Annotated in this window: 115 protein-coding genes (2 of these 115 cut by a window edge); 75 read left to right on the top strand and 40 right to left on the bottom strand. The window is 71.8% G+C overall.

The window, feature by feature from the left end; genetic code table 11:
* The 3 genes from dprA to ACWAUO_RS06805 all read left to right on the top strand — a co-directional run.
* On the top strand, positions 1 to 857 hold the 3' portion of the coding sequence (dprA, locus tag ACWAUO_RS06815) for a DNA-processing protein DprA (RefSeq protein WP_460774132.1). The gene continues 337 nt to the left of window position 1, outside the view; the window shows 857 of its 1,194 coding nt (coding positions 338–1,194); its start codon lies off the left edge, out of view; the stop codon is at positions 855 to 857.
* Between the two features lie 74 nt (positions 858 to 931).
* A complete protein-coding gene (locus tag ACWAUO_RS06810) occupies positions 932 to 1,837 on the top strand; it encodes a tyrosine recombinase XerC (RefSeq protein ID WP_460774130.1) in 906 nt (301 codons plus the stop codon).
* A 14-nt stretch (positions 1,838 to 1,851) separates the two neighbouring features.
* A complete protein-coding gene (locus ACWAUO_RS06805; protein ID WP_460774128.1) occupies positions 1,852 to 2,418 on the top strand; it encodes a DUF3060 domain-containing protein in 567 nt (188 codons plus the stop codon).
* On the opposite strand, the gene ACWAUO_RS06800 is transcribed toward ACWAUO_RS06805, so the two are convergent.
* Positions 2,419 to 2,919 carry a murein hydrolase activator EnvC family protein gene (locus ACWAUO_RS06800; protein ID WP_460774127.1) on the bottom strand — a complete coding sequence of 167 codons (501 nt, stop codon included), beginning with the start codon at positions 2,917 to 2,919 and terminating at the stop codon, positions 2,419 to 2,421.
* A 283-nt stretch (positions 2,920 to 3,202) separates the two neighbouring features.
* Between ACWAUO_RS06800 and rpsB the strand changes: the two genes are divergently transcribed.
* From rpsB to ACWAUO_RS06755, 9 genes are all read left to right on the top strand, one after another.
* Complete coding sequence (rpsB, locus tag ACWAUO_RS06795) at positions 3,203 to 4,078, top strand: 30S ribosomal protein S2 (RefSeq protein WP_460774124.1); 876 nt, start codon at positions 3,203 to 3,205, stop codon at positions 4,076 to 4,078.
* 99 nt (positions 4,079 to 4,177) lie between these two features.
* The gene (tsf, locus tag ACWAUO_RS06790) at positions 4,178 to 5,005 is read left to right on the top strand and encodes a translation elongation factor Ts (RefSeq protein WP_460774122.1); all 828 of its coding nucleotides are present in this window, start codon (positions 4,178 to 4,180) and stop codon (positions 5,003 to 5,005) included.
* Between the two features lie 85 nt (positions 5,006 to 5,090).
* Positions 5,091 to 5,810, top strand: a complete 720-nt coding sequence (gene pyrH / locus ACWAUO_RS06785; protein ID WP_460774121.1) for a UMP kinase — start codon at positions 5,091 to 5,093, stop codon at positions 5,808 to 5,810.
* 62 nt (positions 5,811 to 5,872) lie between these two features.
* A complete protein-coding gene (gene frr, locus ACWAUO_RS06780) occupies positions 5,873 to 6,427 on the top strand; it encodes a ribosome recycling factor (protein WP_460774119.1) in 555 nt (184 codons plus the stop codon).
* Between the two features lie 6 nt (positions 6,428 to 6,433).
* Entirely contained in the window at positions 6,434 to 7,456 is a 1,023-nt protein-coding gene (locus ACWAUO_RS06775; protein WP_460774118.1) for a phosphatidate cytidylyltransferase, read from the top strand.
* The gene (locus ACWAUO_RS06770) at positions 7,453 to 8,064 is read left to right on the top strand and encodes a DivIVA domain-containing protein (protein WP_460774117.1); all 612 of its coding nucleotides are present in this window, start codon (positions 7,453 to 7,455) and stop codon (positions 8,062 to 8,064) included. Before ACWAUO_RS06775 ends, ACWAUO_RS06770 begins: the two co-directional genes overlap by 4 nt.
* Positions 8,065 to 8,100: 36 nt before the next feature.
* A complete protein-coding gene (locus tag ACWAUO_RS06765; protein ID WP_460774115.1) occupies positions 8,101 to 8,805 on the top strand; it encodes an aggregation-promoting factor C-terminal-like domain-containing protein in 705 nt (234 codons plus the stop codon).
* A 9-nt stretch (positions 8,806 to 8,814) separates the two neighbouring features.
* Positions 8,815 to 9,102 (top strand): hypothetical protein, encoded by a 288-nt coding sequence (locus tag ACWAUO_RS06760; protein WP_460774113.1) that lies wholly within the window; start codon positions 8,815 to 8,817, stop codon positions 9,100 to 9,102.
* Positions 9,103 to 9,813: an alpha/beta hydrolase gene (locus ACWAUO_RS06755; protein WP_460774111.1), complete on the top strand. Its 711-nt coding sequence runs from the start codon at positions 9,103 to 9,105 to the stop codon at positions 9,811 to 9,813. It abuts the gene before it with no gap.
* A 3-nt stretch (positions 9,814 to 9,816) separates the two neighbouring features.
* On the opposite strand, the gene ACWAUO_RS06750 is transcribed toward ACWAUO_RS06755, so the two are convergent.
* Positions 9,817 to 10,866 (bottom strand): AI-2E family transporter, encoded by a 1,050-nt coding sequence (locus ACWAUO_RS06750; RefSeq protein ID WP_460774109.1) that lies wholly within the window; start codon positions 10,864 to 10,866, stop codon positions 9,817 to 9,819.
* A 154-nt stretch (positions 10,867 to 11,020) separates the two neighbouring features.
* Here ACWAUO_RS06750 and ACWAUO_RS06745 point away from each other — a divergent pair, with 154 nt between their 5' ends.
* The gene (locus tag ACWAUO_RS06745) at positions 11,021 to 12,859 is read left to right on the top strand and encodes a glycosyl transferase (protein WP_460774108.1); all 1,839 of its coding nucleotides are present in this window, start codon (positions 11,021 to 11,023) and stop codon (positions 12,857 to 12,859) included.
* On the top strand, positions 12,860 to 13,801 hold the full coding sequence (locus tag ACWAUO_RS06740; RefSeq protein ID WP_460774106.1) for a tetratricopeptide repeat protein: 942 nt from the start codon (positions 12,860 to 12,862) through the stop codon (positions 13,799 to 13,801).
* A 9-nt stretch (positions 13,802 to 13,810) separates the two neighbouring features.
* On the opposite strand, the gene glgB is transcribed toward ACWAUO_RS06740, so the two are convergent.
* The 3 genes from glgB to glgX all read right to left on the bottom strand — a co-directional run bounded on the left by glgB (position 13,811) and on the right by glgX (position 20,150).
* Positions 13,811 to 15,949, bottom strand: a complete 2,139-nt coding sequence (gene glgB / locus ACWAUO_RS06735) for a 1,4-alpha-glucan branching protein GlgB (protein WP_460774105.1) — start codon at positions 15,947 to 15,949, stop codon at positions 13,811 to 13,813.
* Entirely contained in the window at positions 15,946 to 18,006 is a 2,061-nt protein-coding gene (locus ACWAUO_RS06730) for an alpha-1,4-glucan--maltose-1-phosphate maltosyltransferase (RefSeq protein WP_460774103.1), read from the bottom strand. The genes glgB and ACWAUO_RS06730 overlap by 4 nt, the downstream gene beginning before the upstream one ends.
* 65 nt (positions 18,007 to 18,071) lie before the next feature.
* The gene (glgX, locus tag ACWAUO_RS06725) at positions 18,072 to 20,150 is read right to left on the bottom strand and encodes a glycogen debranching protein GlgX (RefSeq protein ID WP_460774372.1); all 2,079 of its coding nucleotides are present in this window, start codon (positions 20,148 to 20,150) and stop codon (positions 18,072 to 18,074) included.
* A gap of 83 nt (positions 20,151 to 20,233) precedes the next feature.
* Here glgX and ACWAUO_RS06720 point away from each other — a divergent pair, with 83 nt between their 5' ends.
* Positions 20,234 to 20,623 carry a hypothetical protein gene (locus ACWAUO_RS06720; protein WP_460774102.1) on the top strand — a complete coding sequence of 130 codons (390 nt, stop codon included), beginning with the start codon at positions 20,234 to 20,236 and terminating at the stop codon, positions 20,621 to 20,623.
* A gap of 12 nt (positions 20,624 to 20,635) precedes the next feature.
* Here ACWAUO_RS06720 and ACWAUO_RS06715 read toward each other — a convergent pair whose 3' ends face one another.
* Both ACWAUO_RS06715 and ACWAUO_RS06710 read right to left on the bottom strand, forming a co-directional pair.
* Positions 20,636 to 21,661, bottom strand: coding sequence for an FUSC family protein (locus ACWAUO_RS06715; protein WP_460774101.1), 1,026 nt, complete (start codon positions 21,659 to 21,661; stop codon positions 20,636 to 20,638).
* 23 nt (positions 21,662 to 21,684) lie between these two features.
* On the bottom strand, positions 21,685 to 22,173 hold the full coding sequence (locus tag ACWAUO_RS06710) for a hypothetical protein (RefSeq protein ID WP_460774099.1): 489 nt from the start codon (positions 22,171 to 22,173) through the stop codon (positions 21,685 to 21,687).
* 62 nt (positions 22,174 to 22,235) lie between these two features.
* On the opposite strand from ACWAUO_RS06710, the gene ACWAUO_RS06705 reads away from it, so the two are divergent.
* A complete protein-coding gene (locus ACWAUO_RS06705) occupies positions 22,236 to 23,096 on the top strand; it encodes an aldo/keto reductase (protein ID WP_460774097.1) in 861 nt (286 codons plus the stop codon).
* Here the strand turns inward: ACWAUO_RS06705 and ACWAUO_RS06700 are convergent, their stop codons facing one another.
* Positions 23,097 to 23,762, bottom strand: coding sequence for an LON peptidase substrate-binding domain-containing protein (locus tag ACWAUO_RS06700; RefSeq protein ID WP_460774095.1), 666 nt, complete (start codon positions 23,760 to 23,762; stop codon positions 23,097 to 23,099). It lies immediately after the preceding gene.
* A gap of 34 nt (positions 23,763 to 23,796) precedes the next feature.
* Positions 23,797 to 24,666, bottom strand: coding sequence for a VOC family protein (locus ACWAUO_RS06695; RefSeq protein ID WP_460774371.1), 870 nt, complete (start codon positions 24,664 to 24,666; stop codon positions 23,797 to 23,799).
* A 118-nt stretch (positions 24,667 to 24,784) separates the two neighbouring features.
* Between ACWAUO_RS06695 and ACWAUO_RS06690 the strand changes: the two genes are divergently transcribed.
* From ACWAUO_RS06690 to ACWAUO_RS06680, 3 genes are all read left to right on the top strand, one after another.
* The gene (locus tag ACWAUO_RS06690) at positions 24,785 to 25,174 is read left to right on the top strand and encodes a YchJ family protein (RefSeq protein WP_460774094.1); all 390 of its coding nucleotides are present in this window, start codon (positions 24,785 to 24,787) and stop codon (positions 25,172 to 25,174) included.
* A 20-nt stretch (positions 25,175 to 25,194) separates the two neighbouring features.
* Positions 25,195 to 25,839 (top strand): SDR family oxidoreductase, encoded by a 645-nt coding sequence (locus tag ACWAUO_RS06685; RefSeq protein WP_460774092.1) that lies wholly within the window; start codon positions 25,195 to 25,197, stop codon positions 25,837 to 25,839.
* Positions 25,840 to 26,051: 212 nt separating this feature from the next.
* Entirely contained in the window at positions 26,052 to 26,576 is a 525-nt protein-coding gene (locus ACWAUO_RS06680; RefSeq protein ID WP_460774369.1) for a flavin reductase family protein, read from the top strand.
* Between the two features lie 22 nt (positions 26,577 to 26,598).
* Here the strand turns inward: ACWAUO_RS06680 and ACWAUO_RS06675 are convergent, their stop codons facing one another.
* A complete protein-coding gene (locus ACWAUO_RS06675; protein ID WP_460774091.1) occupies positions 26,599 to 27,816 on the bottom strand; it encodes a hypothetical protein in 1,218 nt (405 codons plus the stop codon).
* Positions 27,817 to 27,901: 85 nt separating this feature from the next.
* On the bottom strand, positions 27,902 to 28,285 hold the full coding sequence (locus ACWAUO_RS06670; protein WP_460774090.1) for a DUF3054 family protein: 384 nt from the start codon (positions 28,283 to 28,285) through the stop codon (positions 27,902 to 27,904).
* A gap of 72 nt (positions 28,286 to 28,357) precedes the next feature.
* On the opposite strand from ACWAUO_RS06670, the gene ACWAUO_RS06665 reads away from it, so the two are divergent.
* Positions 28,358 to 28,924: a ribonuclease H family protein gene (locus tag ACWAUO_RS06665; RefSeq protein WP_460774088.1), complete on the top strand. Its 567-nt coding sequence runs from the start codon at positions 28,358 to 28,360 to the stop codon at positions 28,922 to 28,924.
* A gap of 35 nt (positions 28,925 to 28,959) precedes the next feature.
* On the opposite strand, the gene ACWAUO_RS06660 is transcribed toward ACWAUO_RS06665, so the two are convergent.
* The gene (locus ACWAUO_RS06660) at positions 28,960 to 29,991 is read right to left on the bottom strand and encodes an LLM class flavin-dependent oxidoreductase (RefSeq protein WP_460774087.1); all 1,032 of its coding nucleotides are present in this window, start codon (positions 29,989 to 29,991) and stop codon (positions 28,960 to 28,962) included.
* A 51-nt stretch (positions 29,992 to 30,042) separates the two neighbouring features.
* A complete protein-coding gene (locus ACWAUO_RS06655) occupies positions 30,043 to 30,564 on the bottom strand; it encodes a hypothetical protein (RefSeq protein WP_460774086.1) in 522 nt (173 codons plus the stop codon).
* Between the two features lie 151 nt (positions 30,565 to 30,715).
* On the opposite strand from ACWAUO_RS06655, the gene ACWAUO_RS06650 reads away from it, so the two are divergent.
* Genes ACWAUO_RS06650 through ACWAUO_RS06640 form a run of 3 tightly spaced genes read left to right on the top strand, consistent with a single transcriptional unit; the run spans position 30,716 to position 32,600 of the window.
* On the top strand, positions 30,716 to 31,222 hold the full coding sequence (locus ACWAUO_RS06650; RefSeq protein ID WP_460774084.1) for a GNAT family N-acetyltransferase: 507 nt from the start codon (positions 30,716 to 30,718) through the stop codon (positions 31,220 to 31,222).
* A 31-nt stretch (positions 31,223 to 31,253) separates the two neighbouring features.
* Positions 31,254 to 31,769, top strand: coding sequence for a glycine cleavage system transcriptional repressor (locus tag ACWAUO_RS06645; RefSeq protein WP_460774083.1), 516 nt, complete (start codon positions 31,254 to 31,256; stop codon positions 31,767 to 31,769).
* 18 nt (positions 31,770 to 31,787) lie between these two features.
* On the top strand, positions 31,788 to 32,600 hold the full coding sequence (locus ACWAUO_RS06640) for a hypothetical protein (protein ID WP_460774081.1): 813 nt from the start codon (positions 31,788 to 31,790) through the stop codon (positions 32,598 to 32,600).
* A gap of 40 nt (positions 32,601 to 32,640) precedes the next feature.
* Here ACWAUO_RS06640 and msrA read toward each other — a convergent pair whose 3' ends face one another.
* Positions 32,641 to 33,180, bottom strand: coding sequence for a peptide-methionine (S)-S-oxide reductase MsrA (gene msrA / locus ACWAUO_RS06635; protein ID WP_460774080.1), 540 nt, complete (start codon positions 33,178 to 33,180; stop codon positions 32,641 to 32,643).
* 142 nt (positions 33,181 to 33,322) lie between these two features.
* The gene (locus ACWAUO_RS06630; protein ID WP_460774078.1) at positions 33,323 to 34,276 is read right to left on the bottom strand and encodes an aggregation-promoting factor C-terminal-like domain-containing protein; all 954 of its coding nucleotides are present in this window, start codon (positions 34,274 to 34,276) and stop codon (positions 33,323 to 33,325) included.
* A gap of 215 nt (positions 34,277 to 34,491) precedes the next feature.
* On the opposite strand from ACWAUO_RS06630, the gene ACWAUO_RS06625 reads away from it, so the two are divergent.
* From ACWAUO_RS06625 to ACWAUO_RS06605, 5 genes are read left to right on the top strand one after another with little or no spacing between them, the layout of a single operon-like run.
* Positions 34,492 to 34,872, top strand: coding sequence for a PPOX class F420-dependent oxidoreductase (locus ACWAUO_RS06625; protein WP_460774077.1), 381 nt, complete (start codon positions 34,492 to 34,494; stop codon positions 34,870 to 34,872).
* A gap of 60 nt (positions 34,873 to 34,932) precedes the next feature.
* Complete coding sequence (locus ACWAUO_RS06620; protein ID WP_460774075.1) at positions 34,933 to 36,000, top strand: M4 family metallopeptidase; 1,068 nt, start codon at positions 34,933 to 34,935, stop codon at positions 35,998 to 36,000.
* Positions 35,978 to 36,298, top strand: a complete 321-nt coding sequence (locus tag ACWAUO_RS06615; protein ID WP_460774073.1) for a protealysin inhibitor emfourin — start codon at positions 35,978 to 35,980, stop codon at positions 36,296 to 36,298. Before ACWAUO_RS06620 ends, ACWAUO_RS06615 begins: the two co-directional genes overlap by 23 nt.
* Before the next feature lie 43 nt (positions 36,299 to 36,341).
* On the top strand, positions 36,342 to 36,740 hold the full coding sequence (locus tag ACWAUO_RS06610) for a PPOX class F420-dependent oxidoreductase (RefSeq protein WP_460774072.1): 399 nt from the start codon (positions 36,342 to 36,344) through the stop codon (positions 36,738 to 36,740).
* Positions 36,737 to 37,465 (top strand): NUDIX hydrolase, encoded by a 729-nt coding sequence (locus tag ACWAUO_RS06605; protein WP_460774071.1) that lies wholly within the window; start codon positions 36,737 to 36,739, stop codon positions 37,463 to 37,465. The genes ACWAUO_RS06610 and ACWAUO_RS06605 overlap by 4 nt, the downstream gene beginning before the upstream one ends.
* A gap of 92 nt (positions 37,466 to 37,557) precedes the next feature.
* Here ACWAUO_RS06605 and ACWAUO_RS06600 read toward each other — a convergent pair whose 3' ends face one another.
* Positions 37,558 to 37,806, bottom strand: a complete 249-nt coding sequence (locus tag ACWAUO_RS06600) for a hypothetical protein (protein ID WP_460774069.1) — start codon at positions 37,804 to 37,806, stop codon at positions 37,558 to 37,560.
* 60 nt (positions 37,807 to 37,866) lie between these two features.
* On the opposite strand from ACWAUO_RS06600, the gene ACWAUO_RS06595 reads away from it, so the two are divergent.
* From ACWAUO_RS06595 to ACWAUO_RS06585, 3 genes are read left to right on the top strand one after another with little or no spacing between them, the layout of a single operon-like run.
* Positions 37,867 to 38,175: a hypothetical protein gene (locus tag ACWAUO_RS06595; protein ID WP_460774068.1), complete on the top strand. Its 309-nt coding sequence runs from the start codon at positions 37,867 to 37,869 to the stop codon at positions 38,173 to 38,175.
* 41 nt (positions 38,176 to 38,216) lie between these two features.
* Positions 38,217 to 39,509, top strand: a complete 1,293-nt coding sequence (locus ACWAUO_RS06590; RefSeq protein WP_460774066.1) for an HNH endonuclease signature motif containing protein — start codon at positions 38,217 to 38,219, stop codon at positions 39,507 to 39,509.
* Positions 39,510 to 39,553: 44 nt separating this feature from the next.
* Positions 39,554 to 40,183, top strand: coding sequence for a GNAT family N-acetyltransferase (locus ACWAUO_RS06585; RefSeq protein ID WP_460774065.1), 630 nt, complete (start codon positions 39,554 to 39,556; stop codon positions 40,181 to 40,183).
* Positions 40,184 to 40,192: 9 nt separating this feature from the next.
* Here ACWAUO_RS06585 and ACWAUO_RS06580 read toward each other — a convergent pair whose 3' ends face one another.
* The 4 genes from ACWAUO_RS06580 to ACWAUO_RS06565 are packed head-to-tail and all read right to left on the bottom strand — an operon-like array spanning position 40,193 to position 42,931.
* Positions 40,193 to 40,666, bottom strand: coding sequence for an S-ribosylhomocysteine lyase (locus ACWAUO_RS06580; protein WP_460774064.1), 474 nt, complete (start codon positions 40,664 to 40,666; stop codon positions 40,193 to 40,195).
* A 38-nt stretch (positions 40,667 to 40,704) separates the two neighbouring features.
* Positions 40,705 to 41,340 (bottom strand): hypothetical protein, encoded by a 636-nt coding sequence (locus ACWAUO_RS06575; protein WP_460774062.1) that lies wholly within the window; start codon positions 41,338 to 41,340, stop codon positions 40,705 to 40,707.
* Positions 41,337 to 42,167, bottom strand: a complete 831-nt coding sequence (locus ACWAUO_RS06570) for an endonuclease/exonuclease/phosphatase family protein (protein ID WP_460774061.1) — start codon at positions 42,165 to 42,167, stop codon at positions 41,337 to 41,339. Before ACWAUO_RS06570 ends, ACWAUO_RS06575 begins: the two co-directional genes overlap by 4 nt.
* Positions 42,164 to 42,931 carry a glycosyltransferase family 2 protein gene (locus tag ACWAUO_RS06565; protein WP_460774060.1) on the bottom strand — a complete coding sequence of 256 codons (768 nt, stop codon included), beginning with the start codon at positions 42,929 to 42,931 and terminating at the stop codon, positions 42,164 to 42,166. The genes ACWAUO_RS06570 and ACWAUO_RS06565 overlap by 4 nt, the downstream gene beginning before the upstream one ends.
* 94 nt (positions 42,932 to 43,025) lie before the next feature.
* Here ACWAUO_RS06565 and ACWAUO_RS06560 point away from each other — a divergent pair, with 94 nt between their 5' ends.
* The 10 genes from ACWAUO_RS06560 to uvrB all read left to right on the top strand — a co-directional run bounded on the left by ACWAUO_RS06560 (position 43,026) and on the right by uvrB (position 56,469).
* Positions 43,026 to 43,517 (top strand): bifunctional nuclease family protein, encoded by a 492-nt coding sequence (locus ACWAUO_RS06560; protein WP_460774058.1) that lies wholly within the window; start codon positions 43,026 to 43,028, stop codon positions 43,515 to 43,517.
* 145 nt (positions 43,518 to 43,662) lie between these two features.
* The gene (gene rpsA, locus ACWAUO_RS06555) at positions 43,663 to 45,114 is read left to right on the top strand and encodes a 30S ribosomal protein S1 (protein WP_460774057.1); all 1,452 of its coding nucleotides are present in this window, start codon (positions 43,663 to 43,665) and stop codon (positions 45,112 to 45,114) included.
* Positions 45,115 to 45,181: 67 nt separating this feature from the next.
* Entirely contained in the window at positions 45,182 to 46,231 is a 1,050-nt protein-coding gene (locus tag ACWAUO_RS06550; protein WP_460774056.1) for a zinc-dependent alcohol dehydrogenase family protein, read from the top strand.
* A 16-nt stretch (positions 46,232 to 46,247) separates the two neighbouring features.
* Positions 46,248 to 47,828, top strand: coding sequence for an MFS transporter (locus ACWAUO_RS06545; RefSeq protein WP_460774054.1), 1,581 nt, complete (start codon positions 46,248 to 46,250; stop codon positions 47,826 to 47,828).
* Between the two features lie 82 nt (positions 47,829 to 47,910).
* On the top strand, positions 47,911 to 49,659 hold the full coding sequence (locus tag ACWAUO_RS06540; protein WP_460774053.1) for a sensor histidine kinase: 1,749 nt from the start codon (positions 47,911 to 47,913) through the stop codon (positions 49,657 to 49,659).
* Positions 49,656 to 50,864, top strand: coding sequence for a hypothetical protein (locus ACWAUO_RS06535; protein WP_460774051.1), 1,209 nt, complete (start codon positions 49,656 to 49,658; stop codon positions 50,862 to 50,864). The genes ACWAUO_RS06540 and ACWAUO_RS06535 overlap by 4 nt, the downstream gene beginning before the upstream one ends.
* A 17-nt stretch (positions 50,865 to 50,881) precedes the next feature.
* Positions 50,882 to 52,585, top strand: coding sequence for an ATP-binding protein (locus ACWAUO_RS06530; RefSeq protein WP_460774050.1), 1,704 nt, complete (start codon positions 50,882 to 50,884; stop codon positions 52,583 to 52,585).
* On the top strand, positions 52,582 to 53,754 hold the full coding sequence (locus ACWAUO_RS06525) for a hypothetical protein (protein ID WP_460774049.1): 1,173 nt from the start codon (positions 52,582 to 52,584) through the stop codon (positions 53,752 to 53,754). The genes ACWAUO_RS06530 and ACWAUO_RS06525 overlap by 4 nt, the downstream gene beginning before the upstream one ends.
* Before the next feature lie 4 nt (positions 53,755 to 53,758).
* Positions 53,759 to 54,355 (top strand): dephospho-CoA kinase, encoded by a 597-nt coding sequence (gene coaE, locus ACWAUO_RS06520; protein WP_460774047.1) that lies wholly within the window; start codon positions 53,759 to 53,761, stop codon positions 54,353 to 54,355.
* Between the two features lie 47 nt (positions 54,356 to 54,402).
* Positions 54,403 to 56,469: an excinuclease ABC subunit UvrB gene (gene uvrB, locus ACWAUO_RS06515; RefSeq protein WP_460774046.1), complete on the top strand. Its 2,067-nt coding sequence runs from the start codon at positions 54,403 to 54,405 to the stop codon at positions 56,467 to 56,469.
* A gap of 34 nt (positions 56,470 to 56,503) precedes the next feature.
* Here uvrB and ACWAUO_RS06510 read toward each other — a convergent pair whose 3' ends face one another.
* Positions 56,504 to 56,752 (bottom strand): hypothetical protein, encoded by a 249-nt coding sequence (locus ACWAUO_RS06510; RefSeq protein ID WP_460774044.1) that lies wholly within the window; start codon positions 56,750 to 56,752, stop codon positions 56,504 to 56,506.
* Between the two features lie 30 nt (positions 56,753 to 56,782).
* On the opposite strand from ACWAUO_RS06510, the gene ACWAUO_RS06505 reads away from it, so the two are divergent.
* From ACWAUO_RS06505 to ACWAUO_RS06455, 11 genes are all read left to right on the top strand, one after another.
* Positions 56,783 to 57,208 (top strand): MarR family winged helix-turn-helix transcriptional regulator, encoded by a 426-nt coding sequence (locus ACWAUO_RS06505; RefSeq protein ID WP_460774043.1) that lies wholly within the window; start codon positions 56,783 to 56,785, stop codon positions 57,206 to 57,208.
* Positions 57,209 to 57,278: 70 nt separating this feature from the next.
* On the top strand, positions 57,279 to 60,176 hold the full coding sequence (gene uvrA, locus ACWAUO_RS06500) for an excinuclease ABC subunit UvrA (RefSeq protein WP_460774042.1): 2,898 nt from the start codon (positions 57,279 to 57,281) through the stop codon (positions 60,174 to 60,176).
* 2 nt (positions 60,177 to 60,178) lie between these two features.
* Entirely contained in the window at positions 60,179 to 62,038 is a 1,860-nt protein-coding gene (uvrC, locus tag ACWAUO_RS06495) for an excinuclease ABC subunit UvrC (RefSeq protein ID WP_460774040.1), read from the top strand.
* A gap of 21 nt (positions 62,039 to 62,059) precedes the next feature.
* Positions 62,060 to 62,941, top strand: a complete 882-nt coding sequence (gene rapZ, locus ACWAUO_RS06490; protein ID WP_460774038.1) for an RNase adapter RapZ — start codon at positions 62,060 to 62,062, stop codon at positions 62,939 to 62,941.
* A 41-nt stretch (positions 62,942 to 62,982) separates the two neighbouring features.
* The gene (gene whiA / locus ACWAUO_RS06485) at positions 62,983 to 63,960 is read left to right on the top strand and encodes a DNA-binding protein WhiA (protein ID WP_460774037.1); all 978 of its coding nucleotides are present in this window, start codon (positions 62,983 to 62,985) and stop codon (positions 63,958 to 63,960) included.
* Between the two features lie 111 nt (positions 63,961 to 64,071).
* Positions 64,072 to 64,698 carry a superoxide dismutase gene (locus ACWAUO_RS06480; protein ID WP_460774035.1) on the top strand — a complete coding sequence of 209 codons (627 nt, stop codon included), beginning with the start codon at positions 64,072 to 64,074 and terminating at the stop codon, positions 64,696 to 64,698.
* A gap of 125 nt (positions 64,699 to 64,823) precedes the next feature.
* Positions 64,824 to 65,828: a type I glyceraldehyde-3-phosphate dehydrogenase gene (gene gap / locus ACWAUO_RS06475; protein WP_460774034.1), complete on the top strand. Its 1,005-nt coding sequence runs from the start codon at positions 64,824 to 64,826 to the stop codon at positions 65,826 to 65,828.
* Between the two features lie 9 nt (positions 65,829 to 65,837).
* Positions 65,838 to 67,052, top strand: a complete 1,215-nt coding sequence (locus ACWAUO_RS06470; RefSeq protein WP_460774033.1) for a phosphoglycerate kinase — start codon at positions 65,838 to 65,840, stop codon at positions 67,050 to 67,052.
* Positions 67,043 to 67,831: a triose-phosphate isomerase gene (gene tpiA / locus ACWAUO_RS06465; RefSeq protein ID WP_460774031.1), complete on the top strand. Its 789-nt coding sequence runs from the start codon at positions 67,043 to 67,045 to the stop codon at positions 67,829 to 67,831. Before ACWAUO_RS06470 ends, tpiA begins: the two co-directional genes overlap by 10 nt.
* Positions 67,832 to 67,934: 103 nt before the next feature.
* A complete protein-coding gene (gene secG / locus ACWAUO_RS06460) occupies positions 67,935 to 68,186 on the top strand; it encodes a preprotein translocase subunit SecG (RefSeq protein WP_460774030.1) in 252 nt (83 codons plus the stop codon).
* A 3-nt stretch (positions 68,187 to 68,189) separates the two neighbouring features.
* Positions 68,190 to 68,543 carry an RNA polymerase-binding protein RbpA gene (locus tag ACWAUO_RS06455; RefSeq protein WP_460774028.1) on the top strand — a complete coding sequence of 118 codons (354 nt, stop codon included), beginning with the start codon at positions 68,190 to 68,192 and terminating at the stop codon, positions 68,541 to 68,543.
* Between the two features lie 63 nt (positions 68,544 to 68,606).
* Here ACWAUO_RS06455 and pgl read toward each other — a convergent pair whose 3' ends face one another.
* The 6 genes from pgl to tkt are packed head-to-tail and all read right to left on the bottom strand — an operon-like array spanning position 68,607 to position 76,710.
* Complete coding sequence (gene pgl / locus ACWAUO_RS06450) at positions 68,607 to 69,389, bottom strand: 6-phosphogluconolactonase (protein WP_460774027.1); 783 nt, start codon at positions 69,387 to 69,389, stop codon at positions 68,607 to 68,609.
* A gap of 13 nt (positions 69,390 to 69,402) precedes the next feature.
* Positions 69,403 to 70,332 carry a glucose-6-phosphate dehydrogenase assembly protein OpcA gene (locus tag ACWAUO_RS06445; protein WP_460774026.1) on the bottom strand — a complete coding sequence of 310 codons (930 nt, stop codon included), beginning with the start codon at positions 70,330 to 70,332 and terminating at the stop codon, positions 69,403 to 69,405.
* Positions 70,329 to 71,879, bottom strand: coding sequence for a glucose-6-phosphate dehydrogenase (zwf, locus tag ACWAUO_RS06440; protein ID WP_460774025.1), 1,551 nt, complete (start codon positions 71,877 to 71,879; stop codon positions 70,329 to 70,331). The genes ACWAUO_RS06445 and zwf overlap by 4 nt, the downstream gene beginning before the upstream one ends.
* A 12-nt stretch (positions 71,880 to 71,891) precedes the next feature.
* Entirely contained in the window at positions 71,892 to 73,514 is a 1,623-nt protein-coding gene (locus ACWAUO_RS06435; RefSeq protein WP_460774023.1) for a glucose-6-phosphate isomerase, read from the bottom strand.
* Complete coding sequence (gene tal / locus ACWAUO_RS06430; RefSeq protein ID WP_460774021.1) at positions 73,511 to 74,617, bottom strand: transaldolase; 1,107 nt, start codon at positions 74,615 to 74,617, stop codon at positions 73,511 to 73,513. Before tal ends, ACWAUO_RS06435 begins: the two co-directional genes overlap by 4 nt.
* Positions 74,614 to 76,710 (bottom strand): transketolase, encoded by a 2,097-nt coding sequence (gene tkt, locus ACWAUO_RS06425; protein ID WP_460774019.1) that lies wholly within the window; start codon positions 76,708 to 76,710, stop codon positions 74,614 to 74,616. The genes tal and tkt overlap by 4 nt, the downstream gene beginning before the upstream one ends.
* A gap of 189 nt (positions 76,711 to 76,899) precedes the next feature.
* On the opposite strand from tkt, the gene ACWAUO_RS06420 reads away from it, so the two are divergent.
* Positions 76,900 to 77,823 (top strand): heme o synthase, encoded by a 924-nt coding sequence (locus ACWAUO_RS06420; RefSeq protein WP_460774018.1) that lies wholly within the window; start codon positions 76,900 to 76,902, stop codon positions 77,821 to 77,823.
* A gap of 69 nt (positions 77,824 to 77,892) precedes the next feature.
* Here the strand turns inward: ACWAUO_RS06420 and ACWAUO_RS06415 are convergent, their stop codons facing one another.
* Both ACWAUO_RS06415 and ACWAUO_RS06410 read right to left on the bottom strand, forming a co-directional pair.
* Positions 77,893 to 78,261: a dinucleotide-utilizing enzyme gene (locus ACWAUO_RS06415; protein ID WP_460774017.1), complete on the bottom strand. Its 369-nt coding sequence runs from the start codon at positions 78,259 to 78,261 to the stop codon at positions 77,893 to 77,895.
* A gap of 87 nt (positions 78,262 to 78,348) precedes the next feature.
* A complete protein-coding gene (locus tag ACWAUO_RS06410) occupies positions 78,349 to 79,305 on the bottom strand; it encodes a COX15/CtaA family protein (protein ID WP_460774015.1) in 957 nt (318 codons plus the stop codon).
* 242 nt (positions 79,306 to 79,547) lie between these two features.
* On the opposite strand from ACWAUO_RS06410, the gene sufB reads away from it, so the two are divergent.
* From sufB to ACWAUO_RS06350, 12 genes are read left to right on the top strand one after another with little or no spacing between them, the layout of a single operon-like run.
* On the top strand, positions 79,548 to 80,966 hold the full coding sequence (sufB, locus tag ACWAUO_RS06405) for a Fe-S cluster assembly protein SufB (protein WP_460774014.1): 1,419 nt from the start codon (positions 79,548 to 79,550) through the stop codon (positions 80,964 to 80,966).
* Positions 80,966 to 82,138, top strand: a complete 1,173-nt coding sequence (gene sufD / locus ACWAUO_RS06400; RefSeq protein ID WP_460774012.1) for a Fe-S cluster assembly protein SufD — start codon at positions 80,966 to 80,968, stop codon at positions 82,136 to 82,138. The genes sufB and sufD overlap by 1 nt, the downstream gene beginning before the upstream one ends.
* Complete coding sequence (locus tag ACWAUO_RS06395; RefSeq protein WP_460774009.1) at positions 82,135 to 82,461, top strand: non-heme iron oxygenase ferredoxin subunit; 327 nt, start codon at positions 82,135 to 82,137, stop codon at positions 82,459 to 82,461. The genes sufD and ACWAUO_RS06395 overlap by 4 nt, the downstream gene beginning before the upstream one ends.
* Positions 82,462 to 83,232, top strand: a complete 771-nt coding sequence (gene sufC, locus ACWAUO_RS06390; protein WP_460774008.1) for a Fe-S cluster assembly ATPase SufC — start codon at positions 82,462 to 82,464, stop codon at positions 83,230 to 83,232.
* 9 nt (positions 83,233 to 83,241) lie between these two features.
* Positions 83,242 to 83,571 carry a metal-sulfur cluster assembly factor gene (locus ACWAUO_RS06385; protein ID WP_460774006.1) on the top strand — a complete coding sequence of 110 codons (330 nt, stop codon included), beginning with the start codon at positions 83,242 to 83,244 and terminating at the stop codon, positions 83,569 to 83,571.
* A 42-nt stretch (positions 83,572 to 83,613) separates the two neighbouring features.
* Positions 83,614 to 85,179, top strand: coding sequence for a serine hydrolase (locus ACWAUO_RS06380; protein ID WP_460774005.1), 1,566 nt, complete (start codon positions 83,614 to 83,616; stop codon positions 85,177 to 85,179).
* Positions 85,180 to 85,188: 9 nt separating this feature from the next.
* Complete coding sequence (locus ACWAUO_RS06375) at positions 85,189 to 86,349, top strand: MalY/PatB family protein (RefSeq protein WP_460774003.1); 1,161 nt, start codon at positions 85,189 to 85,191, stop codon at positions 86,347 to 86,349.
* Between the two features lie 48 nt (positions 86,350 to 86,397).
* Entirely contained in the window at positions 86,398 to 87,327 is a 930-nt protein-coding gene (locus ACWAUO_RS06370; RefSeq protein WP_460774002.1) for a siderophore-interacting protein, read from the top strand.
* Positions 87,328 to 87,353: 26 nt separating this feature from the next.
* The gene (locus tag ACWAUO_RS06365; RefSeq protein WP_460773999.1) at positions 87,354 to 88,337 is read left to right on the top strand and encodes a FecCD family ABC transporter permease; all 984 of its coding nucleotides are present in this window, start codon (positions 87,354 to 87,356) and stop codon (positions 88,335 to 88,337) included.
* Positions 88,334 to 89,386, top strand: a complete 1,053-nt coding sequence (locus ACWAUO_RS06360) for a FecCD family ABC transporter permease (protein ID WP_460773998.1) — start codon at positions 88,334 to 88,336, stop codon at positions 89,384 to 89,386. The genes ACWAUO_RS06365 and ACWAUO_RS06360 overlap by 4 nt, the downstream gene beginning before the upstream one ends.
* Complete coding sequence (locus ACWAUO_RS06355) at positions 89,383 to 90,207, top strand: ABC transporter ATP-binding protein (RefSeq protein WP_460773996.1); 825 nt, start codon at positions 89,383 to 89,385, stop codon at positions 90,205 to 90,207. The genes ACWAUO_RS06360 and ACWAUO_RS06355 overlap by 4 nt, the downstream gene beginning before the upstream one ends.
* 22 nt (positions 90,208 to 90,229) lie before the next feature.
* Entirely contained in the window at positions 90,230 to 91,255 is a 1,026-nt protein-coding gene (locus ACWAUO_RS06350; protein ID WP_460773995.1) for an ABC transporter substrate-binding protein, read from the top strand.
* A gap of 473 nt (positions 91,256 to 91,728) precedes the next feature.
* Here the strand turns inward: ACWAUO_RS06350 and ACWAUO_RS06345 are convergent, their stop codons facing one another.
* Positions 91,729 to 92,361, bottom strand: a complete 633-nt coding sequence (locus ACWAUO_RS06345) for a biotin transporter BioY (protein ID WP_460773993.1) — start codon at positions 92,359 to 92,361, stop codon at positions 91,729 to 91,731.
* Positions 92,362 to 92,477: 116 nt separating this feature from the next.
* Between ACWAUO_RS06345 and ACWAUO_RS06340 the strand changes: the two genes are divergently transcribed.
* Positions 92,478 to 94,076, top strand: a complete 1,599-nt coding sequence (locus ACWAUO_RS06340; protein WP_460773992.1) for an ABC-F family ATP-binding cassette domain-containing protein — start codon at positions 92,478 to 92,480, stop codon at positions 94,074 to 94,076.
* A gap of 43 nt (positions 94,077 to 94,119) precedes the next feature.
* Here the strand turns inward: ACWAUO_RS06340 and ACWAUO_RS06335 are convergent, their stop codons facing one another.
* From ACWAUO_RS06335 to ACWAUO_RS06320, 4 genes are read right to left on the bottom strand one after another with little or no spacing between them, the layout of a single operon-like run.
* A complete protein-coding gene (locus tag ACWAUO_RS06335; RefSeq protein WP_460773991.1) occupies positions 94,120 to 95,013 on the bottom strand; it encodes an SURF1 family cytochrome oxidase biogenesis protein in 894 nt (297 codons plus the stop codon).
* Positions 95,010 to 95,228, bottom strand: a complete 219-nt coding sequence (locus ACWAUO_RS06330) for a hypothetical protein (protein WP_460773989.1) — start codon at positions 95,226 to 95,228, stop codon at positions 95,010 to 95,012. Before ACWAUO_RS06330 ends, ACWAUO_RS06335 begins: the two co-directional genes overlap by 4 nt.
* Positions 95,225 to 95,632, bottom strand: a complete 408-nt coding sequence (locus ACWAUO_RS06325) for a DUF3099 domain-containing protein (RefSeq protein ID WP_460773988.1) — start codon at positions 95,630 to 95,632, stop codon at positions 95,225 to 95,227. The genes ACWAUO_RS06330 and ACWAUO_RS06325 overlap by 4 nt, the downstream gene beginning before the upstream one ends.
* A 54-nt stretch (positions 95,633 to 95,686) precedes the next feature.
* On the bottom strand, positions 95,687 to 96,133 hold the full coding sequence (locus ACWAUO_RS06320; RefSeq protein WP_460773987.1) for a DUF4190 domain-containing protein: 447 nt from the start codon (positions 96,131 to 96,133) through the stop codon (positions 95,687 to 95,689).
* Positions 96,134 to 96,260: 127 nt separating this feature from the next.
* Here ACWAUO_RS06320 and ACWAUO_RS06315 point away from each other — a divergent pair, with 127 nt between their 5' ends.
* The gene (locus ACWAUO_RS06315; protein WP_460773985.1) at positions 96,261 to 96,971 is read left to right on the top strand and encodes a beta-ketoacyl-ACP reductase; all 711 of its coding nucleotides are present in this window, start codon (positions 96,261 to 96,263) and stop codon (positions 96,969 to 96,971) included.
* A 33-nt stretch (positions 96,972 to 97,004) separates the two neighbouring features.
* Here the strand turns inward: ACWAUO_RS06315 and serB are convergent, their stop codons facing one another.
* Together serB and ACWAUO_RS06305 are read right to left on the bottom strand one after the other, a co-directional pair.
* Positions 97,005 to 97,637 carry a phosphoserine phosphatase SerB gene (gene serB / locus ACWAUO_RS06310; protein ID WP_460773983.1) on the bottom strand — a complete coding sequence of 211 codons (633 nt, stop codon included), beginning with the start codon at positions 97,635 to 97,637 and terminating at the stop codon, positions 97,005 to 97,007.
* 25 nt (positions 97,638 to 97,662) lie between these two features.
* Positions 97,663 to 98,907, bottom strand: a complete 1,245-nt coding sequence (locus tag ACWAUO_RS06305; protein ID WP_460773982.1) for a glucose-1-phosphate adenylyltransferase — start codon at positions 98,905 to 98,907, stop codon at positions 97,663 to 97,665.
* A 46-nt stretch (positions 98,908 to 98,953) separates the two neighbouring features.
* Between ACWAUO_RS06305 and glgA the strand changes: the two genes are divergently transcribed.
* From glgA to ACWAUO_RS06290, 3 genes are all read left to right on the top strand, one after another.
* Positions 98,954 to 100,141, top strand: a complete 1,188-nt coding sequence (gene glgA / locus ACWAUO_RS06300) for a glycogen synthase (protein WP_460773980.1) — start codon at positions 98,954 to 98,956, stop codon at positions 100,139 to 100,141.
* A 32-nt stretch (positions 100,142 to 100,173) separates the two neighbouring features.
* Positions 100,174 to 100,959: an ABC transporter ATP-binding protein gene (locus ACWAUO_RS06295; protein ID WP_460773979.1), complete on the top strand. Its 786-nt coding sequence runs from the start codon at positions 100,174 to 100,176 to the stop codon at positions 100,957 to 100,959.
* Positions 100,960 to 101,064: 105 nt separating this feature from the next.
* The gene (locus ACWAUO_RS06290; protein WP_460773977.1) at positions 101,065 to 101,316 is read left to right on the top strand and encodes a type B 50S ribosomal protein L31; all 252 of its coding nucleotides are present in this window, start codon (positions 101,065 to 101,067) and stop codon (positions 101,314 to 101,316) included.
* Between the two features lie 59 nt (positions 101,317 to 101,375).
* On the opposite strand, the gene ACWAUO_RS06285 is transcribed toward ACWAUO_RS06290, so the two are convergent.
* Entirely contained in the window at positions 101,376 to 102,161 is a 786-nt protein-coding gene (locus ACWAUO_RS06285; RefSeq protein WP_460773976.1) for an exonuclease domain-containing protein, read from the bottom strand.
* A gap of 77 nt (positions 102,162 to 102,238) precedes the next feature.
* Between ACWAUO_RS06285 and ACWAUO_RS06280 the strand changes: the two genes are divergently transcribed.
* Positions 102,239 to 103,138: an alpha/beta fold hydrolase gene (locus tag ACWAUO_RS06280; protein WP_460773974.1), complete on the top strand. Its 900-nt coding sequence runs from the start codon at positions 102,239 to 102,241 to the stop codon at positions 103,136 to 103,138.
* Here the strand turns inward: ACWAUO_RS06280 and ACWAUO_RS06275 are convergent.
* Positions 103,098 to 103,658, bottom strand: coding sequence for a CGNR zinc finger domain-containing protein (locus tag ACWAUO_RS06275; protein ID WP_460773973.1), 561 nt, complete (start codon positions 103,656 to 103,658; stop codon positions 103,098 to 103,100). The two genes, ACWAUO_RS06280 and ACWAUO_RS06275, sit on opposite strands and share 41 nt — an antisense overlap.
* A gap of 73 nt (positions 103,659 to 103,731) precedes the next feature.
* Between ACWAUO_RS06275 and ACWAUO_RS06270 the strand changes: the two genes are divergently transcribed.
* On the top strand, positions 103,732 to 104,721 hold the full coding sequence (locus ACWAUO_RS06270; protein WP_460773971.1) for an EamA family transporter: 990 nt from the start codon (positions 103,732 to 103,734) through the stop codon (positions 104,719 to 104,721).
* Here ACWAUO_RS06270 and ACWAUO_RS06265 read toward each other — a convergent pair.
* Complete coding sequence (locus tag ACWAUO_RS06265; protein ID WP_460773970.1) at positions 104,693 to 105,166, bottom strand: Lrp/AsnC family transcriptional regulator; 474 nt, start codon at positions 105,164 to 105,166, stop codon at positions 104,693 to 104,695. The two genes, ACWAUO_RS06270 and ACWAUO_RS06265, sit on opposite strands and share 29 nt — an antisense overlap.
* A 165-nt stretch (positions 105,167 to 105,331) precedes the next feature.
* On the opposite strand from ACWAUO_RS06265, the gene ACWAUO_RS06260 reads away from it, so the two are divergent.
* From ACWAUO_RS06260 to ACWAUO_RS06250, 3 genes are read left to right on the top strand one after another with little or no spacing between them, the layout of a single operon-like run.
* A complete protein-coding gene (locus ACWAUO_RS06260) occupies positions 105,332 to 106,465 on the top strand; it encodes a thiamine pyrophosphate-dependent enzyme (RefSeq protein WP_460773968.1) in 1,134 nt (377 codons plus the stop codon).
* A complete protein-coding gene (locus tag ACWAUO_RS06255) occupies positions 106,462 to 107,472 on the top strand; it encodes an alpha-ketoacid dehydrogenase subunit beta (RefSeq protein WP_460773967.1) in 1,011 nt (336 codons plus the stop codon). Before ACWAUO_RS06260 ends, ACWAUO_RS06255 begins: the two co-directional genes overlap by 4 nt.
* A complete protein-coding gene (locus ACWAUO_RS06250; RefSeq protein ID WP_460773964.1) occupies positions 107,469 to 108,611 on the top strand; it encodes a dihydrolipoamide acetyltransferase family protein in 1,143 nt (380 codons plus the stop codon). The genes ACWAUO_RS06255 and ACWAUO_RS06250 overlap by 4 nt, the downstream gene beginning before the upstream one ends.
* 4 nt (positions 108,612 to 108,615) lie before the next feature.
* On the opposite strand, the gene ACWAUO_RS06245 is transcribed toward ACWAUO_RS06250, so the two are convergent.
* Positions 108,616 to 109,602, bottom strand: the 3' portion of a protein-coding gene (locus ACWAUO_RS06245) for an alkaline phosphatase family protein (protein ID WP_460773962.1). The gene runs 744 nt beyond the window's last position; only the last 987 of its 1,731 coding nucleotides appear in the window; its start codon lies off the right edge, out of view — the gene reads right to left on this strand; its stop codon occupies positions 108,616 to 108,618.

Genomic DNA, 109,602 nt, shown 5'->3' with positions numbered 1-109,602 from the left:
CGACGCTGTTGGCACCGGGTGACGACGACTGGCCGGGCGCGCTCGACGACCTGGGACCGCACGCACCGGCCTGTCTCTGGGTGCGCGGCGACGTGCAGGCATTGGTCCGGCCGTCCGTCGCGGTCGTCGGCGCGAGGGCGGCGACCGCCTACGGCGAGCACGTGGCCGGGGAGTTCGCGGCAGGGATCGCCGACGCGGGTGCCGCCGTGGTCTCCGGCGCCGCGTACGGCATCGACGGCGCAGCGCACCGTGCCGTGCTCGCGGTCGGCGGCACCACGGTCGCGTTCCTCGCCGGCGGCTGCGACCGGCTGTACCCGGCCGGGAACGGCGCGATGCTGGAGCGGATCGTCCGCACCGGCGCCGTCGTGGGGGAGGCGCCCTGCGGCGCGTCGCCCACCAAGTGGCGGTTCCTCGCGCGGAACCGGCTCATCGCCGCGCTCTCCGGCGCGACGGTCGTGGTGGAGGCCGGGGCTCGCAGCGGATCGTTGAACACCGCGGGACACGCCGCCGCCCTGGGGCGCCCGTTGGGGGCTGTCCCCGGACCGGTCACGAGCGCCGCGTCCGTCGGCACGCACCGGTTGCTGCGTGAGTACGACGCGCGGTGCGTGACCTCCGCAGCTGAGGCGCTCGAGCTCATCGGCGTCGGCGTCCCCGCCCCGCTCGAGCTGGGCGGGCGCACCGACGACCGCACTCGCGTCCGCGACGCGCTCAGCCATCGCACGGCCCGGGACGTCGCCGTCGTCGCGTCGGCGGCGGGCCTGTCGATCGCCGAGACCGAGGCCGTGCTCGGGATGCTGCTGCTCGAGGGCGCCGTGGAGCACGGACCGGGCGGATGGCGGCTGCGCCCCGGCGGCTGAAACGACGTACGCCCGCGCGTCGGCATCCGGGGAGCCTCCGGCCGGGATGCGGCACGGACGGGCATGCTGGAGGCATGCGGTTGTGCGATGCGGTGGAACGGTGGTGCGAGCACCTGGAACGGGTGCGGCGCCTGTCGCCGGCGACCGTCCGCGCGTACCGGTCCGACCTCGCCGACCTGCAGGCCGCCGTCGGCGCGGACACGGAACTCGCACGGGTCGACCTCGAGGAACTCCGCGAATGGCTGTGGCAGGCGACCTCCCGCGGCGACAGCCGCGCCACCCTCGCCCGCCGCGCCGCATCCGCACGCGGCTTCTTCGCCTGGGCGCACGAGACGGGGCACATCCCCGTCGACCCCGCCCTCCGCCTCGTCACCCCGAAGCGCGGGCGCACGCTGCCGGCCGTCGCGACCGGGGACGCCGTGGCCGACGTCCTGCGCCGGGCGGGCGAACGGGCGGCGACGGGCGACCCCGTCGCGCTCCGCGACCACGCCGTCCTCGAACTCCTCTACGGCTCGGCGGTGCGGGTCTCCGAGCTCTGCGGCCTGCGCCCCGGCGACGTCGACCTCGACCGCCGCACCGTCCGCGTCGTCGGCAAGGGCGACAAGGAACGCGTCGTCCCGTTCGGCGGCGCCGCCGCCCGGGCACTCGACGCCTACCTCGACCGAGGGCGCCCCGCCCTCGCGGCCCGCGCGTCCGCCGCACCGGCCGCGGTGTTCCTCGGCGTGCGCGGCGGTGCACTGGGCCCCAGGAGCGTCTACGATCTCGTCTCGCGCACGCTCGGGCCCGCCGTCGGAACGGCTGCCGTCGGGCCGCACGCGCTCCGGCACTCCGCCGCCACGCACCTGCTCGACGGCGGCGCCGACCTGCGGGCGGTGCAGGAGATGCTCGGCCACGCGAGTCTCGGCACCACCCAGATCTACACGCACGTGAGCAGCGAGCGCCTCGCCGCGGTCTACCGCCAGGCGCACCCCCGCGCGTGAGCTACCGTGGGCGCATGATGAACGCCCGCCGCAGCACCGCCGTCGCAGCGGTGCTCGCCGCCCTCCTGCTCTCGGGCTGCAACGTCATCGCCGAGGAGCCCCGTGCCACCAGGCTCCCCTCCGACGCCCGCACCACCTCGCCGGCGCCGTCGGTGCCGAGTCCCTCCGTCGTCACGCCGTCGCCGAGCACGCCGTCCGTCACCGGCGACGCGCTGGACTGCGGCGGCCGTCCCGTGCAGGTCACGGCGGGTGCCGCATCGGTGCTCGTCGGCGACTGCCCGGAGATCGAGGCGCAGGGGAGCGGCCTCGTGCTCAACGCCCGGGATGCGGCGGTCGGGATCCTCCGGATCTCCGGCGACCGGATCGTCGCCACGGCGGGCGTCGTCGGGCAGGTCGTGCTCGCCGGCAACGACATCGCCCTGACCGCCGACGAGATCTCGTCGCTCACGGTCCGCGGCGACCGCAACACCGTCGCCGTCTCCGGCACCGCTGCCGGGGTGCTCGTCCAGGGCAACGACAACACCGTCGCCGGCGACGTGACGCAGCTCGACGACCAGGGCGCGCGCAACACCGTCGGCTGATCAGCAGCAGGGCAGCAGGACCGCCCGTGGCACGCCGCCCAGGAGCAGGAGCGGGTTCACGTACTCGCCGTCCAGTCGAACCCCGAGGTGCAGGGTGCCGGTGGGGGCGTGCCCGCCGGCGCTGACGACGCCGAGCTCCTCGCCGCGTCCCACCCGCGCGCCGGGCTGCAGCTCCGTCTCCACGGGTTCGTAGGAACTCACCCAACCGTCACCGTGGTCGATGGTCAGCACGCCGCGGTCCACGACCCTCCCGGCGAAGGCGACCACACCGTCGGCAGGCGCCGTCACGGCAGCGCCCTCGCCGTCGACGTCGATCCCGCGGTGCCCCGCCCCGTACGGATGCGGCGGCTGCAGGTACGGCGCGACCACACGGGCGGCGGGGCGCGGCCACGACCAGCTCGGCACGGATCGCCCTGACCCCACGGCAGCGGCGGACGGGACGGGCGAGACGGCGCCGAGTGAGAGCACGAGGACGAGCAGGAGACGGGCGATCGCGGGCATGCGCCCAGGGTCGCCCGGTGGCGGTCACAGTGGCGCGGACCGCGGGTCGCGGTGGACGCCGTGCCCGGTGCGCCCGACTGGGGAGGAGGCGTCCCACGCCTGCTAGACTCAGGGGTGCACCTCGCATGTCGGGGTGACTACGCGTGCCCGGAGCGCGACGGATCCCGTCGCGTGGCACACACCCGGTGGTCTCCTTCGTGGAGCGGGCGTGTGTCGGGCACCAGGACCGTGCCGCCGTCCGGCGCACGGTGAGAACCCGGAACACACGATCAGGAGAACGACCATGGCCGTCGTCACCATCCGCCAGCTGCTCGACAGCGGCGTCCACTTCGGACACCAGACCCGTCGCTGGAACCCGAAGGTCAAGCGCTTCATCCTCACGGAGCGCAGCGGCATCCACATCATCGACCTGCAGCAGTCGCTCGCCTACATCGACAAGGCGTACGAGTTCGTCAAGGAGACGGTCGCCCACGGCGGCACCGTGCTCTTCGTCGGCACCAAGAAGCAGGCGCAGGAGGTCATCGCGGAGCAGGCGACCCGTGTCGGCCAGCCCTTCGTGAACCAGCGCTGGCTCGGCGGCCTGCTGACCAACTTCAGCACGGTCAGCAAGCGCCTGGCCCGCATGAAGGAGCTCGAGGAGCTCGACTTCGAGAACCCCTCGGCCAGCGGCTTCACCAAGAAGGAGCTCCTGCTGAAGAAGCGCGAGCTCGACAAGCTGCACAAGTCGCTCGGCGGTATCCGCAACCTCACCAAGACCCCGTCGGCCATCTGGGTCGTCGACGCCAAGCGCGAGCACCTCGCCGTGAACGAGGCCACGAAGCTCGGCATCCCGGTCATCGGCATCCTCGACACCAACGCCGACCCGGACGAGTTCCAGTACCCGATCCCCGGCAACGACGACGCGATCCGCTCCGTCTCGCTGCTCACCCGCATCATCGCCGACGCCGCCGCCGAGGGCCTCATCCAGCGCCACCAGCCGGCCGGTGAGACCGCCGAGGCCGCCGAGCCGCTGGCCGAGTGGGAGCGCGAGCTGCTCGAGCAGGGCGCCCCGGTCGTGACCGGTGCCGCCGAGGTGGCCGAGGTCGCCGCCGACTCCGCCGCCGACGAGGCCGGTGCCGCCGCTGCGGCCGAGGTCGCGGGCGAGTCCGCCGAGAAGTAAGACCACGCGTCCCCGGGACGCACCCCGGTCGGCGCGGTGACGCACCGCGCACCGCGCCGACCGACCCCCAGTCTCTCCATACAGAAGGAGTCGCCAGTCATGGCAAACTTCACCATCGCTGACATCAAGGCCCTGCGCGAGCAGCTCGGCACGGGCATGGTCGACACCAAGAAGGCGCTCGAGGAGGCCGACGGCGACCTCGAGAAGGCCGTCGAGATCCTTCGCCTCAAGGGCGCCAAGGGCAACGCGAAGCGGGCCGACCGCTCCACGAGCGAGGGTCTCGTCGCCGCGCTCGAGCAGGACGGCAAGGTCACGATCATCGAGCTCAACACCGAGACCGACTTCGTCGCCAAGAACGACCGCTTCATCGCCCTCGCCGACAAGGTGCTCGCCGCCGCCGCCGCGGTCGCCGCGGACTCGGCCGAGGCCGCCCTCGCCGCGCCGGTCGACGGCAAGACCGTCGCCGAGCTCATCTCGGACGAGGCCGCCATCATCGGCGAGAAGGTCGAGCTGCGTCGCGTGCGCACCCTCTCCGGCGACCACTTCCAGGTGTACCTGCACAAGACGAGCAAGGACCTGCCCCCGCAGGTCGGCGTCGCCGTCGCCTACACCGGTGACGACGCGGAGACCGCCCGCAGCATCGCGCAGCACATCTCCTTCGCGAACCCCACCTACCTGTCCCGCGACGAGGTCCCCGAGGCCGACGTGGAGAAGGAGCGCGAGATCGTCACCGAGATCTCCCGCAACGAGGGCAAGCCGGAGGCCGCGCTGCCGAAGATCGTCGAGGGTCGCGTGAACGCGTTCTTCAAGCAGGTCGCGCTGCTGGACCAGGACTACGCCAAGGACAACAAGCTGTCCGTGGCCAAGGTCGCGTCCGACGCCGGCATCACGATCACCGACTTCGCCCGGTTCAAGGTCGGCGCGTAGTCGTTCCGGAGGGCCCGCATCGATTCCGGTGCGGGCCTTTCGCATGCCGTAGGTTGAGTCGCAGCCGCTGAGAGGAAGAGATCACGTGATGGATGAGGCCACCGGGCGCCGCAGGGTGCTCCTGAAGCTTTCGGGTGAGGCGTTCGGCGGAGGGCAGCTCGGGGTCAACCCCGACGTCGTCGGTCAGATCGCGCGGGAGATCGCGGCGGCCACCGACCGCGTGGAGATCTCCGTCGTCGTCGGCGGCGGGAACTTCTTCCGCGGCGCCGAGCTCAGCCAGCGCGGGATGGACCGCGGGCGCGCGGACTACATGGGCATGCTCGGCACGGTGATGAACGCGCTCGCCCTGCAGGACTTCCTCGAGCAGGCCGGTGCCGCCACGCGCGTGCAGTCCGCCATCTCGATGACCCAGGTCGCGGAGCCCTACATCCCGCGTCGTGCCGAGCGGCACATGGAGAAGGGGCGCGTCGTGATCTTCGGCGCAGGGGCCGGCCTGCCCTACTTCTCGACCGACACCGTGGCCGCTCAGCGTGCGCTGGAGATCGGCGCGGACGAGGTGCTCGTGGCCAAGAACGGCGTTGACGGCGTCTACACCGCCGACCCGAAGAAGGATCCCGCGGCGACGAAGATCGAGCGGATCACCTACGGCGACGCCCTCGTGCGCGGCCTCAAGGTCGTCGATTCGACCGCCTTCAGCCTCTGCATGGACAACCGCATCGACATGCGCGTGTTCGGCATGGAGCCGGCGGGCAACGTGACCAAGGCGCTGCTGGGCGAGCCGATCGGCACGCTCGTCACCGCCTGACCCGGCGGGGGAGCGACCCCGCCGACTAGACTGGAATTCTGCCGCAAGCGAGGAGAGATACTGTGATCGCCGATGTCCTGAGCGAGACCGCCACACGCATGGACCGTGCCGTCGAGGCGGCCAAGGACGACTTCGCGACCGTGCGCACCGGTCGCGCGAACCCGCAGCTGTTCCAGAAGATCCCGGTCGACTACTACGGCACGCCGACCCCGCTCGGCCAGCTCGCGTCGATGCAGAACCAGGAGGCGCGCACGATCGTCATCACGCCGTACGACAAGTCGGCGCTCAAGGCGATCGAGGACGCCATCCGCAACACCCCGAACCTGGGGGCGAACCCCTCCAACGACGGCAACATCGTGCGTGTCACGATGCCCGAGCTCACGCAGGAGCGTCGCAAGGAGTACGTCAAGCTCGTCCGTTCGAAGGGCGAGGACGCGAAGGTCCACGTCCGCGGCATCCGTCGGAAGGCGAAGGACGACCTGGACGCGCTGAAGTCCGAGGTCGGCGAGGACGAGCTCGTGCGCGCCGAGAAGGAGCTGGACGCCCTGACGCGTTCGCACGTCGACGCGATCGACGAGGCGCTCAAGCGCAAAGAGGCAGAGCTCCTCGAGGTCTGATCCGACATGACCGACGCGTCCGAGGGCTCCACGCCCGGCGCACCCGCCGAGGGTGCCCCGGGCGTCGACCCCGTGGCGGGACGGCCCGCCCGATCACTTCCCGCGCACGTGCGGGCCAAACGCAGCGGGTTCGAGCAGCAGGTCGCGCACGCGCGTGCCGAATTCGAGGAGGCGAACGCGCGCATCACCCAGCGCACCGGCCGCAACCTCATCCTGGCGATCCTCATCGGGCTCGCCATCGGCGCGATCGTGTTCCTGTCGCTCGTGTTCTTCAAGTGGCCGTTCGTGGTGTTCGCGACGGCTGCGGCGCTGCTGGGCGTGTTCGAGTTCGGGCGCGCCCTCCAGGGCGCCGGCCGCCGGATCGACCTCGTCGTCCAGGTGGTCGCGGGCGCCGCCGTGCTGCTGTCGGCCTACTTCATCGACGGGGGCCTGCACTGGGTCACGCTCTTCGTCGCCCTCGCGGTCGTGGTCGTCTGGCGCCTGATCGGGCAGATGATCGCCCGCGACGGCCGCCGCTACGGCGCGGTCGTCGACGACGTGCTGGTCTCCGGCTTCGTGCTGCTGTACGTGCCGTTCCTGGCCTCGCTCGCGCTCGTGCTGCTGCGGCAGGACGGTGGCGAATGGTGGGTGATGGCGTTCCTCATCATCGCGATCGCCGCCGACACCGGCGCGTACGCGTCCGGACTCGCCTTCGGAAAGCATCCGATGGCGCCGCGGATCAGCCCGAAGAAGACCTGGGAGGGCTTCGCCGGCGCCGCCCTCGCGGCCATGGTCGCCGGTGTCCTGCTGGCCTGGCTCATGCTCGGTCTGCCCTGGTGGACCGGCCTCATCCTCGGGCTCGTCATCCTCGGCACCGCGACGGCGGGCGACCTCGGCGAGTCCATGATCAAGCGCGACATGGGCATCAAGGACATGAGTTCGTGGCTCCCGGGGCACGGTGGCGTGCTCGACCGGCTCGACTCGATCCTGCCCTCGGCCGTCGCCGCGCTGGCCCTGTACTACCTCCTGACCCCGCTGGCGGTGACATGACGACCGTGAACGACGACGCCGACGCGATCATCGAGCGGACCCAGGCCCCGGGCGATCTCGCCCCACGGTCCGCCTTCCCGCTGGTCACGCGCGGACGCGGCTACGACAGGAACGCCGTCGACACGTTCCTGCTGCGGGCGCGAGCCGCGTTCGAGGACGCCTCGGATGCGGAACCGGTCACGGCGCAGACCGTGCGCGACGCGTCGTTCCCGCTGACCAAGCACGGGTACGCGATCGCGCCCGTCGACGCGGCACTGGGCCGCATCGAGGACGCGTTCGCATCCCGCGAGCGCGCCGACGCGATCGCCCAGATGGGTGCGGCCCGCTGGGTCGCGCAGCAGCGCGAGCTCGCGCAGGAGATCCTTGATCGGCTCACCCGGCCGAGGCGCCACCGCTTCGAACGCACGAACGTGCTGCGCTACGGCTATCGCGTCGACGAGGTCGACATCGTCGCCGACAGGATCGCCGGGTACCTCGCCGAGGGCCGGCAGGTCACCGTCGAGCAGGTGCGCGCGGTCGCGTTCCGCATGCAGCGGGGCGGCTACCGCGAGGCCCAGGTCGACGCGGTGCTCGACGCGGTCGTGGAGGTCATGCTTGCGGTCGGGTGACACATCCGGACGCGTCCCGGTATCATCGGGGGCATTGTGACTTCTCCCGATGAGCAGACGAGTACCGGACTGAGTCCTCGCACGCGCCGGGAGGTCCGGGTCTCCGGCGGTCCGCAGGGCGGTGCGCGGCCCGCGGCGCGGCAGCACTGGACCCGCCGGCGTCCCGCCGCGACGGTGTTCGCGACGATCGCGGCGCTCTGCCTCGCCGGAGCGACGATCGGTCCCGCAGGGCTCGCGATGGCCGAGACCGTGTTCGACGAGGACACCACCACCGTCTACGACGGGATGGTGGACGACGCGCAGTCGCTCGTCGTGTCGTCGGAGGCCGAGACGATCACCGACCTCGGCCGCGGCAACTACGAGACCTACCAGACCCCGAAGCCGGAACCGGTGGTCGTCCCCGCCGCGACGTCCGGCGGGGGAGGCGGCGGCCCGGTCGCCGCGGTGCTCTACTACACCGGCGGCGGCTCGCCCGCGCAGTGGATGGCGGCCGCCGGCATCGCCGAGGGCGACTGGGGGTACGTCGACTACATCGTCAGCAAGGAGTCCGGCTGGAACCCGAACGCCACGAACCGGTCCTCCGGGGCGTGCGGCCTGGTGCAGGCGCTGCCGTGCAGCAAGGTGCCGGGGAACGGCTACGACCCGGTCGACAACCTCCGCTGGGGCAACGGGTACGCGGTCGGCCGGTACGGCAGCTGGGCGGGCGCCTACGCCTTCTGGGTCAAGAACCACTGGTGGTAGGCCGTCCCGATGGCACGATCACGCCGTCGGCGTCCTGACCCGCGCCCGCAGCAGGACTCCTTCGAACGGCTCCTCGCAGGCTGGAAGCGCACCGAGACCCGGCGCGGCTCGGAGTGGACCGTGCAGCCGGTGAGCGGCGCGCGGTCCGAGAAGACGTACGTGTGCCCCGGATGCGGCGGCCCGATCGAACCCGGGACGTCCCACGTGGTGGTCTGGCGCGCTGACGGCGTGCTCGGCGATGCGGCGGACCTCGCCGCCCGGCGGCACTGGCACAACCACTGCTGGAAGGTGTTCTGAATGGAGATCCGTGGTGCGACCGTCCTGCCCGGACGGCGCGAGGAGATCGAGCTGCACACGGCCGACGGTCTGACCCTGGTGGGGGAGCTGGCGCTGCCGGCGGACCGCGAGCCGGTCGCGACGCTGGTCACACTGCATCCGCTGCCCACCCACGGCGGCTTCATGGACTCGCACATCCTGCGCAAGGCCGCGGCGCGACTGCCCGCCCTCGCCGACCTGGCGGTCCTGCGGTTCAACACCCGGGGCACGTCGAGCCCGCGCGGCACGAGCGACGGCGCCTTCGACGGCGGGGGCGCGGAACGGGCCGACGTCGCCGCGGCGATGGCGTTCGTGACCGAGCGCGGCCTGCCCCGGCCGTGGCTCGTTGGCTGGTCGTTCGGCACGGAACTCGCGCTGAAGTACGGCCGCGAACACGACGTGGAGGGTGCGATCCTGCTCTCGCCGCCGCTCCACCGGGCCACCGACGACGAGATCGCGGCCTGGACCGGCGACCCGCGCCGGCTCGTGATCCTGGTGCCGGAGTTCGACGACTACCTGCGACCCGCCGAGGCGGCGCAGCGCTTCGCCGTCGTCCCGGAGGCCACGCTCATCCCGGTCGAGGGCGGCAAGCACCTGTGGGTGGGGGAGAACCAGACCCGCCGGGTGCTCGACGAGATCGTCCGTGCCGTGGTGCCGGCGCGTGCGCCGCTGCCCACCGAATGGGTCGACTGAGCCTCAGCGCTCGTTCTGCCGGGGGATGATCACCTGGCGGTAGATGATGAGGATGCTGGCGGCGACCGGGATCGCGACGAGCGCCCCCAGGAGGCCCAGGAGCGAGCCGCCCGCGAGGGCGGCGACGACGACGACGGCACCGGGGATCGAGACGGCGCGGTTCATGATGCGCGGCGAGATGACGTACGCCTCGATCTGCATGTACACGAGGTAGTAGATCGCTGCGACGAGCGCCGTGGTGGGGGTGTCGGCGAGGCCGAGGCAGGTCAGCACGATGACGGTCGACCCGGTGAGCGTGCCGACGAGCGGGATGAGCGAGAAGAAGAACGCGATCACCGCGAGCACGGCCGGGAACGGCGCCTGGATGATCGTGAGCAGGATGGCGCTGAGCACGCCGTTGATGACGCCCAGCGCGCCCTGGCCCATGACGTAGTAGCCGACGGAGTCGGTGATCTGCTCGGCGAGGTCGATGAAGCGCGCCCGCTTGGACGCCGGCACCAGGCTGTACACGGCCGTCTTCAGCGACGGGGTGGAGGCGGTGAAGTAGATCGTCAGGATGAGGACGATGAAGGCGCCGGCGAGGCCCGTCACGATGGAGGCGCCGACCGCCAGCACGCTCTCGCCGATCGATCCGACGTCGAGGGTGCTGAGCCAGTCCTGCACGTAGGCGAAGACCTGCTCGACGTCGAGGTTGGGGAACGTCGCCCCGAGCCAGTCCTGCAGGTCCCGCTGCCACGTGTTGCGCTCGATGATCCTGGTGACCGCCTCCACGAGCTGGCCCACCTGGCCGACGATGATCGGGACGACCATCCACACGATCCCGGCGAACACCGCGAGCACGAGGAGGATGGTCACCAGCACCGCGAGCCACCGCGGCATCCGCCGCCGCTCCAGGAACCGCACCAGCGGGTCGAGGCCGAGGGACAGGAACAGCGCCGTCCCGACGTAGAGCAGCACGGTCGACAGGGTCGTGACGCTGTTGATCAGCATCAGTCCGAGCCCCACGCCGAGCGTGGCCACCAGCGCCAGCCGGAACGGGTTGTGCAGCTTCATCCGGTCTCCTCATGCATCGGCGCCGACCTGCACAGCATAGATCGGTGGCGGTCCGGGCCAGGTCAGCGACGCTTCTGGGAGCATCTCCAGGTCGTCTTCGCTAGTCTGGACTGTCGGGTCGGGCCCGCCCGAGGGCCCGCGGAAAGTGGGTGACGTGCGATTCGTCTGGGCTGTGCTGGCCTTCGTCCTGGCCGCCGCGTCGATCGGCCTGGGCATCGCCCAGCGGACGGTGTTCCAGGGACCGACCACGCAGTCGGCCCAGGTGGAGGTCGCCGAGGAGGCGCCGTACACCCTCATCGACGGTGAGGCCATGGGTCTCCTGCCGGGGACGCAGACGCTCACCGTCGAAGGCGAAGGGGACGTGTTCGTCTCCTACGGCCGCACCGCGGACATGCTCGCGTGGCTCTCCGACCAGGAGTTCAACCACGCCGTCGCGGAGGACGGCGCCGTCGTCGTGACGGCCGTCGCGCCCGATCCGGATGCGGCGACCGACGCCGAGGCGGGCGACACGGGCGACGAGCAGACCGCGGAGGCGGACGCCGCCGCGACCCGGAACCCCTCCGGCAGCGACCTGTGGCTGGGGGAGTACAGCGCGCAGGACTCCCTGTCGCAGCCGCTGCAGATCCCGGCCGAGATGAGCGTGCTGGTCGCATCCGACGGCACCGCCCCCGCGCCCTCCGCGATCACCGTCACCTGGCCGCTCGACACGGCGACCCCGTGGGCCGGGCCGCTCATCGTGCTCGGCGGTGTGCTCCTGGCCGTCGGGATCGTGCTCTACCTGCTCGGCATCCGTCACGCGCGGCGCTCCCGCGGCCCGCGCCGGAAGGCCCCGCCGCCGCTGGAGGAGACGCAGCCGATCGACGTGGCCGTCGACGGTGCGCCCGACAAGGGCGTCATCAGCGCGACCCCGCGCCGTCGCCTGCTCGGCCGACGGAGCTTCGACGTCGTCCGCCGCGTGCGTGTGCCCGCCGTCGCGCTGCTCCTGGCCGCCCCGCTCGCCGTCTCCGGCTGCGCCGCGGACGCCTGGCCGCAGTTCGGCGAGAGCCCGACGCCGACCCCGACCGAGACCGTCGTCGACGCCGCCGACCAGTTGCAGCCGGCCGTGACCGAGGCGCAGGCCGGCATCATCATGGCGCGCATCGCGGAGACCGTCGCGGAGGCCGACGCCGCCCGCGACGGCACGCTCGCGGCGACCCGGCTCGACGGTGCCGCGCTGGCCGCGCGCAACACGAACTACGCGCTCCGCGGCGCGATCGAGGACTACGCGGCGCTGCCCGCCATCCCGTCCGAGCCGCTGCGGATCGTGCTGCCCCAGGCGTACGACGAGTGGCCGCGCACGGTGCTCGTCGTCGCCGACCAGGAGTCGTCCTCGACGATGATGCTGCTCACGCAGGAGGACCCCTGGTCCAACTACAAGCTCGTCTACACCGGCGCGCTGGCGGCGTCCACCGAGCTGCCCAAGCTCGCCCCCTGGTACATCGGCGCGGCGCAGGTGCCGCCGGACTCCACGTTCCTCACGATCGCGCCCGACCAGCTCGCCGCCGCGTACGCGGACGTCCTCACCTCCGGCGCCGACAGCCGGTACGCGTCGCTCTTCGACGAGGAGACCGACCGCTTCAGCCAGAGCGTGGCCGAGGACCGCCAGCGCCGCCTCGACGAGTTCAACGCGACCGCGACCGACACCGGGACGCTGGCGTTCGGCGCGGCGGCCGGCTCCCAGGCACCGCTGGCCCTCGCCACCGTGGAGAGCGGCGCGATCGTCGCGGTCACGGTGAACGAGACCGACACCGTGACGCCGGCGAGCGAGGACGTCGTCATCAAGCTCGACAACAACCCCACGGTGAAGGCACTGCTGGGCGTGAACGAGTCGCAGACGGGCGTCACCACGACGTTCGCCGACCAGCTGTTCTTCTACGTGCCGGCCCAGGGCTCCAACACCGGGATCCGGCTCCTCGGGTACTCCTCGAACATCCTCGAAGCGAAGGTGAACTAAGTGACCGACCCCACTCCCGCCGCGGTCCTGCGCGGTGCCGTCGACCTGTCCTCGCTCCGCAACCGTCCGGCCGCGCCGCCCGCCGGTGCGCCGGCCGCCGGTGCTCCCGCCGGCGGGGCCGCGCCGGGGCTCGTGTTCGACGTCACCGACCAGAGCTTCCAGCAGGTGCTCGAACTGTCCCGCTCGGTGCCGGTGGTCGTCGACCTGTGGGCCGAGTGGTGCGGTCCGTGCAAGCAGTTGAGCCCGGTGATCGAGAAGGTCGTCACCGAACTCGGCGGACGCGTCGTGCTGGCCAAGGTGGACGTCGACGCCAACCCGCAGCTGGCGCAGGCGTTCCGCGCGCAGTCCATCCCGCTGGTGGTCGGTCTCGTCGCCGGTCAGCCGGTGCCGCTGTTCACCGGTGCTGTGCCGGAGCAGCAGGTCCGCGAGGTCTTCGCGCAGCTGCTGCAGCTGGCGGCGCAGCACGGTGTCACCGGGACGGTGCCGGTCGACGGAGCGGATGCGGCCGAGGAGCCCGCCGAGCCCGAACTGCCGCCGCTGCACGCCGAGGCGTACGCCGCGATCGAGGCCGGCGACTACGACCGGGCCGTGACGGCGTATGAGGCCGCCCTGGCGGAGAACCCCCGGGACGAGGACGCCCGGGCGGGGCTCGCCCAGGTGACGCTGCTGCGCCGGGTGCAGGGGCTCGACCTCGCGTCCGCACGTGCCGCAGCCGCGGAGCGCCCCCTCGACGTCGCCGCGCAGTTCGACGTGGCCGACCTCGACGTCAGCGGCGGGCACGTCGAGGACGCCTTCGGTCGCCTGCTCGACCTGTTCGCGGCGCTCCCCTCGGAGGAGCGCGCGCCGGTGCGGGAACGGCTGCTCGAGCTGTTCGGCCTCGTGGGCGACGCCGACCCGCGCGTCATCGCCGCGCGTTCCCGCCTCGCGTCGCTGCTGTTCTGACCCTCCGGGTCACCCCGCGCGGTGGTGCAGCCAGAGCACCCCGAGCGGCGGCAGTGTGAGGACGGCCCGGCCGCCCGCATCCGTGTGCACCTCACCGAGGTTGCCGACACCGGACCCGCCGAACACCTCTGCGTCGGAGTTGAGGATCTCGGTCCACCTGCCCGCCGCCGGCAGCTCCAGCACGTGGTCCACGAGCGGCGCGCCGGAGAAGTTGCAGACCACGACGACCGTGTCGCCGTCGCCGGAGCGTCGCGCGAACGCGGACACGTCCGGCGTCCAGTGCGGCGCACCGAGCCGTTCGAACGCGGCGCCGTCGCCGTCCCGCCGCCACAGGGCGGGCTGGGCGAGGTAGGTGCGGTTCATCGTCGCCACGAAGTCGCGCAGCTGGGCGTGGCTCGGCTGGTCGAGCAGCCACCAGTCGAGCCCGCGCGCCTCGGACCATTCCGACAGCTGCCCGAACTCCTGCCCCATGAACAGCAGCTGCTTGCCGGGGTGCCCCCACATGTACGCGAGGTAGAGCCGCATGTTGGCGAGCTTCTGCCAGTGGTCGCCCGGCATCCGGGCGATGAGACTGCCCTTGCCGTGCACGACCTCGTCATGACTGATCGGGAGCACGTAGTGCTCGCTGAAGGCGTAGACGAACGAGAACGACAGCTCGCCCTCGTGGTGCGCGCGGTACATCGGGTCGCGGCCGATGTACACGAGCGAGTCGTTCATCCAGCCCATGTTCCACTTGAACCCGAACCCGAGCCCGCCGGCGCTGGTGGGGGCGGTCACACCCGGGAAGCTCGTCGACTCCTCAGCGATCATCGCGATGCCGGGATGGTGCTTGTAGGCCGTGGCGTTGACCTCCTGCAGGAACCGGATGGCCTCGAGGTTCTCGCGCCCGCCGTGGACGTTCGGCTCCCATTCGCCGGGTTCCCGGGAGTAGTCGAGGTAGAGCATGGAGGCGACCGCGTCGACGCGGAGCCCGTCGACGTGGAACTCCTCCAGCCAGTACAGGGCGTTGGCGACGAGGAAGTTGCGCACCTCGTTGCGGCCGTAGTCGAAGATGAGGGTGCCCCAGTCGCGGTGCTCGCCGCGGCGCGGGTCGGGGTGCTCGTACAGCGGCCGGCCGTCGAAGCGCGCGAGCGCGAACGCGTCCTTGGGGAAGTGGCCGGGCACCCAGTCCATGATGACGCCGATGCCGGCGCCGTGCAGCCGGTCGATGAGGTACCGCAGGTCGTCGGGGGAGCCGAACCGGCTCGTGGGGGCGTAGTAGCCAGACACCTGGTAGCCCCATGAGCCGCCGAACGGGTGCTCGGCGAGCGGCATGAACTCCACGTGCGTGAACCCGAGCTCGGTGACGTAGGCGATGAGCTCGTCGGCTGCCTCCCGGTAGCCGAGTCCGGGGCGCCAGGAGCCGAGGTGCACCTCGTACACCGACATCGGCCGTTCGAGCGGGTTGCCCGCCGCGCGGTCGGCGAGCCACGCCGCATCCGCCCACTCGTACGACGAGGCGGTGACGACGGATGCGGTCGCGGGCGGCGTCTCCGCGGCCCGCGCCATCGGGTCGGCCTTCAGTACCCAGTCGCCGTCCGGCGTGCGCAGCTCGAACTTGTAGACCGCGCCCGCGGCGACGCCGGGGACGAACAGCTCCCAGACGCCGGTGCCGCCCATGCTGCGCATCGCGTGACCGCGGCCGTCCCAGCCGTTGAAGTCGCCGACGACGCGCACGGCGCGGGCGTTCGGCGCCCAGACCGCGAACGAGACGCCGTCGCTGCCGCCGTGACGGCGCACGTGCGCGCCGAGGACGCGCCAGAGCTGCTCGTGCCGGCCCTCGCCGATGAGGTGCAGGTCGAGCTCGCCCACCGTCGGCGAGTGCCGGTACGGGTCGTCCGCCGTGTGCGCCGGCGCATCCGGCCAGGCGGTGACGAGGCGGTACGGCTCGGGGGCGCCCGTGCGGCGGCCCTCCCAGATCCCGCCGTGCAGGTGGTGCAGCTCGACGCGGTCACCGTCGGAGAACACCGCGGTCACGCTCTCGGCGAGGGGCCGCCGGGCGCGCACGACCCAGGCGCCGCCGTCGGGATGGATGCCCAACACGGCATGGGGATCGTGGTGCGTCCCCTCGGCGACGGCGTCGAGGAGGTGCTCGGGGACGACGGTCATCGGGTTCCCTTCACGTGCAGGATGTGCACCGGTTCGGTGAACGCGTCCAGCCGCACGTAGTCGTGGTCGTGCCAGGTCCAGTGCGCCCCGGTGAGGAGGTCCTCGACCTCGAACGCGTCGCCCGGCGCGACCCCCCACACGGTGGTGTCCAGGTGCACCGTCGTCTCCCGCACCGAGTGCGGGTCGAGGTTCACCACGACGATGATCGTGTCGGCCTCCCCGGTGGGGGAGACGGCCGCTTCGAGATGCTTCGAATACACCAGGATCGCGTCGTCGTCGCTCCAGTGCACGGCGAGGTTCCGCAACTGCCGGAGCGCCGGGTGCGCACGGCGGATCCCGTTGAGTCGCCGCAGGTACGGCGCGAGGGAGTCGCCCGCGGCCTCGGCCCCCGCCCAGTCGCGGAACTTGTACTCGTACTTCTCGTTGTCGATGTTCTCCTCGGACCCGGGCCGGGCGACGTTCTCGTACAGTTCGTAGCCCGCGTACACCCCGTAGGTCGGCGCTGCGGTCGCCGCGATGGCGGCGCGGATGCGGTACGCCGGACGCCCGCCGAACTGGAGGTACTCGGTGAGGATGTCGGGGGTGTTGACGAAGAGGTTCGGTCGGAGGAAGTCCGCGGTCTCGTGGGCCACCGAGGTGAGGAACTCCTCGAGTTCGGCCTTGGTGTTCCGCCAGGTGAAGTACGTGTAGCTCTGCTGGAACCCGACCTTCGCGAGCCCCTGGAGCGGCGCCGGACGCGTGAACGCCTCGGCGAGGAACACCACGTCGGGGTGCTGTGCGGTCACCTCCCGGATGAGCCACTCCCAGAACACCAGGGGCTTGGTGTGGGGGTTGTCGACGCGGAAGATCCGTACGCCCTGCGCGATCCAGTGCCGCACGATCCGCAGCACCTCGGCGCGGATGCCGTCCGGGTCGTTGTCGAAGTTGACCGGGTAGATGTCCTGGTACTTCTTCGGCGGGTTCTCCGCGTACGCGATCGATCCGTCGGGGAGGGTCGTGAACCATTCGGGGTGCTCGCGCACCCAGGGGTGGTCGGGCGAGGCCTGCAGGGCGAGGTCCAGCGCGACCTCGATGCCCTCGGCACGCGCGGCACGGACGAACGCGCGGAAGTCGGCGAGGGTGCCGAGATCGGGATGGACCGCGTCGTGGCCTCCGGCCTCAGACCCGATGGCCCACGGTGAGCCGGGGTCGCCCGGACCGGCGACGAGGGTGTTGTTCGGGCCCTTGCGGTTGGTGACGCCGATGGGGTGGATCGGCGGCAGGTAGAGCACGTCGAAGCCCATCGCGGCGACGCCCGGGAGCCGGCGCGCGGCCGTGCGGAACGTCCCCGACACGACCCGGCCGTCCTTCAGCCGCTTGGCGCCCTCCGAACGGGGGAAGAACTCGTACCAGGCGCCCACGCCGGCGCGCTCCCGTTCGACGAGCAGCTCCTGCTCCGGGCCCGCGGTCAGGAGCTCCCGGACCGGGCGGGCGGCGAAGAACCCGGCGATGGCCTCGTCCGTCACGATCCCGAGGGCGGTGACGTCGGCGACCTCGGGGTCGCGCAGCTCCCGGGCGCGCTCGCGCAGCATCCGTCGTTCCGCCTGGGGGCGGTCGGTCTCTGCGGCCGCGGCGTCGAACAGCAGCGCGCCCGCCTCGCGCATGACCGGCGCGTCGACGCCCGCCTCGATCTTCAGCCGGGCCGCGTGCCGCCAGGTGGCGAACGCGTCGCCGAACGCCTCGAAGCGGAACCGCCACACGCCCTGCTCGAGCAGGGCGACCTCGGTGCGCCAGTGGTCGAGCCCGTTCTCCAGCGGTGTGAGCCGGTGCAGCGACTCGTCGCCGGTGGGGGACACCAGCCGCAGGTGCACGCCGATCCGGTCGTGGCCCTCGCGGAACGCGGTCACCCGGAACGGCACGACCTCGCCGTCGAACGCCGACGGCCGGTATCCGCCGCCCGGGACCGCGGGGCGCGGGTCCGTCATGGGGATGCGGCCGGTCACGGTGCCGCCGGTCGGTTCGGCCGGGGCGGGACGGACGGGGATCGCGGCGGGGCTCCGCCAGGAGGGGGATGTCATCACAGGGGCTGCCACCCCTCGAACCTATCGCGAGCGCGGAAGGCCGGACAGGCGCTTGCGCGAGCTCACTCGGCGCGGAACAGGTGCATCGACGTGGGCTGCATCGGGATCGTCTCGCCCGGCGCGTGCACGGGTTCCTCCGGCGACGGCGCCTCCTCCGCGCTCGACCACAGCGACACGTACCGCGTGACCCCGTCGACCCTCGGCAGGGTGACGTCGATCGGCTCCTCGTTGCCGTGCACGATGAGCAGGATGCGGTTGAACGCCTCGGTCTCGGGGGTGGACGCCGCGACGTACTGCAGGGTGCGGTGCGCGGGGTTCGTCCACCGCTCGCCCGACATCGTCTCGCCGTCCTCGTCGTACCAGTCCATGACCGACGCGGACGGCGTCGCCTGGTCCTGCCGGGCGAACCGGATGGGCCGGAGGGCCGGGTTCTCCCGCCGCAGCCGCGTGAGCCGGCTCACGTGCGCGATGAGGTCCTGCTGCCACTGCTCGTGTTCCCAGTCCAGCCAGGTGAGGGTGGAGTCGTGGCAGTAGGCGTTGTTGTTGCCGCGTTGCGTGCGCCCGAACTCGTCGCCGGCGGTGAGCATCGGGATCCCCGCCGACAGCAGCAGCGTCCCCAGCAGGTTGCGCATCGCCTTGCGCCGGGTGGCGAGGATGCGGGGATCGGTGGTCGCGCCCTCCGCGCCGTGGTTGAACGACCGGTTCGTGTCGGCGCCGTCGCGGTTCTGCTCCCCGTTGCCGAGGTTGTGCTTGACGTCGTGCGAGACGAGGTCGTGCAGGGTGAACCCGTCGTGCGCGGTGACGAAGTTCACGCTCGCCAGCGGGCCGCGATCCTCGCTGAAGGTGTTGGACGACCCCGCGAGCCGCGTCGCGAAGCCGCCGATGCCGACCGGCGCGGTCGAGGCGCGTCGGGCGTAGTCGACGTCGCTCAGCCAGAAGTTCCGCACGCGGTCGCGGTAGCGGTCGTTCCACTCGTGCCAGCCGGGACCGAAGTTCCCGGTCTGCCAGCCGCCCATGCCGATGTCCCACGGCTCCGCGATGGTCTTCACGCGCTGCAGCGCCGGGTCGTCGACGATCGCGCGCAGGAGCGGGTGGTCGGGCGTGAACTCGTGGTGCTCGTCGCGGCCGAGCGTGACCGCGAGGTCCAGCCGGAAGCCGTCCACCTGCACCTCGTTCGCCCAGTACCGCATGGAATCCAGCACGAGGCGCGCCGCGGCGTCGGTCGCGGTGTTCAGGGAGTTGCCGCATCCGGTGACGTCGATGTACGCGCCGTCGGGCTGCTGGCGGTAGTAGTGGCGGTTGTCGATGCCGCGCAGGCTCGACCGGGGGCCGCCGATGCCCTCCTCCGCGGTGTGGTTGTAGACCACGTCGAGGACGACCTCGAGGCCGGCCTCGTGCAGCAGCCGTACCATGCCCTTGACCTCGCGGAGGATGGCCGACGGGCCTTCCTGACGGGCCGCCGCGGTGGCGTACGCCGGATGCGGCGTGAAGAAGTTCAGGGTGTTGTAGCCCCAGTAGTTGTCGAGGCCGAGCTGGAGCAGGCGCGGCTCGGAGGCGAACGCGTGGATCGGCAGCAGCTCGATGGTCGTCACCCCGATCCGGTGGAAGTGCTCGATCATCGCGGGGTGGGCGAGACCGGCGTACGTGCCGTGCAGCGCCGGCGGCACGCCGGGGTGCCGCTTGCTGAGGCCCTTGACGTGCCCCTCGTAGATCACGGTGCGGTCCATCGGCACGGCGGGCTTGGCGACCCCGCCCCAGTCGAAGGACTCGTCGACCACCACGCCGCGCCAGTCGCCGAAGCCGCCGCTCGCGAGCCCCTTCGCATAGGGGTCGACGAGGAGCGTGGCCGGGTTGAACACGTTGCCGGGCCCGGGCGGACCGGCCACGCGCAGCGCGTACCGGCTGCCGTGGCGGAGCTGGTCGGTCGTCACCTCCCACACGCCGCCGACACCGCGACGCAGCGGCACGGTGTCGGTCACCCAGTCCAGGTCGACGTCGTCGAACACGACGAGCTCGATCGAGTCGGCGCTCTGCGACCACACCCGCAGGGTGGCGACACCGTCGTGCAGCCGCACGCCGAGATCGTCCAGCACGGGACCGGCGAACCCCGGCAACCGGGCGCGGTCGGGTTCGGTCGGCATCGGGGTGACCATGCCGACTACCCTAACGAGCGCGGTGCGGTGGTTTCACCGTGAGCGGTCCGGCGCGCTGCCATACTGGCCGCGTGAACACCCTCCGTCTCGCCGCTGCGGCGACCGTCGCCCTCGCCGCCTTCGCCCTGTCCGGCTGTGCCGGATCCGCCGCACCCGACGACGCGCCGACCTCCGTCATCGCGCCCGTCACGGTCGAGGCGAACGACCTGCAGGGTGAGACGGTCGACCTGCTCGTCGGGCAGACGTTGAACATCAACACCGGCGACCTCGCGGTGGACAGCTACCGGGGTGAGGTGGCCGACACGGCCGTCGCCGTGTTCCACGAGGGCCATGACGACGGCAGCGCCCAGTTCAACCCGGGTGTCGAGGCGATCGGGCCCGGCACCACCACGGTCACCATGACCAACGCGAACGGCGGCATCCAGCCGCTCGAGTTCACCGTCGTCGTCACCGCGAAGTGAGGCCGGCGGCGCTCAGCGCGTCGACCCCTCCTCGTCGCCGAGCGCCCGGTGCACCCGGTGGAGGTCCTCCAGCAGCGACCCGATGAGCACCCAGTGCTCGGGCGAGGGCGCGGCGATCCGGAGGGGCGCGGTGAGCGCCGGCGGCTCGTCGGCGGTGGCCGTGCGCCGACCGAGTTCGACGTCGTGCGCCGCCCGGCGCAACTGCTCCGCGATCGCGCGGACGTTGGGGTCGGCCGACAGGCCCGGCGCCGAGTTGTCGTACACGGTCCGCGTCATCCCGATGAGCTGGGTGACGATCGGGGTGTAGAGCGCGAGCGTGTCGCCCAGGACGTCGAGCTCCCCGCAGTGCCGCCCGCGCCGCGGGTTCAGCGCGAGTGAGTCGGCGGCGGTGCCGAGCGCCGTCTCCGCCCGGTCGCGCATCGGACGCAGCAGCCTCGCCTGCAGCAGCAGCTCCTCCAACTGCGGACGGGTCTGATCCGACTCCAGGGCCGCCGCCAGCCGCCGGAACGACGCCGCCAGCTCGGCGACGAGCGCCTGCATCGCCTCGCGGGCGGGCGCGATCGCCACCGGCGGGACGAGCGCGACGTTCACGACGAAGCCGACGGCCGCGCCGAGGAGCGTCTCGAGCACGCGGTCCACGGCGTACCCCGGCGTCGTCGTGCCGAGCGCGAGGACGAGGATGGCGCTGATCGCCACTTGGTTCGTGCCTCCCGCGGTGAGCCGCAGCGCCCATGCCGTGAAGAGCCCCGCGGTGGCCGCGAGGAGGACCACCCAGGTGGCCTCGCCGAACGCGAGGCCGAGCAGGGAGGCGAGCACGACCCCGACGATCACCCCGATGGACCGTTCGATCGCCTTCGCGAAGGACTGGTTGAGGCTCGGTTGCACCACCAGCAGCGCCGCGATCGCGGCGAACACCGGCGGCGGGCCCTGGATGATCCAGCCCGCCAGCAGCCAGGCGGCGGCCGTCGCCACGGCGGACTTCAGGACCAGGAGCAGGGCCGGGCGTTTGGGGGAGCGGAACGCTGCGGTGACCTGCACGCCTTCACGCTAACGAGCGCGGCTCAGGAGCGGAAGCCGCGGATGGCGGCGGCCGCCTCCTTCGCCGGTGCGCCGAGCTCGCGCTCGGTGAAGACGAGGTCGTACCCGCCTTCCGCGGTCCGGGTGCGCGCGAGCGACTCGGTGGTCTCGCCGTGCTTCCCGGAGGCGAGGAACGCGTCGGCGCGGCGCAGGCGGATGCCGAGCTTGCCCTGCGCGGTCGTGCCGACCCGGTCGAGGTCCGACCACGGCACACGGCCGCCACGTCCGATGCGCAGACCCTCGCGGTCGGCGGCGATCGTGGGGGTGCGGAGTTGGCCGATGACGCTGATCGTCCCGCCGACGCCGAACAGGCCGGCGGCGGCGGCGCCGATCACGAGGCTCACGACGTTGTCGAGGTTCAGCACGATGATGACGACGCCGAGGAGCCCGATCAGCAGGCAGATGACGAGCAGCACGACGAACCGGCTGCGGGGTGGAGCGTAGACGAGCCGGTCGTGCTGGGGATGTGCCACCCGGCAAGCCTACGCGGGCGCTAGCCTCGGTTGCGTCGAGTCCGCCCCCGAAAGGTCTGCGCATGCCCGCATCCCCGCTGATCGAACTGCACACCGGAGCGCTGATGCCGCGCCTCGGTCTCGGCGTCTGGCAGGCGACGAACGATGAGACCGAGCGGGCCGTGGCGACCGCCCTCGAAGCGGGGTACCGCATGATCGACACGGCCGCGGCGTACCGCAACGAGGAGGGCGTCGGCCGGGGACTCCGTGCCGCCGGGCTGCCCCGCGAGGAGGTCTTCGTCACCACGAAGCTCTGGAACGCCGACCGCGGGTACGACAGCACGCTCCGAGCCGTCGACGCGAGCCTCGATCGACTCGGCCTCGACCACGTCGACCTGTACCTCGTCCACTGGCCGGGCGGTGACGCGGCCGTGCGCGCGCAGACCTGGACCGCGATGCAGGAGATCGCCGCCTCCGGCAAGGCGACGTCCATCGGCGTCTGCAACTACGCGCCGCACCACCTTCAGGAGATCATCGACTCGGGCGAGGCGCTGCCCGCGGTGAACCAGATCGAACTGCACCCGCGCCTGCCGCAGTGGGTGACCCGTGCGTTCGACGCCGACCACGGCATCGTGACCGAATCGTGGAGTCCGCTCGGTGGCACGAGCGGGTCGGGCTGGGGCGACCGGTCGAAGCCCAACACCCTGCTCGGCGACCCGGTGATCGCGGACATCGCCGCCGCACACGGCGTGTCCCCGGCGCAGGTGCTCATCCGGTGGCACCTGCAGAACGACCTCGTCGTCATCCCGAAGTCGTCGGACCCGGACCGCATCCGTCAGAACGCCGACGTGTTCTCGTTCTCCCTCACCGGCACCGACCTGGAGCGCATCGCCGCCCTCGAGACGGGGGAGCGGGTCGGGTTCGATCCGGACGAGTTCGTCTGATCAGTCGTCTTCGGCGTCGCGCAGCAGCTCGTCGATCGCCGCGTCGAACTCGTCCGGCGGCGTCGCGGCGGTGAGCGCGGGCTCGGCGGCGATCGTGAGGTCCAGGGTGCCCCGCAACAGCTCCGCGAGGCTCGTCGACTGCAGCAGGCCGTAGCGGTCGAGCTGCGCGATCGGGGCGAACCCGGCGAGCTGCCACGCCGCCGTGACCGGGTCGTCGGCGACCTCGAGTTCCCCCGCCCATCCGGCGGGACCGTACTCCGCGGCGCGGGCGAGGACGCGGCGGACGGTCGTCGTGGTCTCGCGCAGCAGCGGGGCGAGCTCGTCCCGGTAGGCGAGGTCGGGGAGGGGCTCCACCTCGGCGACCGGATGCGGGTCGTCGGGCAGCCAGCGCGTCACGCGCACCCGGTCGGTTCCGACGGCGACGAGCCCGATGTCGCCGGCGCCGGCGTCCACCTGGACGATCCGCGCGAGCGTTCCCACGTCGTGACGCTCGTCGTCACCACCGGCCTCGTGGCCGCGGGCGATCAGGACGACGCCGAACGACGGGTCGTCGGCTTCGAGCACCCGCCCGAGCATCACCCGGTACCGCTCCTCGAAGATGCGCAGTGCGAGCGGCATCGAGGGGAGCAGCACCGTGTTCAGCGGGAACATGGGCAGGGTGGGCATGGAGCTAGTCAACCACCGCCCGCGCATCCCGGGGTCAGCGCTCGAGCAGCGCGTCCGCGTCGGGGCCGGGGAGGGAGACCGTCACGCGGGTGCCCCAGGGGTCGTCGACCGCCACGCTGCGTCCGTCGTCGGAGAACGCGAGCTCGCTCCGGCGCAGGCGCGCGGCCAGTGCGTCGAGGTCGTCGCGGGCGGGCACGGTGATCGCCACCGCGCCGAGGCCGAGGCTCGCGGCGCGCGGACCGGCACCGCGACTTTGCCACGTGTTCATCGCGACATGGTGGTGGTACCCACCGGCGGACGCGAACAGTGCGCCGGGGAACGCGCCGAGCGTCGTCTCGAACCCGAGCGCGTCGACGTAGAACCGCCGCGCCGTCGGGACGTCGCCCACCTGCAGGTGCACGTGCCCCACGACCCCGGGGCGCGTGGGGGCGGCGTCGAACACCTCCTGGGTGAGGTGGCGTCGCAGGTAGTCGTTCGGATCGAGGGCGAGGACGTCCATCATGATCTCGCCGTTCACGTGCTGCCAGGTGTCGCGGGCGCGGTCGGTGTAGAGCTCGACGCCGTTGCCCTCGGGGTCTGTGAAGTAGAACGCCTCGCTCACGAGGTGGTCGGCCGACCCGGTGAACCGGCCGCGCGGGTCCTGCGCGGCGCGGTAGACGGTCGCCGCGAGGTCGGGCGCCGTGTCGAACAGGAACGCCGTGTGGTAGAGCCCTGCCTGGCGCGGGTCGACCGGCGGCAGATCGGGCGTGTGCACGAGTCGGACGAGCGGCACCCCGCCGCGTCCGAGCACCCGGTGCACCTCGCGTCCGCGGGCGCGCTCCTCGATCGGTGCGGCCGCCAGCGCGTTCGCGTAGTACGAGGTCATCAGGTCGAGGTCGCCGACGCGCAGGGTCACGGCGTCCATCGCGGTGTCGGGGTGCAGGCGCGTCTCGTCGACGGTGGTCACGGGGTCTCCTCGGGTAGGGCGTACCGTGGTGAACGCCGGTGGGCGCACCGGTATTCCATTCACGTGAAAGGATCTCATGGCTTCCGAGCGGTGCCCATGCGGCAGCGGTGCACGGTTCGCCGAGTGCTGCGGACCCGTGCTGGCCGGCACACCGGCGTCGACCCCGGAGGCGCTCATGCGATCCCGCTACACCGCGTTCGCCCTGGGCGACGCCCGGCACATCGCGGAGACGTGGCATCCCGGCACCCGTCCCGACGACACGGCGCCCGATCCCGCGTTGCGGTGGACCGGGTTGGAGATCCTCGACGCGCCGCCGCCCGGGCCGAAGCGGGGCGTCGTCGAGTTCCGCGCGCACCACCGGATCGGCGGCCGCGACGGGGTGCTGCACGAGCGGAGCAGGTTCGTCCTCCAGAGCGGACGATGGTGGTATCTCGACGGCGACGCAAGCCCCGACGGGCGCGACTGACCGCTGCCTAGGCTGACGGCATGACTCGCATCCTCGTCTTCGGCGGCCACGGCAAGGTCGCCCTGCACCTCGAACGCATCCTCGCCGACCGCGGCGACACCGTCACGGCCGTCATCCGCAATCCCGACCACGAAGGGGAGGTAGCGGCCACCGGCGCGAACCCCGTCGTGCTCGACGTCGAATCGGCCGACGTCGAGACGCTCCGGAACCTCGTCGCCGGCAACGACGCGGTCGTGTGGTCGGCCGGCGCGGGCGGCGGGTCACCAGAACGCACGTACGCGGTCGACCGGGACGCGGCGATCCGTTCGATGGACGCGGCCGTCGCCGCCGGGGTCCGGCGGTACGTCATGGTGTCGTGGATCGGGTCGCGGCCGGACCACGGCGTGCCCGAGGGCGACGCGTTCTTCCCCTACGCCGATGCGAAGCTCGCAGCCGACGAGCACCTGCGCGCGAGCGGGCTGGACGCCACGGTGCTCGGACCCGGTACGCTCACCCTCGACGACGCGACCGGGCTGATCGAGCTGGACCCGGAGGGGAGCGGCGAGGTGCCGCGTGCCGACGTGGCGGCCGTCGTCGCCGCCGTCCTGGCCGACCCGACCACGATCGGCCGCACCATCCGCTTCGGCGGCGGCAGGACGCCCATCGCCGACGCGCTGCGGGCCTGACGGCGCTGCCGGGCGGGAATGCGCGTCACGCGCCGGTCGTTGCATCGGGCATGAGCATGCCGACCCCTGGGACGCGCGCGGAGCGCGTTCCGTTGCGCGATGTGTCGGGCCGAGATGCGGAGGACGTTCATCCGCCGTACGGTCGGAGTATGACCGGCAGTTCCGCATCCTCGTCCCTCGACCGCCCCGACCTCGAGGGCGAGCACGAGCGGATGCTGGGCGGATCCCTCTCCGCCGACGATTTCAAGGCGCTCTTCCGGGGCCACCCCGGCGGGGTCGCGGTCATCACGGCGGAAGGGCCCGACGGACCCGTGGCTCTGACGGCCACCTCCGTGTCCTCGGTCAGCGTCGACCCGCCGCTGCTCATCTTCTCGGTGTCGTCGCTGTCGTCCGCCGCCCCGGCGCTCCTCGCCGCCGACACCGTCGTGGTGCATCTGCTCGACGCCGACGACCTCGACGTGGCGCGGCTCGCGTCCACCAGCGGCGTGGACCGGTTCGCCGACCGCACCCGATGGTCGCGCCTGGTCACCGGCGAGCCGGTCTACCACGGTGTCCGCGCCTGGGTGCGGTGCAGCGTCGTCGAGCGGATGAACGCGGGAGGTTCCACGGTCGTCGCGGCGCACGCCCTGCAGTCGGACATCGCCCGCGACGTGGAGCCCGGCCAGCACGGCGACGCGCTCGTCTACCACAACCGCACCTGGCATCGACTCGGCGACCACTCGCGCATCGACGACTGACCCTCGCCGCTGCGGCAGCGGCTCAGAGGGCGGGATAGGCCTCGATGGTCGTGCCCTCGGGCAGCGTCGGGGTGAAGACCGCGTCGAACGACCCCTCGCCGCCCGCCGGCACGGCGTCGGCGAACCCGACCGCGACGTCGATCACGGCGCCGGACGCGTCACGTGCCACGAGCGACACGAGCGGGTACTCGGCGGACTCGGTCATGGTGCTGCGCACCACGCCGGCGACCGTGGTCCCCTCGGACGTCACGGTCGTGGTGACGTCCTCGACCGTGAGCGATCCGAGTGCGTCCTGCCCCGACACCCAGGCGGTGTCGCGTCCGGGCAGTTCGACCCCGAGCGCGGTGATGCCGGCCGCCGTCGCCTCGGCGAACGTGCCGACCACGGCGGTGGTGCCGGGGAGGATCCCGAGGTATTCGTAGGCGACCTCGAGCGTCTCGGCCTGCGCGTCCAGCGCGGTCACGGCGATCTCGCCGAAGTCGAAGACGGCGTCGTCGTTCGGGTTCTCCACCACGATCGCCCACCAGGTCTCGCCGGCGGCGTCGGTCCCGAACGCGCTCTCGACGAGCCGCAGGTCCTGCTCCGCCCCGAAGGCGCCGTCGCCCGCGTACGGGTCCTCGTCGTCGTACGGATCCGGTTCCCGTTCCTCCTCGACCCAGGATCGGTCGTCGCGGTTCGCCCAGTTCTCCGCGAGCGCGAGCAGCAGCACCGACACTCCGAGGAAGAGCGCCATGACGGCGGCGAGCCCGGAGATCGCGAGCGCCGCGATGCTGAAGCCGGTGCCGCCCTGCGAGCGCCGGACGAGCGCGATGATCGCGATCACCGACGCGGCGACGAACAGGGGCACGGCGAGGACGCCGAGGAACGGGATGAGGGCGATCAGTGCGCCGCCGCCGGCGAGGGAGAGCGCGAGGATCGCGAGGGTCTTGGGCCGCGTGTCGGCGGGCCGCGGCGGAGGCGGTCCTGCGGGTCCGGGCGGTGGCGGCGCCGTGTGCCCCGCGGGCGGGGACGGCGGCGTCGGCGTGCGCCCAGGTGCGCCCGGGTACCCGGGCGGCGGTGCGGCGTACGGGCCGCGGGCCTGCTCGGCGTCGACCGGGACGGGGGGCGCGCCGGGGTAGGGCTGCACGAAGCGCGGTGCGGATGCCGGTGCAGCCGGTTCCGGAGCGGGCGGCGCCGGCGGGACGTGCGCGTCGCCCGCGCCCGCCTCCTCTGGGCTCGCAGGACCCGTCGGATCGGTCATGGGGGACTCCTCTCCGAGCGCCGGTGCCGGACGCCCCGAGCCTAGCCGTGCGCGGTAGGCGTCCCGGGAGGGGTTGTGGAGAGGATCAGCCGCGCGGACGGGCCGCGAAGGTGGCGATGACGCGCCATCCGACGAGGAGCACGAGGAGCACAAGGGTGGTGACGATGACGAACGGCAGCGCGGTCCCGCCTCCGGTGAGGCCTCGGAGCAGCAGGCCGACGACGACCGTGACGACCCAGACGCCGACGCCGGTGCGCAGCGGGGCGAACGGCCGCCGCCAGGCGAGCAGTGCGACCCAGCCGAGTGCGAGCGCGACGACGAACGGCCACGCCGTCAGCAGCAGCCCGGTGAGCACGTCCTCGGCGTGGCTCGCCCGTCCGACGGCGGTGAACCCGACGACGCAGACGAGGTCGAGGACGGCGGCGAGGGCGATGCGGCCGGGACGGGCCGGGGCGGTGACTGCGGGCATCCTCCCATCCTCGCAGCCGCATCCTGGGGCGTCCTGCGAACGGTCGGGGCGGGATGCTGAGAGACTTGAGGGATGTCCACGCCGAGCTCGCCGCATCCGACCGACCGCTACACCGTCGCCACGGACGGCGCCTGCAAGGGCAACCCGGGCCCGGCGGGCTGGGCGTGGGTCGGCGAGGACGGCCACTGGGCCGCCGGGGCGATCCCGGAGGGGACCAACAACATCGGCGAGCTGCTCGGACTCCTGTATGCGATCACCGATCACGCGGACGTGGAGCACCTCACGGTGCAGGCCGACTCCAAGTACGCGATCGACACGTACTCGTCGTGGATGGACGGCCACCGTCGGCGGGGCTGGGTGACCAGCGCGAAGAAGCCGGTGGCGAACCGCGAGATCCTCGAGGCGCTCATCGCCGCCCGCGACGCGCGCCGCGCGGCCGGCAAGCCCGACGTCGTGCTCGAGCACGTCCGCGGCCATGCCGGGCACCGGCTGAACAGCTGGGCCGACGAACGCGCGGTGCGTGCCTCGCAGCACGCGGCGAAGGGGGAGGCGCTCGTCTGGACGTCGCTCCGCGGCCTCGAACCGCTCGACGTCACGGTCGATCCGCCCCGGAGCGCCCAGGACCGCGTCCGCCGCTGAGCGGCGCGCTCGTCAGCCATCGGCCTGCGACCGTCTCAGGCCTCCCAGTTCGGCTTCCACCCGAGCGCCGGCGCGACGTGCTCCGCGAACGCCTGCACGATGCGGAGGTTGAACGCGACCCCGAGCTGACTCGGGATCGTGAGCAGCAGCGTGTCGGCCGCCTGGATCGCCGCATCCTGTTTCAGCTGCTCGACCAGGGCGTCGGGCTCGTCCGCGTAGGTGCGGCCGAAGGTCGACCGGAACCCGTCGATGACGCCGATGCCGTCGCCCTCCTGGCTGTGGCCGAAGTACATCGCGTCCTGCGCGGTCGTGATCGGGAAGATGCTGCGGCTCACCGAGACCCGGGGCGTCCCCGGATGCCCGGCCTCGCGCCACGCGGTGCGGAAGGCGTCGATCTGCTCGGCCTGCAGCAGGTCGAACGGCTGCCCGGTCGCCTCGGTCAGGAGGGTCGAGGACATGAGGTTCACGCCGACGCGGCCCGCCCACTCCGCGGTATCGCGGCTTCCGGCACCCCACCACACGCGGGTGCGCAGCCCGGGGGAGTACGGCTCCACCCGCTGGCCGCCGTGGCCGCCGCCGAAGGGGCTGTCCGGATCGCGCTGCGCGAGCGGCTCGCCCTCGATCGCCCGCAGGAACAGGTCGAAGTGCTCGCGGGCGATGTCCGCGCCGCGGGGATCCTCGGAGCCGCGGTACCCGAAGGCCTCGTACCCGCGCACGACCGTCTCGGGTGAGCCGCGGCTCACGCCGAGCGCGAGCCTCCCGTCGCTGAGCAGGTCGACCGCGGCCGCCTCCTCCGCGAGGTACAGCGGGTTCTCGTAGCGCATGTCGATGACGCCGGTGCCGACCTCGATGCGCTCGGTGCGTGCCGCGATGGCGGCGAGCAGCGGCATGGGCGCGCTCTGCTGCCGTGCGAAATGGTGCACCCGGAACGAGATGCCGTTCACCCCGAGGTCGTCCATGCCCTGGGCGAGGTCGATCGCCTGCAGCATCGAATCGCGGGCGGTCAGTTCCCGGCCGCCGCCGAGGGGGCCGTAGTGCCCGAAGGACAAGGTTCCGAAGCGTTGCATGACGAGGGGAACGGATGCGGCGGCCGATTCATTCCGAAGAATGGAGTCGGATCAGCGCGCGTCGCCCCGGTCGTCTGCGTCGGCGCCGCCCTCGGGCGATGTCCCGAGCAACGGGGGCGCCGGCGGGCGGTCGCCGCCCTCGCCGGTACCGCCTTCCGGGGCGGGTGTCGTCGGCGCCGGTGTCGACCCGTCGCCCGTGCTCGGCTCGGGAGCGGGCGAGGGGGTCTCCTCCGGCGTGTGCTCGCCCGGCGACTGCTCCGCCGGCGTCGGCTGCGGCCGGGTCGGACCGGCGGGGGCGGGCGCGTTCCGCCGCGGGGTCGCCCGTGGCGACGGCGTCGTGTCCGGGGTCGGCGTGACTCCCGGCGTCGGGACGACCTCGAAGCCGAGGGCCCGGTCGGGGTCCTCGTCGTCGACCATCTGCAGCGCGGGGAGGGCGTCCGTCGCGATGCGGGGGGTGCCGCCGCCCGGTGGGACGGCGGTGAGTGCACCGTGGAGGCTCACGACGCCGATGCCGAGCACGAGCGTGCCGGCGGCGAGGCTGGCCGCGCCCAGGGCGGACACACGGAAGCGCAACGGGTCTCCTCCTCGGGCCGGGACGGGAATCCGGCGTGGTGCTGATCGGACCACGCCATCCTCGTCGAGCCCGCGGGACGAGTCAAGGCGACGGGGTGCCGGGACCGGTGGCACCCGGTCCCAGACGGCGCTCCTCCGCTAGCCTCGATGGATGCGCTCCCACACCCTTTCCGACGGCGCGGTGCTGCGCGCCGCGGCGCCCGGCGACGAACCGTGCATCCTCCGCTGCATCCAGGCCCTCGCCGTGTACGAGCGGGAGCCCGACGCGGTCGAGAACACCGAGCACGCGATCCGGGAGACCCTGTTCGGCGTGGAGCCCAAGGCGTTCGCCCACGTCGTGGAGCGCGACGGGGTGATCGTCGGCATCGCCGTGTGGTTCCTCACCTACTCCACCTGGACCGGCCGGCACGGGATCTGGCTGGAGGACCTCTTCGTCGACGAGGCGCAGCGCGGCCGCGGCTACGGCAAGGCGCTCATCGCTTCGCTCGCCGAGGTCTGCGTCGAACGCGGGTACCCCCGGCTGGAGTGGACGGTACTGGACTGGAATGCGCCGTCGATCGCGTTCTACCGTTCGATCGGGGCGGCGCCGATGGACGAGTGGACCACGCAGCGGCTCACCGGCGACGACCTGCGCGCACTGGCGGCGACCACCCGCTGACAGCGAGGGGGATGCTGGCTACAGTGACCCCATGAGCACGCTCGTCCTCACCGTCGTCGGTGACGACCGCTCGGGTCTCGTCGCCGAGGTGGCCGACGTCGTGGCCGCGCACGGCGGCAACTGGGAGCACAGCAGCCTGGCCGAGCTCGCCGGGGCGTTCGCGGGCATCATCCAGGTCTCGGTCCCCGCTGCGCGCGCGGACGGGCTGCGAGCCGCGCTCGGTGCGCTGGAGGGACTCATCGCGATCGCGGTGCCCGGCACCGAGTCGGCGGCCGATGCGGCGGGCGGGCGGCGCGGGATCACCCTGGAGGTGCTCGGCAACGATCGCCCCGGGATCGTGAAGGACCTCACCGGAGCATTGGCGCAGGACGGTGTGAGCGTCGAACGGATGTCGACCGAGACCCGGGATGCGGCGATGGCCGGGGGCCGACTGTTCGCCGCGACGATCGCGGCGACCGTCCCCGACGCCGTGGCGATCGACGACGTCGTGGCCCGGTTGGAACACCTCGCGGCCGAGATCCAGGTCGACGTGACCGTCACGGAGTGAGGCACGAGGATGCTGCGGATGGACACCCGAGGGGGAGCCGCGGCAGGTGACGAGCCGGAGCGCGGCGCGGAACTGCGGGCGCTGCGGGCGCGTGCGTACGGGCCCGACGCCGACATCGAGACCGATCCGGCGGCGCTGCGCCGGCTCCGCGAACTCGAGACGCGTCTGCATGCGCTCGCCGACCCCGAACCGGCCACGGCGCACCGGATGACCGAGGCCGAGCGGACCGCCCCGGCACCGGACCCGGTCGCGGCACCGGACCCGGTCGCGGTGCACGCCGCCCCGCCGTCCGACGTGCCGCCGGCGGCCGGGCCGGCGCGGGAGACGGTCCGGACGCGCGCGGCCGCCCGGTCGACCCTGCTGTGGATCGCGTCGCTCGTCGTGGTGGCGGTGGTCGCCGCATCCGTCGCGTGGGCCGTGACACGTCGGGTCGAGGCCGACCCGGCGCAGGTCGCGGTGCTCGGCGTGAACCCGGATCAGCGGATCCCGACGGTGTTCGGGGTCGAGCAGGACGCCCGCCGGTACGCGGACTTCCACGGGCTGACGGTGGTGGCCCTCCTCGGCCGCGGGTGGCTCGGCGGTGCGCCGGAGGACTACTGCCTGCTCATCCTCGACTCGTCGCAGGTGGAGTGGCGGACCAACTCGTACACGGGGGAGATGTACGGCGGCTGCGGCGCGGGCGGCTTCCCCGCGACCGCGCAGCTGCGGATCGTGCCCGGGCTCCCGGACGAACTGCTCGCGCGGTTCCCGGAGGGATCGGCGCTGCAGTTCGTCCTCGAAGGCGACGAGGTGGTCGTGCTCAGCGACGCCGGCACCGGATCGCGGGAGTGAACGACCGAGCCCCCGGGCGGTGCCGGGGGCTCGGTGCGGGTCAGGCGGTGGCGCGGCGGGGGAGCACCCAGCCGGGACGCACGAAGTGGCAGGTGTACCCGTTCGGGATCCGCTGCAGGTAGTCCTGGTGCTCGGGCTCGGCCTCCCAGAACGGGCCTGCGGGCTCGATCGTGGTGACCGCCTTGCCCGGCCAGAGCCCGGAGGCGTCGACGTCGGCGATGGTCTCCCGTGCGATGCGCTCCTGCTCGGGTGTGAGCGGGAAGATCGCGGAGCGGTAGCTCGTGCCGATGTCGTTGCCCTGACGGTTCAGGGTCGACGGGTCGTGGATCTGGAAGAAGAACGCCAGGATGTCGCGGTAGGTCGTCTTCGTCGGATCGAACACGATCTCGACGGCCTCGGCGTGGCCGGGGTGGTTGCGGTAGGTGGCGTGGTCGTTCTGCCCGCCGGTGTAGCCGACCCGCGTGTCGAGCACGCCGGGCTGCTTGCGGATGAGCTCCTCCACACCCCAGAAGCAACCGCCCGCGAGCACGGCGGTCTCGGTTCCGGGTCGCTGCGTGATGGCGCCGGTGTCGGTGGTCATGCCTGATCTCCTCTGTGGGACTGACGGGGTGGAGCGTTCGCTACCGTACCCCTGCGCCGCGGTGCGGCGTCATCAGGATGAACGGACGTGACACCCGATTCGGTCCCGCTGTACCTGGGAGCCCGCTGCGAATCGCGGAGCCTCAGTACCAGCCGGTCGACTGCGAGTGGCTCCACGCGCCGCACGGGGTGCCGTAGCGGCCCGAGATGTACCCGAGACCCCAGGCGACCTGCGTCGCGGCGTTGGTCTGCCAGTCGGCGCCGGCGGAGGCCATCTTGCTGCCGGGAAGGGCCTGCGGGATGCCGTACGCACCGCTGGAGCGGTTCTGTGCCTGATAGTTCCAGCCGGACTCCTTGTTCCACAGCGACAGGAGGCACTGGAACTGGTCGTCGCCCCACCCGCGCTCGGCGAGCATGGCGCGCGCGGTGGCCTGCGCGCCGGCAGGGCTGTTGTCGCCCGACCCGCCGCCGGCGTACGCGTACTGGGTGCCGGTCGAACCGGTCGACCGCGGCGCGGCGGCGGCCGCTTCTGCCTCGAGACGCGCTTGCTCGGCGGCTGCGGCCGCTGCGGCCTCCTCGGCCGCCTTCTGGGCGAGGGCGCCCTCCAGCCCGCCGCGCAGCTCCGCCACGCGGGCGTCGACGGCGGCAGCGGCCTCCGTGACGTCCTCGGCGATGGCGGGGACGAGCACATCGGGCAGCGCGTCGGCGAGCTCGAGGCGCTCGGCCGCATCCTGCAGCGGCACGGTGTCGACGGACGCGTCCGGGATGCCGATGTCGAGCCCGGACGCCGCGATGTCCGCGGTGACGGACGCGGCGGCGGCGAGAGACGTCTCGGCGGCGGTGCGCGCCTCGGTCGCCTCCTCCGGCTCCTGAGCGGTCGCGGGTCGCTGCTGCGTCGAGGCGAGGACGATGTGCGGGGCGGGCTCCGCGATCGCGTCGGACGACGATCCGGTCGCGGCCGCGGCGCCGGTCGCGCAGGCGGTGGCGACCAGGCCGAACGCGATCCCCGCGGCGATGAGGGCGGGGCGGCGGCGGTCGCGGCGGGCCGCGGTGCGGATGTCTCGGCGGGTGGCGGTACGGGTGGTCTGCAGGCTCATGTCGTATGCGTCAGGTTCCGTGTGGGGGCAGGGTCTCCACGCCGTCGGGGCGGCGCGCCGGGTCCGCCGGGGCGGACACAAAACACCAAGCCTGCACCCCGTTACCTGACCGTTACCTGGACGGTGGGCCCGATCGGAGGCCGAATCCGCATCTCTCGGGCGGGGTGCGCGGGCGGTGGACGGGGCGGGTCGACGGCATCCGGGAGAATGATGTCGTGCCTCCGTTGAACGACATCGCCGACGCCGAGTATGTCCTCCTGACCACCTTCCGCAGGACGGGTGTGCCGGTGGGCACACCCGTGTGGATCGTGCGCGACGGCGACGAGTGCCTGGTCACCACCGGCGCCGCCTCGGGCAAGGTGAAGCGGCTTCGTCACACCCCTCGGGTGACCCTCGCGCCGTGCGACGCACGCGGCAAGGTCGCCGACGGGGCGTCCACCGTCGAGGCGGTCGCGGAGGTGCGCAGCGACGACGAGACGGCCGAACGGCTCCGGCGGGCGCTCACCGCGAAGTACGGCATGAAGTACCGGATGATCCGCGCCGGCCAGAAGCTGCGTCGCGGCGACGCCGGATCGGTGGGGCTCGTCATCCGCTGAGCGGTCGGGCGCCGCCGTCCACCCCGTGACAGCGTCGGCGGCCGGTCGTAGGGTCGCCGCATGACCTCCCCCCGTCACCGGCACGCCATCGTCCCGGGCTACCTGCTCGCCCGGCTCGCCCAGTCCTCCGCGTTCCCCAAGGCCGCCCGCGCCGCCCGGCACACCCTCATCCAGGGGCGCCCGCCGTACCGCGCGCGCATCGAGCTGTCGATCGACGGCGAGGGCAACCTCGTCGCCGAACTGACCGACGCCCCCGACCGCACCGTGCACGACGCCGGCAACACCGAGGACCTGCCCGGCCGCGTCGTCCGCCGGGAGGACGACCCGCCCGTCGACGACACGGCGGTCAACGAGGCCTTCGACGGACTCGGGGCGACGTTCGAGCTCTTCCTCGACGCGTTCGAGCGGAACTCGATCGACGGGGCAGGCTCACCGCTGCTCGCGACCGTCCACTACGGCGTCGACTACGACAACGCGTTCTGGGACGGCGAGCGCATGGTCTTCGGCGATGGCGACGGCGAGGTCTTCCGCGGCTTCACCGGCTCACTGTCGGTGATCGGCCACGAACTCGCGCACGGCGTGATCCAGGCCGCGTCCGGCCTCGAGTACCAGGGGCAGCCCGGCGCGCTGAACGAGTCGCTCGCCGACGTCTTCGGCGCGCTCACCGAGCAGTACAACCAGGGGCAGACGGTCGACGAGGCGTCGTGGCTCATCGGCGAGGGGATCTTCACCGAGGCGGTCCAGGGGCGAGCGCTGCGCTCGATGGCCGAGCCCGGGACGGCGTACGACGACGACGAGCTGGGGCGCGACCCGCAGCCGGCGCACATGCGGGACTACGTCGAGACGGCGGAGGACAACGGCGGCGTGCACATCAACTCCGGCATCCCCAACCGTGCCTTCGTGCTCGTCGCGCGGGCGCTCGGCGGCAACGCGTGGGAGCGCGCGGGCCGGGTCTGGTACACGGCGCTGCAGGGGCTTCCCGCATCGAGCGACTTCGCCGGGTTCGCCGCTGCGACCCTCGCCGCGGCCGCGGCGCAGTACGGTGAGGGATCGGAGGTCGAGCAGGCGGTCCGGTCGGCCTGGGGCACGGTGGGAGTGATCGGGGATGACGGAGCAGGGGTCGGCTGATCAGTGCGGCGTCGTCGTCACCGTCGTGCGCACGGGCGGGGTCGCCGGGATGCGGCGGGAATGGCGGGTGGCGCCGAGACCCGACGCCGCGGCCCGCTGGGTGCGGCTCGTCGACGGGTGCCCCTGGGGAGAGCCGTCGGACGGCGACACCGGAACCGACCGCTTCACCTGGCGGCTCCGGGCGTGCGTGGGGGACCGCGAACTGACCCGTACGATCCCCGAGCAGGCGCTGCGTGGACCCTGGCGCACCCTGGTCGACGCGGTGCGCGAGTACGCCGCCCGGGAGGACGACGCCTGAACGGATGCTCCGGTCGCCCGGGATCCGGGGCAGACTGGAGGACATGCCGCACGCCGACCGCATCCCCACGGAGTACCGCGCCCTCCTCGACGAACCGAACTACGGGCACCTCGGCACCATCCGGCCCGACGGCACGGTGCAGGTCAACCCGATGTGGTTCGAGTTCGACGGTGAGCACATCCGCTTCACGCACACCACGTACCGGCAGAAGTACCGCAACCTCCAGCACAACCCCTCGATGTCGCTCTCGGTCATCGACCCCGCGCAGCCGTTCCGCTACCTGGAGGTGCGCGGCCGGCTCGTCGAGGTCGTGCCCGACCCGGAGGGCGCGTTCTACGTGCGGCTGCAGAACCGGTACGGCGATCCGAGCGACGTCCCGCCGGCCGACAAGGCGGATCGCGTCATCCTGGTGATGTCGGTCGAGCGGACGACGAAGCAGTGACCGACGGCGCCGCGTCGGCGGCGACCACCGGGGCGCGGGAGGAACTCCTCGCGCTCGCGACCGGCCGCACACCCCGCAGCCGACGCTTCGACGAACTCCGCAACCAGCCCATCGAGGCGACGGCGCGCGCGGCCGCGGTGCTCATCCTGTTCGGCGTCCTCGACGACCTGCCGGCCGGCCGAGACGCCCACGACACCGCCGTCTCGCGCGACCTCGACGTCCTGCTGCTGTCCCGGGCCGACACGCTCCGGGCACACCCCGGACAGGTCGCGTTCCCCGGCGGCCGCATCGACCCGGGCGACGACGGTCCGGTGGACGCGGCACTGCGCGAGGCGCGTGAGGAGACCGGTCTCGACCCGGCGGGAGTGGAGGTGCTCGGCACGCTCGACCCGCTGCCGCTCGCCTTCTCACGCCACCTCGTGACCCCGGTGCTGGGGTGGTGGCGGCATCCGTCCCCGGTCCGAGCGGTCGACGCGGCGGAGTCCGCCGACGTGTTCCGCGCACCCGTCGCAGACCTGCTCGACCCGGGCAACCGCGGCGTGACGGTCGTCCGGCGCGGTGGCGACGAGTTCCGCGGACCCGCGTTCCTCGTCCCGCACGTCGACGGCGACCATCTCGTCTGGGGATTCACCGCCATGGTGCTCGACGGCCTCTTCGATCTGCTCGGCTGGACCGAACCCTGGGACGCGACCCGGATCATTCCGCTCGAACCGCCGCCGCGGTGAGGCGCGTGCCGGCGGAGAGCGTGCCCGGCCGAGTCTGCCCGGTACCGCCGGTCCGTGCCATGCGCGCGCCTCGCCGAGGGCTGCGCGCGAAGTCAGTCGTACGTGCGGTGCACGTGCCAGGCGTCTTCGGCGCCGTACACGTCGAAGACGTAGCTGACGTGCTGCGGGTCGGTCGCCTGGAACCGCCAGCCGGTCACCGCCCGGCCGCCCTGACCTGACGGGATCCGCAACCGGGTGGGCATGTCGGTAACGCGCCATCGCCGTCCGGCGTAGACCATGCGGGCGGGGACGTCGTCCACCAGCCAGAGGGTCAGGTCGTGCGCGTGCTCGATCGTGGACATGCCCCCACGATAGAACGGACGTTCGACACTTGCTACCCTTGACGGCGGTGAGGGAGGAATGTGGGAACCAACCGCAGGTACGCCGAGCAGGTCGACCGTCGGGGCGACTCGCGCCACATCGACCGTCTCGCGGCGAAGGCGCCCCTGCAGACACTCACCCGGCGGGAGCTCGAGCTCGACATCCTTCCCGTGACCACGAATCCGCGGCCCGAGAAGGTGCGGGCGTGGGTGCGGTTCGGCCCCGAACCGTGTCTGGTCGACGCCGAGGTCGTGATGTGGACGGCGACCGCGTGCGCCATCCGCTTCCGCACCGAGGCGAAGGAGTACCGCTGCTGGGTGTGGTCGACCGCCGTGCAGCGGGAGTCGTGACCGGCCTGGGGAATGTCGGAGGTATGTTCCAGTCTCGGGGCATGGGCATCGAAGGTGATGTGGGAGGACCCGGCACTCCCGGGACGGACACGCTCGCCTCGATCCTGGCGCTCGAGGTCGACATCCGGCGACTCGCCGCACAGCGACTCCGCCGCATCGAACGGCTGCACCGTGAGGCCGAGCAGGCGGCGCTGACCGAGGTCCCGGCGATGCGACGCGACATCATGGAGCGTTCGCTGCGGCTCGAGCTCGCGGCGGCGCTGCGCGTCACGGAGCGCACCGCGGACGCGCTGCTCGCCCGCGCCCAAGCCATCGTCGTCCGGTATCCGCACGCGCTGCGTGCCCTGGAGACCGGGGCGATCACCGAACGGCACGCCGACCTGTTCGCGGAGGCGATGGACCGGCTCACCCCCGACCAGCGGCGCGGGGTCGAAGAACGCGCGATCGAGCGCGCCCGGTGCGCGTCGGTGGGGGCGTACCGTCGCTGGCTGCGCACACTCGTCGACACCGTCACCGCGCCGACGCTGACCGAGCGGCACGCGGAGGCGGTCGCGCGCCGCGTCGTGACGATGACGAACGAGGGCGACGGCACCGGCACGCTCCTCGTGCTGGGACCGATCGTCGAGGTGCACGCGGCATACGACCGGCTCACCAGGATGGCGAAGGTGCTCGCCTCGCACGACGGCGAACCCCGCAGCCGTGACCAGCTCCGCTGCGACGCGCTGCTCGATCTCCTCATCGAGGGGCAGGTCGCTGCGCACCCGGGCACCGTGCGCGGCATCCGTGCGGAGGTCGTCGTCACCGTCCCCGCCCTGGCGCTGCTCGACGACGCCGTCGCAGCCCGCGCCCCGGCGAGCGTCGAGGGGATCGGCCCGATCCCGATCGAACGTGCCCGGGAGCTGTGCGGCGGGGCGAAGGGCTGGATGCGGGTCCTGACCCATCCCGAGACCGGCATCGTCCTCTCCGTCGGCCGCCGGCGCTACCGCCCGCCGGCGGCGCTGCGACGCCTGGTCCGGTGGCGGTCCGAGCGGTGCCTCGCGCCCGGATGCGGCATGGCGGCGAGCCGCTGTGACATCGACCACGCCATCCCGTGGGAGGACGGCGGGACCACCGCGGTGTGGAATCTCGGACCGCTGTGCCGAGGGCACCATACGATGCGACATCACGGTCGCTGGCGGATCCGGCAACTCGACGGCGGGACCGTCGAATGGACCTCGCCGCTCGGCCGGGTCTACCGGGTCGAGCCCGATCGGCGAACCCCCGCGTTCCGCCCGGATGCGGGACGGGCGGGTCCCGGCGGGCGGTCGGACCGCGGGTCGCCGCCGCCGTTCTGAGGCCCCGCGACGTCACCGCCTCCTCCTCGTGGCAGGATGCCGGGATGGATGCGTACGACGGCCCTCCGCCGGTGGACCCGGACGGCGACACCCCGCTGGCCGACACCGCCGCTCCGCTCGAATCAGCCCCCGTGGACTCCGCGTCCACGGACGCGCCGGGCGTGACGGGCGAGCGGCAGACCGTGCCGCCAGCGCGCCCCGGACGCGTGCGGGTGCGGCGGATGACGCAGGATGAGTACGACCGCTGGCAGATCGAGCTCGCCGACGACTACGCCGCCGAGCAGGTGGCGGTCGGACTCTGGCCCGCCGAGGGTGCGCTGCAACGGGCGCTGACGGAGAACGCACGCGATCTGCCCGACGGGCTCGACACCGCCAGGATGCTGCTGCTCACGGGCGTCCTGGACGACGACGAACCGGTCGGTCGCGCCTGGGTGCGACTCGACCACCCTCGCGGCGCGCCCGACGTGGCGTTCCTCTACGACATCGAGGTCGCGCCCGGACATCGCGGTCGCGGGCTCGGTCGTGCCCTGCTCGCCGCCGTCGAGGACGCCGTCCGCGCGGCGGGCGTCCCGGCGCTGGAACTCAACGTGTTCGCCCGCAACCGGGCCGCGGTCGGCCTTTACAGCTCGGAGGGGTACGAGATCGTCACGCAGCAGATGCGCAAACGCCTCTGAGCGGGGCGGTCAGACCCCCACACGGCTGAACGGGTCATGGCTGATGCCCTGTTCGAGCACGACCTTCGCCCACTCGCGCGCCGTGTGCAGGGAGTGGTCGCGGTAGTTGCCGCATTCGAGCGCCGACACCGCCGGGACGTCCGACTCGACCGCGTCCTCGGCGATGAAGCGCAGGCTGTCGCTCAGCGCGGCCACCACGTCGGGGATCGCCGGCTCGCCCCACATGAGCAGGTGGAAGCCGGTGCGGCAGCCGAACGGCGAGATGTCGATCACGCCGTCGATCCGGTCCCGCAACAGGCCGGCCAGCATGTGCTCGAGCGTGTGGATCCCGGCCGTCGGGATCTCCTGCACGTTCGGCTGGGTGAGTCGCACGTCGAAGTTCGTGATCGGGTCGCCCTTGGGGCCGTGTTCGACGCCGATGCGGCGGACGTACGGGGCCAGCACGGCGGTGTGGTCGAGCGTGAAGCTCTCGATCTGGGGCATCGGTGATTCCTCCTCGTGGGCGCCGGAAGGCGTCTGCGTCAATTCCACCAGACCCCGTGCGGGGTCGGGGCCTTCATGACGCCGTCGTCGCCGCAGCCGTCACGGGACGGTCTCGGTCGGGCGAGCGGGAGGCGACCGAGGACGAGGGCCGCCAGGAACGCGCCGACCCCGCCGACCGCCATGTCGCCGATCGTGTCGTCGTAGGTGACGAAGATCGCGTCGCTGAGGAACGTCTTGCCGAACCACTCCACCATCTCCCACAGTGCACTGACGGCCAGCCCCAGGGCGGGGAGCAGGACGAGCCGGCGGCGGGCGCGGAGAGGTTCCACGTCGATCACGCCCCAGCGCTCCAACGCCAGGAAGAGCACGAGCGACAGCATCCCGGTGCAGACGAGGTGGGCGGGGACATCCCACCAGGGGATGGTCCGGTACAGGTCGAGCACGTTGCTCCATGCGGCACCGAGCACCGCGACGCCGTACGCGAGGTCGAATCCGGCCCGCAGGCCGAGGAATCGCGGCACGAGCAGGGCAGGGAGGGCGAACGCCAGGATCCCCGCGTCGGTGGGCGAGCCCCAGATCGCGGCGGCCCCGACGCTGACGACCCCGAGGATGCGGACGAGGTCGGCGAGCGCTTCGCCGACGGTCCGCGGCGGACGCAGGAAGTCCTCGATCATGGTGTGGCTCCTTCCGGCAGGCGGATGAGGGCCTGCACCGGCAGATGGTCCGACGCCCACGGGCCGTCGGCGGGCCAGCCGTGGATCGCCGCGTCGGTCACCTCGACGTCCGGGGTGACGAGGATCCAGTCGATCCGCGCCCCGCCGACACGCGGCGGGCGGTAGTTCGGATTCGTGCCCCATTCCGGGCTCCGGCGTCGGGCCGCTCCGGCCCATGCGTCGACGAGCACGCCCGCGCGGGTGAACTCGCGCAGCGCGGGGGATCCGGGCCGCGCGTTCATGTCGCCCATGACCACGGCGGGCAGGTCCTGGGCCGCGACGAGCGAGCGGAGCGCGGCGGCCGCGCGCACCCGCGACCGCGGCGAGAACGGGTCGAGGTGCGTGTTGACGGCGAACACCGACGCGCCGGTGGCGCGGTCGTCGAAGGACGCGAGGACCGCGACGCGGGGGAGGAGGTTGCCCCACGAGCGCGAACCCGCCCGCCGCGGGCGCCCGGAGAGCGCGACCTGCTCCCACGTGCGCAGACGCAGTCGGTCCGCGTCGTAATACAGGGGAGTGCCCTCGCCGCGCCCACGACGGTCGCGACCGCGTCCCAGCATGCGGTATCGCGGCCCCAACGCGGCCTGCACCGCGCGCGCCTGATCGGGGAGCGCCTCCTGGACCCCGACGATCGTCGGCGCCTCCGTGCGCAGGAGCCGGGTGACGAGCGGGCGGCGGATCCGCCACCGGTCCGCGCGGCGCCAGGACAGCCCGTCCATGCGGCGGCGGACGTTGAACGTCATCACGTGCAGCGCGGGCGGCGCGGCCGCGCCGAACGTCGTGGTCATGACCGCACCGCCCGGCGGACGGTGCGCAGGAACCGGCGGTCCCACCGCATCGGCGGGAAGTCCACCGGCCAGTGCCGGAGGACGGTGCGGAACCCCCGTCGCACGCGACGCCGGAACGCGCGGTGGTCGTGGAACGGGCGCATCGAGATCCCGAGGGCGGCGCCGGGCAGGTAGCGGATGCGGAGGCCCTCGCCGAGGTGGAACGCGAGGTCCAGGTCGTCGTGCAGCTCCGCGTCGTCGCGGTGGACCCGTGCGGCGACCCGGCGCCACGCCTCGCGTCGGAAGCCCATGTTCGATCCGAACATCGGGACGTGCCCGAGCGCGGCGAACCCGGCGAGCGCGTACCCGGCGAGGTAGACCACGGCGAGCGGACGGCGCAGGGCCCGTGGACCGTCGACGAACCGCGCGCCGGCGGTGAAGGCCGCCACCCGGGGGTTCCGCGCGAAGGCGCGGGCGAAGGTCTCGACCCAGCGCGGGCCGGGGAGCGAATCGGCGTCCAGCCGCAGCACGACGTCGCCGGTCGCGGCGTCGTAGCCGGTCGCGGCGGCGGCCGGGATGCCCGGCGTCCCGCACACCACCAGCCGCGCGCCCGCACCGGTCGCGACGGCCGCGGAATCGTCCGCGCAGCCGTTGTCGACGACGACCACCTCGTCCGGACGCCGGGTCTGCAGCGCGAGGGCACGGAGGCACCGTCGGAGCGCCGTACGGTCGTCCTTCACGGGGATCACGACGGACACCCGGAGCGGGGTCGGAGCAGGGGGCATGCGCGTCACGATAGGCGGCTCCGGCGAGCGGGTCCGGGCGGTTGACAGGGCGCTTCGAGCCGACCAGGCTCGGGCGCAATCGGAAGGGGCACCCATGGTCCAGGTCCGCGTCGCGGGCGTCGCGCTCGACGCGACGGAGCAGCACGTGATCCTCCTCAAACCGGTGGACGCGCTGCCGGGCGTCGGCAGCATCCTGCCGATCTGGATCGGCGCGCAGGAGGCCAGCTCGATCCTCGTGGCGGTCGAGAAGGCCCCCGTGCCGCGGCCGCTGGCGCACGACCTCATGCTCTCGCTGCTGCGCGAACTCGGCGCGCTCGTGGAGCGGGTCGAGGTGAACCGCCTCGAGGGCGGCACCTTCTACGCCGAGATCACCCTCATGACGCCCGCCGGCGTCCGCGTCGTCGACGCGCGCCCCTCGGATGCGGTCGCCCTCGCGTCCCGGGCCGACGCGCCCATCTTCGTCGCCGACACGGTCATGGCCGAGGCGGGCATCGCGGACGTGCTCATCGAACCCGAGGAGGAGGAGGCCGTGGAGGAGTTCCACCGCTTCCTCGACGACGTCGAACCGGACGACTTCCGCGAGTGACCGTCTGCTAGCATGGACTGTCACTCGACTGCGCCTTCGCGCGCGCACGCGTCGGGTCGACGACGAAAACCAATCCGCTCCGCTTCGGCACGCGCATCCGCACGCGCCAAGCCCGACTTCCAACCCAACAAGGACAACCCACTACATGACTAACGCAACGACCGCCCCGGCCACCAAGCAGGTCGCCATCAACGACATCGGATCTGCTGAGGACTTCCTGGCCGCGGTCGAGAAGACGCTGAAGTTCTTCAACGACGGTGACCTCATCGAAGGCACCGTGGTGAAGATCGACCGCGACGAGGTCCTCCTCGACGTCGGCTACAAGACCGAGGGTGTCATCCCCTCCCGCGAGCTTTCGATCAAGCACGACGTCGACCCGAACGAGGTCGTCAAGGTCGGCGACCAGGTCGAGGCCCTCGTCCTCCAGAAGGAGGACAAGGAAGGCCGTCTGATCCTGTCGAAGAAGCGTGCGCAGTACGAGCGCGCGTGGGGCGACGTGGAGAAGATCAAGGAGAACGACGGCGTCGTCACCGGTACCGTCATCGAGGTCGTCAAGGGCGGCCTGATCGTCGACATCGGTCTCCGCGGCTTCCTCCCCGCCTCGCTCATCGAGCTGCGTCGCGTCCGCGACCTGACGCCGTACCTCGGCCAGGAGCTGGAGGCGAAGATCCTCGAGCTCGACAAGAACCGCAACAACGTGGTCCTGTCGCGTCGCGCCCTGCTCGAGCAGACCCAGTCGGAGTCGCGCTCCAACTTCCTCAACAACCTGCACAAGGGCCAGGTCCGCAAGGGCACGGTCTCCTCGATCGTCAACTTCGGTGCGTTCGTGGACCTCGGCGGCGTCGACGGCCTCGTCCACGTCTCCGAGCTGTCGTGGAAGCACATCGAGCACGCGTCCGAGGTCGTCGAGGTGGGCCAGGAGGTCACCGTCGAGATCCTCGAGGTCGACCTCGACCGCGAGCGCGTCTCGCTGTCGCTCAAGGCGACGCAGGAGGACCCGTGGCAGGTGTTCGCCCGCACCCACGCGATCGGCCAGATCGCACCGGGTAAGGTCACGAAGCTCGTTCCGTTCGGTGCGTTCGTCCGCGTCGCCGACGGCATCGAGGGCCTCGTGCACATCTCCGAGCTCTCCGGCAAGCACGTCGAGCTCGCCGAGCAGGTCGTCTCGGTCGGCGAGGAGGTGTTCGTCAAGGTCATCGACATCGACCTCGAGCGCCGCCGCATCTCGCTCTCGCTCAAGCAGGCGAACGAGTCGGTCGACCCGAACGGCACCGAGTTCGACCCGGCCCTCTACGGCATGGTCACCGAGTACGACGAGAACGGGGAGTACAAGTACCCCGAGGGGTTCGACGCGGAGTCCGGCCAGTGGAAGGAAGGCTTCGACGAGCAGCGCATCGCGTGGGAGGCGGAGTACGCCGCCGCCCAGGCCCGCTGGGAGGCCCACAAGGCGCAGGTCGCCAAGGCCCTCGAGGCCGAGGCCAACAACCTTGGTGGCGTCGACGCCGGCAGCTCCTACACGAGCGAGTCGACCGGTCTCGGCACCCTCGCCGACGACGAGGCCCTGGCAGCGCTCCGCGAGAAGCTCTCCGGCCGCTGATCGGCTGATCCCACGAGAGGGTCGGGACCTTCGGGTCCCGGCCCTCTCGTCGTCGTAGGCTCGGGGCATGCGCGCCACCGTCCTCCACGCCCCCCGCGACATCCGTATCGAAGAGGTCCCCGATCCCGTGCTCACCACGGGGGACGACGCGATCGTCCGCGTGGTCGCCGCCTGCGTGTGCGGTTCGGATCTGTGGCCCTATCGCGGCATCACCGAGGTCGCCCGCCCCCGACGCATCGGGCACGAGTTCGTCGGTGTCGTCGAGCAGGTCGGTCCCGCCGTCGAGCACGTCCGCCCCGGCGACTTCGTGATCGCGCCGTTCTACGTGTGCGACGGCACCTGCGCGAACTGCCGCAACGGCGTCAGCACGTCCTGCCTGCACGGCGGCTGGTGGGGGAGCGACGACCGCCGAGGCGCCTTCGCCGACGGCGGCCAGGGCGAGCGCGTCCGCGTACCGCTCGCAGACGGCACCCTCTTCGTCGTGCCGGGGCAGGTCGACGACCATGAGGTCCCTGGGCTCCTCACGCTCAGCGACGTCATGGGCACCGGCCACCACGCCGCGGTCTCCGCGGGCGTGGGCCCGGGTGACACGGTCGCCGTGGTCGGCGACGGCGCGGTCGGGCTCTGCGGGATCATCGCGGCCGAGCGCCTGGGCGCCACGACGATCATCGCGATGTCGCGGCATCCGGAGCGGCAGGCGCTCGCCCGCGAGTTCGGCGCCACCCACATCGTCGAGGAGCGTGGCGACGCCGGGGTCGCGGCCGTGCAGGCGCTCACCGGCGGGATCGGCGCCGACCGCGTGTTGGAGTGCGTCGGCACGAAGGAGTCGATGGACCAGGCACTGCGTTCCGCGCGTCCGGGCGGGATGGTCGGCTATGTGGGCGTGCCCAACGGCGGGCCCGAGCTGCCGGTCCGACGCATGTTCGACACGAACGTCGGCGTGAACGGCGGGGTCGCGCCGGTGCGCGGCTACATCGCGGAGCTCCTGCCCGACGTCCGTTCGGGCGCCATCCGGCCGGGCCGCGTGTTCGACCTCGAACTGGGCCTCGACGACGTCGCCGAGGCGTACGCGGCCATGGACGAGCGGCGCGCCACGAAGGTGCTGCTGCGTCCCTGAGCAATAGGGTGTCGGCATGACCGTCGAGCCGGCACCCGACCGCACCGACGCCGGCCCGACGCGGCCCGGACTCGTGCTCACCGCGCTGATCCTCGGCGCCCTCGTGTGCAACATCAACCTGGCCGCCGCGAACATCGCGCTGCCGGACATCGGTGACGCGTTCGGCGCCGGCCAGACGCAGCTGAACCTGGTCGCCGTCGGCTGCTCGCTGGGCCTTGCGATGTCCGTGCTGTACCTCGGGGCCGTCGCCGACCGGTACGGCCGCAAGCAGCTGCTGCTGCTCGGCCTCGCCCTCACGGTGGTCGCGAGCGTCCTGGCCGCGCTCTCGCCGACCGTGGAGTTCCTCATCGCCGCCCGCGTCTTCACCGGCGTCGCCGCCGGGATGGCGTTCCCCACCACCCTCTCGCTCATCACGGCGCTCTGGAGCTCCGGTCCGCGCCGGACCCGGGCGATCGCCCTCTGGTCGAGCGTGAGCGCCATGGCGACCGTGATCGGTTCGGTCGCGGCAGGCCTCCTGCTCGAGGTCTTCTGGTGGGGTTCCGCCTTCCTCCTGGCGGCGCCGATCGCCCTGGCCGGGTTCGTCCTCGTGTGGATCTCGGTGCCCTCGCACGTGCAGGAGTCCGACGAACCCGTCGACCACGTGGGCGGTGTGCTCTCCGTCCTGGCGGTGGCCGCACTCGTGCTGGGCGTGAGCATCGTCGTCGCCCCCGGGAAGACGGTGCCCGGCCTCATCGCCCTCGGCGCGGCCGCCCTGCTCGCGGCGGCGTTCCTGTGGCGGCAGCGCACCGCGGCATCCCCCCTCTACGACCTGCACGTCGCACGCCGCCGGCTGTTCTGGGTGCCCGCGGTCGCCGGCATGATCGTCTTCGGCTCGCTCATGGGGGCGATGTTCGTCGGGCAGCAGTTCCTGCAGAACGTGCTCGGCTACGACACCTTCGAAGCTGGGCTCGCGGTGGTGCCCGCAGCCGTCGGCCTGCTGCTCATGGCGCCCGTCTCCGCACGCGTCGTCGGTACCCGCGGCACCCGGACCACGATGCTCGTCGGGTACGCGTTCGTCTTCGTCGGCTTCCTGACGACGCTCGCCTGGCGCGAGGACACCCCGTACTGGCTCATCGGCGGTGGGTTCCTCGTGATCGGATGCGGCGCCGCATTCGCCATGACCCCGGCCTCGCGGGCGCTGACCGACGCGACCCCGGTGCGGCGGGTCGGGATGGCCTCGGCCACCTCGGACCTCCAGCGCGACCTGGGCGGCTCGGTCATGCAGGCCCTGCTCGGCGCCATCCTCACCGCCGGGTTCGCCGGCGCCTTCGCCCGCCAGATCGAGGCCACCGGGCATGCGGCCGACATCTCGGCGGACGTGGTGCAGGCGCTGCAGGCGTCGTTCGCGTCTGCACTCCACGTCGCGGACGAGTACCCCGAGTACCGTGACGCGATCATCACCGGTGCGCGGGAGAGCCTGGTCGCCGGGGCGTTCGGCGCGTACGTCGTCGGCGCCGTCGCGATCCTCGTCGGTGCGGGGCTGGTCGCGGTCCTCGTCCCGGCACGTGCACGCGAGCGCGAACTCGTCGAGGGCTATCACGCCGCCGACGGCCGGTGACCGGCCCCACCGTTGTCCCCTCTTCGGGGGACAGCGCCACGCCCGGCCGTCGGCGGGGCATCCGGCGCGATAACGTCGACTCATGAGCTTCCCCGACGCGGCCCCGGCGACCGGTGCCGCGCGCCCGGTCACGAAGCCGGACCGGTGGGAGCGTCTCGTGCGGTCGTTCACGCTGCCGCCGTTCCTCGCGAGCGCGCGCAGCCGCGCCGGTGTCGCGTTGCAGCTGGCGCTCTGTGCGATCGTCGTGCTCCTGGGCGCCCTCACCTTCGTCATGCCGCTCGCCGGCGACATGAGCCCGTTCCTGGTCGGTGCGCTGGTGATCCTCGGCGCCGGCTGCGCCGTGGTGCTCGTCCCGTGGGTGCGGGTGCCCGCCTGGGTGATGCTGTCGGTGCCGCTCCTCGACGTGCTGGGGATCACGCTGATCCGTCAGGCCGACCCCGCCGCGGGCTTCAGCCTGCTCTACCTGCAACCGGTCATCTGGATGTCGGTGTACTTCGGCCTCGTCGGGTACCTCTGCAGCGTGCTGCTGGTCCCCGCGGTCCTCATCGTGGTCGCCGCCGTCTCCCCGGGACAGTCGGTCACGCACTCGCAGCTGACCCTGGTGATCGTCATCGTCCTGATCGCGACGGTCGGCCTGCTGCTGTCGCGGCGCCTCGCGGTCCAGCACGTCCTGTTCGAGCGTCAGACCCGGACGATGGGCCGCACCCTCCGCCGGGCGCAGCGACAGGAGGAGCTCCTCGCCGAGGTGCTCGACACGGTGGACTTCGGGGTCATCCGCATCGCCGCAGACGGCAGCACGACGATCACCAACGAGGCCCACGCCCGGTTGCAGCGCGCCGTGCGCACCGCCGACCTGTCCGCCGACTCCGACGGCGTCTTCGCCGCGGACGGCGTCACCCCGCTGCCGCGCGAGGAGATCCCGTTCGCCCGCGCCGCCCGCGGCGAGGTGTTCGACAACCAGATCGTCTGGTTCGGGTCGGAGGGATCGGGCCGTCGCCGCGCGCTGAGCGTCACCGCGCGTCGCACCTATGCGGTGGACGGGACCGACAGCGGGGCGGTGATCGTCTCCCGCGACGTCACGACCGAGCTCACCGCACTCCGCGCCCGCGACTCCCTCGTCTCCTCGGTGTCGCACGAGCTGCGCACGCCCCTCACCTCGATCATCGGCTACCTCGAACTCGCCGTCGACGACCCGCAGGTGCCCGAGCGCGCCCGCAACAACCTCGAGGTGGCCGAACGCAACGCCGCCCGCCTGCTCGAGATCGTCTCCGACATCCTCACCGCGTCCAGCCGCTCGCAGATGAGCGCCGACATGACCATCTCGCAGCAGGACATCGACATCGCCGAGCTGGTCCGCGCGGCCGGCGAGGCGTGGCGGCCGCAGGCGGGGGAGCGCGCCATCCACATCGAGCTCGACGGCGTGCGTCCCGCACCGGCGTTCGCCGACCCGCTCCGGATGCGGCAGGTCATCGACAACCTCGTCAGCAACGCGGTGAAGTACAACCGCGACGGCGGGGTCGTCTCGCTCGCCACGTTCACGGACGGGGTGACGACCACGGTGACCGTGACCGACACCGGGATCGGGCTGTCCGACGCCCACCTCGACCGCCTCTTCGAGCGGTTCTTCCGCGCCGAGGAGGAGACCACGACCGGCACCGGCCTGGGGCTGGCCATCAGCCGCGAACTGGTGCGCGCGCACGGCGGTGACATTACCGCCACGAGCGCGGCGGGGCAGGGCACCACGTTCACCGTGATCCTCCCCGCCAACGCGGAGGGACGCGACGTGCTGACGGTCGAATCCGGCCCCGCCGTCCGGGGGGAGGGCGCATGATCCTCGATCCCGACACCGTCGCCGCCGTCTCGAGCGCCGTCCTCATCGTCGTCGCCGTGCTCTACCTCGGCACCTTCGCGGTCCGGCGCGACGGCGGTGGTGCACGGATCTGGGCGTTCAGCTACCTGCTCACGATCCTCGGGATCGTCTCCTACCTCGTCTGGGCGATCGGCGAGCCCGGCTCGTGGAGCGCCATCGCCGCGCTGGCCTTCGCACAGGGTGCGACGGTCGGGGCGGCCGGGTGCTTCGCGCTCGGCTTCCTCGCATACCATCCGCGACCGCTCGAGGGACCGTCGTTCGTGGTCGCCGCGCTCGCGCTGCTGTGCGCCGCGGCGTCCGCCGCCGGCGCGGCTTCCGGCGGCGGGGGCGCCGACCAGCCCTGGACCATGATCGCCGTCGGCGTGCTGTCGGTCTGGACGGCGCTCACCGCCGTCCAGGGCCCGCTCCGAGGGTTCTCCGGTGCGTGGGTCCTCGCCTGCGCAGCGGCGATCCAGGGCCTGTTCTCGATCAGCCGGGCGGTCGTGCTCCTGGTGTTGGGACCCGAGGCACCCGTCTACCGCGACTGGTTCGGCGACGTCCCCAACAACATCATGCTCGCGACGGTCGGCGTCGGCTTCTCGATCTTCATCTTCGTGCTCCGCACCGCCGTGGCCGGGGCCCACGGCCAGGGCATCGCCACCGACGAGGTGGACGAGATCCTCGGACACCACGCCTTCACGGTGCAGCTGCGGGCGCTCCTGCGGCGGGCGACCGCACGGATGGAGAACGTCGCCGTCATCGCCGCACGGCTGGATGCGCTCGAGGAGATCGCGGGGGCGTTCGGCGGCGACATCTCCGGAGACATGGCGACGGCGCTCCGCGAGGCCGCACGCCACTACGCGTCGCCGCTCGCGCTCGTCGGCGACGGTGCGGACCCGACGCTCATCTACGTCGCGACGGTCGCCCCGAGCCAGGCCGACGCACGCCGGCAGGCCGGGTTGCTCTACCGCGGCGTCGTCCAGGACTTCATCGACGGTCGCGACCTGGTGCTGCCCGGCATCGGCGTCGGCGTCGCACTCAGCAAGACCCTCGGCTACGAGGCGTCCGTCCTCATGGAGGCGGCGCGCGCCGCAGCCGTGGAGGCGGCCGCGAACGAGGAGGCGTCGGTCGAGTTCGCGACGGCACGGAACCTGGGCCGCGACCCGTTCCGCGTCGCGGGCGTGTGACGCGCTACCCTCGCCCTATGCACGCCGACGCGCCCGCCGCCGTGCCGCCGTCGTCCGCCTGGCCCGGGCGCGTGCTGGCACGCATCCGCGAGGAGTTCGCGGCGCCCGCGCGCACCCACGCGGAGCGCTCGCGGGGCCGTGCCGCCGTGCTCAACCAGTTGCTGCTGTGCGCGATCGTGCTCGTCGTGGCCGCGTTCGCACTGGCGACGGGCGAGCAGGAACGTCGCGCCCCGTTCCTCTTCGGGACGCTCCTCATCCTCGCCGGCGGTGCGGCCGCCCTGCTCGTCCCGTGGGCGCGGATCGCGCGCGGGTGGGTGGTCCTGGTCCCGCTCGTGGACATCGGCGCGATCGCGCTGCTGCGCTGGGCGGAGCCGGACGGCGGGCTGGGCCTGCTGTGGACGTTCCCGGCCATGTGGCTCGCCGGGCTCGGCGCCGTGGGGTTCACGCTCCAGTTCGTGCTCATCACCGCCGTGTACTGGCTGCTCATCGCCTCCGCCCCCTCGCCGCACTGGGGGTACACGACCTTCCTCCTGCCCATCGTCATCCTGGCCATCTCCGCGACCAGCTTCGTGAGCACACGGCGCTTCGTCGCGCAGCAGCGACTGCTCGACCGCCAAGCGGAGCTCCTGCGCGGCGCGCTCGGCACCGCGCAGCGCCATGAACTCCTCATGACCGAGGTGCTCGACGCCGTCGACTTCGGCGTCGTGCGCATCGGTGCGGACGGCACCATCACGGTCGTGAACGAGGCGCAGGGCCGGCTGCAGCGCCGCATCCCCGCGCTGGCGGACGACGTCGAGGACGACGCCGTCTACCGCGTCGACGGCGTGACCCCGGTGGCGCCGGAGGAGCGGCCGCTGCGCCGCGCACGCCGCGGCGAGGTCTTCGACAACCTCATCCTCTGGTACGGCCCGCCCGACGGCGACCGGCGGGCCCTGAGCCTGACCGCGCGGACGCTCCGCGACGACCTGGGACAGCCGGCCGGCAGCGTCCTGGTCGCGCGGGACGTGACGGCCGAGATGACCGCGCTGAAGGCGCGGGACCGGCTCGTCGCCTCCGTCTCGCACGAGCTGCGGACCCCGCTCACGTCGGTGCTCGGGTACATCGACCTCGCCGAGGAGAACCTCGACCGCCGCCCCGACGAGGCGCGCCGGAACCTCGAGGTCGCCGCGAAGAACGGCGAGCGGCTGCTGGAGATCGTCGCCGACATCCTGGCCGCCTCCAGCTCGTCCAGGCTCTCCGTCGACATGACCATCTCGCCCGAGGCCGTCGACGTGGCGGCGCTGGTGCGCAGTGCCGCCGAGGCCGCGCGCGCCCTCGCCGAAGAGCATGCCGTCACGCTCTCCACCGAGGGCGTGGAGCCGGCCGCCGCGTTCGCCGATCCGCTCCGGATGCGGCAGGTCGTCGACAACCTCATCAGCAATGCGGTCAAGTACAACCGCGAGGGCGGGGAGGTGGTGCTGGGGACCACGACGGACGGCACCACGACGTGGATCCTCGTCCGCGACACCGGCATCGGGATCTCCGAGCGGGACCAGGAACGGCTCTTCGAACGGTTCTTCCGCGCCCGTACCGGTGTCGACGGCACGGGGCTCGGCCTGTCGATCAGCCGCGACATCGTGCGCGCCCACCACGGCGACCTCACGTTCCAGAGCGCGGAGGGCGTCGGTTCGACCTTCATGGTGCGGATCCCGGCGACGGCGGCGGCCGCGGAGGCGTCATGACGATCGACCTGTTCACCGCATCCCTCATGACGGCGATCGTCTGCAATGTGGCCGGCGCACTGTTCATCATCGAGACGCTGCTGCGTCGCGACGAGGGCGCCGGACGGGTCTGGTCGATCGCGTTCCTCTCCGGCATGGCCACGACGGTCGCCTACATGATGTGGGCGGCCGGCACCGGCGGGTTCGTCTCGGTCGCGGTCGGCAACGGCCTGTTCGTGACCACCACCGGGGTGATGTGGCTCGGCTCGCGCAGGTTCAACCAGCGCCGGATGCTGCCGGCGACCCTCGTGGTGGTGCTCGTCGGCCTCGTGGTCGCCGGGGCGGCGGCCGTCGAAGGACCGGACGGCGGGGACTGGGCGGGGTGGCTCGCGATGGGACTGTCGCTCATCGCGTTCTGCGGCCTGGCCGCCGTCGAGACCATGCGGCGGCCGCTCGGCCGCATCCGCTCGGCATGGCCGCTCGCGGTCGTGCTGGGGGTGGCGGCGCTGTTCTACGTCGCGCGGGTGAGCGTCTTCGTGCTGGCGGGTCCGACCTCGACGGTGTTCGAGACGTACTTCAGCACGAACGCGACGAGCATCGTCACCGTGATCCTGACGATCGTCGCGGTCGTCGTGACCTCGGTGCTGCGTGCCTCGGTGACGCGGCTGCGCGCCACGCCGTGGCTCACCCGAAGCGGCGTCGCGAGCGACGGCGTGGTCCTCGCCGCCACGTTCGTGGGGGCGCTTCGCGACGTCGCGGAGCGCGCGCACTGGCGCAACGAACTCGTCGGCGTCATCGGCGTCCGCATCGGCGACCTCAGGCAGATCGCCAGTGCCTTCGGCGCGGAGGTCGCCGCCGAGGTCGAGTCCGCCTGTCGGCAGGGCGTGCGCCGGTTCGCGCCGCCGAACTCGTTCGTGGGGGAGGACGAGGACGGCGGACTGCTCGTCGTCACCGTGTCCACCACGGCGGCCGATGCGCGGCGCCAGGCGGCGGCCATCTACCGGGGCCTGTTCGACTCCCTCGGGTCGATCACGGGCGCGGTGATCCCCGCCGTCGGCGTGGGCCTCGCGCTGAGCGAGACCGTCGGCTACGCGCCGGAGACGCTCGTGCGGCTGGCCCGCCAGGCCGCGTACCGCGCGGCCGAGCATCCCGAGTCGACCGTCGTCATCGCCGCCGGCCCGCAAGAATAGGCGCATGCCTCTCATCGCGCTCACCGGCGGCATCGCCGCGGGCAAGTCCACCGTCGCCGATCGTCTGGCCGCCCACGGCGCGGTCGTGGTCGACGCAGACGCCATCGTCCGCGACCTCCAGCGTCCCGGCGCGCCGGTCACCGTTGCGATCGCGGCGGCGTTCGGCGACGACGTGCTCACGGCGGACGGCGCGCTCGATCGCGCCGCACTCGGCGTGATCGTCTTCGGCGACGACGGCGCACGGGCGCGACTGAACGGGATCGTGCACCCGGCCGTCCGGGAGGAGTCCAAGCGCCGGTTCGACGCGGCGTTCGCGGCCGACCCCGACGCCGTCGTGGTGTACGACGTGCCGCTGCTCGTCGAGGCCCGCGCCGACGACCCGTGGGACCGCATCGTGGTCGTGCACGCGCCGGCCGCGCTGCGGGCGGAACGTCTGGTCGCCCTTCGCGGGATGACACACGCCGAGGCGGCGGGACGGATCGCGGCGCAGGTGCCGGATGCGGACCGCCTGGCCATCGCGGACGACGTCATCGACACGACCGGCACGATCGCCGACACGCACGCGCAGGTCGACGCGCTGTGGGAGCGCCTGCGCGCCTGAGCGCAACCGCGACCCGGGTGTCGGCGGGCGCGCCTACCCTGGAAGACGTGCAGACCACGCGTTCCGTCCGTCCCTTCGAGGTCGTCAGCGAGTACATGCCCAGCGGCGACCAGCCGCAGGCGATCGCCGAGCTCGCCGCGCGCATCAATGCCGGCGAGACCGACGTGGTGCTCCTCGGCGCGACCGGTACCGGCAAGTCCGCGACCACGGCCTGGCTCATCGAGCAGGTGCAGCGGCCCACGCTCGTCATGGCGCACAACAAGACGCTCGCCGCGCAGCTGGCCAACGAGTTCCGCGAGCTCATGCCGAACAACGCGGTCGAATACTTCGTCTCGTACTACGACTACTACCAGCCCGAGGCCTACGTGCCGCAGACGGACACCTTCATCGAGAAGGACTCCTCGATCAACGCCGAGGTCGAGCGACTGCGCCACTCCACGACGAACTCGCTGCTGAGCCGGCGCGACGTCGTCGTGGTGTCGACCGTGTCGTGCATCTACGGCCTGGGTGCGCCGGAGGAGTACCTCCGCGCGATGGTCGCACTGCAGGTGGGGGAGCGGTACGACCGCGACGCGCTCATCCGGCAGTTCATCGCGATGCAGTACAACCGCAACGACGTCGACTTCTCCCGCGGCAACTTCCGGGTCCGCGGCGACACGATCGAGATCATCCCGGTGTACGAGGAGTACGCCATCCGCATCGAGCTGTTCGGCGACGAGATCGAGGCGCTGTACACGCTGCATCCGCTCACCGGGGAGGTCATCACGCGCATGGAGTCGGTGCCGATCTTCCCGGCGTCGCACTACGTCGCGGGCACCGACGTGGTGCAGCGTGCGATCGGCACGATCCAGCACGAGCTCGAGGAGCGCCTGAAGGAGTTCGAGTCGCAGGGGAAGCTGCTCGAGGCGCAGCGGCTGCGGATGCGCACCTCGTTCGACCTCGAGATGCTCGAGCAGCTGGGGTTCTGCTCCGGCATCGAGAACTACTCGCGGCACCTCGACGGCCGGATGCCGGGCGAACCGCCGCACACGCTGCTCGACTTCTTCCCCGACGACTTCCTGCTCGTCATCGACGAGTCGCACGTCACGGTGCCGCAGATCGGTGCGATGTACGAGGGCGATGCGTCGCGCAAGCGCACGCTCGTCGAGCACGGGTTCCGCCTGCCGTCCGCGATGGACAACCGGCCGCTGCGGTGGGACGAGTTCAAGAACCGCGTGGGGCAGACGGTGTACCTGTCCGCCACGCCCGGCCGCTACGAGATGAGCGTGGCCGACGGTGTCGTCGAGCAGATCATCCGCCCGACCGGGCTCGTCGATCCGGAGATCATCGTGAAGCCCTCGAAGGGCCAGATCGACGACCTGCTGGAGGAGATCCGGCTGCGCGTCGAACGTGACGAGCGCGTGCTCGTCACCACGCTGACCAAGAAGATGGCGGAGGAGCTGACGGACTTCCTCGGGGAGCACGGCGTGCGCGTCCGGTACCTGCACTCCGACGTCGACACGCTGCGCCGGGTCGAACTGCTGAGCGAGCTCCGGGCGGGCGTCTACGACGTGCTGGTGGGCATCAACCTGCTCCGCGAGGGGCTCGACCTGCCGGAGGTGTCGCTCGTCGCCATCCTCGACGCCGACAAGGAGGGGTTCCTGCGCAGCGGCACGTCGCTCATCCAGACGATCGGGCGCGCGGCCCGCAACGTGTCCGGTCAGGTGCACATGTACGCCGACACCATCACCGACTCGATGCGGAACGCGATCGAGGAGACCGAGCGTCGGCGCGAGAAGCAGATCGCGTACAACCTCGAGCACGGCATCGATCCCCAGCCCCTGCGCAAGAAGATCGCCGACATCACCGACGCGCTCATCCGTGAGGGCGCCGATACGAAGGCGATGCTCGCGCGCGACGGCAAGGGCCGCAAGGGCAAGTCGCCGACACCGAACCTGCGGCAGGGCATCGCCGCCGAGGGCGCGCAGCAGCTCGAGGAGACCATCGCCGACCTCTCCGACCAGATGCTGGCGGCGGCGTCGGAGCTGAAGTTCGAGCTCGCCGCGCGGCTGCGCGACGAGGTGCAGGACCTGAAGAAGGAACTGCGTGCCATGGAGCGCGCCGGACACGCATAAGGCCCTGCCCTGCGTCGTCGCCGCGCCGGGCGGCTCAGGGGCAGTGCATGAGCGGCTTCGGGCCGCTGCGGTCGAAGGTGTGCGCGGACATGGGGTGGCCGCAGAGGGGGCAGGGGCGTTCGACCCGGCTCGGCTCGGGGGTCGTCTCATAAGGACCGACCGACGCCGGACCGGCGACGCGGATGAGGTTCTTGTTGAACCAGGCGTACCAGCCGCCCGCCTCGCGCACCCGCTCGCGCAGTGGGCGTTGTCCGTCCGCGTCCTTGTTTCGTGCCATGATCATTAGTGTACTAATCATTTCCGAGGAGGGGCCGTGAGCGACGACCTGCTGCGCCTGGAGAACCAGGTGTGCTTCGCCCTGGTCACGGCGGCGCGCAACGTGGTGTCGATCTACCGGCCGGTGCTCGAACCGCTCGGGCTCACCCACCCGCAGTACCTCGTGATGCTGGCGCTCTGGGAACGGTCGCCGCGGTCGCTGGGGGAGCTGGCGGCCGAGCTCGCGATGGAGCCGGCGACGCTGTCGCCGCTCGTGAAGCGGCTCGAGGCGCAGGGGCGCGTCACCCGAGCGCGCCGGGTCGGCGACGAGCGGGTCCTCGAGATCGCGCTCACCGAGGAGGGCCGGGCCCTGCGCGAGCGGGCGCTCGAGGTGCCCACGAAGATCATGGCGCGCGTGGGGATGGACGAGGCGCAGCTCGCCGCCCTCCGCGACGGTCTCGCGCCCTTCGCCGGCGGCCGCTGAGGCATCCGCTCCCAGCGAAGCCGCAGGCGTGACCGGAGCCGGTGTCGGAGGTGCTGCCTAGACTTGTGTGGTGCCCATTCTTCCCGTGTCCGAACTCGCCCACTCCGCGGGAACCCTGAGCGTCCGCGGCGCCCGCGTCCACAACCTGCAGGACGTCGACCTCGACATCCCGCGTGATGCGATGGTCGTCTTCACCGGCCTGTCCGGGTCGGGGAAGTCGAGTCTCGCGTTCGACACGATCTTCGCGGAGGGCCAGCGCCGCTACGTCGAGTCGCTGAGCTCGTACGCGCGACAGTTCCTCGGGCAGGTGGACCGCCCCGACGTCGACTTCATCGAGGGGCTCAGCCCTGCGGTCTCGATCGACCAGAAGTCCACCAACCGCAACCCGCGGTCGACGGTCGGCACGATCACCGAGATCCACGACTACATGCGTCTGCTGTGGGCGCGGATCGGCGTGCCGCACTGTCCCGAGTGCGGCGAGGTCATCCAGCGCCAGACCGTGCAGCAGATCGCCGATCAGCTCATGGAACTGCCCGAGCGCACGCGGTACCAGATCGTCGCGCCCGTCGTGACCCAGAAGAAGGGGGAGTTCGTCGACCTCTTCAAGGAGCTCAGCGCCAAGGGGTACGCACGCGCGGTCGTCGACGGTGAGCTCGTGCAGCTCTCCGAGCCGCCGACCCTGAAGAAGAGCTACAAGCACGACATCGCCGTCGTCGTCGACCGCCTCGTGGCCGGTCCCGACATCCTCTCCCGCGTCACCGACTCCGTCGAGACGGCGCTGGGCCTTGCCGGCGGCGTCATGCAGGTGAACTTCGTGGACGAGACCGGTGACGACGCCTGGCAGAGCTTCAGCGAGAAGCTCGCGTGCCCGAACGGCCACCCGCTCCAGCTCACCGAGATCGAGCCGCGCACGTTCTCGTTCAACGCGCCGTTCGGCGCCTGCCCCACCTGCTCCGGACTCGGCACTCGGATGTCCGTCGACGTCGAGCTCATGCTCGGCGACGAGGAGCTGTCCATCCGGAACGGCGTGCTCGTCCCCTGGACCACGCAGGGCAAGGGGCTCTTCCAGTACTACGAGCGCCTGCTCGAGGGGCTCGCCGACGACCTCGGCTTCTCGCTCGACACGCCGTGGAAGAAGCTCGACCCGTCGGTGAAGGACGCCGTCCTTTACGGCAACGACTTCAAGGTCTCGGTCAAGTGGAAGAACCGCTACGGCCGTGAGATGCGGTACACCTCCGGCTTCGAGGGCGTCGTGCCCTACATCGAGCGGCAGTACCAGGAGGCCGACTCCGACAGCGCTCGCCAGCGCTGGGGCGAGTACCTCCGCGAGGTGCCCTGCGCGGTCTGCAACGGCGACCGGTTGAAGCCCGAGGTCCTGTCGGTGCTCGTGCACGGCCGGTCCATCGCGGAGGCGTCGCGGCTCAGCCTCGCCGACGCGCAGACCTACTTCGCCGAGCTGGAGCTCACCGACCGCGAGGCGCACATCGCCGCGGCCGTGCTGCGTGAAATCAGGGTGCGGCTCGACTTCCTCATCCAGGTCGGCCTGAACTACCTCAGCCTCTCGCGCTCGGCCGGCTCGCTCTCCGGCGGCGAGGCGCAGCGCATCCGCCTCGCCACCCAGATCGGTTCGGGGCTGACGGGCGTCCTGTACGTGCTCGACGAGCCCTCGATCGGTCTGCACCAGCGCGACAACCGGCGCCTCATCGAGACGCTCGTCGCCCTGAAGGACCTGGGCAACACGCTCCTCGTGGTCGAGCACGACGAGGAGACCATCCAGGCGGCCGACTGGATCGTCGACATCGGCCCCCGTGCCGGCGTCGAGGGCGGTCGTGTCGTGCACTCCGGGCCGTACCGGCAGCTGCTGGAGGAGGACACGTCGCTCACGGCGGCGTACCTGTCCGGCCGTCGCAGCATCGCGGTGCCGGCGAAGCGCCGCCGCGTCGACAAGAAGCGGCAGATCACCGTCGTGGGCGCGCGCGAGAACAACCTCAAGAACGTCACCGCGAACTTCCCGCTCGGGGTCATGACCGCGGTCACCGGCGTGAGCGGCTCCGGCAAGTCCACGCTCGTGAACGGCATCCTGTACGAGGTGCTGGCGTCGCGTCTGAACGGCGCCCGGCGGGTGCCGGGCAAGCACACGCGTGTCACCGGGCTCGAGGAGCTCGACAAGGTCGTGCACGTCGACCAGGCCCCCATCGGCCGCACGCCGCGCTCGAACCCCGCGACCTACACGGGGGTGTTCGACCGCATCCGGAACCTGTTCGCCGAGACCCCCGAGGCGAAGGCCCGCGGCTACCAGCCCGGCCGGTTCAGCTTCAACGTGAAGGGCGGCCGCTGCGAGGCGTGCTCGGGTGACGGCACGATCAAGATCGAGATGAACTTCCTGCCCGACGTGTACGTCGACTGCGAGGTGTGCCACGGCAAGCGGTACAACCGCGACACCCTCGCCGTGCACTACAAGGGCAAGAACATCGCCGAGGTGCTCGAGATGCCGATCTCCGAGGCGGCCGAGTTCTTCGAGCCGATCCAGGCGATCCACCGCTACCTGCGGACCCTCGTCGAGGTGGGGCTCGGCTACGTCCGGCTGGGACAGTCCGCCACGACGCTCTCCGGCGGCGAGGCGCAGCGCGTGAAGCTGGCCACCGAACTCCAGCGGCGCTCGAACGGCCGCAGCGTGTACGTGCTCGACGAGCCGACCACGGGTCTGCACTTCGAGGACGTCCGGCGGCTCCTGGAGGTGCTGAACGGACTCGTCGACAAGGGCAACACGGTGATCGTCATCGAGCACAACCTCGACGTCATCAAGTCGGCCGACTGGGTCATCGACCTCGGTCCGGAGGGCGGCGCGGGCGGCGGCACGGTCATCGCCACGGGCACCCCCGAGCAGGTCGCCCAGACGCCGGGCAGCCACACCGGTGCGTTCCTGGCCGAAGTGCTCGGGGTCGAAGAGCGGCGCAAGGCCGGCTGAGCATGCCGTCGGTCCTCCCGTACCGGCCGAAGCAGGGGGAGATCCCCACCACGCCCGGGGTCTACCGGTTCCGTGACGCCGACGGCCGCATCCTCTACGTCGGCAAGGCGAAGAACCTGCGTGCCCGGCTCTCGAACTACTTCGCGCCGCTCCACACCCTGCACGAGCGCACCCGTCGCATGGTCACCACCGCCGCCTCGGTGGAGTGGACCGTCGTGGGCAGCGACGTCGAGGCGCTCCAGCTGGAGTACATGTGGATCCAGGAGTTCACGCCGCCCTTCAACGTGCGGTACAAGGACGACAAGTCCTACCCGTACCTCGCGGTGACGCTCGGGGACGAGGCGCCGCGGGTGCTGGTGACCCGAAACCGGCGCATCCCCAAGGCGAAGTACTTCGGTCCGTACCCGAAGATCTGGGCGGTGCACGAGGTCATCGACCTCATGATCAAGGTGTTCCCGATCCGCACCTGCTCCGACGCCTCCTACAAGAAGGCGATGGCGACGGGCCGCCCGTGCTTCCCCGGACAGATCGGCCGCTGCGGCGGGCCCTGCTCCATGAAGGTCTCGGTCGAGGAGCACCGCGCGATCGTCGACGACTTCATCGCGTTCCTCTCCGGGGGCGACCAGCGCTTCACGCGTGAACTGACGAAGCGGATGCAGGACGCCGCGGCCGCGATGGAGTACGAGGCCGCGGCGATGTACCGCGACAAGCTCGCCGCGATCGAGGCGGTGCTCGGGCGGAGCGCGCTCGTCCTGTCGGACGACACCGACGCCGACCTCTTCGGCATCGCGGAGGACGAACTCGCGGCCGCGGTGCAGCACTTCGTCGTGCGCGGGGGGCGGGTGCGCGGAGTGCGCGCGACGACCGTCGACAAGGAGCTCGACATCTCCGGCCCGGAGCTGGTCGACCAGGTGCTGCAGCGCACCTACGGCGACGCCGCACCCGGTGACATCCCCAAGCAGGTGCTGGTGCCGCAGCTCCCCGACGACGCCGCGGAACTCGAGCAGTGGTTGCGCGACAAGCGCGGCAAGCACGTGACCCTGCAGGTGGCGCAGCGCGGTCGGAAGGCCGAGCTGATGAAGACCGCGACGATGAACGCGCAGCAGGCGCTCATGCTCCACAAGACCCGCCGGACGAGCGACTACGTCGCGCGTACGCAGGCGCTCACCGACCTGCAGGAGGCCCTCGGGCTCGCCGAGGCGCCGCTGCGGATCGAGTGCTACGACGTGTCGCACCTGTCGGGCACGAACGTCGTGGCGTCCATGGTCGTGTTCGAGGACGGGCTGCCGCGCAAGGACCAGTACCGTTCGTTCTCGATCGCCGAGACCACCGACGACACCGACTCGATCCATCAGGTGCTCACCCGGCGCCTCGCGTACCTCGACCGGCCGGAGGAGAACGACCCCAGCCGCACCCGGCCGCGGTTCGCGTACCCGCCGCAGCTCCTCGTCGTCGACGGCGGCAGACCGCAGGTGGAGGCGGCGGCCAGGGCCTTGGCCGACAGCGGCCACACCGAGATCGCCCTGTGCGGCATCGCGAAACGGTTGGAGGAGATCTGGCTGCCGGGGGAGGAGTACCCCGTCATCCTCCCGCGCACCTCCGAGGCGCTCTACCTGGTGCAGCGGCTCCGCGACGAGGCGCACCGGTTCGCGATCACGCATCAGCGCAAGCGTCGCAAGCGCGACATCACGAGCGTGCTCAATGAGGTGCCGGGCCTCGGGGAGGCGCGGATCAAGGCCCTGCTGCGGCACTTCGGATCGGTGACGGCGCTCAAGCGGGCGACCCCGGAGGAGATCGCGGAGCTGCCCGGGATCGGTCCGAAGCTCGCCCAGTCCGTGCACGGGCACCTCGCGGGTCGCTAGGGTGGAGCAGCGGGGGGCGCGATGACGGAGACCGACGAGCGGCGCAAGGGCGAGGTGCTCATCGTCACCGGCATGTCCGGGGCGGGGCGGTCGACGGTCGCCAACGCACTCGAGGACCTCGACTGGTACGTCGTCGACAACCTCCCGCCGCAGATGCTGCGTCCGCTGCTGGAGCTGTCCGAACTCGCGCAGAACGCCGTGCCGCGGGTCGCCGCCGTCGTCGACGTGCGAGGCGGTGAGCTCTTCTCGCGCCTCCCCGAGGTGACCCGGTCGCTGCGCGATCGTCAGGACGTCCGCGTCCTGTTCCTCGACGCGGGCGACGACGTGCTCGTGCGGCGCTTCGAAGCGGTGCGACGGCCGCATCCGCTGCAGCACGGGGGCAGCATCGTGGACGGCATCCGTCACGAGCGCAGCCTGCTCGCCCCGCTCCGGGAGAGCGCCGACGTGGTGATCGACACCAGCAGGTACAACGTGCACGACCTCACCTCGCGGATCGCGGAGCTGTTCGCCGCCGAGGGGGCGCCGAAGCACACGCTCACCCTGATGAGCTTCGGGTTCAAGTACGGTCTGCCGCCGGATGCCGACCTGGTCGCCGACATGCGGTTCCTGCCGAACCCGTTCTGGACGGAGGCCCTGCGCCCGCTCACCGGCGAGGACGCGCAGGTCCGCGAGTTCGTGCTCGGGCAGGAGGGTGCGACCGCGTTCCTCGACGCCTACGCGTCGGCGCTCCGGCCCGTGCTCGAGGGATATCAGCGCGAGAACAAACGCCACTCGATCGTCGCGGTCGGGTGCACCGGAGGGAAGCACCGATCGGTCGTGATGGTGCGGGAACTCGCCGACCGGCTGGCCGGGATACCGGGGGTGGCCGTCGGCGTCACTCATCGGGACCTCGGGCGGGAGTAGGCTGGAACGTCGTTCCCTTCCCCCCTGAACCGAGGAGTACCGTGCCACTGACCGCCGATGTGAAGGCCGAATTGATCACGGTCCGCGACCCGCGACCCACCGCGCGGATCGCGGAGTTGACCGCGATCCTCCGCTTCGCCGGCGGCCTGCACAACATCGCGGGACGTGTCGCGGTCGAGGCGGAGGTGGACTCCGAGCAGCTGGCGCGCCGCGTCGGCCGCGAGCTCGTGGAGCTCTACGGCGTGCGGCCCGAACTCGCCCGCGTGCAGGGCTCGGCCGGTCGGGCCGGCGACCATGTCGCCGTCCGCGTCATCGACGGCGGCGAGACCCTGGCCCGACAGACCGGCCTGCTCGACCAGCGCCGCCGCCCCGTGCGCGGCCTGCCCAACCGCCTGACCACGGGCGGACGGCCCGACCTCGCCGCCGTGTGGCGCGGCGCGTTCCTCGCCGGCGGGTCGCTCACCGAGCCGGGCCGCTCCGCCGCGCTGGAGATCGCCTGCCCGACCGGCGAGGCCGCCATGGCGCTCGTCGGCGCCGCCCACCGCATCGGCATCGCGGCCAAAGCCCGCGAGGTCCGCGGCGTCCCGCGGGTCGTGGTCCGCGAGGGCGAGGCCATCCGCGCGACCCTCTACGAGATGGGCGCCCGCCGCGCCTCCGAGGAATGGGACCAGATGCGCCAGCGCCGCGAGGTGCGCGCCGGTGTCAACCGACTCGTGAACTTCGACGACGCCAACCTCCGCCGCTCCGCACAGGCCGCCGTCGCCGCCTGCGCGCGCGTCGAGCGGGCACTGGAGATCCTCGGCGACACGGTGCCCGACCACCTGCGTCAGGCGGGCGAGCTGCGACTCGCGCACCGCGACGCGAGCCTGGACGAGCTCGGCCACCACGCGGAGCCGCCGCTGACCAAGGACGCCGTCGCCGGCCGCATCCGTCGCCTGCTCGCCATGGCCGACAAGAAGGCCGCCGCCGAGGGCCTGCCGGGCACCGAGGCCGCCGTCCCGCAGTCCGCCGAGGACTGACGCCAGGGGCGGAATCAAGCCCCGCACCGCGCCGCCACCTCTCACTAGGATGAACACGTCACCCTCGCCACGCCGGGGTCTCCGGCGTGGCGCCGACAGGAAGAAGAGGACATGGCGAAGTACACGCTGCCCGAACTCGGTTACGACTACGCGGCGCTCGAGCCGCACATCAGCGCGACCATCATGGAGCTTCACCACTCGAAGCACCACCAGGCCTACGTCACGGGCGCGAACACCGCGCTCGAGCAGCTGGCCGAGGCCCGCGAGAGCGGCAACCTCGCGAACGTGAACAAGCTCGAGAAGGACCTGTCGTTCAACCTCGGCGGTCACACGAACCACTCGATCTTCTGGACGAACCTGTCCCCGAACGGCGGCGACAAGCCGACCGGCGACCTCGAGGCCGCGATCGACGACCAGTTCGGCTCGTTCGACAAGTTCCAGGCCCACTTCACCGCCGCCGCGCTCGGCGTCCAGGGCTCGGGCTGGGCGGGGCTCTTCTACGACTCGATCGGCGAGAACCTCATCATCCAGCAGATGTTCGACCAGCAGTCGCAGATCGCCGCCGGCACCGTGCCGCTGCTGCTCCTGGACGTCTGGGAGCACGCGTACTACCTCGACTACAAGAACGTCCGCGCGGACTACGTGAAGGCGTTCTGGAACATCGCGAACTGGGAGAACGTGCAGACGCGCTTCGCCACGGCCCGCGAGAAGTCCTCGGGTCTGCTGGTAGTGTCCTAACCGGGTGAGGATGCCTCGGGGCCCTCGCTCTTCTGCGGGGGCTCCGGCATCCCACCTTTCCTTTGAAACCGCATGCCGTGACCCCATCGAGCGAGCCGCGGCGCGACGAGAAAACGGGAGACACCGTGTCTGTCAAGATCGGCATCAACGGCTTCGGCCGTATCGGGCGCAACTACCTGCGCGCAGCTCTTGCCCAGGGAGCTGACCTGGACATCGTGGCGGTGAACGACCTCACCGACAACAAGACCCTCGCCCACCTGCTGAAGTACGACTCGGTCACCGGCCGACTCGCCGAAGAGGTCACCTACGACGAGGACTCGATCACCGTCGGCGGCCGCACCATCAAGGTGCTCGCCGAGCGCGACCCCGCCAACCTCCCCTGGGGCGAGCTGGGCGTCGACATCGTCATCGAGTCGACCGGCCGCTTCACCAAGGCCGAGGACGCGAAGAAGCACATCGCCGCCGGCGCCAAGAAGGTGCTCATCTCCGCCCCCGCGACCGGTGACGACGTCACCATCGTCATGGGCGTCAACGAGGGCGACTACAACCCCGAGACCGACGTGATCATCTCGAACGCGTCCTGCACCACCAACTGCCTCGCCCCGCTCGCCAAGGTCTTCAACGACAACTTCGGCATCGAGAAGGGCCTCATGACGACGGTCCACGCCTACACCGCGGACCAGAACCTGCAGGACGGCCCGCACAGCGACCTGCGTCGTGCGCGCGCCGCCGCGATCAACATCGTCCCCACCTCCACCGGTGCCGCCAAGGCCATCGGCCTGGTGCTGCCGGAGCTCAAGGGCAAGCTCGACGGCTTCGCGCTCCGCGTCCCGATCCCCACCGGCTCGATCACCGACCTGACGGTCGAGGCCTCCCGCGAGGTCACCGTCGAGGAGATCAAGGCCGCCTACAAGGCCGCCGCCGAGGGTGAGCTCAAGGGCATCCTCAAGTACACCGAGGACGAGATCGTCTCCAGCGACATCGTCACCGACCCGCACTCGTCGATCTTCGACGCGGGCCTGCTGCGCGTCATCGGCAACCAGGTCAAGCTCTCCAGCTGGTACGACAACGAGTGGGGCTACTCCAACCGTCTCGTCGACCTCACCGAGTACGTGGCCGAGCGCCTCTAAGCGATCACCATGGCACTGCGCACCCTCGATTCGCTGGGTTCGCTCGCCGGCAAGCGCGTCATCGTCCGTGCTGACCTGAACGTCCCCCTCAAGGACCAGGTCATCACGGACGATGGTCGCGTCCGGGCGACGCTTCCGACCCTCAACGCCCTGATCAACCAGGGCGCCCGCGTCATCGTGACCTCCCACCTCGGGCGGCCCGACGGCGCACCCAACCCGGCCTACAGCCTCGCCCCGGTCGCGCAGCGGCTGTCGGAGCTCCTCGGCAAGCCGGTCGCGTTCGCACGCGACACCGTCGGGGAGTCCGCGCACGAGGCGGTCGCCGCGCTCGGCGACGGCGACGTCGCGGTCATCGAGAACCTCCGGTTCAACCCGGGGGAGACCTCGAAGGACGAGGACGAGCGCCGGGCGTTCGCGGCGCAGCTCGCCGAACTCGGCGACGTGCTCGTCTCCGACGGCTTCGGGGTCGTGCACCGCAAGCAGGCGAGCGTCTACGAGCTCGCCGAGATCCTGCCCTCCGCGGCGGGGCTGCTCATCGCAGCGGAGCTCGACGTGCTCGACCGCCTCACCGAGAACCCGGAGCGGCCGTACGCGGTCGTGCTCGGCGGCTCCAAGGTGAGCGACAAGCTCGGTGTCATCGCGCACCTGCTGCCCCGGGTCGACAAGATCCTGGTGGGCGGCGGGATGCTGTTCACCTTCCTTGCCGCAAAGGGGTACAAGGTCGGGTCGAGCCTGCTCGAGCAGGACCAGATCGATACCGTCACCGGCTACATGAAGGAGGCGGAGGAGCGGGGCGTCGAGCTCGTGCTGCCCGTCGACGCCGTCATGGCGTCGTCGTTCTCCGCCGACGCCGACCACGTCGTGGCCCCGGCCGACGCGCTCGAGGACACGCCGTTCGGCGCCTCGGGCATGGGCCTGGACATCGGCCCGCGCACCGCCGAGCTGTTCGCCGAGGTCGTGCGCACCAGCCGGACGGTCTTCTGGAACGGGCCCATGGGCGTGTTCGAGATGGCCGCCTTCGCCGCCGGCACCAAGGCCGTCGCGCAGGCGCTGACCGAGGTCGATGGGCTCTCCGTCGTCGGTGGCGGCGACTCCGCCGCGGCCGTGCGCCAGCTCGGCTTCCGCGACGACGCCTTCGGTCACATCTCGACCGGCGGTGGCGCCAGCCTCGAGTTCCTCGAGGGCAAGAAGCTCCCCGGACTGGAGGTCCTCGGATGGCAGTGACCCGTACCCCGCTCATCGCGGGCAACTGGAAGATGAACCTGGACCACCTCCAGGCCGTCGCCCTGGTGCAGAAACTGCACTGGACGCTCAAGGACGCCAAGCACGAGGACGGCTCGGTCGAGGTCGCGGTGTTCCCGCCCTTCACCGACCTGCGCACCGTGCAGACGCTCATCGACGCGGACAAGATCCCTTTCGCCCTCGGCGCGCAGGACCTGTCCACGCACGACTCGGGCGCCTACACCGGTGAGATCTCTGGTGCGTTCCTGTCGAAGCTCGACTGCGCCTACGTCATCATCGGGCACTCCGAGCGGCGCGAGTACCACGCCGAGGACGACGACGTCGTCGCGGCGAAGGTGAAGGCCGCGCTCAAGCACGGTCTGGTCCCGGTGATCTGCGTCGGTGAGACGGCGGAGGACCTCGAGACCCACGGCGCTTCGGCGGTGCCGGCGGGACAGCTCGAGCGCGCCCTCGCCGGCGTCGCCGCGGACGCGGACATCGTCGTCGCCTACGAGCCGGTCTGGGCGATCGGCTCGGGTCAGGCCGCGACCCCCGAGCAGGCGCAGGAGGTGTGCGCCAAGCTCCGCGAGGTGGTGGCGCAGGCGATGGGCGCGGACGCCGCGGCCCGTACCCGCATCCTCTACGGCGGCTCGGTGAAGTCGACGAACATCGCGAGCTTCATGCGCGAGCCCGACGTCGACGGCGCGCTCGTCGGCGGTGCGAGCCTCGTGGCCGACGAGTTCGCCGCGATCATCCGCTACCAGAAGCACGTCGGCGTGTGATTCCGCGGCGGCCGGAGGCGAGTCGCCTTCGGCCGCCGTGCACGCGCCGGTATAGTTGTACTCCGTGCGATCCGCCGGGTCGCCGTGAAAGGTTGTCACGACAGTGCAGATCCTCGAGTTCGTGCTCCAGGTGCTCCTCGGCATCACGAGCCTGCTGCTGACCCTTCTTATCCTGCTGCACAAGGGCCGCGGTGGCGGTCTGTCCGACATGTTCGGCGGCGGGATGAGCTCGACGCTCGGTTCGTCCGGGCTCGCCGAGCGCAACCTCAACCGGTTCACGGTCGTGCTCGCGCTCGTGTGGTTCGTCTCGATCGTGGCCCTCGGCCTCATCACGAAGTTCTCTGGATTGGTGTAACGCATGGCTACCGGAGGAAATGCGATCCGCGGCACCCGCGTCGGTGCCGGCCCCATGGGCGAACAGGACCACGGCTTCCACGCCGACCGCATCGCGGTGTCCTACTGGGACGCGCTCGGCAACGAGACCGTCCGCTACTTCGCCGCGGGCATCCCCGAGGACGAGATCCCCGAGGTCATCGACTCGCCCCACTCGGGCCTGCCCGCAGGCCGCGACAAGGACAACCCGCCCCAGGTCGCCCGCACCGAGCCCTACAAGACGCACCTCGCGTACGTGAAGGAGCGCCGCTCGGACGAGGAGGCGGAGCAGCTCCTCGAGGAGGCGCTGCAGAAGCTGCGCGAGCGACGCGGCCTGTAACACCCGCAGACATCGAAGAGGGGCGGATGCCGACCGGCATCCGCCCCTCTTCGCATGCGCCGCTCAGTAGTCGGCGTCGATGAGCTCCGGCGGCACCTTCGCGGCCGCCGCCTCGTCGGTGAAGAAGACGGTGCGCTTGCGCCCCTTCGCCCCCGCGACGGGAACGCTCTGGTAGCTCGCGCCGGCGAGGGCGAGCCCTAGCGCAGACGCCTTGTCGTCGCCCGCGAGCACGAGCCAGACCCGCTTGGACGAGTTGATCACCGGGCGCGTCATCGTGACCCGCTCCGGCGGCGGCTTGGGGGAGTCGCGGACCGGCAGCACGGCGCGGTCGACCACCTGGATCTCCGGCCGGTCCGGGAAGAGCGACGCGATGTGCCCGTCCGGGCCGACGCCGAGGAAGCAGACGTCGAACGACGGCCACGCACCGACCGCGGGGTCTGCGAATGCGGCGAGCTCCGCCTCGTACCGCTCGGCCGCGGCATCCAGGTCGAGGCCGTCGTCGCTGGCGGGCATGCTGTGCACGTTGGCGGCCGGGACCCCGACCGGGTCGAACAGCGCCGCGAACGCGGGCAGGTCGTTGCGGTCGACGTGCCCGCGCGGCACGAACCGCTCGTCGCTCCACCAGAAGTGGACGAGCGACCAGTCGATCTCGGCCACGCGGGGGAGCGCAGCGGCTGCCGAGAGCACTCGGGCGCCCATCGACCCGCCGGTCAGCGAGACGTGTGCGAGCTTTCCCACGGCGGTGCGCTTGACGACGCGGCTGAGCAGGCGTGACGCCACGGCCTTCGCGACGGCGTCGGGATCGGCGCGGACGACGACCCGCTTCTCTGCGGTGACTTCGGGCACTGTCTCTCCTCGCTCAGGCCGTTTCCAGCAGGCCGGTTCCCTCGGTGATCACCCGACCATACAGGAGGTCCGGGTCGAGCCTGCGCAGCTCCTCCGCCAGGCACTCGCGCAGCGAGCGCCGCGGGAACGAGAGCTCGTGCGAGGGCTGTTCGGGCTGGGTGAGCACGGCCACACCGGGTTCGGGGCGCTCGAGCAGGATGTCGCCGCCGCTGCGCTGAAGACGCACCGACTTGATGCCGCTCGCCCACTCCTGCTCGTCGAGGTAGCGCCAGCTGACGGGCACACCGAGCTGCAGGCGCAGCCACGCGGCGAGGAGCGGCGTGGAGGGGGAGTCGCTGCCGCCGAGCACCTCCGCGCCGGTGACGGGCTCGTACGGCGGCTGGTCGAGGACGGCCGCGAGCTGCTCGCGCCAGCGGGTGAGCCTGGTCCAGGCGAGGTCGGTGTCTCCCGGGGCGTACTTCGCACCGAGTGCCGCGACCCAGGCGTGGGGGTCGGGCTGCGTGCCGGCATCCGTGATCCGGCGCTGGGCGATGCGGCCGATCGCCGACTTCGACGGGACGGGCGGGGTGTCCGCGGGCCACCAGGCGACCACGGGCGCGTCCGGCAGGAGGAGGCCCGTCACGAGGCTCTCGGAGTTCGACCCGGCGGGGCCGTAGGCGTGGAGCAGCACGACCTCGCTGGCGCCGGCGTCGCCGCCGACGCGGATCTGCGCGTCGAGGCGCGGCTGCGCGTCCGGGTCCTTCTCCATCAGCACGATGACTCGCATGGGGTGCTCGCGCGACGCGTCGTTGGCGGCCTCGATGGCCTCCTCGTCGACGCCGTGGTGGCTGATGATGATGAGGGTCAGCACACGGCCGAGCGCGACGGCGCCGCCCTCCTCGCGGACGCTGACGAGCGCCTTCGAGATCTTGCTGACGTTGGTGTCGGGAAGGTCGATGATCACGGGCGTCTCCAGGTTCGTCCGTCACGGGCCAAGAGTTCGTCGGCGGAGGGAGGGCCCCAGGAGCCGGGCGAGTACTGCTCGAGGGGCCCGCCTTGGGCCTCCCAGTACCGCTCGATCGGGTCGAGGATCTTCCAGCTCAGCTCGACCTCCTCGTGCCGGGGGAACAGCGGCGGGTCGCCGAGGAGCACGTCGAGGATGAGCCGTTCGTAGGCCTCCGGGCTCGCCTCCGTGAACGCGTGGCCGTAGCCGAAGTCCATCGTGACGTCGCGCACCTGCGTGCCCGCGCCCGGGACCTTCGAACCGAAGCGGATCGTGACGCCCTCGTCGGGCTGCACGCGGATGACGAGCGCGTTCTGCCCGAGCCCGGTGGTCTGGCTGCGGCTGAAGAGGTGCTCCGGGGCGCGCTTGAAGACGACCGCGATCTCGGTGACGCGTCGGCCCAGCCGCTTGCCGGTGCGCAGGTAGAACGGCACCCCGGCCCAGCGGCGGTTGTTGATCTCGAGCTTGATCGCGGCGAAGGTCTCGGTCGTGGACTGGGGGGCCATGCCGTCCTCGTCGAGGAAGGCGGTCACCTGCTCGCCGCCCTGCCATCCGCCCGCGTACTGACCGCGGGCGGTGGCGTGCGCGAGGTCCTCGGGCAGCGTGACGGCGGCGAGCACCTTCTCCTTCTCCGCGCGGAGCTGCGTCGCGTCGAACGAGATCGGCTCCTCCATCGCCGTGAGCGCGAGCAACTGGAGCAAGTGGTTCTGGATGACGTCGCGCGCGGCGCCGATGCCGTCGTAGTATCCGGCGCGACCGCCGACACCGATGTCCTCGGCCATCGTGATCTGCACGTGGTCGACGTAGTTCCGGTTCCAGATGGGCTCGTACAGCTCGTTCGCGAAGCGCAGCGCCAGGATGTTCTGGACCGTCTCCTTCCCGAGGTAGTGGTCGATCCGGAAGATGGAGTCGGCCGGGAAGGCGATCTCCAGCGCGTCGTTGAGCTCGCGGGCCGACTCGAGGTCATGGCCGAACGGCTTCTCGATGACGACGCGGCGCCACGGGTCGAGCCCGAGCGACCGGTCGTCGACGAGGCCGGACTCCTTGAGCTGCTTCGCGACGACGGGGAACGCCTTCGGCGGGATCGACAGGTAGAACGCGTGGTTGCCCATCGTGCCCCGCTCCACGTCGAGGCGCTCGACGGTCTCGCGGAGGCGCCGGAACGCCTCGGGGTCGTCGAACTCACCCTGCACGAACCGGATGCCCTGCAGCAGCTGCTGCCAGGTCTCCTCTCGGAACTCGGTGCGGGCGTGCTGCTTGACCGCCTCGTACACGACCTGCGCGAAGTCCTCGTCCGCCCAGTCGCGGCGGGCGAAACCGACCAGGCCGAAGCCCGGGGGCAGCAGACCCCGGTTGGCGAGGTCGTAGACGGCGGGCATCAGCTTCTTGCGCGACAGGTCGCCGGTGACGCCGAAGATCACGAGGGCGCTGGGCCCGGCGATCCGGTTGAGGCGGTGGTCATCGGGGTCGCGCAGCGGATTGTGCGTGCGCGAGATATCCGCGGTCATGCGGTGTAACTCCTACTGGGCGGCTTCGAACAGCGCGAGGACGTCGGGCTGCGGGTCGGTGAGGGTGATCGTCACCACGGGACGACCGAGGTCGGCGAGGACGGCGGCGTCGCCCGCGGCCTGCGCCGCGATGAGCTCGCCGAAGGTGAACGGCCTGCCGGGGATCTCGACGTCGACGTCGGTGGTCTCCAGGATCTGGAGGTACACACCGGTGGACGGGCCGCCCTTGTGGAACTGCCCGGTCGAGTGGAGGAACCGCGGTCCCCAGCCGAAGGTGGTGGGTCGTCCGGAGTCGGCGGCGACGAGCTCCCGGAGACCGGCGAGCTGTGCCAACGAGGTGCGGTCGACGTACGCCTGGATCGCCACGTACCCGTCGGCGGGCAGCAGCGCCCACAGCGCGTCGAGGACGCCGGCGACCGTGCCGGCGGCGGCGAGCCCCGGCACGGAGGTGCGCACTTCGACACCCTCGGCGGTGAACGCCGGCGCGGTGGGGGCGGGCCGGTCCTCCAGGAGACGCCGGGTGGCCGCCTTGGCGGACTCGACGTCCGGCTGGTCGAACGGGTTGATACCCAGCATCCGTCCCGCGATCGCCGTGGCGTACTCCCACACGACGAACTGCGCGCCGAGCGAGCCCGAGACCAGGATCTCGCCGTCGTGCTGCTCCGCGAAGAGGTGGTCGTGGCGCGCGTCGTCCACGAAGCGGACGACGCGCAGGTCGGCCGGGCGGGCCTCGAGTTCGGGGGAGACCGGCAGCATCACGACGGGCAGGATGCCGGTGCCGTCCTTCCCGGTCGATTCGGCGATGAGCTGCTCGATCCAGTCCGGCAGCCCCTCGATGTGGGTGCCGTCGCTGACGAGCGCGAGCTTGTCGGGGCGCGGGTCGCCGCCGGCGATGGCCGCGGCGAGACGGAGCGCCGGGTTGCGGTGGTCGTCGATCGCCACCTCGAGGAGGGTCGCCTCAGCCTCGTCGAGGAGCTCGGCGATGTCGGCCCCGGCGAGGCCCGCGGGGACGAGGCCGAACGCCGTGAGGGCGGAGAAGCGCCCGCCGACGGTGGGGTCGGCGGAGAAGACGGTGTAGCCGTCGGCGCGCGCCGACCGCTCGAGCGGTGAGCCCGGGTCGGTGACGACGACGATGCGTTCCGCCGGGTCGATGCCGAGGTCGCGGAAGGCGGCCTCGAAAGCACGCCGGGCGGCGTCGGTCTCGACGGTGGAACCGCTCTTCGAGGAGACCACGAGGGCGGTCTGCGCGAGGCCGCCAGACTCGGCGTCGCCGTCGAGCGCCGAGAGGACCTGACCGGGAGCGGTGGAGTCGAGGATGACGAGCGGGACACCCGCCGTGCGCGCGATGACCTCGGGCGCGAGCGAGGAGCCGCCCATGCCCGCGAGGACCACGCGGGTGACGCCCTTCGCGCGGAGCGCGTCGCGCAGGGCGAGGATCTCGGGGACGAGTGGACGCGACACCGAGACGGCGTCGACCCATCCGAGACGGGCCGAGGCCTCGGCCTCGGCGGCAGGACCCCACAGCGAGGCGTCCTGAGCGGTGATCCCGGAGGCGACGAGGTCGTCCACCAGGCCCGGCAGGGCCTGCGCGGCCACGTCGGAGACGCGGCCGCGCAGGCGCAGGTCGAATGTCATCGAGCCTGCTCCAGGGCACCCTTCACGGTGTCCTGGAGTTCGTGCCAGGACACGATGAACTTCTCGACGCCCTCGTCCTCCAGCACCTGGGTGACGTCGGCGAAGTCGACGCCCACCGCGGCGAGGCGGGCGAACACGTCGTGCGCGTCCGCGTAGTTGCCGGTGACGGTGTCGCCGGTGACCACGGCGTGGTCGAAGGTGGCCTCGAGGGTCTTCTCCGGCATCGTGTTGACGGTGCCGGGCGCGACCAGCTCGGTCACGTAGAGCGTGTCGGGCAGGGCCGGGTCCTTGACGCCGGTCGACGCCCAGAGCGGACGCTGCACGTTCGCCCCGCCCTCGACCAACGCCTTGGCGCGGTCGGTGCCGAACTCGCGCTCGAACAGCTCGTACGCCAGGCGGGCGTTCGCGACGCCGGCCTTGGACAGGAGCGCGGTGGCGTCGTCGGTGCCGATGGCCTTGAGACGCTTGTCGACCTCGGTGTCCACACGGGACACGAAGAACGACGCCACCGAGTGGATGGTCGACACGTCGATGCCGGCGTCGCGCGCCTTCTCGACGCCCGCGAGGTACGCCTCGATGACCTCGGCGTAGCGCTCGAGGGAGAAGATCAGCGTGACGTTGACGCTGATGCCGGCGCCGATCACCTCGGTGATGGCGGGGAGGCCCGCCTTGGTCGCCGGGATCTTGATCAGCGCGTTCGGCCGGTCGACCTTCGCCCAGAGCTTCTTCGCCTCCGCCACGGTCGCGGCGGTGTCGTGCGCGAGGTCGGGGGAGACCTCGATGGACACGCGGCCGTCGACGCCGTTCGTCGCGTCGAAGACGGGACGGAAGATGTCGGAGGCGGCCTGCACGTCGTCGGTCGTGATCTCGAAGATGGCGCGGTCGACGTCGGCGCCGTCGGCGGCGAGCACCGACACCTGCTCGGCGTAGGACTCGCCCTTCGACAGGGCCCCGGCGAAGATCGTCGGGTTCGTGGTGACGCCCGTGACGTCGCGCTCGGCGATCAGCGACCGGAGGTTCCCCGTGGTGATGCGCTCACGCGACAGGTCGTCCAGCCAGATGCTGACGCCTGCGGCGGCGAGCTGTGCGGTGGGGGTGCTCATGCGTTCTCCTTGATGGTTTCCCGCGCCGCCTCGACGACGGCTTCGGCGGTGATGCCGAACTTCTGGAAGAGGGTCTTGTAGTCGGCCGAGGCACCGAAGTGCTCGATCGAGACCGAGCGACCGGTGTCGCCGACGATGCCGCGCCAGGACAGGGCGGTGCCGGCCTCCACCGAGACGCGCGCCTTGACCGAGGAGGGCAGCACCTGCTCGCGGTAGGCCTCGTCCTGCTCGGCGAACCACTCGAGCGAGGGCGCCGAGACGACGCGGGCGTTGACGCCCTCCGCGCGCAGCTGCTCGCGCGCCTCGACGGCGAGCTGGACCTCGGAACCGGTCGCGATGAGGATCACGTCGGGCGTGCCGCCGGGTGCTTCGGCCAGCACGTAGGCGCCCTTGGCGGTGAGCGCCGCGGAGGCGAACACCTCGCCCGAGGCCTCGCCCTCGCCGCGCTCGAACGTCGGGACGTTCTGACGGGTGAGCGCGATGCCGGCGGGGCCGCCGTGGCGGCGCAGCATCTCGTACCACGCGTACGCGGTCTCGTTCGCGTCGGCCGGGCGCACCAGCGTGAAGTTGGGGATGGCGCGGAGCGTCGCGACCTGCTCGATGGGCTGGTGGGTCGGCCCGTCCTCGCCGAGGGCGATGGAGTCGTGGGTCCACACGAAGATCGTGGGGATGTCCATGAGGGCGGCCAGACGCACCGGCGGGCGCATGTAGTCGCTGAAGATGAGGAACGTGCCGCCGAACGGACGGGTCGGGCCGTGCAGCACGATGCCGTTCAGGATGGACCCCATCGCGTGCTCGCGGATGCCGAAGTGCAGCACCCGCCCGTAGGGCGAACCGCTCCACTCGTGCGTCGACCACTCCTCGGGGATGAAGGAGGGCGCGCCCTTGATCGTGGTGAGGTTCGACTCGGCGAGGTCGGCCGAACCACCCCAGAGCTCGGGGAGCTCGGCGGCGAGGGCGTTGATGACCTGGCCGGATGCGGCACGGGTGGAGACGTCCTTGCCGGGGGCGAAGGTCGGCAGCGCCTGCTCCAGGTCCGCCGGCAGCTCGCGGGCGAGCAGACGGTCCAGCAGCGCCTTGCGCTCCGGGTTCGCCGCGGCCCACGCGTCGAACGACTCCTGCCAGGCGGCCTTCTCGGCCGCGGCGCGGTCGGCCAGCGCGCGGGTGTGCGCGATGACGTCGTCGGCGACCTCGAAGCTCTGCTCCGGGTCGAAGCCCAAGACCTTCTTGGTGGCGGCGAGCTCGTCGGCGCCGAGCGCGGAGCCGTGGATCTTGCCGGTGTTCTGCTTGCCGGGGGCCGGCCAGCCGATGATGGTCTTCAGGATGATGAGCGACGGCTTGTCGGTCTCGCCCTTGGCGGCCTCGATCGCGGCGTACAGCTCGGCGACGTCCTCGACGTACTCGCCCGTCTTCTTCCAGTCCACGGTGAGGACCTGCCAGCCGTAGGACTCGTAGCGCTTCGCGACGTCCTCGGTGAAGGCGACGTTGGTGTCGTCCTCGATCGAGATCTGGTTGGAGTCGTAGATCACGACGAGGTTGCCCAGCTGCTGGTGGCCGGCGAGCGACGACGCCTCGCTGGTCACGCCCTCCTCGAGGTCTCCGTCGGAGGCGATGACGTACACGAAGTGGTCGAACGGCGAGGTGCCGGGAGCAGCCTCGGGATCGAACAGCCCGCGCTCGTAGCGGGCCGCGTACGCGAAGCCCACCGAGGACGCCAGGCCCTGGCCCAGCGGGCCGGTCGTGATCTCGACGCCCTTCGTGTGACCGTACTCGGGGTGACCCGGGGTCAGCGAGCCCCAGGTGCGCAGCGACTTCAGGTCGTCGAGCTCGAGGCCGAAGCCGCCGAGGTACAGCTGCACGTACTGCGTCAGCGAGGAGTGACCCGCGGACAGGATGAACCGGTCACGGCCCAGCCAGTCGGTGTCGGTCGGGTCGTGTCGCAGCACCCGCTGATAGAGCAGGTACGCGGCGGGGGCCAGGCTCATCGCCGTGCCCGGGTGGCCGTTGCCCACCTTCTCGACAGCATCCGCCGCCAGCACGCGTGCGGTGTCCACCGCGCGCCGATCGATCTCTTCCCACAGCAAATCGGTCACCGGACCGCCTTTCCAGAACAGAGGTGCGCCCGACGAAGTCCGTCCGCGGACCACGTTCGCTGTGGGGCAGTCGGCGCCAGGCGCGCGTGGTCTCAGCATAGCGAAGCCGCACCCCGCCGCGGGCGGGGGTTGCGGAACCCGTGACGTAGAATGAAGCATCCGAAGACAACGCGCGTGAATGCGGGGGAGATGGACATCACGACCACGGGGACCGTCGATCCGCAGACCCGTCCCTCCTTCGGGCGGACGCTGCGGGCCTACGTCGCGCTGACGAAGCCGCGAGTCATGGAGTTGCTGCTGGTCACGACCGTGCCGGTCATGATCCTCGCGCAGGGCGGGCTGCCGAACCTCTGGTTGGTGCTCGCGACGGTCGTCGGCGGCGCCATGAGCGCCGGATCCGCCGCCGCGTTCAACATGTACCTCGACCGCGACATCGACGCGCAGATGCACCGCACCGAGAACCGCCCGCTGGTGACCGGGGAGGTCACCCCGCGTGCCGCGCTCGTGTTCGCGTGGACGCTCGCGGTCGTCTCGACGGTGTGGCTGCTGGTGTTCACCAACTGGGTCGCCGCATCCCTGTCCGCGGCCGCCATCTTCTTCTACGTCGTCATCTACACGATGCTGCTCAAGCGCCGCACCGAGCAGAACATCGTGTGGGGCGGGATCGCCGGGTGCTTCCCGGTCGTCATCGGCTGGAGCGCCGTGACCGGCACCCTCTCATGGGCGGCCGCGATCCTCTTCGTGCTCGTGTTCCTGTGGACGCCGCCGCACTACTGGCCGCTGTCGATGAAGTACAAGGACGACTACGAGGACGTCGACGTCCCGATGCTCGGCGCCACCCGCGACAGTTCGCAGGTCGGCTTGCAGGTGATCCTGTACGCCTGGGCGACTGTCGCGTGCTCGCTGCTGCTCATCCCGGTCGCGCCGATGGGCCTGGTCTACTCGGTGTCCGCGGTGGTCTTCGGCGGCTGGTTCATCGTGGAATCCCACGTGCTCTACAACCGGTCGGTGCGCGGCGGCGCGCCCCGCCCGATGCGGGTCTTCCACGCATCCATCTCGTACCTGACGCTGCTGTTCCTCGCGATCGCGGTCGACCCGCTGCTGCCGTTCTGATCCGCGCCCGGACACGGGAACGCCCCGGGACCCAGGGTCCCGGGGCGTCGTCGTCTCGTGCGGGAGCCGTCAGCGGGTGACGGCCTCCTCCTCGGCGGCCGGCGTGGGCTCGGCGCCCTCGGGCTGGAAGTCGTCGTCGTCGGCCCAGGCGATCGCCTCGACGACCTCGACGGGCTGCGCGACGAACGAACGCGCCACCGCGAGTGCGAGGGCGGCGACGAGGCCGACGAGCCCCGCGCCGACGAAGGCGGCGGCGAAGACGGTCCAGGCCTGACCGGCGTACACCTCGACGCCCGTCGCGGTGCCGTCCAGCAGCGTCTCGGTCATGAGCCCGAGCCGGTCGACGGTGAGCCAGACGCCGAAGGCGATGCTGGCCAGCGAGCCGACGAGCAGGATCCAGAACGGGACGCTGCGGGTCAGTCGGGGTGTGGTGTTCATGCGGTGGTCACTCCTCGGATGCGCGGCAACGGTTGCCGCGGCTTCCGACACCCTTCCGGGTGTGACCGCACGGATGCGATGCGCCGCCTATGCGTCGGCTGAGCGCGCCGGTGCCTTGAGCGACAGGACGACCGCCGTCATGGCGGCGACGAGCAGCATCGAGAGCACCATGTGGATGTTCACCAGCACGATCGGCAGGCCGGTCCGTGCCTGCCACAGCCCCACGCCGATCTGCACGAGTTCCACGAGCAGGAGCAGCGCGGTCCACAGTCGCAGGCGAGTCACGTCGGGGCGAAGCCGCAGCGCGGCGAACACGAGCACGAGCGTCAGCGCGAACGTGGCGTACGCGGGCCACGAGTGGACGTGCTGCATGAACTCGGAGTCGAGTCCGTTGCGCGCCGCACCGCCGTCGCCGGCGTGCGGGCCCGACCCGGTCACGAGGATGCCGACGACGACCGTGATCGCGACGAACAGGGTGGTGACGTGCGTCGTGATCGCGAACCAGCGCGGGACGGCCCGCGTCCGCGGCCCGGGCACGGCGTAGACCCGATGGACGAGCGCCGCGGCGAACGCGACGAGCACGGCCGACGCCAGGAAGTGCAGACCGACGACGTAGGGGTTGAGGTTCGTGAGGACCGTGATGCCGCCGATGACCGCCTGCAACGGCACGTAGAGGCCGATGAGCAGGGCGAGCCAGAACAGCTCGGGGCGGGTGTGCCGCATCCGGACCACGAGGAGGAAGGTGACGATCGCGACGACGACGAGCACGAACGTGAGCAGCCGGTTGCCGAACTCGATCGCGCCGTGGATGCCCATCTCGGGGGTCGCCACGAACGACTCCTCCGTGCACCGCGGCCAGGTCGAGCAGCCGAGACCGGACCCGGTGAGCCGTACGAGACCGCCGGTGCCCACGATCCCGATCTGGACCACGAGGGTCGCCCAGGCCGCGGCGATCACGCGCCGGTCCACGGTCGTCGGCAGCCGGTCGACGAACCGCCGCCACAGTCCGGGACGGGTGGGCGCGGGCGACGTGTCGACGGACATGGCGTGTTCTCCTGGTGCCGCGACGACGCGCGGCGGCCTCCGCGGCCCCGGGGCCGGAGGGAAACCTGTAGAATCGAGGGGTTCGGGATGCGGCGCTGACGCGCGGCGCACCAACATTCTAGGCGGCTCTTCCGCCGATGTATCCGGGCCTGGAAACGGCAATCCCTCGCACGAACTCCCGTGCGGGGCACGGAATGCCGGAACGGATGACACCGTTGGGTCCTTTGAGGAGAGTGACAACCATGTCCGATGTGCTGATCGATCGTCCCGAGCTCGAGGGGCTCGGCGTCTACGAGTTCGGGTGGCACGACCCGGACGCCGCGGGGGCCAGCGCCAAGCGCGGCCTCTCGGAGGCCGTCGTGCGCGACATCTCCGCGCTCAAGGCCGAACCCGAATGGATGCTGAAGACCCGTCTGAAGGGCTACCAGCTGTTCGGCAAGAAGCCGATGCCGACGTGGGGTGCCGACCTCTCCGACATCGACTTCGAGAACATCAAGTACTTCGTCCGCTCCACCGAGAAGCAGGCGCAGTCGTGGGAGGACCTCCCCGAGGACATCCGCAACACGTACGAGAAGCTCGGCATCCCCGAGGCCGAGCGCGCACGCCTGGTCGCCGGCGTCGCCGCCCAGTACGAGTCCGAGGTCGTCTACCACCAGATCCAGGAGGACCTGGAGCGGCAGGGCGTCATCTTCATGGACACCGACACCGCGCTGCGGGAGCACCCCGAGTTCTTCGAGGAGTACTTCGGCACCGTGATCCCGGCCGGCGACAACAAGTTCGCCGCGCTGAACACGGCGGTGTGGTCGGGCGGTTCCTTCGTCTACGTGCCGAAGGGCGTGCACGTGGACATCCCGCTGCAGGCGTACTTCCGCATCAACACCGAGAACATGGGCCAGTTCGAGCGGACGCTGATCATCGCCGACGAGGGCTCCTACGTGCACTACATCGAGGGCTGCACGGCGCCGATCTACAAGTCGGACTCGCTGCACTCGGCCGTGGTCGAGATCATCGTGAAGAAGAACGCCCGCGTGCGCTACACGACGATCCAGAACTGGTCGAACAACGTCTACAACCTCGTCACCAAGCGCGCCGTGGCGCACGAGGGCGCGACGATGGAGTGGGTCGACGGCAACATCGGCTCGAAGGTCACCATGAAGTACCCGTCCATCTACCTGATGGGCGAGCACGCCAAGGGCGAGACCCTCTCGGTCGCCTTCGCGGGTCCCGGTCAGCACCAGGATGCCGGCGCGAAGATGATCCACATGGCCCCGTACACGCAGTCCTCGATCGTCTCGAAGTCGATCGCGCGCGGCGGCGGCCGTGCCGGCTACCGCGGCGAGGTGCGGGTGGACGCGAACGCGCACCACTCCGCCAACACGGTGCGGTGCGACGCGCTCCTGGTCGACACGCAGTCGCGGTCGGACACGTACCCCGCGATCGACATCCGCGTGGACGACGTGCAGCTCGGTCACGAGGCGACCGTGTCGAAGGTCAGCGAGGAGCAGCTCTTCTACCTGATGAGCCGCGGTCTGCCGGAGGACGAGGCGATGGCCATGATCGTCCGCGGCTTCATCGAGCCGATCGCCCGCGAGCTCCCGATGGAATACGCACTCGAACTGAACAAGCTCATCGAGATGGGCATGGAAGGATCCGTCGGCTGATGTCCGCCGCTACCGCAGCCCCCGCCGCCGAGGCGAAGGGGCACATCGACCCTGCCGCCTCCTTCGTGCCGGTGCAGACGCGCTCCGAGCGCCCCCGCTCCTACGAGCCGGACGCCTTCGGCGCGCCCACCGGCCGAGAGGTGAACTGGAAGCTCACCCCGCTCGACCGCATCCAGGACCTCGTGACGGACCGCCCGGGCGACGAGGGCGCCGTCGGCATCACCGTGACCGGTCCCGTCGCCGCGGCGTCGCTCGCCGTCGGCACCGCGCCGCGCGGTGAGGTGTTCGTCCCGGAGGACGTCACCGCCGCCGTCGCCTGGCAGCGTGCGGCCGAGGCGCTGTACGTGCGGATCCCGGCGGGGGAGGAGTTCGACGAGGTCGTCCTCGTCGACCTGCGCGGGGCCGGTGCCGCCCTCGTGGCGCACGCCCACCTGGTGATCGAGGCCGGCGCGAACTCCCGGGCCACCGTCGTGCTGCGGCACGCGGGCAGCGCCCGGTTCGCCGAGAACGTCGAGATCATCGTCCGCGACGGCGCATCCCTCACGCTGGTCAGCGTGCAGGAGTGGGACGACGACGCGGTCCACCTGTCCGCGCACCAGGCGCGGGTCGACCGCGACGCGTCGCTGCGGCACATCGTCGTCAGCTTCGGCGGCGGCATCGTCCGGGTGAACCCGAACGTGGAACTCGCCGGCAACGGGTCCGAGGGCGAGCTGTACGGCCTCGCGTTCTCGGACGCGGGCCAGCACCTGGAGAGCCAGGTCTACCTGTTCCACAAGGGCGCCTCGACCCGAGGTGACGTGCTCTACAAGGGCGCGCTGCAGGGCGCCTCCGCCCGCACCGTCTGGATCGGCGACGTGCTCATCGGACCGGACGCGACCGGCACCGACTCCTACGAGGCGAACCGCAACCTCGTGCTCACCGAGGGTGCCCGCGCCGACTCCATCCCGAACCTCGAGATCGAGACCGGCGACATCGTCGGCGCCGGCCACGCCAGCGCCACCGGCCGGTTCGACGACGAGCAGCTCTTCTACCTGCAGGCCCGCGGGATCCCCGCCGACGAGGCGCGCCGCCTCGTCGTGCTCGGCTTCCTGATGGAGATCGTGCAGAAGATCGGCGTCGACGAGATCGAGGAGCGTCTCGTCGCCCGGATCGAGGAGGAACTCGCCCGATGACCGCCTCCCGCGTCTGCGCCCTCAGCGAGCTCGTCCAGGACGAGGCCCGCCGCGTCGAGGTCGACGGCGTCCCGATCTCCGTCGTGCTCGATTCGAACGGCGAGGTGCACGCCATCGGCGACACCTGCACGCACGGCGACATCTCGCTGGCCGACGGATTCGTCGACGGCGACACGCTGGAATGCTGGGCGCACGGCTCGGCGTTCTCCCTGCGGACCGGCCGACCCCTGAACCTCCCCGCGTACGAGCCCGTCCCCGTCTACGAAGTCGTCATCGACGGCGACGACGTGCTCATCGATCCCACCCTCACGAAGGAAGTCTGAATGTCTGTTCTCGAGATCCGCGATCTGCACGTCACGGTCGAGACCGAGGAGGGCACCACGCCCATCCTGAACGGTCTGGACCTCACCGTGCGCACCGGCGAGACGCACGCCATCATGGGCCCGAACGGCTCCGGCAAGTCGACGCTCGCGTACACGATCGCCGGGCACCCCAAGTACACCGTCACCGGCGGCAGCATCACCTTCGACGGCGAGGACGTCCTGGAGATGAGCGTCGACGAGCGCGCCCGCGCGGGCCTGTTCCTCGCCATGCAGTACCCGGTGGAGATCCCCGGCGTCACCGTGACGAACTTCCTGCGCACCGCGAAGACCGCCATCGACGGCGAGGCCCCCGCCATCCGCACCTGGACCAAGGACGTCAAGGGCGCGATGAAGAACCTGCGCATGGACCCGAAGTTCGCGCAGCGCAACGTCAACGAGGGCTTCTCCGGCGGCGAGAAAAAGCGCCACGAGATCCTCCAGCTCGAGCTGCTCAAGCCGAAGCTGGCCGTGCTCGACGAGACCGACTCCGGCCTCGACGTGGACGCCCTCAAGATCGTCTCGGAGGGTGTGAACCGCGCCAAGGAGCAGACCGACCTCGGCGTGCTCCTCATCACCCACTACACCCGCATCCTCCGCTACATCCGTCCCGACTACGTGCACGTCATGGTCAAGGGCCGGATCGTCGAGGAGGGCGGCCCCGAGCTCGCGGACCAGCTCGAGAACGAGGGATACGACCGCTTCCTCGACCCCGACGCCGTCATCGAGGCGTAGGCTCCCGGCATGGCTGCCACCCTCACCCCGGAGAAGTACGACGAGGTCACCGAGGCGCTCAAGGACGTCATGGACCCCGAGCTCGGGATCAACGTCGTCGACCTCGGCCTCATCTACGACCTCGCGTGGGACGACGAGAACGACGCGCTGGTCATCCACATGACCCTCACGTCCGCGGGGTGCCCGCTCACCGACGTCCTCGAGGAGCAGACCGCGCAGGCGCTGGACAACGTCGTGGACCGGTTCCGCATCAACTGGGTGTGGATGCCGCCGTGGGGCCCGGAGCGCATCACGGACGACGGGCGCGACATGATGCGCGCGCTCGGCTTCGCGATCTGACCCGATTCGTCGTGGCCTCCGCGGCAGCCCTAGGCTGGCGCGATGGGACATCGCTGGGGGGCCGTGGCCGTCGTGTGCGCGCTCGGCATCGTGATCGCGGGCTGCGCGGGGGCCGAACCGGAGCGCTACGCCGCGCCCGCGTCGAATCCGAATGAGGATGCGGTCGTCCAGGTGACGGCCGAGCAGGTGCGGCGGGCCGTCGAGGACCTTCCCGCATCCGTCGACGAGGCGATCGCGCAGACCGGTGTGCCCGGTGTCGCCGTGGCGGTCGTCCACGAGGGGGAGACGATCTTCGCCGAGGGCTTCGGCGTCCGCGACGTCGACTCCGGCGCAGCAGTCGACGCGGACACCGTCTTCCCGCTCGCGTCGGTGTCGAAGTCGATCGGCGCCACGGTCGTCGCCCGCGCCATCGACGAGGGCCTCGTGACCTGGGACACCCCCGTCGTCGACAACCTCCCCGGGTTCGCGCTCTCCGACCCGTGGGCGACCGCGCACGTCACGATCGGCGACATGTACGCCCACCGGTCCGGGCTCTACGAGCACGCGGGCGACGACCTCGAGGACCTCGGCTACGACCGTGCGACGATCCTCGAGCGGCTCCGGTACGTCCCGCTCGCGCCGTTCCGCACGACGTACGCCTACGCCAACTACGACATCACCGCCGCCGCCGAGTCCGTCGCACGCGCGGCGGGCACGTCGTGGGAGGAGCTCTCCGAGCGGCTGCTGTACGCCCCGCTCGGCATGACCTCGACGAGCTCGCGTTTCGTGGACCTCACCGAGCGCGGCAACCGTGCACTCGGGCACGTCCCGACGGCGGGCGGCTGGATCGTCTCGCCGCAGCAGCGCCAACCGGACGCGCAGGCGCCCGCCGGCGGGGTGAGCTCCTCCGTGACGGACCTCGCCGCGTGGATGCGGATGGTCCTCGATCCGGGCGACTTCCTCACGGACGACGCGCTCGTCCCCGCGATCTCTGCGCAGATCCCCACCACCGTGCCGGTCTCCGCGGCGGCGCGGGGCAGCTTCTACGGGTACGGGTACAACGTCTCCGCCGATCCCGGGGGTCTCGTGGACGTGAACCATTCCGGCGCGTTCCTGCTGGGCGCCGGCACGACCTTCACCCTCCTCCCCGGCGCGGACCTCGGCATCGTCGTGCTCACGAACGGACGCGCGAACGGTGTCGCGGAGGCCGTCGCCCACCGGTTCACGGACATCGCCCAGTTCGGCGCCGTGCGCGGCGACTGGCTGACGCTGTACGGCGAGGCGATGGCCGCCGTGAACGCGCCCGCCGGCGACCTGGCCGGCGCGGACGTCCCGGCAGACCCCGCTGCACCGGCCGAGCTGTCCTCGTACACCGGCGACTACGTCAACGAGTTCTACGGCACGGCGCGCGTCACACTCGAGGACGACGGGCTGGTCCTGCGGCTCGGGCCCACCGGTGTGCTCCCGCTCGAACACTGGGACGGCGATGTCTTCGCGTTCCAGCCGCCCGGGGAGAACGGCGGCGCCGGCAGCCGTTCGTCGGCCACGTTCGCCGACGGCACCCTCGTCCTCGGGGTGTACGACGAGCACGGGCTCGGCACGTTCCTGCGCACACCGACGCCCCGATAACCTCTTCGGATGAGCATCGAACCGCTGCGCGCACTACCCCTGGACGAGCTCCGTCGTCGGCGGAGCGTGAAGTGGCGGGCGTACCCCGAGGACGTCCTGCCGCTGTTCGTCGCGGAGACCGACTTCCCGCTCGCGCCGGCGATCACCGAGGCGCTCGCGACCGCCGTCGCCCTCGGCGACACCGGGTACACGCCGGCGGATCCGGGGCTGCGGGCCGCGTACACCGGGTTCGCCGCCCGCCGGTTCGGCTGGGACGTCTCCGGCACCGTGATCAGGTCGACGGGGGACGTCATCATGGGCGTCGTGGAGATCCTCCGCCGAGTCACGTCGCCGGGTGACCGCGTGGTCGTGACCCCGCCGGTCTACCCGCCGTTCTTCGACTGCATCCCCGAGGCCGGCGCCGTGGTCGAGTCGGTGCCGCTCATCGAGGATGCGGGCGGCTTCGCCCTGGACCTGGACGGCATCGAGGCGGCGTTCCGCGGGGGAGCCCGGGCGATGCTGCTGTGCAACCCGCACAACCCGACCGGTACGGTGCATTCCCGGGAGACGCTCGCACGACTCGCGGAGATCGCCGCCGCGTACGACGCCGTGGTCGTCAGCGACGAGATCCACGCACCGCTCGCCGCCCCCGACTCGGGCATCACGCCGTTCCTCGCCGCCTCGCCGACCGCGGCGCGCATCGGGTTCGCGGTCACCTCGGCGAGCAAGGCGTTCAACCTGGCCGGTCTGAAGTGCGCGCTCATGATCGCCGCCGACCCCGCCACCGGCGGTGTGCTGCGTGCCCTGCCCGACGAGGTCGAGTGGCGCACCGGGCTCTTCGGCGCGCTGGCCGGCGTCGCCGCGTTCTCACCGGAGAGCGACGACTGGCTCGACCGTGCCCAGGCGGCGATCGCGCAGAACCACCGTCTCCTCGCCGACCTGCTGGCCGTCCAGCTGCCCGCCGCACGGTTCCGGATCCCGGATGCGGGCTATCTCGCCTGGGTCGACGTGTCCGCGTACGGGTGGGGCGACGATCCGGTGCCCGCGATCCTGCGCGGCGCGAAGGTCGCCCTGCACCACGGCCCGGCCTTCGGTCCGCAGGGGGCCGGGCACGTCCGCGTGAACGTCGGATGCTCGCCGGAGGTGCTCACCGAGGCGATCGAACGGATCGGCGCGTTCGCCGCATCCTGACCCTGTGGACGGGCTGGACCATCCAGGTAGGTGAGGCTACCCTAAAGTGTGCTCGTTTCCGCCACCACTGTCCGGCCCGCCTACCGACCGTACGTCGCGACCGTCGTCGGGGTGCGTCGGCTCTCGCCGAGCTTCGTCCGGGTGACGTTCACCGGACCCGAGGTCGAGCACTTCGGCGCCGCGGGCGGTGACCAGCGCATCAAGGTGCTGCTCCCGCATCCGGACGGTTCGTTCTCCGACATCGGCCAGGACGACGGTGCGGGGGACTGGTACGACCGCTGGCGGGCATTGCCGACGGCCGCACGCAACCCGTTCCGCACCTACACGGTCCGCGGGCTCCGCCCGGAGCGTGCCGAGCTCGACGTCGACTTCGTCGTGCACCACGACGCCGGTCCCGCCGGCACCTGGGCCGCGCAGGCGGCGATGGGGCAGCGTCTCGTCGTCGTCGGCCCGGACCGCCGCAGCACACTGCCCGCGGGCGGCGTCGACTTCCACCCGGGCACCGCGACGCGCATCCTGCTCGTCGGCGACGAGACCGCGGCGCCCGCGATCGCGGGCATCCTCGAGTCCCTCGACGACGCCCACGACGTGGACGTCTTCGTGGAGGTGCCCACGGCCGAGGACGCCCTCACGATCGACGCACCCGCGTCGGCGCGCGTCACCTGGCTCGCGCGGGGCGACCGCGCACACGGCGACGCGCTGCGCGAGGCCGTCACGGCCTGGACCGACGCGTCGGGCGCCCTCCTCGCGCGTGCTGCCGCGCCCCGCCCGCAGGAGGTCGCCGACATCGACGTCGATCGCGAGCTGCTGTGGGAGAGCCCCGACGACGCCGAGGGCGAGTTCTACGCCTGGATGGCGGGGGAGGCCGCCACGATCAAGGCGCTGCGCCGGCTGCTCGTCTCCGAGCGCGGCGTCGATCGCCGACGCGTGGCGTTCATGGGGTACTGGCGCGCCGGCCAGGCCGAGCGCACGGAATGAACACGCCGGCGCGACGACGCCGCGTCGTGACCGCCCTGCTCCTGTCCGTCGTCCTGCTCCTCGTGGCGGTCTGGCTCGGCTTCACCGTCGGCGCCCGCCCGATCCCGGTGGGAACCGTCTGGGAGGCGCTCGTGCACCCCGACGCCGCGGGCAACGACGCCGTGGTCGTTCTCGACCAGCGGCTGCCCCGAACGGTGATCGGGATCCTCGCCGGTGCATCGCTCGCGGTCGCCGGCACCCTGATGCAGGGCCTCACCCGCAACCCGCTCGCCGACCCCGGCCTGTTCGGGATCAACGCGGGCGCGTCCGTCGCCGTCCTCACCGCCATCACCGTGTTCGGGATCACCCGCGCCTCCGGGTTCGTCTGGTTCGCCTTCCTCGGCGCCGCGGTGTCCGCGACGATCGTGGCCCTCGTCGGCGCCCGGGGCCCCGACGGCGGCAACCCCGCGAAGCTCGCCCTCACGGGTGCGGCGGTCACCGCGGGGCTCACGGCCGTCACCACCCTCATCCTGGTGACCTCCGTCCGGGCGTTCGACGTCTTCCGCTACTGGCAGGTGGGCGGTCTCACCGCCCGCGGCCTCGACACCGTCGCCCTCGTGCTGCTCCCGATCGTCGTCGGCCTCGTCCTCGCGCTCGCGTGCGCGCGCGGCCTCGACCTGCTCGCGCTCGGCGACCGGACGGCCTCTGCGCTCGGCCACCACGTCGGCCGCACCCGTGCGCTCGGGATCGTGGCGACCGTGCTGCTGAGCGGCGCCGCCACCGCGATCGCCGGACCGATCGTGTTCATCGGCCTCGCCGTCCCGCACCTCGTCCGCGGCGTGCTCGGCGGCACCCACCGTGACCTCATGCTCGTCGCAGCACCGCTCGGCGCGGCGCTGCTCGTGCTCGCCGACGTCGTCGGGCGCGTGATCGCGCTGCCCGGCGAGGTGCAGGCGGGCCTGGTCGTCGCGTTCCTCGGTGCGCCGATGCTCATCGCGATCGTGCTGCGTCGGAAGCAGGTGGCACTGTGAGCGCGGGCGTCCGGACCGTGGGACGGTCGGTCCCGGTGTCGGTGCGCGCGGTACGGATGCGGGTGCGGCGACGTCGGGCGCTCGTGCTCACCGCATCCGTCGCCGCGCTGGTGCTCGTCGCGGCGGTCGCGCTGTCCGTGGGGGAGTACCCCATCGCCCCGCCGGACCTGTGGCGCACCCTGTGGGGCGGCGGCACCCGGCTGGAGGCCTACGTCGTGGGCCAGGTGCGGGCGCCGCGCGTGCTCATGGGCGTGCTCGTCGGGGTCTGCCTCGGGATCGCCGGAGCGCTCCTGCAGGCCCTGCTGCGCAACCCGCTCGCCAGCCCCGACCTCCTCGGCATCAGCGGCGGGAGCGGTGCGGCGGCCGTGTTCGGTCTGCTGGTGCTGGGGGTCGGCGGGCCGGCGCTCGCACTCATCGCCTTCGCCGGCGGGCTCGTCGTAGCCGGCTTCCTCCTCCTGGCCGGGCGCCACCGTTCCGACGGCGGCTACCGACTCGTGCTGGCCGGCATCGGCGTCGCGTTCCTGTGCACATCGGTGACGAGCTTCCTCATGGTGCGCGCCCAGGTCGAACTCGCGCAGAACGCGCTCGTCTGGCTCACCGGCAGCCTCGCCTCCACCCCGTGGTGGAACGTCGCGGTCGTCGCGGTCGTCGCCGTCCTGACGGTGCCGGCGGTCGTCGCGTGCGCCCGCTGGCTGCCGCTCCACCAGATGGGGGCCGAGACCGCCGTCTCGCTCGGCGTCCGGCCTCGGACCGTCCGGCTCACCGCCATCCTCACCGCCGTCCTGCTCACCGCCGTGACCTGCGCCTTCGTCGGGCCGATCTCGTTCGTCGCGCTCTGCGCGCCCGCGATCGCGCGGCCGCTGGCGGGGAACGGTGCCGTCGCGCTCGGCACCAGCGCCGCCGTCGGCGCGGTGCTGCTCGTCGGCGCCGACCTCATCGCCCAGTACGCCCTCCCGGGGTTCTCGCTGCCCGTGGGCGTCGTGACCGGCGCGCTCGGCGCCGTGTTCCTCCTCTGGGTGCTCACCACGTCGAAGGGACGACAGCTATGACCGTGGACCGCTCCGCCCCCGTCCTCCGGGCGCACGGCCTGTCGGTCGGCTATCCCGGTCGCACCGTCATCGAAGGCCTGGACGTGACCTTCACCCCCGGTGCGGTCACGATGATCATCGGCGCGAACGCGTGCGGCAAGTCGACGCTGCTGAGCGCCCTCGCCCGCGTGAACGCCCCGGCGGCCGGGCGGATCACGCTCGACGACGTGGACATCGCCACGCTGCCGCGGCGTCGTTTCGCCCAGCAGGTGGGCCTCCTCCCGCAGCAGCCGACGGCACCCGACGGGCTCACGGTGGCGGAGCTCGTCTCACGCGGCCGGCACCCCCACCGCGGCGTCTTTCAGCGCTGGGGCGACACCGACACGGAACGGGTGGACGCGGCCATGGCCCGCACCGGGGTCGCCGCCCTCGCAGACCGCGCCGTGGGCGACCTGTCGGGCGGGCAGCGACAGCGCGTCTGGATCGCCATGGCGCTCGCGCAGGAGCCCCGCATCCTGCTCCTCGACGAGCCGACGACGTACCTCGACCTCAGCCACCAGATCGAGGTGCTGGACCTGCTGCGCGAGCTCAACCGCACGGACGGGACGACCGTGGTCGCGGTGCTCCACGAGCTGAACCTCGCGGCGCGCTACGCGGACGAACTCATCGTCATGTGCGACGGCCGCATCGTGGCGCAGGGCGACCCCTCGGCGGTGCTCGACCGGGAGGTCGTCGCCGAGGCGTTCGGCCTCGACGCGGTCGTCATGCCCGATCCCCTCACCCAGACCCCCCTCATCATCCCCGTCCCCGGCGGCGCCCACAGCGCCGCGGACGTGGGCTGATCCCACCGAAAGGAACACACCGATGTCCGCAATCACCCGTTGGCGCGGCGCCGCGGCGCTCGTCGCGGTCGGCGCGCTCGCCCTCACCGGCTGCGCCGGCACCGCAGAGTCCGAGACGGACGGGGCCGGCGGCTCCACCGAGGGCTTCCCCGTCACGTTCGAGCACATGTACGGCGAGACGACGCTCGAGGCGGCGCCCGAGCGGGTCGCGACCTGGGGCTGGGGCGCCACGGACGCCGTGCTGGCCCTCGGGATCGTGCCCGTCGCCATCCCCTCGGACGACTACGGCGGGGGCGAGGACCGCATCGCGCCGTGGGTCGAGGATGCCATTGAGGAGCTCGGCGGCGAGGAGCCGGTCATCCTGGACAACTCCAGCTACGAGCTGTCCGTCGAGGAGCTGCTCGCGGCCGACGTCGACGTGCTCATCGCGCCCTACTCCGGGCTCACGGAGGAGGAGTACGACGCGGTCTCCGGCGCCGGCATCCCGGTGATCGCGCCGGAGGAGGCGCTCTGGGCGACGCCGTGGCGCGACGTCATCACCGACACCGGCCTCGCGCTCGGACGGACCGAGGAGGCCGCGACGGTGCTCGACGACCTCGACGCGCTCATCGCGGACGCCGCGGCGGAGCATCCCGAGTTCGAGGGCACGACGATCGCCTACGCGGCCGACGACGTCGACACGTTCTACCTCTACCTGCCCGCCGACCCGCGGGTGGAGATCCTCGAGGACCTCGGGTTCGTGACGGCGGATGCGGTCACCGAGCTCGACACGGGGGAGTCGACGTTCTACACGACCGTGAGCGCCGAGAACCTCGACAGCATCGACGCCGAGGTGATCTTCACGCAGGTCGAGGACGAGCAGGCGCTCGAGACCTTCCTCACCTCCAGCCGCACCCGCCTGATCCCGGCGGTCGCCGCAGGCGCCGTGGGTGCGATCGTCGGCGCCGAGAACGTCAACGGCATCTCGCCGACGGCGCTGTCCATCCCGTGGAGCCTGCCCTCGATCGTCGAGCAGCTCGCGAAGGCCACCGCCGTCGCGAAGGGCTGACCGCCGCGACCACCAGGGCCCCGGGATCGAGATCCCGGGGCCCTTCCGCGTTCGGGGCGCCGTGCGTGGGGCGGTGTCGGTGCGTGCACAACTGCGGAGTCGGTGTGCGACACGCCGTGCGATCCGGTCCGGATGCGGCGTGTCGGGCATGATCTCCGCAGTTGTGTTCGCGCGAAACGCGGTTGTGTCCGCGGCGGGTGCGGGGCGCTTGCGCGGTCGGGCGCCGCATCCGCCGTGCGTGGGGCGGTGTCGGTGCGTGCACAACTGCGGAGTCGGTGCGCGACACGCCGTGCGGTCCGGGTCCGGATGCGGCGTGTCGGGCATGATCTCCGCAGTTGTGTCCGCGCGAAACGCGGGTGTGTCCGCGCGAAACGCGGTTGTGTCCGCACGAGACGCGGTTGTGCACGCAGGCACGGGCGGACGCGAAGGACCCCGGGGCGCACGGCCACGGGGTCCTTCGGACGGGATGCGGATCAGTCGCGGGGGCGCTCCACACGACGCACGAGCGCCCAGGCGCCGGGGATGACCGCCGCGGCGATCGCCGCCTTCACGATCCCGCCGACGATGAACGGCGTGACGCCCACCGCGAGGATCGCGCCGAAGTCGAGGCCGGCGCCGCCGACCACGTTGAGGATGAACGCGAGGTAGGGCACGCCGAAGAGGAACGGCACGACGCTCGCCGCCGCGAACCCCGCGAACGCGAGCCCGGGACGACGGTCCCACGCGCGCTCGGCGACCCAGCCCGCGACGAACGCCGCGAACACGAAGCCGATCACGAACCCGAAGCTCGGCTTCGCGAGCGCGGCGACCGACCCCGTGAAGCCGGCGAACACGGGGAGCCCGGCGAGGCCCGCGAGCAGGTAGGTGAGCAGGGCCGCCCCACCACGACGCGCGCCGAGGGCCGCGCCGACGACGATGACCCCGAGGGTCTGCCCCGTGATGGGCACCGGCCACAGCGGCACCTCGACTTGCGCGAGGACCGCCACGAGCGCGGCGCCGGACACCACCAGCGCGGCGTCGAGCGCGAGTGCGCGGCCGCGTTCGGTGGGGCGGGGGAGGACATCGGCCAGGACGCGACGGGGCGTCACCACGGCGGGTGCGGACATGCACGGGCTCCTTCGATCGATCGGCACGGTCCGGTGTGGACACGACACCTCCTAGAATGAGGGGTCGGCCCTGGTCGCCGCATCCACCAATCCACCAAGACGAACGGACGTCCGCTGTGCTCGCCGTGCACGATCTCGAGATCCGCGTGGGTGCCCGCGTGCTCATGTCCGGAGTCGACTTCCGCGTCGGCCGCGGCGACAAGGTGGGCCTGGTGGGCCGGAACGGCGCAGGCAAGACCACGCTCACGAAGGTGCTGGCCGGCGACCTGCTGCCCGCCGAAGGCGCCGTCGAGCGCTCCGGCGAGCTCGGCTACCTCCCGCAGGACCCGCGCACCGGCGACCCCGAGATGCTCGCCCGTACCCGCATCCTCGATGCGCGCGGCCTCGGCACGCTCGCGATCGGGATGCAGGAGGCATCCCTCGCGATGGGGGACGACGACGCGGCGGTCGCGGCGAAGGCCATGCGACGCTACGGCTCGCTCACCGAACGGTTCGAGGCCCTGGGCGGCTACGCGGCCGAGGCGGAGGCCGCCTCGATCGCGCACAACCTGTCGCTTCCCGACCGCATCCTCGACCAGCCGCTGAAGACCCTGTCGGGTGGTCAGCGCCGTCGCATCGAGCTCGCCCGCATCCTCTTCTCGGATGCCGACACGATGATCCTCGACGAACCGACGAACCACCTCGACGCGGACAGCGTGGTGTGGCTGCGCGAGTTCCTCAAGGGGTACAAGGGCGGGCTCATCGTCATCAGCCACGACATCGAACTGGTCGGCGAGACGGTCAACCGCGTCTTCTACCTCGACGCCAATCGCCAGGTCATCGACATCTACAACATGAACTGGAAGAACTACCTGCGGCAGCGGGCGGCCGACGAGGAGCGGCGCAAGAAGGAGCGCGTCAACGTCGAGAAGAAGGCGGCCGCGCTGCAGCTGCAGGCCGCGCGGTTCGGTGCGAAGGCGTCCAAGGCCGCCGCGGCGCACCAGATGGTGGCCCGGGCGGAGAAGATGCTCGCCGGGCTCGACGAGGTGCGCCAGGAGGAGCGGGTCGCGAAGCTGCGGTTCCCGAAGCCGGCTCCCTGCGGCAAGACCCCGCTCATGGCGCGCGGCCTGTCGAAGTCCTACGGGTCGCTCGAGATCTTCACCGACGTCGACCTCGCGATCGACCGCGGCTCCCGCGTCGTGGTGCTCGGGCTGAACGGTGCCGGCAAGACGACGCTGCTGCGGATGCTGGCGGGCGTCGACAAGCCGGACACCGGCATCATCGAGCCCGGCCACGGCCTGAAGATCGGCTACTACGCGCAGGAGCACGAGAACCTCGACGTCGACCGCTCCGTCCTGGACAACATGATGTCGGCCGCGCCGGACATCACCGCGACCGAGGCCCGCAAGGTGCTCGGCTCGTTCCTGTTCGTCGGCGACGATGTGCTGAAGCCCGCCGGCGTCCTCTCCGGTGGTGAGAAGACGCGGCTCTCGCTCGCGACCCTCGTCGTCTCGAGCGCGAACATGCTCCTGCTCGACGAGCCGACGAACAACCTCGACCCCGCGTCGCGCGAGGAGATCCTCGGGGCGCTCGCCCACTACGAGGGCGCGGTCGTGCTGGTCTCGCACGACGCCGGCGCCGTCGAGGCGCTGAACCCCGAGCGTGTGCTCATCCTGCCGGACGGCGTCGAGGACATCTGGGGCCGCGACTACGCGGACCTCGTCGAGCTCGCCTGAACCTCCGCCCGACGCGGATGCGCCCGCACCCGAGGGCGTCTCCTCAGCGGTCCGCGCGATCGAGCAGCGCGTCCTCGTCCTGCATGTCGCGGTCCGGGCGGCGGGTCCGCCGACGCTTCGGTGCACGCACCGGCTCGGCGTCGGCCGCGACGTCGGCGACCGTCGGCGCGGCCGGGATCCCGGCCGCCTCGTCCTCCGCATCCTCGAGCCGGGCACGGCGCTCTGACCGGATGACGTACCAGATGAACACGAAGCCCATCACGGCGAACAGGATCCACTGGACGGCGTAGCTGAGGAAGGGGCCCGGGTCGTCCGAGGGGGAGTCCAGCCGGTTGGGGAGCTCGGTCGCTGCGGGGTCCTCCGAGACCATGATCCCGTAGACCGACCGGACCGTCTCGCCGCCCACCGTGTCGGCGATGAGCGGGACGTTGATGGTCGGCACCTGTCCTTCCGGCGCGCTGCGGCCGGACGACGGGAGCGGCTCGCCCTGACGGAGCCGCACGACGACCGTCTGCGCGCCACCGGCGGGGGACGGGATCGTCACGGGGCCGTCGCCGCTCTCCGCGGCCTCGACCCAGCCGCGGTTCACGACGAGGATGCGGCCGTCGTCGAGCCGGAACGGGGTAAGCACCTCGAAGGCCGAGGTGCCGCCGTGCGGGCGGTTCCGGACGACGAGCTGCTCATCGAGCAGGTATTCGCCGTGCAGCTCGACCGGATGCCACTCGTATGCGGGGTCGAAGTCCTCGAGCCCGGTCACGGCCGCATCCAGTGCGATGGGCGCCGCGTCGTAGTTGGCCTCGACGAGCGCGAGCTGCGCGGCGCGGTCGGCGTTGCGGCTGAACTGCCAGTGCGAGAGGAACCCGCAGGCGACGGCGAACACCACCGCGACGAGGATGTACGCGGTCCAGCGGCGGGCGGGGGACTGACGGGCGGTCACCGGGCTCGGTCTCCGATCTCGGACAGCGGGAGGACCTGCACCGGGAAGGAACGGGTCGTGAGGTAGTCGCGCAGGAAGGCGACGTGCGCGTCGCACGCGGCCCAGGTCTTCCGCCGGTCGGCGGCATGGATGCGGGGGTTCCGCCACTGCACGGCCCACACCGCCGCATCCCGGCAGCCCGCCCTCGAGCAGACCACCGTCTCCTCGACGGTCATCGTCCGGTGCCTGCGCCCGGCTCGTCGGAGCCGGAACCCGCATCGGGGTCGGCGGGCGGCGTGGTCTCCGCGATGCGGATGACGGTCGGTCGCGAGGTGGGGTCGGCAGCGGGCGTCTCGGCGGCCGGGGGTGCGTCCGGGAGGGCGCGTTCGGGTGCGACGGCGGTGGTCGCACGGAGGTCCTGCCCGACGTTGGCGACCACGACGGCGATGTACGGCAGCAGCACGGCGCCGGCCGCGAACACCCACGTGTACCAGCCGTAGGGGGTGATCAGCACCATGAGCGCGAAGCACAGGATGCGCACCGCCATCATGACGAGGTACTTGGTGGAGCGGGCGTGCGCGTCCTCACGCGGTGCGCGGGGCAGCGACGTGGCGGACTGGGGTGCGGACGGGGGCTTCACGGTGCCTCCAGCCTACGCCCGGAGGCACCGTGACAGCCCTGTCCCGAGGGATGCTCAGGAGTAGTCGAACTCGTAGTACGCGCCGCTGTTCACGAACGCGACGAAGATCCCGATGAAGACGATCGCGAGCACGATGTACAGCGCGAGCGAGACGTAGCCGATGATCACACCGGCGAGGGCGAGGCCGCGGCCGTTCTCGCCCCGCTGTTTGATCTGGCTGAGCGCCATGTGGCCGGTGATGATGCCGACGATCTGGCCGACGAACGCGACGACGATCACGCCCGCCAGCGACGCGATGAGCGACACGATCGCGAGGGTGTTCGTCTTGGGCTGCTCAGGGTACGGGGTGTACCCGGGCTGTGGGGCGTACCCCTGCTGCGGTGCGCCGTACGCCGGCGCCGCGGGCGGGGGCGGGTAGGACCCGGCGGCGGGCGGTGCGGCCGGGTAGGCCGGCGGCGGCGTCTGCGGCGGAACGGGGTTCTCGGGGGTCTGGTCGCTCATGGAGGCCCTTCTGGTCGTGTGTGTCTCAGGCTCCCAGCGCGCGGCGGACGGTGTCAACACGACGCGGCGGTGCCGACGACCGCTAGGCTGACACGTCGACCCCACCGGCTGACCCAGGGAGTGCTGCATGTCCACCGATCGCGTCGTCCTCGTCACCGGCGGCAACCGCGGCATCGGCCGCGCCATCGCCGAGCGCTTCGTCTCGCAGGGCTACAAGGTCGCGGTCACCGCGCGCTCCGGCGAGGGCCCCGAGGGCACGTTGACGGTCCGCGCCGACGTCACCGACGCCGCATCCGTCGACGCCGCGTTCACCGAGGTCGAGGAGAAGCTCGGCCCGGTGCAGATCGTGGTCGCGAACGCCGGGATCACGAAGGACACGCTGCTGCTGCGCATGAGCGAGTCCGACTTCGACGACGTCGTCGCGACGAACCTCGGCGGCTCCTTCCGCGTCGTCAAGCGCGCCGCGAAGGGCCTCCTGAAGGGGCGCTGGGGCCGTGTCATCCTCATCTCCAGCGTCGTCGGCCTCTACGGCTCGCCCGGGCAGATCAACTACGCGAGCTCGAAGGCGGCGCTCGTCGGCTTCGCCCGCTCGCTCACGCGCGAGCTCGGCGGCCGCGGGATCACCGCGAACGTGGTGGCCCCCGGGTTCATCGAGACCGACATGACCTCGGAGCTGTCGGACGAGCTGCAGGCCGAGTACAAGAAGAACATCCCCGCCGGCCGCTTCGCGACGCCGGACGAGGTCGCGGGCGTGGTCGCGTGGCTCGCCTCGGACGATGCCGGCTACATCTCCGGCGCGGTCATCCCCGTCGACGGCGGCCTCGGCATGGGGCACTGAGCCCCGCGGCACCACGGCGGAGGCGCAGCCCGGTCAGGGCAGGAGCGGGATCACCTGCGCGAGGTCGACCTCGCCGATCACCAGGTCTGCCTGCGCCCGCACCGCGGGCTTCGCGTTGAACGCGAGTCCGAGACCGGCCGCCGCCATCATGGCGAGGTCGTTCGCGCCGTCGCCGATCGCGAAGGTGAGGTGCTTGGGCACGCCGTGTTCCTCGGCCCAGCCGCGGAGGGATGCGGCCTTGCCCGCCGCATCCACGATCCCGCCGTCCACACGGCCCGTGAGGACGCCGTCGGCGACCTCGAGCCGGTTGGCCCGCCAGACGTCCACCCCGAGGCTCGGCGCCACGGTGTCGAGGATCTCGTGGAAGCCGCCGGAGACGACGGCCATGATGCCGCCGCGGTGGTGGATCGCGGCGGCGAGTTCCCGCACGCCCGGCGTCGGCTCGATGCGGGCGAGCACCTGCTCGAACGCCGTCACCGGCACCCCGCGGAGGGCCTCCACCCGCGACCGCAGGCTGGTCGCGAAGTCGACCTCGCCGCGCATCGCCGCCTCGGTCGCGGCCGCGACCTCCGGGCCGCGACCCGCCTCGTCGGCGATCAGTTCGATGACCTCGTTGCGGATGAGGGTGGAGTCGGCGTCGAGTACGACGAGGAAACGCGGTGGCACCCCAGCAGGTTACCGGGGTCCGTGATCACGCCTCGACGTGCACGCCCTTCCCGACGACCGTGATGCCGGAATCGGTGACGGTGAACCCGCGCGCCAGATCCCGCTCGCGGTCCACACCGACCGTGGCGCCGTCGGCGAGCACGACGTCCTTGTCGATGATGGCTCGGTGGATGCGGGCGCCGGCCCCGAGTCGCACCCGGTCGAACAGCACCGAGTCCGTCACGGTCGAGCCGCCGCCGGCGAGCGTCCATGCGCCGACGACACTGCGCTCGAGGTGCGTGCCGGAGAGCACGGACCCGAGCGAGACGATCGAATCGATCGTGTTCCCGATGCGGCCGACGGCGTCGCGGACGAACTTGGCGGGCGGGGAGTTCACCAGCTGCGAATGGATCGGCCACTGCATGTTGTAGAGGTTGAAGACGGGCAGCGTGGAGATGAGGTCCATGTGGGCGTCGAAGAACGAGTCGATCGTCCCCACGTCCCGCCAGTACGAGCGGTCGCGTGCGTTCGATCCCGGCACCTCGTTCCGCTTCATGTCGTACACGGCGGCCTCGCCGCGGTTCACGAAGTAGGGGATGATGTCGCCGCCCATGTCGTGGTTCGAGGTGGGGACCTCGCCGTCCGTCTCGACGGCCTCGATGAGGGCGTCCGTGTCGAACACGTAGTTGCCCATCGAGGCGAGGACCTCCTCCGGGGAGTCGGCCAGTCCCGTCGCATGCTGCGGCTTCTCCAGGAACTCCCGGATGCGGGTGGGGTCCTGCTGGTCGACGTCGATGACGCCGAACTGGTCGGAGAGGGCGATCGGCTGGCGGATGCCGGCGACGGTCGAGCGCGCGCCGGACTCGATGTGCGCGTCGATCATCTGCTGGAAGTCCATCCGGTACACGTGGTCTGCGCCGATGACCACCACGATGTCCGGCTTCTCGTCGTTGATGAGGTTGAGGCTCTGCAGGATCGCGTCGGCCGACCCGGAGAACCAGCGCTTCCCCAGCCGCTGCTGCGCGGGGACGGAGGCGACGTAGGAACCGAGCATGGGGGACATCCGCCAGGTCTGCGACACGTGGCGGTCAAGGCTGTGCGACTTGTACTGGGTCAGCACGACGATCTGCTGGAGACCCGAGTTGATCAGGTTCGATATCGCGAAGTCGATGAGTCGGTACTGACCGCCGAACGGGACCGCGGGCTTCGCCCGGTCGGCCGTGAGCGGCATGAGTCGCTTGCCCTCGCCGCCGGCGAGGATGATCCCGAAGACTTTGGGTGAGGCCGGCATTGCTCAAGACTATGGGCATCCCAGGGGCTGTACTAGCGTCCTTGACATGCGCGTCGACATCGTCACCAAGGAGTATCCGCCCGAGGTCTACGGAGGTGCCGGCGTCCATGCGGCGGAGCTCGTGAAGGCCCTCCGCGAGCGCATCGACGTGGAGGTCCGCGCGTTCGGCGCACCCCGTGACGAACCGGGCACGACCGCGTACGGCGTCCCGGCGGGACTCGCCGCCGCGAACGGCGCGATCCAGACGCTCGGGACGGACCTCGAGATCGTCTCCGACGTCGCCGGCGCCGACGTCGTGCACAGCCACACCTGGTACGCGAACTTCGCCGGACACGTCGCAGGGCTCCTGCACGGCATCCCGCACATCGTCACCGCGCACAGCCTGGAGCCGCTCCGGCCGTGGAAGGCGGAGCAGCTCGGCGGCGGGTACGCGGTCTCGAGCTACATCGAGCGCACGGCCTACGAGGGGGCGGCCGCGATCGTCGCGGTCAGCGGCGGGATGCGCGAGGACATCCTCCGCAGCTACCCCTCGCTCGACCCCGACAAGGTGCGCGTGATCTACAACGGCATCGACGTGGACGCCTGGCACCCGGTCGAGGAAGCGGCGCTCCTGGCCGCCCACGGCATCGATCCGGCACGGCCCTCCGTGGTCTTCGTCGGACGCATCACACGCCAGAAGGGGCTGCCGTACCTCCTCCGGGCGGCGGCGCTCCTCCCGCCCGAGGTGCAGCTGGTGCTCTGCGCGGGGGCACCCGACACGCCCGAGATCCTCGCGGAGGTGGAGGGCCTCGTGCAGGGCCTGCAGGCGACCCGCGAAGGGGTCGTCTGGATCGACCGGATGCTGCCCCGCCACGAGCTGTGCGCGATCCTCACCGCGGCCACCACGTTCGTGTGCCCCTCCGTGTACGAACCGCTCGGCATCGTGAACCTCGAGGCGATGGCGTGCGGCGCCGCCGTCGTCGGCACGGCGACCGGCGGCATCCCCGAGGTCGTCGCCGACGGCGTGACCGGCAGGCTCGTTCCCATCGAGCAGGTGCAGGACGGCACCGGCACGCCGGTGGACCCGGATCGCTATGTCGCGGATCTCGCACGCGTCCTCACCGAGGTCGTCTCGGACCCCGAGCAGGCGGCGGCGTACGGGCGGGCGGGGCGCGAGCGGGCGGCGCGCGAGTTCAGCTGGGCGCGGATCGCCGAGCAGACCGAGGAGTTGTACCGGGAGGTGCTGTCGCGGTGAGTCGCCGCCACTGCGGCGACTAGGCTGGAGACATGCCAGAGGTGCTCGATCTCTCCGATGTCGTCGTCCGCCGCAACGCCCGGGACATCGTGTCCCACGTGGACTGGCACGTCGTCGACGACCAGCGCTGGGTGGTGCTGGGGCCGAACGGCGCCGGCAAGACCACGCTGCTGCAACTCGCGGCGTCGCTCGACCACCCCACGTCGGGGGTCGTGACGATCCTCGGTGAGCGTCTCGGTCGCACGGACGTGTTCGAACTGCGCCCGCGCATCGGTCTCGCCTCCTCCGCGATGGCCCGCCGGGTGCCGCCGGAGGAGACGGTCCTGAACGTCGTGCTCACCGCGGCGATGGCGGTCCTCGGACGTTGGAACGAGCAGTACGACCGGATCGACGAGCGTCGCGCCCTGCGGGTGCTGGCCGAGTGGAAGCTCGACCACCTCGCGGACCGCACCTTCGGCACGCTGTCGGACGGTGAGCAGAAGCGGGTCCAGATCGCCCGGGCGGTCATGACCGACCCCGAGCTGCTCCTGCTCGACGAGCCCACCGCGAGTCTCGACCTCGGCGCCCGGGAGGAGCTGCTCGGCCTGCTCGGCCGCTACGCGCAGGCACCGACCACCCCCGCGATGATCATGGTGACGCACCACGTGGAGGAGATCCCCGTCGGGTTCACGCACGTGATGCTCCTCCGTGACGGCGCGGTCGTGGCCTCGGGCCCCATCCGGGACACCCTCACGGCGGAGAACCTCTCCGCCACGTTCGGCCTCGACGTGCAGCTGTCGGAGTTCGAGGGCCGGTACGCGGCGCGCGCGACGTCCTGAGTCCTCGACGGCGTCGGATCTTTGATAGACTCGACCCTTGGTGCATTCGTCACCGCAGACTTCCCTCGTCCCTGGCACAATCCAGGGCAGCAACTAAGGAATCCCATGAAGACTGACATCCACCCCACCTACCAGGCAGTCGTGTTCCGCGACCTCGGCTCGGGTGAGACCTTCCTGACCCGCTCGACCCTCACGAGCGACAAGACCATCGAGCTCGACGGCGTCGAGTACCCGGTCGTGGACGTCGAGATCTCGTCCGCGTCGCACCCGTTCTACACGGGCAAGCAGCGCATCATGGACTCCGCCGGTCGCGTCGAGAAGTTCAACCAGCGCTTCAAGAACTTCGGCAGCAAGTAAGCAGCCTTCCACGAACGCCCCGCTCCGGCGGGGCGTTCGTCGTATCCGGCGAAGGTGCCTCAGCGGATGGGCCAGCTCCCGTCGAGCACCTCGGCGGGGTCGATGCGACCGATGCGGACGAAGTACTCGGTGAGGCTCTCCGCCTGCTCGCGCGCCCACGCGACCTGCTGGACGTGGAGCTCGTGCGCCGTCGCGGGCAGCGGGAAGCGGCAGGCCAGGGCCTGGGCGAGGCGGCCGGCGGCGACCGCGTCGGCCGCGGCGTCGTGCGCACCCTCGAGGACGACGGCATAGTGTGCGGCGACCACCTCGAGCGTCCGCTTGCCCCGGCGGTAGCGGTCGAGCCGCTTGTCGACGACGAGTGGGTCGAACACCGGCGCGGGGGAGAGGATCGGCGGCACGCCGTGCCGGATCGCTTCGTGCTTGAGCAGGGAGAAGTCGTACGGCGCGTTGTAGGCGACGACCGGGATGCCGGCGTCGAGGAGCTCCCGGAGCGCTGCGACGACCTCCGCCACCACCTCGGCGGCCGGACGCCCGTGCATCCGGGCGTGCTCGCCGGTGATCCCGTGCACCGCGGTGGCGCCCTCGGGGATGTCGACGCCCGGGTCGGCCAGCCAGCCCTGCGCACGGACGACCCTCCCGTGCTCGTCGAGCAGACCGACGTGGGCCGTCACGATCCGGTCGGTCGTCACGTCGACCCCGGTGGTCTCGAGGTCGAACACGCCCACCGAGCGGACCCATTCCGGGAGCGAGGGCGCGGCCGCCGCGGCGATGTCCTGGACGAGCGCGTCGGCGGCGTCGGGTTCGTCGTCCCAGAGGGGCAGTGGCTCGGGTCGCCGGGTCTCCATGTCCTCGACAGTACGGGTCGGTGCCGACACGGACCGGCAGCGGCTCGCGGCGGACGGCCGGTCCGTAGACTCGAACGGTGAGTGCACCGCATCCCTACGCCGACCGGCTCGCCGCGATCCCCGTCGAGCGCCGCGAGGTGGAGGTGTCGGGCGGTGTCACCGCCTACTGGGTGTACGGCCCGGAGGACGCGCCCGTGACGGTCGTCGCAGTCCACGGGTTCCGAGGTGAGCACCACGGCCTCGAACCGGTGGTCGCCCACCTCGAGGGCGTGCGGGTGATCTCTCCCGACCTCCCGGGTTTCGGCGAGACCGCGCCGCTGCCTGGTCGCACCCACACGCTCGACGTCTACGCGTCGTGGCTGCGCGCCTTCACCGCCGCCGTCGCGCCCGGTGCGGTGATCCTCGGCCACTCGTTCGGGTCCATCGTCTCGGCCGCAGCGGTGGCTGGTGGGCTGCCGACGCCGCGGCTCGTGCTGGTGAACCCGATCGGGGCGCCCGCCCTCGCCGGGCCCCGCGGCGTCCTCACCCGACTCGCGGTCTTCTACTACTGGGCCGGGGCGCGACTGCCCCGGCGGCTGGGCGAGGCGCTGCTGCGCAACCGGCTGATCGTGCGCGTCATGAGCGTCTCGATGGCGAAGACGAAGGAGAAGGAGCTCCGGGCCTTCATCCACGACCAGCACGACTCGTACTTCTCCCGGTTCGCCGACCGCGACGTGCTGCACGACGCCTTCGTCGCCTCGGTCTCGCACGACGTGAGCGAGTTCGCCGGCGCGATCGACGTCCCCGTGCTCCTGGTCGCTGCGCAGCAAGACGACATCACGCCGATCGAGGCCGAACGGCGCCTCCGGACACTGTTCGCGGATGCCGCACTCGTGGAGATCCCCGACGTCGGGCACCTCATCCACTACGAGACGCCGCAGGCGGCGGCGGACGCGATCAGGCCGTTCCTGCAGCCTGTCGCCGACGGTACGCGTTGACGTTCATGCGGTTGCCGCAGTTGCCGGTGTCGCAGTAGCGCTTCGACCGGTTACGCGAGTAGTCCACGTAGACGGCGTCGCAGTCGTCGGCCTCGCACACCCGCAGCCGTCCGTACTCGTCGGCGCGCACGACGTCGAAGATCGCCATGGCCGTCTCCACGAGGATGCGGACCTGGAGCGGTGCGTCGGGGGAGGTGGCGTGGATGTGCCAGTCGTACTCGTCGTGACGGACGAGCTGAGGGACCGCGCCGGCCCCGGCGAGCATCGTGTTCGCCGCTGTCGCAGCGGCGTCGCGGTCCAGCTCCCAGAACGCCCGGAGCGGTTCGCGGATGGCCCGCACCTCGGCCAGTTCCGCCGCGTCCTTCCGTACCGATCCCGAGTACGGGTGGGTGCGCAGGAAGGCGCGCAGATCGGCGACCGTCCGCAGCGTGTCCGCGTCCGGATCCGCCGTGCCGGGCAGGGTGTTGACCAGGTCCGCGGCCCAGGCGAGCGAGGCGCGGGTGTCATCACTGAAGACCAAGTTGACCCCTGACGTTGCCGAGCGATACTGTCACCAGTGTAATCACCCGTCACTCCTGACAGTGGAGTCCGCCATGGTCACCTCGACCGCGCCCGTCCCGACCCTCGTCGCGCCGCGCCACCGTTCCCTCGGGCTTCTCGCCGGGCTCGCCTCCGCCCTGGCGTTCTCCAGCAGCGGCCCCTTCGTGAAGCCGCTGCTCGAGGCGGGCTGGTCGCTGGGCGCGGCACTGCTCGTCCGCATGGGCGTGGCGGCCCTCATCCTGTCGCCCGCGCTCGTGCGGGCATGGCGCCGCGACCCGGGCCTCGTCCGACGGCGCTGGCGACTGATCGTCGGGTTCGGACTCACGGCGGTCGCGGGCTGCCAGCTCTTCTACTTCGCCGCCATGCAGCGGATGCCGGTCGCCGTCGCCCTGCTCATCCAGTACCTGGCGCCGGTGCTGCTCGTGCTGCTGGCGTGGGTCCGCACGCGCCGGGCGCCGTCGCGGACCGTGATGATCGGTTCGGTGCTCGCGATCGTCGGGCTCGTGCTGGTCGTGGACGTCGCCGGCGCGCGCTTCGACCTGCTCGGGACCGTCTTCGCCCTGGGCGCCGCGGTCTGCGTGTGCGCGTACTTCCTGCTGTCGGAGCGGACCGGCGACGATCTCCCGCCGCTCGCCCTGGCCGCCGGAGGACTCGTGACCGGGGCGGTCCTCATGGCGGTGCTGTGCGCGGTCGGGGTGCTGCCCTTCGCCGCTCCCGCGGTGACCGTCGTGCTCGCGGGACTCGAACTGCCGGGGGTCCTCGCGATCGCCTGGGTCGCCTGCGTGGCGACGACGGTCGGGTATGCGCTCGGGGTGGTCGCGGTGCCGATGCTCGGATCGCGCGTCGCCTCGTTCGTCGGACTCTCCGAGGTGCTCTTCGCCCTCGGGTTCGCCTGGCTGCTGCTGGGCGAGACGCCCGCGCCCGTCCAGCTGGTGGGCGGGGTCGTGCTCCTCGCCGGCGTCGTCCTCGTCCGGCTCGACGGGCGCTCGGCCGCGGAACCCGTCGGAGAGGCGGCTAGGGTTCCCGTCGTGCCAGCTCCATGAGCGGCGTGACCCGGTAGGGGATCACCTCGTCCATCACGAGCGAGGTCTCGGTGCGCTCGACGCCGTCGATCGACAGGATGCGCGCGTCGATGTCGAACAGGTGCTGGGTGTCGCGGCATGCCACCAGCGCGAGCAGGTCGACGCTGCCGCTGAGGCCGAGGGCCTGCAGCACCTCGGGGATCTCTGCAAGGGACTCCCGGATGCGGGGGAGCTCGTGCTGCCGCACGATCACCGTCACGCAGGCGCGGATCGGGAACCCGAGGGCCGCCGTCGCGATCGCCCGCTCGTAACTCATGAACACCCCGGACGCCTCCAGCCGCGACATCCGCGCCTGCACGGTGTTGCGCGACAGCCCGAGCCGGTCGGCCAACGCGACCACGGTGGCGCGGTGGTCCATCGAGAGGGCGTGCAGGAGTTCCAGGTCGGTGCGGTCCAATCCGGGCATAGTGCTCAGCCTAGACCCGCCCGCAGCCGCGCTTCGATGGGCAACATGCTCAACGACCGCGCACATGCTTGAATCCGCCCCGAGCCGGACCTATCGTCGCCCCAACGGCGAAGACGCCGCCACCACTCGGGATGCGCCCACAAGGAGCACCCCCAGCGAAAGGTGATGACGATGGTGCACACCCTGGCCCCCCTCACGACCCCGGTCGACGGCTTCGACGACGTCGCCCGGCTGCTGGAACCGGACGGCACGCGTCGTCCCGACCGCCACCTGGACACCTGGATCGCCGACCTGGACGCGGAGGCCTTGCGGGGACTGCACCGCGACATGGTGCTCGTCCGTCGGGTCGACGCCGAGGGCATCGCCCTGCAGCGGCAGGGCCAGCTCGGCCTCTGGCCGCCGTGCCGGGGCCAGGAGGCCACCCAGGTCGGCTCCGCCCGTGCGCTGCGTACGGACGACTTCGCCTTCACCACCTACCGGGAGCTCGGGGTCTTCCTGACGCGCGGCGCCGCCCCGGCCGACGTCGTCATGACCTGGCGCGGCGAGGTGCACTCCTCGGTCGATCCGAACGCGATCGGCGTGGCCGTGCCGCAGATCATCATCGGCGCGCACAGCCTCCATGCCGTGGGCTACGCGATGGGGATCCAGCGCGACGGCGCGGATGCCGCATCCATCGCCTACTTCGGCGACGGCGCCATGAGCCAGGGCGACGTGGGGGAGGCCATGACCTTCGCCGCGTCCTTCGGCGCACCCGTGGTCTTCCTCTGCACGAACAACCAGTGGGCGATCTCCGAGCCGGTCGCGCTGCAGACGCGGGTGCCGCTCGCCCGGCGCGCACCCGGCTACGGCATCCCCAGCATCCGCGTCGACGGTAACGACGTCCTCGCGGTGCTCGCCGCGACCAGGTGGGCGCTCGACCACACGCGCAACGGCCGGGGCCCCGCGTTCATCGAGGCCGTGACCTACCGGATGGGTCCGCACACGACCTCCGACGACCCCACCCGCTACCGCGATCCGGCGGAGCTCGCCTACTGGGAGCAGCGAGACCCCATCGCGCGGCTCGAGTCGTACCTTCGGGCGCTCGGCGAGTTCGACGACGACACCGCGGCGGCGGTCGAGGCCGACGCCGACGACCTGTGCGCACGGGTGCGCGCCGCATGCCTCGGGGCCCGGACCGCGCCGCCGGAGACGATCCTCGAGCACGTGTACGCCGAACCGCACTCCGGCATCGAGGCGCAGCAGCGCCGGATGCGCGCCTACCTGGACTCGTTCATCGACGCCGCGGAGGTCGGATCATGACCAGGCTCACCCTCGGCAAGGCGTTGAACGCCGGCCTCGACCGCGCCCTCGCGGACGACGAGCGCACCCTGCTCCTGGGCGAGGACATCGGTCGGCTGGGAGGCGTGTTCCGCATCACCGACGGCCTGCAGACGACCTACGGCGCCGACCGGGTCGTCGACACGCCGCTCGCCGAGGCGGGGATCGTGGGCGCCGCGGTCGGGCTCGCGTACCGCGGCTACCGGCCGGTCGTGGAGATCCAGTTCGACGGGTTCGTCTATCCGGCGTTCGACCAGATCGTGTGCCAGGTGGCGAAGCTGCACTACCGCACGTCGGGCCGGGTGCCCATGCCGATCACGATCCGGATGCCGTGGGCCGGTGGCGTGGGTGCGGCCGAGCACCACTCCGAGTCGCCCGAGGCGTACTTCGCGCACACCGCCGGCCTCCGAGTCGTGATCCCCTCCACCCCGCAGGACGGGTACACCATGCTCCGCCAGGCGATCGCGAGCGACGACCCGGTCGTGTTCTTCGAACCGAAGCGGCTCTACCACGTCGCCGGGGAGGTCGACCTCGAGCGACCGCTCGCCGACGCACCTCCGATGGGGGTCGCCCGCGTGGTCCGGCCCGGCACCGACGCCACGGTCGTGACCTACGGTTCGCTCGTCCCGGTCGCGCTCGACGCGGCGGCCGCGGCCGAGACCGACGGCGTCTCGCTCGAGATCGTCGACCTGCGCTCGGTGTCGCCGTTCGACCTCGCGACGGTCGCCGCATCCGTCCGGCGCACCGGGCGCCTGGTCGTCGCGCACGAGGCGGCGGGGGAGGCGGGCGTGGGCGCCGAGATCGTCGCCCGCGTCGTCGAGACCTGTTTCGACGAGCTCCGCTCCGCGCCGGTGCGGGTCACCGGGTGGGACATCCCGTATCCGCCGGCACGGCTCGAAGCGCACCACGTGCCCGACCTCGACCGCATCCTCGACGGCGTCGACCACGCCCTCGGACGGCCGAGCAGCTTCTCGGCGGTGACGCGATGACCCTCCAGTTCCTGCTGCCCGACCTCGGCGAGGGCCTCCGCGAGGCGGAGATCGTCGAGTGGCACGTCGCAGAGGGCGATACCGTCCGGCTGAACCAGCCCCTCGCGGAGGTGGAGACCGCCAAGGCGGTCGTCGAGCTCCCGTCCCCGTACGCCGGCGTGGTCCGCGGGCTCCACGCGCGTGCGGGCGACGTCGTGGCGGTCGGCGCGCCGCTCGTGTCCGTCGACGCCGAGGGCGAGGAACCCGCCGAGGAGGCGCCCGCCGAGCCGACGGCCGCGGAGCCGCCGGAGGAGCGGACCGCCCCGGCGCAGGCCGACGCGGAGGCGCCCGGGCCGAACCTGGTCGGGTACGGCGCTGCGGCCGCCTCGGACGCCCCGCCGCGCCGCCGCCCGCGCATCTGGGGCAGCGGGCCCGGCCCTGACAGGCCCCTCGCCCGGGGACGCGCAGACCACCGCATCCCGGTGCGCGGGGTGCGGAAGGTCACCGCGGAGGCGATGGTGCGCAGCGCCTTCACCGCCCCGCACGCGTCGGCGTTCCTCGACGTCGACGCGACCGCGACGACCGACCTGCTGCGGTCCTGGCGGGACGACCCGGTCCTGCGCGACGCCCGGATCAACCTGATGGCCGTGGTGTCGCGGGCCACCGTGCTCGCGCTCCGGCGGACGCCGTCGCTGAACGCGTCGTGGGACGAGGACGCGGGGGAGATCGTCGAGCACGGCGCCGTGCACCTCGGCGTCGCCGCGGCGACCGAACGTGGTCTCCTCGTGCCCGTGATCCGCGACGCCGACCTGCTCGAGCTGCCGGCGCTGGCGGTCGCCCTGCGCCAGTTGGCGGAGACCGCGCGCGCGGGGCGCACCGCGCCCGCGGACCTCAGCGGCAGCACCTTCTCGATCTCCAACGTGGGTGCGCTGGGGATGGATGCGGGCACGCCCATCATCAACCCGGGCGAGTCCGGCATCCTGGCGGTCGGCGCGCTCCGACGCCGCCCCTGGGAGCACGCGGGCGAGTTGGCGTTGCGCGACGTGCTGACGCTCAGCCTCTCGTTCGACCACCGCATCGTCGACGGTGCGGAGGCGGCCCGGTTCCTCGGCGACGTCGCAGGGATCCTCCGCGAACCCGGACGGGCGCTGCTCGGCTGACCGCTCAGGCCGACGGCGACGGCGACGGCGAAGCGGCCGGCGCGCCGAAGAGCCCCTGCCCGTGCGTGACGAGGATCTCGTACGCGTCGTGGTAGGTCTCGGGTTCGGGTGCGCCGGCCTTGCCGTAGCGTTCGAGGAGCAGGCCGAGCAGGCCCTTCGCGGGCGACGTGAGCGGCCGCGGCGAGGACTGCAGGTCGGCGACCGCGTCCTCGTCCTCGAGCGGCGGGACGTACGCGGGGGTGACGGTCGGCCAGGTCGACGGGTCGCGCGGCGTCGTGAGGTTCACGAGGCCGAAGAGGTCGCGCGCGGATCGGTCGCGGTCGGTGAGCGGTTCCAGCCCGTGCATCCTGGTGAGGGTCGCGATCACGGCGGCGTGGTGCATCTCGTCGTTGATGACGGTGCCCGCCTTCGTGTACGCGGAGACCGCGATCGCCGGCACCCGGACGCCCAGCCGGTCGAACGTGAACCCCATCTCGCCGGGTTGCTCCGCCGGATGCGGCGGGGTCGCGGAGGGCGGCGGCACATGGTCGTAGGTGCCGCCGTGCTCGTCGAACGTGATGAGCAGCAGCGTGTTCAGGGCGTTCGAGCCGTGCGTCGAGTCGGCGGTGCGCACGGCGTCGTACACCGACGCGACCAGCGCCTCGCCGGCCCGCACATCGGAGATCGCCGAGTCGAACACCTGCTCGTCGTCGGCGTCGCCCTCGCGGACCCGCCCGTGCGGCGGGTGGAAGTCGTTGTGGTTGTAGACCAGGCGCGGCTCGATGAACGCGTACGCGGGCAGCGTGCCGTGCTTCGCGTCGTGGAAGAAGTCCTCCATGTGCGCGAAGTGCCCGGTGCGCCAGTACTCCTCGAGGGCGGGGGCGTGCAGCATCCCGGTGAGGGACACGAGCTGCAGCTTGTCGAAGTAGACCTTCCACGACAGCCCCGCGTCCTCGAGCCGGTTGAAGACGGTCGCGTACTCCGGCACGTCGAGCCATTTGCCCCGCCCGCC

Source organism: Microbacterium sp. GXF7504, assembly GCF_054798235.1.
Note: the sequence above shows the minus strand (reverse complement) of the source record. Positions and strands in the feature narration are given on the sequence as shown.

What these genes read in the sequence shown, in the direction of transcription:
- ACWAUO_RS06810 (WP_460774130.1), top strand. Translation starts at nt 932, where the DNA reads ATGCGGTTGTGCGATGCGGTGGAACGGTGGTGCGAGCACCTGGAACGG.
- ACWAUO_RS06805 (WP_460774128.1), top strand. Translation starts at nt 1,852, where the DNA reads ATGATGAACGCCCGCCGCAGCACCGCCGTCGCAGCGGTGCTCGCCGCC.
- ACWAUO_RS06800 (WP_460774127.1), bottom strand. Translation starts at nt 2,919, where the DNA reads ATGCCCGCGATCGCCCGTCTCCTGCTCGTCCTCGTGCTCTCACTCGGC.
- rpsB (WP_460774124.1), top strand. Translation starts at nt 3,203, where the DNA reads ATGGCCGTCGTCACCATCCGCCAGCTGCTCGACAGCGGCGTCCACTTC.
- tsf (WP_460774122.1), top strand. Translation starts at nt 4,178, where the DNA reads ATGGCAAACTTCACCATCGCTGACATCAAGGCCCTGCGCGAGCAGCTC.
- ACWAUO_RS06775 (WP_460774118.1), top strand. Translation starts at nt 6,434, where the DNA reads ATGACCGACGCGTCCGAGGGCTCCACGCCCGGCGCACCCGCCGAGGGT.
- ACWAUO_RS06770 (WP_460774117.1), top strand. Translation starts at nt 7,453, where the DNA reads ATGACGACCGTGAACGACGACGCCGACGCGATCATCGAGCGGACCCAG.
- ACWAUO_RS06760 (WP_460774113.1), top strand. Translation starts at nt 8,815, where the DNA reads ATGGCACGATCACGCCGTCGGCGTCCTGACCCGCGCCCGCAGCAGGAC.
- ACWAUO_RS06755 (WP_460774111.1), top strand. Translation starts at nt 9,103, where the DNA reads ATGGAGATCCGTGGTGCGACCGTCCTGCCCGGACGGCGCGAGGAGATC.
- ACWAUO_RS06750 (WP_460774109.1), bottom strand. Translation starts at nt 10,866, where the DNA reads ATGAAGCTGCACAACCCGTTCCGGCTGGCGCTGGTGGCCACGCTCGGC.
- glgB (WP_460774105.1), bottom strand. Translation starts at nt 15,949, where the DNA reads ATGACCGTCGTCCCCGAGCACCTCCTCGACGCCGTCGCCGAGGGGACG.
- ACWAUO_RS06730 (WP_460774103.1), bottom strand. Translation starts at nt 18,006, where the DNA reads ATGACATCCCCCTCCTGGCGGAGCCCCGCCGCGATCCCCGTCCGTCCC.
- glgX (WP_460774372.1), bottom strand. Translation starts at nt 20,150, where the DNA reads ATGCCGACCGAACCCGACCGCGCCCGGTTGCCGGGGTTCGCCGGTCCC.
- ACWAUO_RS06705 (WP_460774097.1), top strand. Translation starts at nt 22,236, where the DNA reads ATGCCCGCATCCCCGCTGATCGAACTGCACACCGGAGCGCTGATGCCG.
- ACWAUO_RS06700 (WP_460774095.1), bottom strand. Translation starts at nt 23,762, where the DNA reads ATGCCCACCCTGCCCATGTTCCCGCTGAACACGGTGCTGCTCCCCTCG.
- ACWAUO_RS06695 (WP_460774371.1), bottom strand. Translation starts at nt 24,666, where the DNA reads ATGGACGCCGTGACCCTGCGCGTCGGCGACCTCGACCTGATGACCTCG.
- ACWAUO_RS06690 (WP_460774094.1), top strand. Translation starts at nt 24,785, where the DNA reads ATGGCTTCCGAGCGGTGCCCATGCGGCAGCGGTGCACGGTTCGCCGAG.
- ACWAUO_RS06685 (WP_460774092.1), top strand. Translation starts at nt 25,195, where the DNA reads ATGACTCGCATCCTCGTCTTCGGCGGCCACGGCAAGGTCGCCCTGCAC.
- ACWAUO_RS06680 (WP_460774369.1), top strand. Translation starts at nt 26,052, where the DNA reads ATGCTGGGCGGATCCCTCTCCGCCGACGATTTCAAGGCGCTCTTCCGG.
- ACWAUO_RS06675 (WP_460774091.1), bottom strand. Translation starts at nt 27,816, where the DNA reads ATGACCGATCCGACGGGTCCTGCGAGCCCAGAGGAGGCGGGCGCGGGC.
- ACWAUO_RS06670 (WP_460774090.1), bottom strand. Translation starts at nt 28,285, where the DNA reads ATGCCCGCAGTCACCGCCCCGGCCCGTCCCGGCCGCATCGCCCTCGCC.
- ACWAUO_RS06665 (WP_460774088.1), top strand. Translation starts at nt 28,358, where the DNA reads ATGTCCACGCCGAGCTCGCCGCATCCGACCGACCGCTACACCGTCGCC.
- ACWAUO_RS06660 (WP_460774087.1), bottom strand. Translation starts at nt 29,991, where the DNA reads ATGCAACGCTTCGGAACCTTGTCCTTCGGGCACTACGGCCCCCTCGGC.
- ACWAUO_RS06650 (WP_460774084.1), top strand. Translation starts at nt 30,716, where the DNA reads ATGCGCTCCCACACCCTTTCCGACGGCGCGGTGCTGCGCGCCGCGGCG.
- ACWAUO_RS06645 (WP_460774083.1), top strand. Translation starts at nt 31,254, where the DNA reads ATGAGCACGCTCGTCCTCACCGTCGTCGGTGACGACCGCTCGGGTCTC.
- ACWAUO_RS06640 (WP_460774081.1), top strand. Translation starts at nt 31,788, where the DNA reads ATGGACACCCGAGGGGGAGCCGCGGCAGGTGACGAGCCGGAGCGCGGC.
- msrA (WP_460774080.1), bottom strand. Translation starts at nt 33,180, where the DNA reads ATGACCACCGACACCGGCGCCATCACGCAGCGACCCGGAACCGAGACC.
- ACWAUO_RS06630 (WP_460774078.1), bottom strand. Translation starts at nt 34,276, where the DNA reads ATGAGCCTGCAGACCACCCGTACCGCCACCCGCCGAGACATCCGCACC.
- ACWAUO_RS06620 (WP_460774075.1), top strand. Translation starts at nt 34,933, where the DNA reads ATGACCTCCCCCCGTCACCGGCACGCCATCGTCCCGGGCTACCTGCTC.
- ACWAUO_RS06615 (WP_460774073.1), top strand. Translation starts at nt 35,978, where the DNA reads ATGACGGAGCAGGGGTCGGCTGATCAGTGCGGCGTCGTCGTCACCGTC.
- ACWAUO_RS06610 (WP_460774072.1), top strand. Translation starts at nt 36,342, where the DNA reads ATGCCGCACGCCGACCGCATCCCCACGGAGTACCGCGCCCTCCTCGAC.
- ACWAUO_RS06600 (WP_460774069.1), bottom strand. Translation starts at nt 37,806, where the DNA reads ATGTCCACGATCGAGCACGCGCACGACCTGACCCTCTGGCTGGTGGAC.
- ACWAUO_RS06590 (WP_460774066.1), top strand. Translation starts at nt 38,217, where the DNA reads ATGGGCATCGAAGGTGATGTGGGAGGACCCGGCACTCCCGGGACGGAC.
- ACWAUO_RS06585 (WP_460774065.1), top strand. Translation starts at nt 39,554, where the DNA reads ATGGATGCGTACGACGGCCCTCCGCCGGTGGACCCGGACGGCGACACC.
- ACWAUO_RS06580 (WP_460774064.1), bottom strand. Translation starts at nt 40,666, where the DNA reads ATGCCCCAGATCGAGAGCTTCACGCTCGACCACACCGCCGTGCTGGCC.
- ACWAUO_RS06575 (WP_460774062.1), bottom strand. Translation starts at nt 41,340, where the DNA reads ATGATCGAGGACTTCCTGCGTCCGCCGCGGACCGTCGGCGAAGCGCTC.
- ACWAUO_RS06570 (WP_460774061.1), bottom strand. Translation starts at nt 42,167, where the DNA reads ATGACCACGACGTTCGGCGCGGCCGCGCCGCCCGCGCTGCACGTGATG.
- ACWAUO_RS06565 (WP_460774060.1), bottom strand. Translation starts at nt 42,931, where the DNA reads ATGCCCCCTGCTCCGACCCCGCTCCGGGTGTCCGTCGTGATCCCCGTG.
- ACWAUO_RS06560 (WP_460774058.1), top strand. Translation starts at nt 43,026, where the DNA reads ATGGTCCAGGTCCGCGTCGCGGGCGTCGCGCTCGACGCGACGGAGCAG.
- rpsA (WP_460774057.1), top strand. Translation starts at nt 43,663, where the DNA reads ATGACTAACGCAACGACCGCCCCGGCCACCAAGCAGGTCGCCATCAAC.
- ACWAUO_RS06550 (WP_460774056.1), top strand. Translation starts at nt 45,182, where the DNA reads ATGCGCGCCACCGTCCTCCACGCCCCCCGCGACATCCGTATCGAAGAG.
- ACWAUO_RS06545 (WP_460774054.1), top strand. Translation starts at nt 46,248, where the DNA reads ATGACCGTCGAGCCGGCACCCGACCGCACCGACGCCGGCCCGACGCGG.
- ACWAUO_RS06540 (WP_460774053.1), top strand. Translation starts at nt 47,911, where the DNA reads ATGAGCTTCCCCGACGCGGCCCCGGCGACCGGTGCCGCGCGCCCGGTC.
- ACWAUO_RS06535 (WP_460774051.1), top strand. Translation starts at nt 49,656, where the DNA reads ATGATCCTCGATCCCGACACCGTCGCCGCCGTCTCGAGCGCCGTCCTC.
- ACWAUO_RS06530 (WP_460774050.1), top strand. Translation starts at nt 50,882, where the DNA reads ATGCACGCCGACGCGCCCGCCGCCGTGCCGCCGTCGTCCGCCTGGCCC.
- ACWAUO_RS06525 (WP_460774049.1), top strand. Translation starts at nt 52,582, where the DNA reads ATGACGATCGACCTGTTCACCGCATCCCTCATGACGGCGATCGTCTGC.
- coaE (WP_460774047.1), top strand. Translation starts at nt 53,759, where the DNA reads ATGCCTCTCATCGCGCTCACCGGCGGCATCGCCGCGGGCAAGTCCACC.
- ACWAUO_RS06510 (WP_460774044.1), bottom strand. Translation starts at nt 56,752, where the DNA reads ATGATCATGGCACGAAACAAGGACGCGGACGGACAACGCCCACTGCGC.
- uvrC (WP_460774040.1), top strand. Translation starts at nt 60,179, where the DNA reads ATGCCGTCGGTCCTCCCGTACCGGCCGAAGCAGGGGGAGATCCCCACC.
- rapZ (WP_460774038.1), top strand. Translation starts at nt 62,060, where the DNA reads ATGACGGAGACCGACGAGCGGCGCAAGGGCGAGGTGCTCATCGTCACC.
- ACWAUO_RS06480 (WP_460774035.1), top strand. Translation starts at nt 64,072, where the DNA reads ATGGCGAAGTACACGCTGCCCGAACTCGGTTACGACTACGCGGCGCTC.
- ACWAUO_RS06470 (WP_460774033.1), top strand. Translation starts at nt 65,838, where the DNA reads ATGGCACTGCGCACCCTCGATTCGCTGGGTTCGCTCGCCGGCAAGCGC.
- tpiA (WP_460774031.1), top strand. Translation starts at nt 67,043, where the DNA reads ATGGCAGTGACCCGTACCCCGCTCATCGCGGGCAACTGGAAGATGAAC.
- ACWAUO_RS06455 (WP_460774028.1), top strand. Translation starts at nt 68,190, where the DNA reads ATGGCTACCGGAGGAAATGCGATCCGCGGCACCCGCGTCGGTGCCGGC.
- zwf (WP_460774025.1), bottom strand. Translation starts at nt 71,879, where the DNA reads ATGACCGCGGATATCTCGCGCACGCACAATCCGCTGCGCGACCCCGAT.
- ACWAUO_RS06435 (WP_460774023.1), bottom strand. Translation starts at nt 73,514, where the DNA reads ATGACATTCGACCTGCGCCTGCGCGGCCGCGTCTCCGACGTGGCCGCG.
- tal (WP_460774021.1), bottom strand. Translation starts at nt 74,617, where the DNA reads ATGAGCACCCCCACCGCACAGCTCGCCGCCGCAGGCGTCAGCATCTGG.
- ACWAUO_RS06420 (WP_460774018.1), top strand. Translation starts at nt 76,900, where the DNA reads ATGGACATCACGACCACGGGGACCGTCGATCCGCAGACCCGTCCCTCC.
- ACWAUO_RS06415 (WP_460774017.1), bottom strand. Translation starts at nt 78,261, where the DNA reads ATGAACACCACACCCCGACTGACCCGCAGCGTCCCGTTCTGGATCCTG.
- ACWAUO_RS06410 (WP_460774015.1), bottom strand. Translation starts at nt 79,305, where the DNA reads ATGTCCGTCGACACGTCGCCCGCGCCCACCCGTCCCGGACTGTGGCGG.
- sufB (WP_460774014.1), top strand. Translation starts at nt 79,548, where the DNA reads ATGTCCGATGTGCTGATCGATCGTCCCGAGCTCGAGGGGCTCGGCGTC.
- sufD (WP_460774012.1), top strand. Translation starts at nt 80,966, where the DNA reads ATGTCCGCCGCTACCGCAGCCCCCGCCGCCGAGGCGAAGGGGCACATC.
- ACWAUO_RS06395 (WP_460774009.1), top strand. Translation starts at nt 82,135, where the DNA reads ATGACCGCCTCCCGCGTCTGCGCCCTCAGCGAGCTCGTCCAGGACGAG.
- sufC (WP_460774008.1), top strand. Translation starts at nt 82,462, where the DNA reads ATGTCTGTTCTCGAGATCCGCGATCTGCACGTCACGGTCGAGACCGAG.
- ACWAUO_RS06385 (WP_460774006.1), top strand. Translation starts at nt 83,242, where the DNA reads ATGGCTGCCACCCTCACCCCGGAGAAGTACGACGAGGTCACCGAGGCG.
- ACWAUO_RS06380 (WP_460774005.1), top strand. Translation starts at nt 83,614, where the DNA reads ATGGGACATCGCTGGGGGGCCGTGGCCGTCGTGTGCGCGCTCGGCATC.
- ACWAUO_RS06375 (WP_460774003.1), top strand. Translation starts at nt 85,189, where the DNA reads ATGAGCATCGAACCGCTGCGCGCACTACCCCTGGACGAGCTCCGTCGT.
- ACWAUO_RS06355 (WP_460773996.1), top strand. Translation starts at nt 89,383, where the DNA reads ATGACCGTGGACCGCTCCGCCCCCGTCCTCCGGGCGCACGGCCTGTCG.
- ACWAUO_RS06350 (WP_460773995.1), top strand. Translation starts at nt 90,230, where the DNA reads ATGTCCGCAATCACCCGTTGGCGCGGCGCCGCGGCGCTCGTCGCGGTC.
- ACWAUO_RS06345 (WP_460773993.1), bottom strand. Translation starts at nt 92,361, where the DNA reads ATGTCCGCACCCGCCGTGGTGACGCCCCGTCGCGTCCTGGCCGATGTC.
- ACWAUO_RS06330 (WP_460773989.1), bottom strand. Translation starts at nt 95,228, where the DNA reads ATGACCGTCGAGGAGACGGTGGTCTGCTCGAGGGCGGGCTGCCGGGAT.
- ACWAUO_RS06320 (WP_460773987.1), bottom strand. Translation starts at nt 96,133, where the DNA reads ATGAGCGACCAGACCCCCGAGAACCCCGTTCCGCCGCAGACGCCGCCG.
- ACWAUO_RS06315 (WP_460773985.1), top strand. Translation starts at nt 96,261, where the DNA reads ATGTCCACCGATCGCGTCGTCCTCGTCACCGGCGGCAACCGCGGCATC.
- ACWAUO_RS06305 (WP_460773982.1), bottom strand. Translation starts at nt 98,907, where the DNA reads ATGCCGGCCTCACCCAAAGTCTTCGGGATCATCCTCGCCGGCGGCGAG.
- glgA (WP_460773980.1), top strand. Translation starts at nt 98,954, where the DNA reads ATGCGCGTCGACATCGTCACCAAGGAGTATCCGCCCGAGGTCTACGGA.
- ACWAUO_RS06295 (WP_460773979.1), top strand. Translation starts at nt 100,174, where the DNA reads ATGCCAGAGGTGCTCGATCTCTCCGATGTCGTCGTCCGCCGCAACGCC.
- ACWAUO_RS06290 (WP_460773977.1), top strand. Translation starts at nt 101,065, where the DNA reads ATGAAGACTGACATCCACCCCACCTACCAGGCAGTCGTGTTCCGCGAC.
- ACWAUO_RS06285 (WP_460773976.1), bottom strand. Translation starts at nt 102,161, where the DNA reads ATGGAGACCCGGCGACCCGAGCCACTGCCCCTCTGGGACGACGAACCC.
- ACWAUO_RS06270 (WP_460773971.1), top strand. Translation starts at nt 103,732, where the DNA reads ATGGTCACCTCGACCGCGCCCGTCCCGACCCTCGTCGCGCCGCGCCAC.
- ACWAUO_RS06265 (WP_460773970.1), bottom strand. Translation starts at nt 105,166, where the DNA reads ATGCCCGGATTGGACCGCACCGACCTGGAACTCCTGCACGCCCTCTCG.
- ACWAUO_RS06260 (WP_460773968.1), top strand. Translation starts at nt 105,332, where the DNA reads ATGACGATGGTGCACACCCTGGCCCCCCTCACGACCCCGGTCGACGGC.
- ACWAUO_RS06255 (WP_460773967.1), top strand. Translation starts at nt 106,462, where the DNA reads ATGACCAGGCTCACCCTCGGCAAGGCGTTGAACGCCGGCCTCGACCGC.
- ACWAUO_RS06250 (WP_460773964.1), top strand. Translation starts at nt 107,469, where the DNA reads ATGACCCTCCAGTTCCTGCTGCCCGACCTCGGCGAGGGCCTCCGCGAG.